This window comes from Mucilaginibacter sp. KACC 22063 (assembly GCF_028736115.1).
Taxonomy (GTDB): domain Bacteria; phylum Bacteroidota; class Bacteroidia; order Sphingobacteriales; family Sphingobacteriaceae; genus Mucilaginibacter.
This window is the reverse complement of the sequence record NZ_CP117877.1, coordinates 3,746,990-3,862,332: the sequence shown is the minus strand read 5'-3', so window position 1 is coordinate 3,862,332 and position 115,343 is coordinate 3,746,990. Positions and strand designations below refer to the sequence as shown.

The following is a 115,343-nucleotide window of genomic DNA, read 5'->3' as shown; positions in this document are numbered from 1 at the left end:
CATTATATGCAGCCTGGTGCAGTACAGTGGCGTGCGACTCATCTGGTAAATAATCAAAAAACAACCTGATGTTGGTATCCGCCTTAAGCATATTGTAAAGGCCTTGTGCATCGATATACATTTGCTCGTCTTCTTTTTTGTTAGGGGCACCTATATAAATATTAACCGGCTTATGCATTTTGTTTTGCAGTAGTGCATTGGGTTGATGCAGTAAGGCTTCGCCGCCCCACCACAAACTGGGGCTTACAATAATATAAGTGTTAAATAAGGAGGGATGGTTTAGTGCAATTTCGGTAATCAACAGTCCTGCCATTGATTCGCCGATAATGGTACGATTGGTGCTTGCTTTGTACTTTTTTGCAATATAGGGCTGTAGTTCTTTTTCAAGAAAGGCAATGTATTTTGTTGAGCCGCCATATTTGGGGAACAGGTCTTTTTTAAAGCCGGTCTTTTCCAGGAAATCGAGATTGTTGACCGGGAAAGTAAAATCGCGCCTTCTGTTAACATTTTTAATACCTACCACAATCGACTGCGGAACCCGGTTTACCCAAGCCTGGGTATCGAAGCGGATAATACCCGTAAGGTGGATAAAATCTTCATCTTCGCCGCCATCAGGAATGTAAATTACCGGATATTTTAGCGTATCGGTTGGGTTGTACCCTTCCGGTAAATAGATATTGATGGTTCTGGTTTCATTTAAAACTTTTGAATAAAACGCTTCCGACAAGCCGATAATTATCGGCCTGGTATCTGTTTGCGCTGATAATTGTTGGGTGCAAATAACAAACAGGGATAATAGTAAAGCAAAGTGTTTTTTTGAAAACGGCATTAATGTAAGGTATCGTTAAGTAGCTAAGGTAAGCTGCAATCACCGAACGGTCAAATTGCGTAGGCTGGGACAGATCTGGTAAATGCTATCTAAGGCTAACCGGTAAACCGGCAAACTTTTTCAGGATTTAGAGAATGAACACTTTGACTATTATCGTTACTTCTTTTTATCAATTCAATTCCTTATATTGTATCCCCTTCTTTTACAAGGGCTACTGATAATGAATAAACACGAAATAAAAATAAGCTTTGAGGAATATGATAACCCTGCGCAGCTTAATGAAGCAGACCGCGCGTTATGCCTTGAGGCAACTGAAGCATTAAAAAAATCACACTCTCCATATTCTAATTTCAGAGTAGGCGCGGCGCTTAAATTACAAAGCGGGCGTATCGTTTATGGCAGCAACCAGGAAAACGTGGCTTACCCTTCGGGTTTATGTGCCGAAAGGGTTGCGCTGTTCCATTGGGGGGCTAATTATCCTGAAGACCCAATTGAAAGTATCGCTATTACTGCTTATACGGATGATTTTACTTTGACAAGGCCTGTAACGCCTTGCGGCTCGTGCCTGCAGGTAATTGCAGAATATGAGAAAAAGCAGGATCAAAAATTAAAGATTATTTTATTTTGCCAGGACGGGCCGCTGTGGGTAGTGCAGGGAAGTGAAAGCTTTTTGCCATTTTTGTTTTTTGAAGAAAGACTTGCACAATCATAAAATCTGATATGAAGCTAAAACTAATCCTTATTGCGCTGCTGGTATGGGCAGCTAAGCCCGGCCATGCTCAAAGCGGTTTTCCGTTTGATAACGAGATCAGGGCATTTAAAACAGCCGACAGCCTGCATTTTCCTAAGCCAGGAGGCAACCTGTTTATCGGCAGTTCGTCAATCAGATTATGGGGCGACCTTGAGCAGCGTTTTCCGGATAAACGCGTTTTAAAGCGCGGTGTTGGCGGATCAACCCTTGAACAATGGGTGAAGTATTACACTAATTATATTTTGTTTCCGTACCAGCCAGAGCATATATTTATTTATGCCGGAGAAAATGACCTGAACGCTAATCGTACACCGCAGCAGGTTTACCAGGATTTTGTTACGCTGTATAACATGATTCAGCAGAAACTGCCCGGCAGTACAACGTATTGGTTATCCATTAAGAAAAGCCCTAGCCGTGCAGCGCATTATGCAGATGTAGATGCAACTAACAGCCTGATTAAAGATTTTATCAGCCATCATAGTAATGTGAAGTACATTGATGTTAACACTGTGCTATATGACAAAGCAACTTCATTACCTGATTCATCTTTGTTTAAACCAGACTACCTACATTTGAAAAAGGAAGGGTACGACCGCTGGCAAAAAGCAATCAAAAAATATTTATACTAACAAATCAGGCTGCACTTTGCAGCCTGATTTGTTTTTTTTAACTGCCTGCATTCTTTTTCTCAGGATTACCAAAGAGCAGATTAAAGCCAGGTGTAAATACTGCCTTCGAGCCGCCCTGTTTACTGAATCCTAAACTAAAGTCGACCCACATACCACCGAAAAAGGTAGTCTCTATACCCAGGCTGGCTTTATATATTCCGGACTGATGGGTTTCCATATTGGCATTGGCCTCAATAAAGCCCTTCAGGTCGTTTGAACCATAATAAGCCCTTGAGCCAATATTTAGCGTGCCGATGTTAAGGCTGCGGCTAAGGCTGTCTTTTAGCTGTGCAGATAAGCCGATCAGCAATTGCCCTTTAGCACCAAGCGGCGCACCAAAGGTTGTCCATAAACCAATTTTTGAAAAAGCCTTAATGTTGCGCAAAAGCGAATCCTTAGAATTAAATAAGCTGGCAAAGCCTAAATCCCATATGGGTTTGTTCCAGTTGGCTTTTTTAATACTGTCCCTGAATTTTGAGATCTTGGTTACATCAAAAGAACTGTTGATCTCAGCATCTATCAATTTCTTTATCATCGCATGCTTTGCATTGGCGGTATCGCGATAAGCATCTGCAACATTCTGGCTATAAGTAGGGAAGTCTACAGTATTTGTCGGGTCATTGGCCTTTAGTTGCCGGGTAACTGTTTTTACTGCATTTGCAAAAGCGTTAACCAAATTAGGACCGTATTCATCAAATTTTTTAATAAGTACATCATTCATCCGTAAATCCTGTTCGTCAAGTAGTTTGAATTTTACACCAACTGCTATCGCGTAACTTTTATCTGTATTTACTTTAGTACCAACAGATAATGCCGAAGTGTACCAAAACCTGTTTTGCCTGAATTTAGTAAGGCTCAAATGGGGATCAAATAATGCTGGCGATATTTCCACTGCCAGATTTTGCGGAATAGTAGCGCCGTTATTTAAAAAATAGTTACCTATTGAAAAAGCAATGTTACGGGTTGACGTAGGCCGCATAATACTGCTTGGGCTGGTGCCTAATATTTTAAATGCCGGCGACTCCGGCACACTATAATTCAATGTTCCCCAGCCCGCCTCAATTGTTTTGGCCACCGTACTGGTGTCAAGCGATTTTGATGCATTGTTGGTTTGTGCCTTAGCGCAAATTGAGTAAGCAGCAAGGCAAACTAATGCAAGTATTAATTTTTTCATATGCCTGCTTTAAAAATTTTGGCTGTAGTCATATCCACATTGCCGTTTGCTATGCTTGTGCCTTTAAACACCTGTGGTTCTGCGCATTTTTTATTGTTCTGACTAACAATGGCTAAGGCATTAAATGGGTTTCCTGCGCCGTTTAGATCAAGGCAACTCCAGTATATGACCAGGTAGTTGCCGATTAAAGAAGTTGGACTACCCAGATCAAAGCTTGTTTTGCCGTTCCATTGCCCATTGTCAGTAAATAAAGGATTGCCATTGCTGTCCTGAATTTCTACCTTAAAATAAAAGGTTTGAGAAGTGCCAAAGTGGAAATCTAACACCGCGTCTTCGGTATTAGAAATCAGGTTGATTTGAGAGATCATAATTGTAATGGTTAGGGTTAATAGTATAAAAATAACCAAAACTATTAAAACATCAAACTGATTTATAGGTGTTTATGTAAAAAATAGATAACAAAAAAGGCGCCCTTTCGGCGCCCGTTAATATTTAATATTTTAAAGTTAAATTATTTAAACACAGAGTATACGTCGGTGATTTTCCAGCCGCTACCGGTATTGCTTACGGTAATGTAGTTGCTGCGTAAAAAGTCTGCATATTGCATGTCTACTTTTACAACGGTTACATCAGCATTGTTGCTTACAACAGATGTTTTTACGGTACAGGTTTGCTCAATGCCTTTGTTGGCTTTTAAGAAACCCAGCATTTGATCTTTGTCATAGCTAAGGATGTCTTTGCCACGCAGCATGCTGAATTTTGCGCTTTTGTCAACTACAAGGTCCAGGTCTTCCACTTTGCCGAGACTAACAGCATCCACATAAGTATTAATGGCAAAATAAGGTGAAGCGGTTTTGTCTTCTTTAACTATGTTATTTGCTTTGACAACACTGCATGCTAATAATAAGCAAATGCCAAGTACAACTGATTTTAAGGTTTTCATAATATTTGATATTTAAGGTATTGTAATAATTTATATATCCATAAGACACGCCTTTGTATGCGATAGTTACAGTGATTTGAATGTATTTTTAATAGAACCACACTTTTATCAAAATTTCAACAATTGCTATTAAAATATTCAATTAATTACGTCGAATGTAAATAACAATATGAAGTTTGTAACTTCACTGCAAAGGTAATCAGGCTAATCTATTGCGATAGTTATCTTATTGATAATTAACTGTTAAGCATGTTAATTTAATAATTGGGTAATTGGCTGTCGGATGATTATTTTACCCTGCAAAGCATCGACAATGAACTACAAGCTGATATTTTGCTTTATTTAATTGAGTATAATTAGCATACGTATACTATGATAAAATTTAACGCCGTTTTACACCAGTTTGCCGAGCAGGGCGAGAAAACAGGTTGGACATATATCATCATTCCGCAGGATATGGCGTTGGAGCTTAAGCCGGGTAATAAAAAGTCATTCCGGGTAAAAGGCAAGCTTGACAATTTTGCAATAGCTGGCGTTGCATTAATGCCTTGGGGCGATGGAAGCTTTATTATGGCCATTAATGCAGATATGCGCAAAGGCATACGAAAAAGCAAAGGGGCAATGGTTGCGGTAGAGCTGGAAACGCATGACGATTATAAAGTGGAAATACCTGAAGACCTGCAGGAGTGCTTTGATGACGAACCTGAAGCATTTGAGTTTTTTAACTCGCTCACCCGCGGGCACCGCGATTATTTTATTAAATGGATAAACAGCGCTAAAACCGAACCTACAAGAGTAAACCGTATTGCCAATACAGTAAATGCTATGGTGAGCCGTATGGGCTACCCGGAAATGATCAGGGCTTTAAAGACAAAAAAGTAATGCTCCTCCTAAATCCTCCCCGGTAGGAAGGACTATTAGACGTCATGTAGATTTAAATGATATTTAATAAAGTCATACCTCGCACCTCAGAACTCACACCTCAGTAACTCAAAACTAAATAAGCCTGTCTTTTACTACTAATGTCCCTGCCACCATATCATGCAGGCATTGTTGTTTCTTGTTGAAGAAACTGAGCAGGTAGCCTACGCCTAACGTAATCACACAAAGTATTTTAGATATGTTGCGGCTAACTGCCTGAGCTCTGGTAATGCGTTCTCCGTAAAGGTCGGTTACTTTTATATTTAATAGCTGTTTGCCGTAAGTGCCCTGCTTGGGCCCGCTTTCCATCACGATATGATAGATTGTATATAGCAGCGGAATTACAACAAGAAGGCTGGTACTGAAAATAATGTTGAATATTTTGGCATCAGACAACAGCACAATAAAAAATGCCGGTACGGTACAAATGCCAGTGATGGTCAGCCAATCTATCACCGAAGCTAATAAGCGCTGGTCGAAGGCGCCAAAGTATTGAGGGATCACATAAGGCCTGCTAAACCCGAATAACTTACGCAGCGCTGCTATTTCCTGTGCTTCTTTATAATCTTCCATTTCTGGTGTCTTTACAAAGTCGCCTGGTTTTAAGTTACGCTTCTTCAGCTCTTCGATAATAAAGGGGCCTTCGGGCTTGCCATTAATTACCAGTAAAAACTCTTCCATTTATCGCATAAAAATAAAAAACCGCTTCCGGTTATAGAAGCGGTTAATGTGTTAGCAATTGTGTGAGGTTTTAATAACGTTTAACTTTAAAGTCTGACAGGCCGCCGCTGATTTTAATAGCGAATTTATTTTTAGCGTTGGCATAGCCTGGTGTTTCGTAATGGTTGTCTTCTGTTTTATTGAAGCCGTCAAAGCTGTTTGATGACAAGCCTGTGCTGGTTTCAATGCTGCAAGCTGCATCTTTAGGTATGCTGATCGTAATATCAGATACACCTGATGAAACATCTATGTTTGAACTGCCTGCAACCGGCTGGCCGAGCTTTACATCAAATGATGCTGCGCCACCATGCAAATTAAAATTACGGATTTTAAACTTGCTAAGGTCAAAGTTCAAATCTGTGGCACCAGCCGTAATATCCATATCCCATACTGGCAATACATTAAGCTTTAAAGTGGCCTTGTTTGATTTATTATTGCCATGCCAGCTAAAGTGCGCTTTATGGTCGCCTTTCATATCAAAAGTGATATTACTTACAGAATCCTGCGTGTGATTGGTAAGGCTGTAATGTCCATAAAACTCTTTAACGTCTGCTGCAAACAACTGGTTAGTTGTATCACTGAGGTTGTAAGTAGTTGCACCGCCGTTTAAATTAAGCTTTGCAATGCGGATATCGTTAGTGAAAGGCGTATGGTAATAACTGTTGCCATCTACTTTAACCAAGCCTGTACTGGTACTGTCGCTGTCGTCGTCATCATCACCAATATCAATACCGTCATTATCGCCGTCGTTATTATGGCTGTGGCCGTTAATAAATATGTGTGGGAAAAAGCGGTACCGGTGACCAAAGTCGCCAAAGAACAATATACCCAGGCAGCCAACCAGTACGATGATTTTGGTAGCTCTTGCCCACGGCGCATAATTGTTTGCAAGTAACAAGTTTACACCGCCAATTACCAAAAACAGCGGCCACAGGTATACAAAGTTAGTCCAGTGGAAATGGAGATAACCGAAATTGCTTGCTAATACAGCCAAGCCTATCAGCACGAGGATAATACCCGGCGTTAATCTATCTTTTTTCATTGCTGAGTTTCGTTAGGGTTGTTAACAGATGGATCTTCTTTTACTTCAGTTGCCTCGGCATCTTTAGTTTCCGGTTGTTGCCATTGCGGTTGGACAGGTTTATTTCTGTTGCCCGAAAAAATAAGCACAAGGCCTACAGCTACTAATATTACCGGCCACCATTGCTCAAAATCGATATCCGGTATCAGGTCCAGCTCATCTATCAAAAAGCCGGCACCAAGTAGAATCAATACTACCCCACCGATAATACCGGCGGTTGATGGTCCTTTGCGCGGAGTTATAACCGACTGATAGGGAGCTTGATAGGTGGTTTGCTGATAGCCTGGTGCGGGTGAACCAAATGGCTGGGTAGGCGGTACGGCATAATCAGCCGGAGGTATAAAGCTATAATCGCGCTTAGGCAATACGATCCATAAAATGATATAAATTAAAGTGCCGCTGCCTTTTAAGATAAGTGTTAATACAAATATCAGTCTTACTATAGAGACGTCTACATTGAAGTAGTCGGCTAAGCCCGCACAAACACCTGCAATTACTTTGCGGCGTTCGTCACGATAGAGTTTCTTTTCCATAATGATTGTTTTTAGAGTATAGTGATTGTTTTATAACTGGCCAAAAACAGGTTTTATGATAATCTCGTCTACATTGGCGCCTGTACTCATTTTATAAATGGTTACTATTGCCGCTGCAACGTCTTCTGGTAACACGAAACGGCTTTTGTCAACCTCAACGCCGTCCCATGATGCGGTTATGGTTGAACCGGGTATTACCGAAGTTACTTTTATACCATATTGCTGCATTTCGAGCCTCATTATATTACTAAGACTATACACTGCTGCCTTTGTTACACTATAAGTTCCGGCTGTTACAACGGGCGATAAAGCGGCTACTGAACAAATGTTGAAAATATGGCCTTCTTTTGCTGCCATCAGTTTTTTGCCGAAATAACGGTACAACTCATACCCCGGGCGAAGATTGGTATTCATCTGGGTGTCGAAAGTATCTTCTGTATCATCAAGTATCGATGATGGAATAAATGTGCCTACATTGTTTACAATCACGCTGATACTGCCTAATTCTTTCTCGGCTTGTTGCGCAAATTGCAGTAACTGCTGTTTGATACTGGCATCGGCTACGGTTGCCGAAACAGTGATATGAGGGTTAACTGCAAGCAGTTGTTCCCGGGTTTGCTGTAAATCTTTTATATTTCGCGAACAAATTGCAAGGTTTATTCCTTCTTTAGCAAATGCGAGCGCAATGGCATGGCCAATACCTTTGGTAGCACCAGTAATTAAAGCGTTTTTCATGCTTAAATGTAGTTCAATTGTTATAAGTTTAAGTACGCACTTTAAAAAATGTATTTTTGGCCGGTCATTAATTAAACAGAATGTTTACTGCTTTTGGAAAATATATACTATTAATACGCTTAAGTTTTAAGCGACCCGAAAAGTTCAGTGTTTACTGGGCAGAGGTAATGCGCGAGATGGTATCCATCGGTGTCGGTTCGTTAGGCATTATCAGTATCATTTCGGTATTTATCGGTGCGGTTGCTACTATACAAACAGCGTTTCAGTTGGTGAGCGACCTGATCCCTAAAAGTATTGTTGGCGGTATTACCCGCGATTCAACCATACTTGAATTTAGTCCAACCATTTCTGCGCTGGTACTGGCAGGCAGGGTAGGGTCAAGCATTGCATCGCAGATTGGTACCATGCGTGTAACCGAGCAGATAGATGCTTTAGAAATTATGGGGGTAAACGCCCCGGGGTATTTAATTGCTCCTAAAGTAATATCGGGCGTAACCATGATCCCGCTGTTAAACATCATCTCTATAGCCCTTGGCCTTATTGGTGGTTACATTGCCTGTGCCGCATCTGGCGACGTATCAACATCTGATTATATGACTGGTTTAACAGATGGCTTTAACCCGGTAAGTATGCAGGTGTCTATTGTGAAATCAATTTTTTTCGGATTTATTATCACTACTGTTTGCGCTTACCAGGGGTTTTATACTTCAGGCGGTGCGCTTGAAGTTGGTCAATCTGCTACACGCGGTGTAGTATATAGCTGTATCATGATCTTATTTGCTGACTTAGTAATTTCGAGGGTAATGTTATGATCGAGATACAGGATATTTACAAAACCTTCGGGGATAATGATGTACTGCGTGGTATATCAGCAACATTTGAAGCCGGTAAAAACAACCTTATCATAGGTGGTTCGGGTTCGGGTAAAACAACTTTGCTTAAATGTATCGTAGGCCTGCATGAACCAACAAAAGGAGAAGTGATTTTTGACGGCGAAAACTTTACTCACATGGATTTTGAACAACGTGTACCTACCCGCAAGCAAATTGGTATGCTGTTTCAAAACTCGGCATTGTTTGACTCCATGACGGTTGAGCAGAATATCATTTTTCCGCTTAACCTGTTCACTGATATGTCTAAAAGCGAAAAGCTTGACCGTGCCAACTTCTGCTTAGAACGGGTGAATCTGAAAGGCAAGAACGATCTTTTTCCGGCAGAACTATCGGGCGGTATGAAAAAGCGTGTGGGTATTGCCCGCGCCATATCAATGGAGCCTAAATACCTGTTCGTTGACGAACCGAACTCGGGCCTTGATCCGCAGACTTCCATACTGATTGACGAACTCATCAATGAAATTACTCAGGAGTATAAAATCACAACCGTTATTGTAACGCACGACATGAACTCGGTAATGGGTATAGGTGATCATATCATTTTCCTTTACCAAGGTAAAAAATGGTGGGAAGGCTCAAATAAAGACATTGCCCATACCGACAACAAAGAACTGAACGACTTTGTGTTCGCCAGTAAGTTTACACAAGCGGCGAGAGAAAAGCTGTAGATTGGTCAATAGTGATTGGGATACTTTAATTCATTTCTGACCCCTTATTAAAGTCAGTACAATTAGCAATAGCAGTGCATTCCCCTTAAAAGGGAAGTGTAGAGGCAGTATGTTAAGTAGTTACATTGTCAAGGGGTAAGCCATAATTCTTGACCCTTTTTTAAGTTTCTACTTAAAGTAATTGCTGTGCATTCCCCTTTTAAGGGGAAAAGTAGAGACAATGCTTTAGCCAAAACGTTGTCAAGGGGTAAGCCTAAACTAATCTATTATCAATACTCATTTGTATTAGTATCTTTGCGAATTAATACTCAGACACTCGTAACTCAAAACTCGCCACTAAAGATGATCCAACTCCTTACGCCCGAACACTGGAAAGACTATGAGCTGATTGATTGCGGCGATTTTGAAAAACTGGAACGTTTTGGCAATTTAATCCTGATCCGCCCTGAACCACAGGCTGTTTGGAGCAAAGCCTTGCCGCAAAGCGAGTGGAACAAGCAGCATCATATCCGTTTCAAAGGGCGTTCGGCTACATCAGGCGAATGGATTAAGAAAGACCCTAAAGCAGCTGATCGCTGGCATATTACTTATCAAAATAATGATGTAACCATCAGGTTCCGTTTGGGGCTTACTTCATTTAAGCATGTGGGCATTTTCCCCGAGCAGGCTGTAAACTGGGATTATATCTCTAAAAATGTAAAGCGGTTTAAAACGCCAAGCCCCAAAGTACTTAACTTATTTGCCTATACAGGCGGCGCATCTTTAATTGCGCGTGCGGCCGGTGCCGATACTACGCACGTAGATTCGATAAGGCAGGTAGTTACCTGGGCAAATGAAAATCAGGAACTGTCTGAACTGGAAAATATACGCTGGGTAGTTGAGGATGCCCTGAAATTTGTAAAGCGCGAAATAAAGCGCGGTAAAAAATATAACGGTATTATTTTGGATCCGCCTGCTTATGGCCACGGCCCTAACGGCGAAAAATGGAAGCTGGAAGACCACATCAATGAAATGATGCAGGATGTGGTTCAGTTGCTTGACCCTGAAGAACACTTCCTGATATTAAATACCTATTCGCTGGGCTTTTCGTCTGTCATCGTAGAAAACCTGATCAAAGGCGCTTTTCCGCAGGTGCAAAACCTGGAAACCGGCGAACTTTATCTGCAGGCAACATCGGGTATTAAGTTGCCGTTGGGTGTGTTTGGTAAATTTTATAAGACAAAATAAAACAGCTTTAACAAATACTTGTTCATAGGCTAATTCATTATAAATACCCCCTTGAAACTTACAGTAGGTTAAATTAAGAAGTTACTAAATTAACTTTGTGAATATTCAAATAACTATCAAATAATTTAGCATATTGCTGCAAAACATCAACTTACTATAAATGAACTTAAAGGCTTTCTTTCTGACCGGATCACTTGCCGTTGGAACCGTTTTATTGTTTACTAACTGCAACAACGGTAACAAATCAACCACTACAACCACTACAAAAACAAAAACCAGTACCGAAGTTGCTAAAGCAGACACCATTGATACGCTTTCGATTGTAAAAGAGCACTATCCGCCGTTGGATAAAGCCAAATACGATAGCTTGATGAAACGCCTGGCTAACGGTGATACCACCGGCCGCTGGCCTGTTAAAAATGCACCTTACCCAATGGACGGTGCTATATTACCATTCCACAGAATTGTAGCTTTCTACGGTAACCTGTATTCTAAAAAGATGGGTATCCTTGGCGAGCTGCCGCCAAACGAGATGCTGAACAAATTGCGCGGCGAAGTAAAGCATTGGGAGAAGGCTGATCCTTCTATCCCTGTAATGCCTGCTTTGCACTACATTGCTGTAGTAGCACAGGGCGACGGTGGTAAAGACGGTAAATACCGTTACCGCATGCCATTTAAACAGATCGACTCTGTATTAGTACTGGCTAAAAAAGTACATGGCATTGTATTTCTTGACGTGCAGGTTGCTTTAAGTAACATACGCGCAGAGTTGCCTTTGTTAGAAAAATACCTGAAAATGCCTAATGTGCATTTCGGTATGGACCCTGAGTTTTCTATGAAAGACGGAACCAAACCGGGCCGTAAAATTGGAACTTATGATGCGGAAGACGTGAATTATGTTTCGGGTTACCTGGCTAACCTGGTAAATACATACCACTTACCTCCGAAAATTTTAATTGTACACCGCTTTACTAAAAAGATGTTAACCAACTACAAAAACATCAAATTACGTAAAGAAGTACAAACTGTAATTGATATGGACGGCTGGGGCGAACCAGACCTTAAAACAGGTACTTATCGTTACTTTGTACAAGGCGAACCTGTACAGTTCACCGGCTTTAAATTGTTCTACAAAAACGATATCAAAAAAGCGCCTCACCACATGCTAACACCAGAAGAGGTCATCAAAAGATATACACCACACCCAATTTATATCCAGTACCAGTAACAGGTATGGTTAAAATAGGTATTATAGGCTGCGGCCGGATCTCGCATCGTTTTATGCAGGGTCTGGCCGCTGTTGTTAATGCACAATATGTTGGCGCATGGGCGCGCCGAGCCGAAAATGTTCAGGAGTTTACGGCAAAATATGGTGGTACGGCCTTTTCATCTGCTGAAGAGTTGCTGGCATCAGATATCGATGCTGTTTACATTGCAACCCTGCCCGATAGCCATGCCCATTACAGTACACTTGCGCTTAATGCAGGTAAGCATGTATTGTGCGAAAAGCCATCAATGGTTAACCTGCAACAGCTTGAGCCTGTATTAGCTTTAGCTAAGCAGAAGAACCTGCTTTTTATGGAAGGCATGAAACCGCCCTTCTTCCCGGCCTACCGTAAACTTCGCGAGCATTTGATCAATGATCCAATCGGCGATGTAGCTTACGTGCGTGCCGGTTCATCAGTTGCCGATTTACCACCGGATCATCCTAATTTTAGTTACGAGGGCATTGGCGGCGGCATTATGGCCATTTTACCTTATGAGGTTTTCCTGGCGGCTGAGTGGTTGGGCAATACGCTTGAAATGCAAACCCTTGGCCACATTGCCGACAACAAAGTTGATATGTTTGCCATTATTCAAAGCAGGCACGAAAAAGGTTATTCACAGTTGTATTGCGGTTTTGACCTGCACGGTAAAGGCGATGCTTTGATAGCTGGCACTCAGGGGCACATCACTATTCATAAAAACTGGTGGAATCCCCAAAAGGTCACTATCGAATATCTGGATGGCCGTATCGTTACTTTAGATGAACCTTTTGCAGCAGGCGGACTTAATTATGAAACCGAACATTTTTGCCAGTTAATACAAGACGGCAAGACTGAAAGTCCCATCATTACACACCACCTTTCGCGCGAGATGATGCGCATGCTCGATCTGTCACGGGCACAAATTGGATTACGGTTTCCCGGCGAGTAATTCTCAAAAATTGTAAGGTGATTATTCACTTCTGAAAATAATTATTTAAATTACGAACACATCTGCCAGACTGACCTTCTGAATAGTTCATTTTTTAATCAAAACCTTAACAATTTTGAAAAGGAAAGATTTTCTTTATCTCACCGGTATGGGCTTCGGAGGAGCCATGCTGAGCCGTATCCCTGTTATTGGTGCACCGATCTCACAAGAGGCAGCTTTGCAGGGCGGCATTGATGTTGCCCTTAAAAAACGTATGGCTGATGTTGCGCTTAATGCGGCACGGTCAAAAGGAGCAACGTACACTGATGTACGCATTGGCCGCTACTTGCGTGAGTTTGTGGTAACCCGTGAAAACAAAGTGCAAAACGTAGTCAATACCGAATCATACGGTATGGGTGTACGCGTACTTGCAGATGGATGCTGGGGTTTTGCCGCTACTGATCGTATGGACAATGATAGCATTGCACGTGCAGCAGCCGATGCAGTAGCTATTGCCAAAGAGAACGCACGCTTGCAAAGCGAACCCGTACAGTTGGCCCCGCAAAAGGGTTACGGTGAAGTGAGTTGGAAGGCGCCGATCGAGAAAAATGGTTTCGAAGTACCTATTAAGGATAAAGTTGACCTGTTGCTGAAGGTGAATGATACCGCAATGAAAGCGGGAGCGAACTATGTTACTTCCATTATTTTCCTGGTGAATGAGCAAAAGTACTTTGCCTCAACAGATGGCTCATACATTGATCAGGATATTCATCGTATATGGCCTACGTTTTATGCCACCAAAATAGACCAGAAATCGGGTAAATTTATTACCCGTAATGCCCTGAGCGCACCACGCGGAATGGGCTATGAGTATCTGATGCCGCGTGATAGCGACAAGATTAAAGGTATGCCTACCATGCTTTACCGCGACCGTTATGATATGATTGAGGATGCTGGGCTTGCAGGTTTGCAAACTGGGCAAAAGCTTGCTGCTAAATCTGTTGAGCCTGGTAAGTACGATCTGATCCTTGATCCTACTAACATGTGGCTTACCATCCACGAATCGGTTGGCCACCCTTCAGAGCTTGACCGTGTGCTTGGGTACGAGGCTAATTTTGCAGGTACCAGTTTCCTTACGCTTGACAAATGGAAATCGGGCAAATTCAACTTCGGTAGTAAAAACGTAAACATCGTTGCAGATAAAACACAGCCGGGTTCTTTAGGTGCTGTTGGTTATGATGATGAAGGGGTAAAATGCGGTAAGTGGGACATCATTAAAGATGGTACGCTTGTAAATTACCAGACGATACGCGATCAGGCACACATTCTCGGGTTAAATGCATCTCAGGGATGCTGCTATGCCGATAGCTGGAATGATGTACAATTCCAACGTATGCCTAATATATCCTTACAGCCTGGCAAAGCACCTTTAACTCCGTCTGATATGATCAAGAATGTAGAAAAAGGTATTTATATCATTGGCGATAGCTCTTTCTCTATAGATCAGCAGCGTTACAATTTTCAATTCAGCGGGCAGCTTTATTACGAGGTACGCAACGGTAAGATTGTAGGGATGCTTAATGATGTGGCTTACCAGTCGAACACACAGGAGTTCTGGAATTCATGTTCTGCCGTATGCGATGAGCGTGATTATCGCCTGGGCGGTTCGTTCTTTGACGGTAAGGGACAGCCTGAGCAGGTGAGCGCAGTCTCGCATGGTTCGTCTACCGCGCGTTTTAACGGAGTTAACATTATTAATACAGCAAGAAAAATCTAAACCAATATGGCTATACTAAGTCAGGAAGAAGCGCAGGCTTTAATGAAGAAGGCGCTTAGCTACTCAAAAGCCGATGAATGCGAAATAAACTTTAGTGGTTCAAACAGCGGTAATATTCGCTATGCGCGCAACTCGGTTTCAACAAGCGGAGCAGTTAGCACAACCAGTATGGTTATTTCTTCTGCTTTCGGTAAAAAATTAGGTGTTGTTACTTTAAATGAATACGACGATAAGTCGATAGAAACTGCAGTGCGCCGTTCTGAAGAACTGGCACAGCTGGCACCGGAAAACCCGGAATACATGCCGTTCTTAGGGCCGCAAACTTATGGGCCGACTAACCCAAAGCTTTACGATCAGAAAACTGCGGAGATGACACCTAAGCAGCGTGCAGATATGGTAGAGGCAAGCTTAAATGTGGCAAAAGAAAGTAAGCTTACTGCTGCTGGATTTTTGCAAAATACAGGCAGTTTCAGCGCCATGATGAACTCGCACGGTTTGTTTGCTTATAATAAGTATTCTGACATTAACTTCTCGATCACCATGCGTACACCAGACAGCCTTGGCTCTGGCTATGCGACAAAAGATTACGAGGACTTTAATGATATGGATACCCTTAAGCTTACAAAAATTGCTGCGCAAAAGGCAAGCGGTTCTGTAACTGCAAAAGCTATTGAGCCGGGTAAATATACCGTGATCCTGGAACCGGCAGCCGGTATCGTTTTGCTGGAAAACCTATATGGCAGCCTTGATGCACGTAGCGCAGATGAGGGCCGCAGCTTTTTAAGTAAAGCTGGTGGCGGTACAAGGTTAGGTGAAAAACTGGTTGACGAACGGGTAAATATTTATTCGGATCCGGCGGATCCGCGTTTACCTACAAGTACTTGGTCGGGTGATGGCCAGCCGCAGCAAAAGGTAAACTGGATTGAGAAGGGGGTAATTAAAAACCTGTATTACTCGCGTTACTGGGCGCAGAAGAAAGGTGTTAAACCAATGCCTGGGCCGGGTGGAGTGATTATGGAAGGCGGCGAAGGTTCAATAGAAGATCTGATCAAAAGCACTGAAAAAGGTATTTTAGTTACCCGCTTGTGGTACATCCGCGAGGTTGATCCGCAAACTTTACTCTATACAGGCCTTACCCGCGACGGTACTTTCTATATTGAAAACGGGCAGATCAAATTCCCGGTGAAAAACTTCCGTTTCAACGAAAGCCCGGTAATTATGCTGAACAACCTGGAAGCGCTTGGCAAACCGGAGCGTACCGTAAGCGGCGAATCATTCCAAAGCGCATTGATACCGCCAATGAAAATCCGCGACTTTACATTCAGTTCATTGTCTGACGCAGTGTAACAAAGAAGTAAGATACCAGATACAAGAAACAAGTAAGCCCACGATATTGTGGGCTTTTTTATTTAAAAAGATCAGATCCTCCTGCTGGTATTGATCACATTTACTTTGTCAAACTTAGTTGTTGCACATCCGTGCGATACGGCGCTTACCTGTTGCGGCTGGCCCTTACCGTCAAAGAATGAACCTCCTAAGCGATAATCGCTGGCATCGCAAATAGCCGAGCACGAGTTCCAGAACTCCTGTGTATTGGCCTGATAGGCAGCCCCGCTAACCATGCCTGTAATTTTACCGTTATTGATCTCATAGCAAAGCTGGCTACTGAACTGAAAATTGTAACGCTGCTGATCGATAGAGTAAGAGTTACGGCCAAACATATATAGGCCTTTCTCGGTGTTTTTAATCAGCTCTGCCGGACTAAGCTTTGCTTTACCCGGTTGCAGGCTTACGTTAGGCATGCGCTGAAACTGAATAGAACTCCAGTCGTCGGCGTAGCAGCAACCTTGTGAAGCCTCAAGCCCCAGGATATGCGCCTGGTCGCGTATGGTTTGGTAATTTACAAGTACACCATCTTTAATGATGTCCCACTTGCCGCATTTCACCCCTTCGTCATCATAGCCTACTGTGCCTAATGCATTGGGTTGAGTTTTGTCGCCTACAAAGTTTACAATCTTACTGCCAAAGTTAAACTTGCCCGACTTCCATTTATCCAATGTTAAAAAGCTGGTACCTGCAAAGTTCGCCTCGTAGCCAAGTACGCGGTCCAGTTCGGTAGGGTGGCCAACCGACTCGTGAATGGTCAGGAACAAGTTAGTCGGATCAAGTATCAGGTCGTATTTGCCGGGTTCAATCGGTTTGGCTTTCAGTTTTTCATCTAACTGAGAGGTGGCAATGCGGGCATCTTCCAGCATATTGTAATGCGTAGTAAAAATAGGGAATATGCCGTTAATTACTGTTGAACTGTCAGGAACCAGGTATTCGTAACCCATACCCATTGGTGCGCCTAATGAATTGCGCGTTTCAAACTTGCCACTTTTTGCATCGGTTTTGGTGATGGTGAAGCTTGGCCAAATGCGGTGAATGTCCTGATCAATGTATGAGCCATCTGTAGAAGCAAAATACTTCTGCTCGTTAATCATAAACAGCGAGTTGTTTATGAAATTTGCACCCAGTTTTAAGGCTTCATTATTGGCAGCCAAAAGCAGCTCAACTTTATCTTTAATAGGTACTTCAAATGCATTTTTCTGGATAGGTGTTTTCCAGTTTACTTCACCATAACCTTTTTGTGGAGCAAGCTGAACAGGAGTCGTTAGTAATTTAGCATTGTCTTTAGCAATGCGTACCGCAAGTTCGGCAGCTTTCGCAATACTGTCATTGTCCATTTTGTTAGTAGCTGCAAAGCCCCAGCAACCATCGGCTAACACACGCACCCCCATTCCGTACGATTCAGTATTGGCAATGTTCTGCACCTTGTCTTCCCGCGTGATAACCGACTGGTTAAGGTAACGTCCTATACGTACATCGGCGTAGCTGGCACCTCTTGATTTTGCCGTGTTTAGAGCAACATCGGCCATGCGTTTTTTCAACGATACATCAACATTTTCCAGCGCTTTCTCAGGATTTACAGGCGAACCAATCACCGGAATATTGGGCATCATAGCCGCACTAAGGCCCATGCCGCTAAGGTATAGGAAGTCTTTTCTTTTCAAGTTATTGCTATTTGATTGCACAATATAACGAATTGGTAAAGGCGTACCAATAGCAAGGCGTAAGGAAGTTGTGACAGAAATAGTCTCTCGTTTGAGAGGAAATACATTTAGGGCGGTTATGTTAAGTCGGTTCGGTATTTAAACGTAAAAAGAAAGTTCCCTCCTCGGGGAGGGTTAGGGAGGGGGTTAAAAGCAAAGGCACAAATCTTGTGCCTCTACAGTATTATTATTCAATGGAATTTAATCCTCACTTCATTACAATCTTCAGATTAGCAGTTTGTAAACCTGCACCCGTTGCAGTTAAGGTAGCTACGCCGGGTTTATATTTGGCTTGTATAATAGCTAATGCCAAACCATGAAACGCTTTACGCCAGCTGGCTTTGAACGGATCATGGCTTACCGGGTCGCCGTTATCAACACCAGCAATAAAGGCTTGCCCGTTTAACTTGAATGTTAGCTTGTCTTCGGCGTCAGGTACAAGGTTGCCATCTTTGTCTAATACTTTAACGGTTACAAACGATAGGTCTTTGCCATCTGCTTTAATGGTACTTCTGTCAGCCGTTAATTCTATTTTAGCTGGCTTACCGGCAGTATTTATAGTACGCGTTAAAACAGTTTTGCCGTTTAAGCGAGATACCGCTTTTAATGTGCCCGGTTCAAATTTTAAACGCCACATGACGTGCAGGTCGTCGCCTTGTTTCTTTTTAATACCAAGCGATTTACCATTCAGAAACAGCTCTACTTCATCGGCATTGTTATAGTATGCCCAAACATCAACCGTTTTGCCCGGCTGCCAGTTCCAATGCGGGAAGATGTGCAGTACCGGCTTATTAGTCCACTCGCTTTGGTACATATAGTACAGGTCTTTAGGGAAACCAGCCAGGTCTATAATGCCAAAATACGAACTGCGTGATGGCCAGGTGTAAGGTGTTGGTTCTCCTAAGTAATCAAAGCCTGTCCAGATGTACATACCCGACAGGTAATCATATTTTTTGATCAGTTTCCAGGTTTCCTCATGCGTTGATCCCCATGGCGCCGACACGTTATCATAAGCCGAAACTACATTGCCATTAGGGTTGGTAAAAGGCTTATTCCACTGTGCAGGCCAGCGGCGGATACTGTCTGAAGGCATATCATAATATCCTCGTGTTTCCAGCGCCGATGTTGTTTCTGTACCGATAAATTTTGCACCAAGGAAAATCTCATGGAACTTCACATAATCGCGGTGGTGATAATTGTAGCCTATAAGGTCAACCGCACCAGAACGTATGATCGAATTTTTAGCATAAGGCTGGTCGTTTGCATCCGTAATTGGGCGGTTATCGTACTGGCGTACAATGCCTGCCAGTTCGCGTGCAATGGCTGTACCTGTTGAGTCGCCCTGCTCGGGTATCTCATTGCCGATGCTCCACATCATTACACTTGGGTGGTTACGGTCGCGAAGTAGCTGGTCAACCAGGTCGCGTTTATGCCATTTATCAAAGTAAAGGTGATAATCGTATTCAACCTTTTGTTTGCGCCAGCAATCAAAAGCCTCGTCCATTACAATAAAGCCCATTTTGTCGCACAGGTCAAGCAGTTCCGGCGCAGGCGGATTGTGCGATGTGCGGATACCGTTGCAACCCATTGCTTTTAAAATCTGTAACTGGCGTTCAAGTGCGCGGGTGTTTACCGCTGCACCAAGGCTGCCAAGATCGTGGTGATCGCAAACACCTAAGATTTTTAAAGGCTTGCCATTAAGGCTAAAACCTTTATCTGCATCAAAATCAAAATACCTGATACCAAATGGTGTGGTATAGGTATCGACAAGTTGGTTATTTACATAGATGCGTGTGGTGGCTTTATATAGAGATGGATGATCTACAGACCATAGTTGCGGTGTTTTGATGGTAAAAGACTGATTAAGTGTCGACACTGAGTCCATCACTTTAAGATCATTGCTTACTGCGCTGGCTACCTGTTTGCCTTGTGGGTCTATTACCGAAGTTACTGCCTTAAATTTTGCATTAGGGTATATGGTACGTATGCGTGTACTCACTTTCACTTCTGCCTCCTGATTGTTTACACGGGGCGTGGTTACATAGGTGCCCCAAAGATCAACTGCTACCGGGTTAGTTTTTACCAGCCATACATGGCGGTAAATACCCGAGCCAGAATACCAGCGCGAGTTTGGCTGAACCGAATTGTCAACCTTTACGGCAATAGTGTTACTGCCGCCTATTTTAAGGTAAGGAGTAAGCCCGTACCTGAAAGATATATAACCATTAGGCCTGAAACCTAAATGATGCCCGTTGATCCAAACCTCGCTTTTCTGATAAACGCCATCAAAATCAATATAGATCAGTTTGCCTTTATCGCCTGCAGGTATGGTAAATGTCTTGCGGTACCAGCCAATGCCGCCCGGCAGTGCGCCGCCTTCGGCTTTTGCAGGGTTGTCTTTACTGAATGTGCCCTCAATGCTCCAATCGTGCGGCAGATCAAGCAAGCGCCAGTTTTTATCAGCGTAAGCGGCAGTTTTTGCTTCCGGAGCATCCCCTAAATGGAAACGCCAGCCTTTATCAAAATCAACTACCGTGCGCCCTGTTTGGGCATGCAGGTGAAATGTAATTGTTAAAAGCGCTAAAAATATAAGCGTTTTTAAAGGCCGACGATGTGATAACATTACAGATTGGTTTAATTGTTTTACTGACACAAAATAGCACGAATGCTATGTAATAGCAAACATATTATTGCCAATTACTTATTCAATTTTATCACAATTGCCCAGCCCTTGCTTTTTTTGCAAGCAATGCTGTTTCATGCAACAACTGTTGTGCATGTTCAACATTTTCATCTTTGCCAGCCCAGTAATCAAGCGCAGGTTGTTGTATCGCCCTCGAAAATGAATAAGTTAAGCCCCATGGCATGCGTTCTTTGTATTTAACTTCCATAGCATTTAAATGTGCAGCTGCTAATTCTGGCAATTGCCCACCTGATAAAAATGCAATGCCGCCTGTAGAAGCAGATACGTTATCTAAAAAGCAATTTACAGTAGCATCTGCCACGTCTTCAACGCTGGCTTGTACTTGTGCATCCTTGCCGGATACCACCATGTTAGGCTTTAATATTAAACCGGGCAGGTAAACGTTTTGCTCGTAAAGTTGGTTAAAAAGCGAATGTAATGATCGCTTAGTTGCATTATAACAGTCGTCAATACTATGGCTGCCATCCATCAATACTTCAGGTTCTACAATAGGTACAATGCCCGCCTGCTGGCACATAGCCGCGTATCGGGCCAAAAGATGTGTGTTAGCGTTGATACAGGCATCGGTTGGGATGCCTTTGCCTATGGTAATAACGGCACGCCATTTCGCAAAACGGTTGCCCAGTTCATAGTATTTACCCAGCCTTTCGGGCAGGCCATCAATTCCTTTTGTAATCTTTTCACCCGGAAAACCGGCCAGATCCATCGTGCTTTCGTCCACCTTAATGCCGGGGATTATTCCGTTCCGTTTTAATATCTCCATAAATGGAGTGCCGTCGGCAGTGGTTTGGTAAACTGTTTCATCGAATAAAATAGCGCCGCTAATGGCCTCACTTAACCCAGGAGTGGTCACAATCAGCTCGCGGTATTTGCGGCGATATTCTTCTGTCTGCGGGATGTTAAGTGCAGCAAAACGTTGGTTGCAGGTGCCGGTACTTTCGTCCATAGCAAGCAGCCCCCTGTCGGTATGGATCAGGGCCTGCACGGTTTCAATTAATTCTTGTGTTTTCATAATGAGGGTAAAATTTTTAAACACAATACATTTTCCTGTGTTTTAATATCGTACGTAAATGACCAACCGATGAACAAAGATCAATTTTACCCAGAGTTTAATGATGAAAACCTGGACAGAGATAAAAAAATGAAAGATGAGCTGGGTGAAGAGTCAGCAGCTCAGGATTTAAAATACGATCCGGAAACTGATAGTTACGAAATTGAGGTGGACGGTGATGACCCGGACTATGATCCGCCGGCATTATTTGATACAGCAGCGCCTGGTGGCAGCGACTTTGATTCGAGCTATGATGAGGCAAACCCTTATGATACCCGTGGCGAATATGATAAAAACCGTTCGATAGAAACGGATGCTGACCAGTTAGGTATGCACATTGACGATGGCAAGATCACGGAACTTGACCCTATCGACGAAGAACTTTCGCGCACGCCAGAAGATGACCGGGATGATCTGGACGAAGAAGGGTATCCTAAAAATGATGAAGATTTAAATAAATAAGTAATCAAGTTTTGTGTAATGACATAAGGCAGGCAGTGTAAAAAGCTGATCCTGCCTTTTGTTATCTTAACTCATGCAGTATTAATAGTTAGTTAAAGTTAAACTCTCAGATTTGTATCATAAGTTTAGATATGACACTACTGCACTTGTAAAGGTGATTTAAGCATATAAATTTGATAACATTATGGCACAGTTATTTTCACCTTTAAAAATAAAAGACATTGAATTGCGAAACCGCATAGCGGTATCGCCAATGTGCGAATATTCCAGCACCGACGGTTTTGCTACAGACTGGCACTTGGTGCATATAGGCAGCAGGGCAGTAGGCGGCGCAGCGCTGATTATCAGTGAAGCTATCGCGGTTTCACCCGAAGGGCGTATTACTTATGCCGATTTGGGCATCTACAAAGACGAGCACATAGATAAGCTTAAAGAGATTACTGATTTTGTGCACCAGCATGGCGCATATATGGGCTTACAACTGGCACACGCAGGCCGTAAGGCAAGCCATGAGCGCCCGTGGGACGAAAGAGGTAAACAGATATTACCCGACTACGCAAACGGCTGGGAAACAGTATCAGCAAGTGCCGTGCCTTTTATACCTGAAGAGGTTGCACCCATAGCACTGGATAAAGCTGGTATTGAAAAAGTAAAAGCAGATTTTAAAGCAGCTACAGAACGAGCATTAAAAGTTGGCATCGACGTAATTGAACTGCATGCTGCGCATGGGTATTTATTACACCAGTTTTATTCGCCATTAAGTAACCAGCGAACTGACGAGTATGGCGGTAGCTTTGAGAACAGGATCCGTCTGCTATTGGAAGTGGTAGATAGCGTAAAGCAGGTTTGGCCTGATGAAAAGCCTTTGTTTGTACGCATTTCTGCAACCGATTGGACCGAGGGCGGCTGGACAATTGAGGACTCAGTAAAGCTGGCAACTGTATTGAAAGAAAAAGGCGTAGACCTGATTGATACTTCTACCGGGGGTAACGTTTTAGCAAAAATTCCGTTAAAACCAGGTTACCAGATTGAGTTTGCAGAGCAGATAAAAAAGGAAAGCGGAATTATGACCGGAGCCGTTGGCCTGATCACAGAATCAAAACAGGCGAATGAGATCATTGAAACTGAACAGGCTGACTTGGTTTTCATTGCGCGGGAACTACTGCGTGACCCATATTTTCCGTTACGTGCGGCGCATGAGTTAGGGCAGGATATTACCTGGCCGGTACAGTATGAACGCGCTAAATGGCATTAATAATCAATATCAAACATACCTTAAATTAAAAAACATGAAACGTACAGCAAATGCTCATTGGGCTGGCACATTAAAAGAGGGTAAAGGTGAAATTTCAACACAAAGCACCACTCTTAACAATACTCAGTTTTCATTCAAAACCCGCTTTGAGTCTGGTGTGGGTACCAACCCTGAAGAGTTGATTGCAGCAGCACATGCAGGCTGTTTTACTATGGCAGTAGGTGCTGCGCTTTCTCAGCAAGGCATTACTCCGGGCGATTTAACTACCGAAGCTATCCTTGACCTGGATATGGTAGGCTTAAAAATTGATGGTATCCATCTGGAACTTAAAGCATCTGCTATCGACGGCGTTTCTGAAGAGCAGTTTAAACAAGTTGCAGAAGGCGCAAAAGCTAACTGTATTGTATCAAAAGCACTAAGCGTGCCTATTACATTAAATGTAACTTACGGCGCTTAATCAGCCGTAATAAACATTTATGGAAAAGAGTAGATAAACCAATCTGCTCTTTTTTTGTCTAATGATTATGAGTGCAACCCGCAGCGGCGTATCAAAAACGCTTATAATTACCCTTCTTTTATTAGGTTTTTTCGTCTTTTTGTTTTTCTATATCAAACACCAGTTTACCACTGTACGCACTGAGGTTAATGAGGATGTAATGGTGCAAAAGATTACCAGTATGGGTAAACTGGAGCTGGTAAAGTACTCCATGAAAGATGTGATAGAAAAGAAGCAGATACATACCTTTTTGCCCGATGAGCGTGTGCTGTTTTTAGCAGTAGGTGAAGTAACGGCATGTATTGACCTTACCAAGGTCAAAAAGGAAGATATTAACCAATCTGCAACCAAAGATACCGTTACAGTACTGATGCCTAAGGCGGAGATCTGTTATGTAAAGCTGGATCACCAGCGATCAAAAGTTTATGACATTACAGGTGCTTTATTTCCGGGGAATGCCAAAAATATGGTGGAGGATATCTATAAAATTGCAGAAAAACGCCTGCTTGATAATGCCAATGAGATGCATATCACTGCTAAAGCACAGGATAATGCGCAGTTGATCTTTAAGCCCTTGCTCGAAAATATATCGGGCAAAAAGGTGGTCATAAAGTTTAAGTGAGTTATTATATCAGCACATCAAAGTATGCCTTCATCCGAAAAGCTGTAAAAGCCTTCATCCGTTATAATCAGGTGATCAAGCACCCTGATGTCCAAAATTTTGCCTGCTTGCGATAGTTTGTTGGTTAAACTGATATCCTCATGGCTGGGCTTCAAATTGCCCGATGGGTGATTGTGCGCCAAAATGATACCCGATGCCTGGTGTAGAAGGGCTACGTTAAATATAATCTTAGGATCGGCCACCGTGCCGGATAAACCACCCTTGCTGATCAGTTCTTTAGTAATGACCTTGTTATTGCGGCTGAGTAATAGTATCCAGAATTCTTCGTGGTTCAGATCAACCATGTGGCGGCGTAGTATCTCCCAGGCGCTGCGGCTGCCGGTTATTTTATCTGCCACTTTAGTCTCTGTTTCACCACGGCGGCGGCCAAGTTCTAAAGCGGCAATAATAGAAATGGCTTTGGCTTCGCCGATACCTTTAAAGCGGGACAGCTCATTAACCGAAACCTTGCCTAATTTGTTAAGGTCGTTGTCGTAATGATGAAGGATACGTTTGCTTAATTCTACTGCAGATTCGTCGCGGTTGCCTGAGCCAATGAGTATGGCAATAAGTTCGGCATCGCTAAGTGCGCGGCGGCCTTGTGCGTTTAGCTTCTCACGCGGGCGGTCTTCCTCGGCCCATGCCTTTATACTGATCTTGCTTTCGTAGCTTTCCACGAGGTTAATATAGCAAATTGCGGAAACAAAAAAGGGACAATGCAGTGCATTATCCCTTTCAATATCTTTTGTTGCTTTAGCTTATGCTAAACCGTTAACAAATTTAGTAAGCTTTGATTTGTTGTTTGAAGCTTTGTTTTTGTGGATCACGTTTTTCTTAGCTAAACGATCAAGCATAGAAATAACTTTAGGTAAAAGCGTTTTTGCTTCATCTTTAGTTGCTGCTGCTCTTAATCTTTTAATAGCAGTTCTTGTAGATTTAGCCTGATATCTGTTGCGCAGACGCTTCGCAGCGTTAGCTCTGATCCTTTTAATCGATGATTTATGATTTGCCATTTTAGCTAAGTATTCTTAATTATTTTTCGGACTGCAAATATAAGATGAAAATTCTTATAATCAAACAGCTTTTGAAATATTTTTTAAACTTATGGATGAGCAACAGATTAAGCAGCTGATAGTTACATAAGTTTTAAACGCTTAAATTATAGCGCATGATTTGAAAACCTCTTTTTTCTATCTTTAAACAGTGAAATCTTTATTGCGCTTATTCATAGCCCTTATCCTAACTTTTGCCTGCACATCATGGGGCTTTTTTGCGCATTACCGCATACACCGGCTGGCGGTATATACGTTGCCTAAAGGCATGTCTGCTTTTTACAAAGCCAATATCGAATACATTACCGAACATGCAGTAACTGCCGATAAGCGCCGTTATAATGACACTACCGAAGGTGTGCGCCATTTTTTCGATGCTGACTATTATGGCAAAAATACTTTTAAGACAATGCCGCATAAATGGCAGGATGCATCTGTAAAATACTGCGACGACACTTTGCGAAAGTATGGTACCGTTCCCTGGACTATTCAGTATCAGTATTACAAATTGGTACGTGCATTTAAAGCGCATGATACAACGGCTATCCTGCATACTTCTGCTGACTTAGGGCATTACATATCTGATGCATGTGTGCCGTTGCATAACACCATGAACTATGATGGCCAGTTAACCAATCAGAAAGGGCTACATGCGCTATGGGAAAGCCGAATGCCAGAGCAGTTTGCAGATAAGTATCACTTATATGCAGGCAAAGCCAGATATATTGATAATCCTTTATCTGAAGCATTTATACTGTGCCGCAGTTCGTTTAAAGCTGTTGACTCGGTAGTGCTGTTTGAGCAGCAACTGAGTAAGGTTTTTTCGGCAGATAAGAAATACAGCCAGCAGCAACGTGGCGAGCGTAAAGTAACCGATTATTCGCCTGAATATTGTAAAGCCTATCACCAAATGCTAAAAGGTATGGTAGAGCGGCGCATGCGTACAGCTATACTGGCTGTAGGTAGTTACTGGTATTCGGCCTGGGTTGATGCCGGGCAACCTGATTTAAATAAATTGATTGCTTTGCCACTTACAGCCGACCAGAAGATAAAGCTGGCAAAAGAAGAAGCCGATTTTAAAGCAACAACTCAAGTTAGGCTTTCTAAAAAGAAGCACTAAAAAAGTCTTGTCTCTTGATTCTTGTCTCTTATTTCTGACTTTGGCCTCTCGTTTAAACTTTGCGCTTATTCGCTCTGTCTTTAATCACACCAATAATAATCGGCACTACAGAAACCAAGATAATGGCAATAGTTACAATTGAAAAGTGTTGTTTAAAGAATGGCAGGTTGCCAAACAGGTATCCTGCAAACAGGAAAAGAATGATCCAACTGGCACCGCCTATAATATTATAAATACTGTAGCGCAGAAAAGGCATACGGCCTACACCAGCTACAAAAGGTGCAACAGTGCGGATGATAGGAATAAAACGGCTCAGGATAACTGCAATGCCGCCATGTTTATCAAAAAAGGCTTGTGTACGTTCGTAATACTCAAGCTTTAGAATCTTATTTTCGGGCTTGAATACCTTTTCACCAAGATAATTGCCTAAAATGTAATTTACGGTATTGCCTGTAAATGCAGCTATGATAAGTATCCCCGCCAGCAGCCATATGCTTAAACCTGTATTACCTGCTGCAATTAATGCCCCTGCGGCAAATAAAAGTGAATCGCCGGGCAGGAATGGGGTTACCACAAAGCCTGTTTCAGCAAAAATGATTATAAAAAGGATAAGATAGGTCCAGCCCTGGTATTGTGCAATTACCGGACTAAGGTGCTTATCTATATGCAGAATAAAGTCGATCAGGCTTTTTATAACTTCCAAGGCTGTAATATTTAGTCAGCAAAAATATAAATATCGCTCAATATCAGGCTATCTGTTTGTAAGAACCTTGGCGGTGAATGCTGTAGTGTCTGTGCGGCCTGCTATGCCGTAGGTGAATAACGAATACAGTTTGCCGTCGGCGACGGTAACAGGATTTAATTCGTATAGCAGTGTTGTCAGGTCGTTTTTGCGATAAACCTTTATATCATAATTACCGGCAGGCATTTCAAGAAACTTTGTGTAGCGGTTGGTGTCAATACCATTATATAACTTTATGCCGTTAGCCCATATATCTAAAGCATCGGGGCTTGATGCCGCATTAACAAACCGCATTTTACCACTGCCAACTTTGGGTGTAAAATCGGTATCAATAGTCAAAATCGTTGAAAGTTTCTTATTTATTCCAAGTCCCGTCAAAAACAAAGTGTATTTAACATTTGATTTTGTACTGTCTGGGTTAGTGGCAATAATTTTTTGAACACCGGTACTATATCTTAATTGTAATGGTTGGCCTACAACTTTTAAAGCTTCGTAAACAGGTGTGCTGTTGTATAAGTAAGCAGACGTATTTTGCCTTTGTGTATTAATGAAAAGATTGATCTTGGTATCATCCGGGCTGGCATTTACAACCATAATCTGCGTACTGGCTCCTGCAGCGGTGACGTTGTCTTTCCCGCATGATGTCCAGAACGATACCACCATTAAAGCTATGATAAATATAGCAAAACCATTAATTACATACCCGCTGTTATTATCCTGTTTCATTTATCTGGTAAAATAGCCTAACTGAAATTTGTTTTTCCCGGTACCGTTGGGTAATCCCTTTACAAAAAATGTATACTTGCTTGTAGCAAGGGTAAGTATAACCGAGGCGCCTGTAATTTGCTGACCGTTTTGTAATACTGTAACTGTTGTTAGTCCAAAGGGAAATTTCTTGTAATTACTTACCGATTTATAAGTCTGATTGGCAAAACCGGTTACCGTACCAAACGCTAAACTCAGGTTACCTGCTCCATCGGCAGTATGTACAAAACGCACCAGTGCGCTATCTGCAGACGTTATAGTGGTTGTATCTTCTAACAAAAGTGACTTATCTGCCGATTCGCCTGTTAAAAACAAGGTGTTATAAACGCCTACATTCTGTTTAGCACTGGCTGCAATAGAATCTTTTAACGTGATGGTTTGGCTGAAAAGCACTTCGGCGTGGCCGGCTTTTTTAAACTGGTAATTTTGTGCGCCTACAATAAAGTTAGACAAATAGCCGGTATTGCCTGTAGGGTAAATACTGGAGCTGATATTTTGCCGCGTGCCATTCAGATAAAAGTTTAAAGTATCGCCTGTAGCGTTAACTACATTAAGTATGGCATTGGTATTTAGGTCAGCAGTTTCGTCATATCCCTTTTTGCAGGAACTTATTCCAGCAAAAAATAATACAGCTAATATTAAGGCAGCAAAAAGTTTCATTTAATTACCTGCATTATAACGCAGTAAAGGCTTTTTATTGTACAACAAAAAAGTCCGGCTTTGTGTAGTCCGGACTTTACAAATATCATAAATTATTTAATTATGCGTAGCTGTTAAGCATAACCGGCATCACCAGCATCAGCACATCTTCGTTTTCGTCGCCGCCAACAGGTAATAATAGGCCTGCACGGTTAGGGGTCGACATTTCTAAAGAAACCTCTTCGCAAGCCAGGTTCTTCAGCATTTCGATCAGGAAACGTGCATTGAAGCCAATTTCCAGGTCTTCACCTTCGTACTGGCAGCTTAAACGCTCGTGTGCTTCGTTAGCAAAATCGATATCTTCAGATGAGATATGTAATTCGCTGCCGCTGATTTTCAGCCTTACCTGGTGAGTGGTTTTGTTTGCATAAATAGCCACACGGTTAAGTGAGCCTAAAAATGCCAAACGGTCAATGGTAAGCCTGTTGGTGTTATTTTGTGGGATAACAGCCTCATAATCAGGATAACGTTCGTCAATTAAGCGGCAAACCAGGTTAATGTTGCCAAATTTAAAGAACGCGCTTGTGGTATTGTATTCGATAGAAACGTTAACGTCTTCAGAAGGTAATGAAGATTTAAGCAGGTTAAGCGCCTTTTTAGGCAGTATGAAAGTAGTTGTACTTGCAGCCTTAGCATCTTTACGGCGGTAACGCACCAGTTTGTGTGCATCTGTTGCAACAAAAGTGATGTTTTGTGCTGATAACTGAACGAATACCCCTGTCATAGCCGGGCGAAGTTCATCATTACTTACTGCAAAAATAGTTTTGTTAATGGCTTCAGCCAGTACAGACGCAGGCAGGTTTACTGATGATGCGTTTTCAACAACAGGGATTTTAGGGAAATCCTCGCCATTTTCGCCGCTTAATTTGTACTTACCATCACCTGCATTTATTTCAATAGCAAATGTTTTTTCATCAACAGAAAAAGCCACCGGCTGCTCTGGTAATGATTTTAAGGTGTCTAACAATATACGTGACGGAATAGCAATGCGGCCATTCTCTTTTGCCTCAACCGCCAGCGAGGTAGTCATGCTGGTTTGCAGGTCTGTAGCAGATATAGTAAGGGTTCCTTCTTTGATCTCAAATAAAAAGTTTTCCAGTATGGGCAGTACGGTGCTGTTGCTTAACGCACCACTTACCGACTGTAGTTGCTTTAATAGAGTTGATGTAGAAACAATAAATCTCATTTCCCGATGGTTTTAGTCAATTCAAAAGTAAAAAAATTAATGTGCATACTTGCGCTTTCTCACATAATGTTGAAAAATAGCAAATATTAACACAAGGGCCGGGGGCAGTATATTATTAACCAATTGCCAGTATAATTTTTCGTTACGTACACGTGCCCGGTTTAGTAATCTTATCTGCAATTCTTTGGTGCGCAAGGTGATTAAACGGGTGTCGCCGGTAAGATAATCCACCATGTTTAGCAATAGGTTTTTATTGCCATAAGTTTGATGATTATAATGGTCATAACCTAAAGGATAAGGCGAACCATCTGTTGCAACCTGGTTCTTTAGAATATCTCCATCACTGATCACGATCATCTTAGTCGGCTGGCTTTCGGGCATAATCATCACCTGATCTTTCATGCCCTCGGGTACAGACCTGTTTCTGAAATCGGATATAAACTTACCCTCTAATAAAACTGCTACATTTTTAGGTGGGCTTTGAAAAGCTTTTGGGTCGGGCTCCTGCTCAATGGCAGCTAACGAAAGCATGTGAGGTGCGGAAACCTTGTTGTTGTACGGGGATGAGGTAAGCAATACGGTTTCTTTAATTCCCTTAACATGTAAGGTGTCAATTGTACTTACAAACTGTGTTGTAATACCATCCAGATTTTTTACTATAGGATGTTTTGAAATCGGCATCAATAAAGGATAAAATAACCAGGGCACCATTTGTATTTGTGGCTGGCCGCCCATACTGCCTGTAGTCACCGGTATTTGTGTGCAGTTTAAATCGGCAATCAGGTCGTAATTGATGCGCACCCCATAGCGGAAAAGCTGATCATCCAAATTAAGCTGCTTAGGGAAGGCCAGTTGTTCGCCACCGTGTCCGCGCAGGCTGTCGAGCTCGGCGCTTACCTGGTCAATAGTCCACAGTACTTTGCCGCCATGCATAACATATTGGTCCAGCTTAAATTTTTGCAGTTCATTAAATGGCTTATCGGGTTTGGCAATGATCAGCATTTTAACTTTGATCAGGTCAGCCAATGAAATTTGAGAAAGATTAAGCCGGCCCACAACAAAGTTGCCTGACAAAGCTTTAATTGCGCCATCCAGCTGCTGGTTGGTTAACTCGTTATGCCCTTCTGTGATGCCAATTTGCTGCCGGCCACCTGCAAGTGCCTTTTTAATTCCTGACGAAAAGGCATACTCAAGGTTTTGAATAGAATTGTTCAATACTTCTTCGTCTGATAACCCGATGCGGCGTTGCAGTAGGTTAACCGGCACTTGCACATCGCCAACGTTGATTACTGCGGCAGGAATAACCAGCTTTTGGATCAGGCCATCATCTGTTTTAACTGAAAGCTGCGTGGGTTCAATACCACCATCAACCATATTTTTAAGGCTTTCGTCCTGTTGCTGTTGGTTTAATCCTTTTAATGGGTCAACAAACTGAAATTCCAGTTTGCCATGACTGTATGCCTGCATGTCGCTTAGCATATCGCCTGTGGCGCGTTGTAAACGTTTAAAACTGCCAGGTAGTTTGTCGCCTTGCAGGTAGACCGAAACTTTAACAGGCGTGTTCAGGCTATCCATCATCTCACGGCTTACATCAGATAAGGTAAAGCGCTTTTCTTTGGTAAAATCGATACGGGTAAACCCAACGCAAGAAGCAATAATGGCCACAACTACAATTGCGGCATAGATATAAGTATCGGGCTGAAACACCTTTCGCTGCATTTGTAATTTGAGTGTTACCAGTGCCAGCAGGATAAAGAATGCCGTTAAGGCTATAAAGTAGAACAAGTCGCGGGTATCCAATACGCCACGGCTTACCGAAGCATAGTGTGCACTGATGCCAACCTGCTCTATGCCAACATTCTGTAAAGAGAGTAACTGGCTTAATGAATCGAATCCGCTGTAAACAAAGAACGACAGAAATACAGCGATAGTGAATGCAATGATCTGGTTTTTGGTTAGGGCAGAAGCAAACAAACCTATAGCAACGAAGGATGAGCCTAATAAGAATAACCCGATGTATGAACCAATAACAGCCCCGGTATCTATATTGTCCTGCGGATTACCTAATACACTTACCGAATAGTAATAGACATACGTTGGCAACAGGGCAAACAGTACCAGTAGCACACAGGCAAAGTATTTACCAAGGATGATCTGCCCGAAAGTAAGCGGGCGGGTAGCTAACAGCTCAAACGTTCCTTCCCGCCGTTCCTCTGCCAGTGACCGCATGGTAATGGCGGGGATAAGAAACATAAACAGGTAAGGGACGGTGTTAAAAAGGCTTTCTAAACTTGCATAGCCGTATTCTAATATGCTTGTATCTGGGAATACCCACAGAAATAACCCAAGTACAATAAGGAACACGCCAATGGTAATATATGCCACCATTGAGCTTAGATAGAGTGTTATTTCTTTTTTTAGTATGGTGAGCATGAGTTAGAAACTGTAAACAAGTTTTTGATTGCTAAAATAACAAATATTGCAGATTATACTTTTCCGCTTAATCGGCGCTAAGCCTTGTTACTTTGTTTTAGCCACAAAGTAACCAAAATGCCAAGACAGCAAAAAGGCTTCTTTGTCACACTGGGCTTGCCTGCAAAGCCGTCCGATCCTGGAATCGCTGCAAAGCCTTCGCGTCAGATCTACCGGCTTTCGTACAGAAGCTGCTTTGCTGTCATTATTAAATAATTCAACTCCCTCTCTTTTGGAGAGGGTTGGGGGTGAGGCACTACAACCCAAACTTATAAGCTACCCTAAGGCCCGTTTGGCGTAGGTCATGCTCAGACCAGCTTTCGTAACGGAAGCTAAAGTCTACGCCGGTTTTGCCGTTGCCTAATGGCAGCAAGAAGCCCGGTCCTATAGAATAGGCAAACAGCGAGCGTTTCTCATGCGCGGTTTCAATAGCAGCACCCATTTCGCCTTCGGCATAAAAGTTAGGGCCAAGGTAATATTTCACACCGCCTTTCAACGGAACAAAGGTGTCGCTGCCATGTGTGTTAAAATTGGCCACAAATGCGCTTTTATAAGTCATGCTGGTAATGCCGCCTGTTGCCGTAATAGCAAACTTGCCGGATACCGGTACTTCAATTTTAAGGGAGCCGCCCAAGCCTACACTGTAAATGCTCTGACTGGGTAAGCCGAGTTCAAAACCGGCACTTATGGCCACCGGAGAACGGTCTTGTGCATGTGAGATCGAAACGACTAAGAAAGTAAATAAGAATAGTAAGGGGTACTTCATGATGAAAGTTTATGCAGATACGCATTTACAGTACGTTTATTGTACAGGTTGCGGCTGGTTGGTAAGTTTAATAAATATGTTTTCGAGCGATTGGCCGTCGTGATTGGCACGTAATTGGATAAGGCTGTTATTGGCTACAATGTTCCCGCGATTAATAATGATAACGCGGTCGCAAACGGCCTCAACTTCCTGCATAATATGGGTCGAGAGGATAATGGTTTTGCTTTTGCCCAGTTCTGTGATTAACTGGCGTATTCCAATAAGCTGATTTGGATCCAGTCCGGATGTTGGCTCATCCAGGATCAGTACCTGCGGATCATGCAGTATGGCTTGTGCCAAACCCACACGCTGGCGATAGCCTTTTGAAAGCTGCCCTACTTTTTTGTGCTGTTCGGGCGTTAAGCCTGTCAACTCAATTACTTCGGCAATACGTTCAGCAGGGGATGGGATCTGGTGTATGCCCGCTACAAATGTCAGCGATTCTTTTACATACATATCCAAATACAGCGGGTTGCTTTCGGGCAGGTAGCCAATATGTTTTCGTGCGTCGAACGACTGGGTGCTGACATCAAAACCGGCAACGGTAGCTTTGCCCGAAGTTTGCGGTATAAAACCAGTAAGTATCTTCATGGTAGTGGACTTACCTGCGCCGTTTGGCCCCAGGAAACCCGTTACTCCACGTTCTGCCGTAAAGCTTATACTGTTAACGGCTTTTTGCTCGCCATAAATTTTTGTTAATTCCTCAACCCGGATACTCATTAGCGGTAAAAGTAGTAATAAGTAGGGAAGTCCGAAAGTCATGCCGAACTTGTTTCGGCATCTCAAATGCAAGAACGTGATTCGTTTGAATATTGTGTGGATCCTGAAACAAGTTCTCCGAAGGAGTCCTTTGGACAGGATGACGCTGAATATAAAGAGATGCTTCGACGGGCTCAGCATGACAAAGTCTGCTAAAAGCACTTCAATATATTAAGAGGGTCATCCTGAGCCGGTCGAAGGATGCAGCTGCCTAGCCTTATACTGTGAGAGCCTGAACATAACACCGCTCATCGGATTTCATTACCATTGACTTTCTGACTTACATACTTCCCGACTTTCGGACTAAATCATATCTTTACACCGTTATGAGCAAAACAACCGACGAATTATTTAAGAATGTGATTGCCCATGCCAAAGAGTATGGCTTTGTGTTCCCGTCAAGCGAAATATATGATGGCCTTAGCGCCGTTTATGATTATGGCCAGTTTGGTGCCGAATTGAAAAATAATATCAAAACTTACTGGTGGAAATCAATGGTTCAAATGAATCAGAACATTGTAGGTATTGATTCTGCCATATTTATGCATCCTAAGATATGGGAAGCAAGCGGCCATGTAGGCGGCTTTAACGATCCCATGATCGATAATAAGGATTCGAAAAAACGTTACCGCGCCGATCAGTTGTTAGAAGACAAGATCGCTCGTTACGATACCGACGGTAAAACCGATAAAGCAGAGCTTTTACAAAAGGATCTTGACGAAGCTTTAAAGGCTGACGACCTGACCCGTTTACGCGACCTGATTATTGAGCACGAAATTGCCTGCCCGGTAAGCGGTACCCGCAACTGGACAGACGTTCGCCAGTTTAACCTGATGTTCAGTACACAGATGGGGGCCGTTGCTGATGATGCAGATGTGATTTACCTGCGCCCCGAAACTGCCCAGGGTATATTTGTCAACTTCCTGAACGTGCAAAAGTCTGGCCGTATGAAAATACCTTTCGGTATCGCACAAATCGGTAAAGCCTTCCGTAACGAAGTAATTGCCCGCCAGTTCATTATCCGTATGCGTGAGTTTGAGCAGATGGAAATGCAGTTCTTCGTTCGCCCTGGTACAGAAATGGAATGGTATAAGCACTGGAAAGAAGCCCGCTTAAAATGGCATCTTGCATTAGGTACCGATCAGGCTAAATACCGTTACCACGACCATACCAAGCTTGCGCATTATGCCAACGCTGCGGTGGATATCGAGTATCAGTTTCCATTCGGCTTTAAAGAGGTAGAAGGTATCCACAGCCGTACGGATTTCGATTTAAGCCAGCATCAAAAATTCTCAGGTAAAAAAATGCAATATTTTGATCCGGAGATTAATCAGAATTATGTGCCTTACGTGATCGAAACCTCTATAGGTTTAGACCGGATGTTTCTGCTTACACTGATCAATGCTTACGAAGAAGAAGACCTGAGCACTGCTGAAAAACAGGATAGCCGTACCGTATTGCGCTTGCACCCTTGCCTTGCACCGGTTAAGGCAGCTATATTCCCGCTTACTAAAAAAGACGGTTTGCCAGAGAAAGCGCGCGAGATCATGGAATCATTACAACTTGATTTCATCCTGCAATACGAAGAAAAAGATGCTATTGGTAAACGTTATCGCCGCCAGGATGCTATTGGTACACCTTTCTGTATCACGGTAGATCATCAAACGCTGGAAGATAATACCGTAACACTTCGTCACCGTGATACCATGGCACAAGAGCGTGTCCCTGCCGACCAGTTAGATAAAATTATCGGCGACCTGGTAAGCTGGAAGAATTTGCTGAAAGCTTAATCTTTTATACATAAAGATTTATCACTTAAAAAGTAGATACTACAAAAGTCCCACCTATCAAAGTGGGACTTTTCCTTTCTTATTAATTTAAAACATTCTGCATAAATTAATTATTCATAGGGTAGTAAAACTATCCCATGCCAGTCAGAGAGTACCCCTTTTATCTTAAGTCAACCGTAATCTTATTCGGTTTAATCTTATTTATATATGCCTTAAGCATGCTTGGCGATATATTAGTGCCTTTAGCATTTGCGTTACTCATAGCTACTTTACTTAATCCGCTTTGTAACTGGTTGCAGCAGCGCCGCATTCCAAAAGTTGCAGCTATTATTATTTCGCTATTGTTGGCATTTATTACTGTTGCAGCCATATTGTATTTTATGTCGTCGCAGATGATCTCATTCAGCGCATCGCTGCCGGCTATTAAACAAAAGTTCGGTGAATTGATCACAGACCTGGAGGGATGGGTTTACGCGCATTTTGGTATAGAAACACAAAAGCAGGTAGCATTTATAAAAAACGCACTTAACGGAAGTAATAAACTTGTTGGCCGTACACTGGGTACATTGTTGGGTACTTTGAGCATCGTATTCCTGATACCGGTTTACACCTTCATGATCTTGTTTTATAAAACCCTTATTGTTAATTTTCTTTACGAAGTGTTTTCAGAAGAAAACTCGGCACGGGTAGCGGAGATCCTTAAAGAAACCAAGTCGGCCATACAAAGCTACATTGTGGGTTTACTGATAGAAATGGTAATCGTAGCCATCCTGAATTCTATTGCTTTGATGTTGCTGGGCGTTAAGTATGGCATATTGCTTGGTGTAATCGGGGCTATATTAAATGTGTTGCCTTACATTGGGGGGCTAATTGCCATTGCCTTGCCGGTACTTATGGCTACTATCACCAAAGATGGCTATTCAACCCAATTGGGTATTGTTATCGCCTATATCATTATACAGTTCATTGATAACAATATTGTTTTCCCGAGGGTGGTATCTTTTAAGGTGCAGATCAATGCCTTGATATCAATCGTAATCGTATTGTTGGGAAACGCTTTGTGGGGTATTGCAGGTATGTTTTTATCTGTGCCTTTTGTAGCGGTTTTAAAAATTATTTTTGACCGTATAGATGATCTTAAACCGTGGGGCAAACTGCTTGGCGACCGTGTGCCTACGCGGCATTTAGGAGAGATATGGTACAGAAGAAGGAACAGGGTTAGCTTGTCTGAACAAATTGTGCAAGGAAAGTAATGCGCTCCCTTTACAGAAAGCGCATTGAATTGCTTACAATTTAATAGGTGTGGTTAAAACGATGTTATGATAGTCGTTTTTCTTCTTATAAAATAAGCTGAAAGTTTTGTCATTAAAGCTGGCCAGCTGAAAAGTATCAATGTCTTTTTCGCCTTTCAGGCTGCCGGTTAACGTAATAACACCATTTTGGTTGGTTACTTCTGTCAACGTAAATATAGCGCCTGCATCTTTCGTGTCAAATTCACTGTCATTGGTGCCTATCTCGTAGTTTAATATCACAGGGAATTCTTTAACATCTCTTAACAGCGCCTTAAAGTCTTCCATATTTAATGGTTTGCTGCTGTAGGCTACGCCTGTTAAGTAAGTTTCGGTAGTGAAGCTTCCGTAATCATTATACTTGTTGCCCTCGCTTCTCTGGTTAGTTAACAGTATAACATTGCCACCCATCATGGCTGCCTGGGTTTTAAGCTTCTTATAAGCCCTGTCGCGTACGCGGGTCTGGCTCGAATACACAGTAGTCCCTTTTGCTTTGGCATTTACCTCGCCAAGTTTTACAAGGCCTTGTATCTCACTTTCCAGTATGGTGGTTTCTACATTCGGAAAATCAGTTATGCTGTTTACAGGCTTGTATGATTTTGCTTCGTTAAATACCTGTACGCGCCCGCTTTTGAAAATAATTTTCTCTACACTGTTTTTGTAAACAGAATTGATCACCTCTTCGCCGGGATAGATATATTTTACGGCATCTGGTGTAATTTCTTTTACAACGCAGGCTATTTTCTGGTTGTTGGTGAATAGTGTGTCTGTTTGTGCGTAAGCTGTGGTAAAAAACAGGACAGCAAAAATTATTAATAAATAAGGTCTGATTGTTTTCATAATAAATAAGGCATCGATTTTCTTCCAAATTAAGAAGAAATATCAATGCCTTATTTATTATGAACGTAAAATTTCTGTAATTAATGGCTCACAGGATTATCTGCTTTATTTAGTGTGCCATTGGTATATAATAACGGGTTAACTTTTTTGGTATCGCCCTGGTAAACCCAAACAATGTTGCCAATATATTTACGGAAAGCATCGCTCACCTGGTTAGTGGTCAATTTCTTTACATCATCAGCAAGGGTTAATGACCTTTTCCAGTTATTATGAATAACCTCGTTTGAAAGCATTGAACTGGCTTGCGCACCGTTGGTTTCTTGTTTGTAATAGAAGCTGGTAAGGTAAGTGGCTTTCATGTTTTTTACCTCATCATTGGTAAAGCCCTGGTGTTTTACTTTATCAACCAGTTGGTCAAATACACTGATGTATTTGTCGGGTTGAGTAGTTGATACAGTAAATTTAGCATAAGATAGGCTGCCGTTGTTAAAAGTAGCACCTGGGGCATAAGAAAGGCCGTTGTTGGTACGTACTTCCAGGAAATGGCGGTCATAAAATATACGCATAGCTACCAGGAAAGCATCATAATCAGGTGTGCCCGGCTCTGGTCCGCTGGTAATACCAACAATGTAATTAGTAGCTAATTCTTTAGGCTCTGATGCGAAGGTGTTTTTGTACACTCTGAAAAATGATTTTTTAAGCTGGTAAGGCGAGCCTGCTTTAACACCGGTTAAAAGTGCTTTTACCTTGCTTTCGATCTCAGATTTGTCCAGATCGGCAACAATAACAATTGTGAGGCGGGATTTTAAAAACACCGATTTATAGTAGTTTTTTACATCTTCCAGCGTAAGTGTTTTCATGATCTCTGCAGTACCGTTAGGGTTTTTAGCGTAATCCCGGCCTGCAAAAGCTACCTTATTTGCGTAAGTATTGATAGAGGCATCTGGCTGTGATTCATTGGCCTGAAGCGCAGTAATAGCATCCTGCTTTACACGGGCAAATTCCTTAGGATCAAAAGCAGGGTCTTTTAAAGCTTCAACATACAGCGGCCAAACTGTATCAAAATCGGTTTTGATACAGTTCATGCTTAATACCGAATAATCTTTATAAGTACTGCTGTAAACCTGTGCGCTTACCTTATCAAGCATGTTTTTAAACGTGTTTTTATCATGCTTGGTGGTGCCGCATTCGGTAAGGCAGTTCATGGTCAATGATTCAATGCCCTGTTTATCGGCAGGGTAATTCTGTACACCACCTTTTATAGCTGTTTGTATATCTACAATGCCGTTGCCGCTTGGCTGTACAATCACTTTAACCCCTTCAACCATCATTTCGTACGCTGGTTTCTGGGCCATAGCTGGCTTCAGGTTATATAGGGTTGCTGCTACCAGCAGCATCAATATTTTCTTTTTCATATCAGTGATAAGTGTTATTTGGCTACGAAAAATGTTGCCGCGTTAGTTTGTTTGCTTAGTTCAGGTTTCAGTATCATACCGGCAACCATTGGCTTGCCAACCAGGTAAGTTTTTACATAACGATCGATATCGGCACGGGTAACTTTCTGGTAGTTACTGTCAAGGTCTGTAAAATAGTTAAGAGAAGTACTGCACCATTGTGCGCTTAACTGGCTTGGTAATGATGATGGTTTCTCTTTTGCGCGAATGCTGTTACGCAGTAATATCGCCTTTGCATCTTTAAGCTGCTCATCAGTATAATAATCAGCGTTACCAAACATACTGATCTGGTGCATCACCTCGTCATAGCACTCTTTCAATTTGTTAGGGTTAGGTAAAATATAAAGATCAGCTTCGCTGGTGTAATGCGTGGTGCCTTCGCCAAATGATACTGCTGTTGCCAAGCCTTTGTCAACTAAAGCCTGGGTCAGTTTTGATGAGTTTAAACCTAAAATGGTGCTGTAAACATCAGCAGCAATGGTTGATGCCGAATCTGTTTTGAAGGCAGCGCCCTGCCATGAGAACAGCATATAAGGAGCTTGCGCAATTGACGATTCTTTTATAAAGTATTCCGTTTTTGTAAGCGGCTTAAAATCAGGGATCGGGTATTTTTTATGGGGATCTTCTCCGGTGCTTTCCCAGCTGCCAAAAATATTTTCAGCCATGGCAAAAGCCTGATCGTGTTTAACATCACCACAAATGGTAAGCAAGCTATTATTAGGTACATAGTACTTGCCTTTGATGATCATCATTTTTTCTGGGGTAGCGGTGTTAATGATCTCGTGGATACCGATAGGATTTTTGCGGGTGATCAGGTCGCCCCAAAGGTGTTTCTGCATTTCATACCAGATCTGGAAACCGGGGCTGCTTTCTGCACGCTGAAACTCGCCGTCAACAACCGGTCGTTCTTTTTTCATATCCTCTTCGCGATAGATCGGGAAACGGATAGCAGCGTTCATGAATTTTAAACCTGCATTAAGGCTGTCTTTATCGAAAGTGAAAAAATAATTTACACGTTCAACGTCGGTGGTGCCGTTCCAGATAGCACCAAGCTCTTGCGTACGTTTTAAAAACGAAGCCTGGTCAGGATAGTCTTTGTTGGCTTTAAAAAACATGTGCTCAAACAAGTGAGAAAGGCCGCTGTACTCAGGGCCTTCGGTGTATGCGCCGTTTTTAACCGCAATTTCAATGGTAGTAAGCGGCACTTTTGAGTTCTCAATAACTACTACCTGCAGGCCATTAGGAAGTGTTTTCCAGAAATAGCCTTCTGGCAGGCGGGGTTGTGCTTTAACCATCAGCACAGACAGTACACCTGCGGCACAAAGGCCAAGGCGTTTCATAAAGGTTTTGGTCATTTTATATTTAATAAAGTTAATGTGTTAAAGATAAGACTTATGAAAAAAATAAATGTTACATCTTGAATTTAAAAGGTGCGAAAAGCTTACAAACAATTAAAAACCCTATTTCAGGCAAAATCTTATCTTTGCCAATTATCATCGTTTACAAGTGAAGATATCATATAACTGGCTTAAAGAATTTCTCCCGGAAACTATCGGGAACAGTAAAACTCCTGCCGAAATTTCGCAGATACTTACCAGCACCGGCCTCGAGGTAGAAAGCCTTGAAAAAGTGCAGGCTATACCCGGCGGATTGGAAGGCCTGGTAATTGGTTATGTTAAAGATTGTGCACAGCACCCTAACGCCGACCGTCTGCGTGTTACGCACGTTGATGTAGGCACAGGCGAAGACCTGCAGATTGTTTGCGGCGCACCCAATGTTGCTGCCGGGCAAAAAGTAGTTGTGGCTACCGTAGGCACAACCGTGCATCCATTACAGGGCGAGCCTTTTAAAATTAATAAATCAAAGATAAGAGGAGAAGTTTCTGAAGGGATGATCTGTGCCGAAGATGAGATTGGCCTTGGCGAATCGCATGCAGGTATTATGGTTTTGCCAGAGGATGTAACAGTAGGCACTTTAGCTAAGGATTACTTTAACCTTAACGACGATTACCTTTTTGAGATTGGCCTTACACCTAATCGTGCCGATGCCGCATCACATTTAGGCAGTGCCCGTGATATTGCCGCATACCTGCGTACGCACATCATTAAGCCTGATGTAAGCGCTTTTGCTGTTGATAATAATGAGTTGACCATACCTGTTGATGTAGAAAGTAAGGCTTGTATCCGCTACAGCAGCTTGACTATCTCTGGTGTTACCGTGCAGGATTCGCCGCAATGGTTGAAAGACCGTTTGGCGGTTATCGGTGTACGTTCTATTAATAATGTGGTTGATATTACCAACTATGTTCTGCATGAGTTGGGCCAGCCTTTGCATGCTTTTGATGCCGATGCGATCACCGGTAACATGGTAGTGGTTAAAACCTGCGCCGAAGGAACGCCTTTTGTAACGCTTGATGGAGTTGAACGCAAACTCAGCGCAGATGATCTGATGATCTGTAACAATACCGAGCCAATGTGTATTGCCGGTGTATTTGGCGGTGCAACATCAGGCGTTAGCGATAAAACGACCAAGGTGTTTTTAGAGAGCGCTTATTTTAACCCGGTTTCTGTACGTAAAACTTCTAAAAGGCATGGTTTAAAAACCGATGCTTCTTTCAGGTTTGAGCGTGGCACCGATCCGGATATTACCGTATTTGCGCTTAAACGTGCTGCCATGCTGATTAAAGAAGTAGCAGGCGGTACTATAACATCTGATATATCTGATATTTACCCGGCTAAGGCAGAGCCTTTTCAGGTATCGTTCAGCTATAAAAATGCGGTCAGGGTGATCGGCAAAGATATCCCGGCATCAGAAATGAAAGCGATTATCGAATCGCTGGATATTAAGGTAGAAGAGGAATCTGCCGAAGGCTTGCAATTATCTGTACCTGCTTACCGTGTAGATGTTACCCGCGAGGTTGACGTTATTGAAGAAGTGTTGCGTATCTATGGCTTAAATAATATCGAGATACCTACGCAGATACGTGCTTCATTAAATACATCGGTAAAGCCGGAGAAGGATACTGTACAGCGTATTATTTCAGAACTGCTTACGGCTAATGGCTTTAACGAAATGCTGGCCAATTCGCTTACGGCATCTGCCTACGCAACGGATATGGATAGCGCTGTTAAGATCCTAAATCCGCTGAGCAGCGATTTGGATATTATGCGCCAAACCCTGTTGTATTCAGGTTTGGAAGCTATCGCTTATAATCAGAACCGTAAAAATGCCGACCTTAAGTTTTATGAGTTCGGTAAAGTTTACGGAGTTAAGGAAGATAAATATACCGAAGTACGTCAGATCTCTGTTTTTATCAGCGGAAATGGCAATGCCGAGCAGTGGAACCAAAAGCCACAGGCAGTTTCATTTTACAGTTTAAAGGGTATTGTCGACGAACTGATAGACAGGCTTAACCTGAAAGATTATGTGATTGAGGATATTAGCGATGATGAACTGGCTTACGGACTTCAATACAATTTCCGCGGAAGTAAGCAATTGGTGAAATTTGGTGCAGTAAGTGCTGCTGCGCTTAAAAAGGCCGATGTGGATAGCGAAGTTTTTTACGCGGTGTTTAACTTCGACCTGATTTTACAGTTGGTGCAAAAGAATACCATTGTGTACCAAGAGGTATCAAAGTTCCCTGCCGTACGCCGCGATTTATCAATGCTGGTAGATAAAGCGGTTACTTTTAACCAGTTGAAACAGATTGCCCAAAAAACAGAACGCAAGCTATTGAAAGATGTAGGTGTGTTTGATGTTTACCAGGGTGATAAACTACCTGCCGGTAAAAAGTCTTATGCGTTAAGCTTTGTTATACAAGATGAAGACAAAACTTTAACCGATAAGGCGATTGATGGCATAATGCAAAAATTAATTTATAACTTAGGAAAAGAAGCAGGAGCGGAGATAAGAAAGTAGTGAGCGAATTAGTAAGGTTTTAAAAGTTAAAGTCAGCCTTATTCATTAACTCACTAATTCAATATTCAAATTAAATGGCCTCAGTAGCAGAACAATTAGCAAATGTAACAGCGAAAACAGAGCGCTTAATTGAGCTTTGCCAGGCTTTGCAGCATGAAAATGATCTGCTTAAAAACGAGCGTGAAGCTTTAAAAGCTTCATTAGCAGATAGTAAAAACATAAATACAGAGCTTGATGAAAGGCTTCGTGTACTGAAGATGGCCAGGTCGTTTTCAGACACTGATGAAAAAAACCTTGACATAAAGCAAAAAATTAACGAATTTGTGCGTGAAATTGACAAGTGTATTGCATTACTAAAAAGGTAAGGCAAATAAGTGAACAAGCTCAATGGGAGAAATCTCAATAAAAATAAATATTGCTGACCGCGTTTACCCATTAAAGGTAAACATGGAGGAAGAGGAAATTATACGCCGTGCTGCTAAGCTGATAAACGATCGTTTGAAAGAATATCAGGAAAACTATGCGGTAAGGGACAAACAGGATCTGCTGTCGATGGCGGTATTGCATTACGCAACCGAATCATTAAGGGTAGAACGTAAAGTTACGGTTGAAGATACGGAAGTTGCAGACGGTATTTACCGTTTAGACCAATTACTAACTGGCTTTTTCTCGAAGTAATAACGTTCTTTACATACAAGAGCAAATTTAACCGCGGTTAAATTTTAAGTTTCACTACCACAGGCAAAATGCCTGGTTATGGTATGTAAGCGGCAGGGGTATATGTCGTAAGCACACTAATAACCGGTGTTAAAGCTATGATACTGGCACTTAAAATTTACTTGCGGTTTTTTTATATATATACACAACCATTATGGACATACTTTATATCATCATCGGGCTGTTGGTAGGCATCATCATCGGGATTGTCATCGGCCGTTTTTTACTCCGGAAACTATTTAAAGAACAGGAAATATCAGCTCAGAATAAAGTTAAGAAGATCTTAAAAGATGCTGAGAACAACGCGGAGATATTAAAGAAAAATAAATTACTCGAAGCAAAAGAGAAGTTTTTACAGCTTAAAGCCGAGCACGAGCAGGAAGTAAATTCAAAAAATAATAGCCTTAATCAGCGCGAAAACTCAATCAAGCAAAAAGAGCAGTCGCTGAACCAAAAGCTGGAAAACGCTAATCGTAAAGACAGCGAGCTGGATAACCTGCGTAAAAATTTAGAACGCCAGACTGAAGCTGCGGTTAAAAAGCAGGAAGAAGTTGAGGCGCTTAAACAGCAGCATGTACAGCAGCTGGAAACCATTGCCGGTATTACAGCCGAAGAAGCTAAGAACCAGCTGGTAGATACCCTGCGCGAAGAGGCACGTACCAAAGCCATGATGCAGATCAAGGATATTGTTGACGAAGCTAAACTGACTGCTACCAAAGAAGCTAAAAAGGTTGTAATACAAACCATACAGCGTACAGCTACAGAGAGCGCTATCGAAAACACCGTTTCGATATTTAATATCGAGAATGATGAGATCAAAGGACGTATCATTGGCCGTGAGGGGCGTAACATCCGTGCTTTAGAAGCAGCTACCGGTATAGAAATTATTGTTGACGATACTCCTGAAGCTATCATTCTTTCAGGCTTTGACCCGGTTCGCCGCGAGATTGCACGTTTAGCGATGCACCGTCTGGTGACCGACGGCCGTATCCACCCTGCACGTATTGAAGAGGTGGTTGCTAAAACCAAAAAGCAGATAGAAGAAGAGATTGTTGAAATAGGCGAGCGTACCGTGATTGACTTAGGTATACACGGCCTGCATCCCGAACTGATCCGTATGGTTGGCCGTATGCGTTACCGTTCATCTTACGGGCAAAACCTTTTACAGCACTCGCGCGAGGTTGCTAACTTCTGCGCAACTATGGCTGCCGAATTGGGCCTTAACGTAAAACTGGCCAAACGTGCAGGCTTACTGCATGATATTGGTAAAGTGCCTGATGATAACCCTGAATTGCCACACGCAATTTTAGGTATGCAGCTGGCAGAGAAATATAAAGAACACCCGGAAGTATGTAACGCTATTGGCGCTCACCACGACGAGATAGAGATGACATCAATGATCTCACCGATTGTACAGGCTTGTGACGCTATCTCAGGCGCTCGTCCGGGTGCACGCCGCGAGGTGGTTGAAAGCTACATCAAACGCTTAAAAGAACTGGAAGAGTTAGCGTTATCTTACCCAGGCGTTGAAAAAACCTTCGCAATACAGGCTGGTCGCGAATTGCGTGTAGTTGTTGAAAGCGAAAAAGTGAGTGATGCGCAGTCAGAAATTCTGGCGGCTGATATCTCTAACCGTATTCAAACAGAAATGACCTATCCGGGTCAGATCAAGGTTACTGTAATCAGGGAAACCCGTTCGGTAGCTTTTGCTAAATAACAATCAGGTATATCCATCCTTTAGGGGATGGACTTTAAATTATTGTTAATTTGAAAACAAGCACAAAAAAGAATATTACTAAAAACGTTGATGGGGCTAAGCGCCCCATTGATGTTTATTTTGAGGAGTATACGATAAAGCTTCCGGCGGTTGGCGCACGTATTATAATTGCCTTGCTGCTCATTTTATTTTATTTCGGCTTAATGGGGGTATGCTGGGTCATCCCGTTTCCGTCATTTAAATGGCTCGGTAATTACATCGGTTATATTAACTGGGCTTCTTTCTTTATAGCCGGGATCATTTATTTTTGGTTGAAAAAATCGCCGGTACTGTCTTATTTTTTGCTAATCCTTACTTTTATTATTTCTTACCAGGTATCCAGAATGCAGATTTATCTTGCAGCCAATGCCTGGATCATCTATGTTTCCATTGCGGTTGTATCAGGGCTTATCCTGCTTAGCATTTTTCAAAAAAAGCATTTGGCACTGTTTAAATCGCTATTTATGCTTCCTTTATGGTTAATTTCATTTCCTGCTAAGGCTATTGGCGTAAAAATTTGAACCTATTGTTAAGAGATGGTTCATCTATCGGAGTAAAGATAATCTTGTGTTAACATTGACTTAATACAATTGCTGAACCTTTGTGCTCAAATTGATCACAAATGAAGAAGCTCTACTTAATCATCTTTTCTCTACTGTTTGTTTGTTTCGTTCGACCGGCAAACGCGCAGCTTACTACAGCTACGCTTTCAGGTAAAGTAATTGATTCAAAAGGTGCAAATATGCCAGGTGTTACCATCTCGGTTGTAAACACCAGTACTGGTACCCGCTATGGTACACAAACCAACGCCGATGGCCGCTATACGCTGCCAAACGTTAACCCGGGTGGCCCTTACACCATTACAGCAACCTTTATCGGTTACCGTAAGGAAGAACGTAACGGTATTACCTTAAACTTAGGAAGCGTACAATTTAACTTCCAGCTGGCTGATGAAACTACTGCGCTGAAAGAAGTTACCGTACGTGGTACAGCAGGCGGTACCCGCACAGGTGCTGGTACCCGTATCAATCAAAACCAAATCCGTACGTTACCTTCTATCAACCGTAACTTCCAGGATTTAACCCGTACTACTCCGCAAAGCAGCAACAACTCATTCCAGGGAACTAACTTCCGTTACAACAACGTAACGCTTGACGGTGCCATTAATAATGATGCGATTGGTTTCAGCCCTTCATTAGGTGGCCAAACTAATACTTCTGGACAGGTGGGAAGCAGCACACGTACCAATCCGGTATCAATGGATGCGATACAGGACATACAGGTATATGTAGCTCCTTACGATATTAAGATCGGTAACGTATTAGGTGGTTCTATCAACGCGGTTACCCGCAGCGGTACAAATGATGTTTCAGGTTCATTCTACTCTTTTGGCCGTAATGCTACATTTGTAGGTGCTAACAAAGCAGGTGGCGATTTTACTAAAGAGCCTTCTGATTTTCATGACTACCAGATCGGTGGCCGTTTAGGTTTCCCAATCATCAAGAATAAATTATTCTTCTTCACCAACGAAGAGATCAACCGCAGAAAGGATCCGGTGATCTTAGGTGCAGGTACTGCTAACTCACCGGTAACTTTAGCGCAGGCACAAGCCATTGCACAAAAGTATAATCAATACACTGGCTTAGATGCAGGTACTTATGATAACACCAGCATCTATTCAAACTCGGATAAATTCTTTAACCGTTTAGACTGGAACATTGACGATCATAACCAGTTAACTATCCGTAACAACTATATTCGTTCTGATGCGACTAACCTTGAGCGCGATAACCTTACTTTCCGCTTTAAAGGGATTGACTATGTATCGCATAATAACTCAAATTCAACAGTTGCCGAGTTAAAATCAAGATTTTCAAATACCTTAAATAACAGCTTATTACTGGGTTATTCAAACGTTCACGATTACCGTGACCCGCTTTCAAACCCAGGTGTTCCACAGATAGAGATCACCAATGGTCCTTCTACTATCTTCCTGGGTACCGACCGTGAGGCTGCTATCTTTGATATGCACCAGAAAACAGCTGAGTTTACTGATAACCTTACCTGGGTTAAAGGCAAACACACCTTTACATTTGGTACACACAACGAGTTTTATGATATCACTTACAACTTCGTAAACTCATGGAACGGCCGTGTTGCTTACAGCAGCATTGCAAACTTCCTTAACAATAACCCAAGCCGTGTTAGGGCAAACTATAATTATACAGACAATAACCGCGATTACATTCTTTCTAATCCATCAGCACAGTTCAAGGTTAACTTGTTAAGCTTATACGGTCAGGATGAAATGCAGTTAACTGATAACTTCAAGTTGACAGCAGGTGTACGTTTCGATTATGCAGATTTGCCTAACAAACAACCGTTAAGTACTAAAACTACTAACGCAACTGTTGACCCTAACTACGGTACTACTTATACTTACACCAAGCCAAAGGATGTACAGAATAAATACCTGAACAATGTTGACATTAACCCACGTGTATCATTTAACTATGATATCAATGGCGATCAAAGCGTTATTCTGCGTGGTGGTTCTGGTTTATTCACCGGTCGTGTACCATTTGCATGGTTCGGTTATGCTTTCTACAACAACGGTGTAACTTACGGTGCATTTGACCAAAGATCATCAAACAAACCATATGTAGCAGGTACTAACCCTGTACAGGCTCCTACAAACGGTGGTTTAAACTTTGTTAACCAACAAGGTGCAAATACTTCTGCAAGTGGCCCAACTCAGGTTGACTTGATCGACAACAACTTCAAAATGCCTCGCGTTTGGAGAAGCAGTTTAGCTGTTGATTACGCTACCGATAATCAGTGGAAATTTACTTTAGAGGGTATCTACACTAAAGTAATGCGCGACTTAAAGTTCCAGCAGATCAATACGGTTGATAACGTTACTTATTACCCTTATGACGTTAACAAACAGCAGCCGATTTACATCGCTGTGCCAAACGCTGCTAACACTGGTACTACACAAGCGATCAACTCTTCTTATACCAACGCATACTTATTATCAAACACTAACCAAGGCTATCGTTACAGCTTAACAGCTCAGATTGCCAAATTATTTGTGCTTGATGCAAAAAGTAACTTAAACTTTAGTGTAGCTTATACTTACGGTCACTCTAAAGACGTAACTAACGGTATCCGTAACTCAATGGAGTCTAACTGGCAGTTGAACCAGGCTTTAAGCCCTAACAACCCACAGGCAGCTAACTCTAACTTTGATATCCGTCACCGTATCGTTTCAACGCTTAACTACATGGTTAACTGGGATGCAGCTAAAAAATACACTGCAAACTTTACCCTGTTCTTCAGCGCACAGTCTGGTAACCCATATACTTATGGTTTCGTTCCAAACCCAATCAACGGTACCGGACAGCAAGTTAGCTTAGCCTACATTCCAAAAGTTGGCGAAACAGTTAACTTCTTTAATAACATTGCAGGTGGTGCAACTGCTGCACAGCAAGCTGCTGCTTTCGATGCCTTTATTGATGGCGACAAATACCTGAAATCTCGTCGCGGTCAATTCACTGAACGTAACGGTGCTTTCACTCCATGGAATAACAACCTTGACTTCCGTTATGCTCAGGATTTCAAAATCGGTGAGGGTAAACACAAACACGTAATTACCTTTACTTACGATATTGTTAACCTAACCAACCTGTTGAACAAAGATTGGGGTCACTATTATTTCTCTCCTAACACTTACAACTCAACATCGTTCATCGGTTTAACGCCAGTTGGCAATACTACTACTTCACCTAATAACACTGCAAGCGCTGGTAACTATGTAAAGAACGGAAACGTAGCATTTTATCCTAAATATACATTCGCTGCGCCTTCAACCAAGTACTCTACAGATTACTTCGCTTCACGCTGGCAAATGCAGTTCGGTGTAAGATATACCTTCTAATTTTATACAGAATAGTTCGGATTGAATAGTTTAAGCCTTCCCATCCGGGAAGGCTTTTTTAGTACATAAAAAAACGCCCCTTAACTTTTGTTAAAGGGCGCTTGTATTTAATCTAACTGATAATCAAAATTCGCTTACCATCTGCGGTAATAACCACGGTAGCGGTTCACTACTACCACACGGCGTGGACCATAATAATAAGGACGGTTAACAACCACTACGCGGCGTGGACCATAATAGTAAGGTCTGGGCGGCGGACAGTATGCTGGCTCTGAATAATAAACCGGTGCTGGTGGCGGCGGGGCCACATATACTGCGCGTGGGTGATAGTAATATGGTGTACCGAAGCTTAAACCAACGTGAACACCTACTTGTGCTTTTGCAGAATTTGCATTAAGGCTAAATATTGCAGCCATTAAAATGGCTATAAAAGTCAAACGTTTCATAGTATTAGTATTTATAGTTCTGCGGTACCCTTGCGGTAGCCTTTATACATTATCAGACAAGGATAATGCCGCAGGGTTTAATATCTTAACTGAAACGAATGGGGGAGTGTGGTAAGTAGCTGTATTTGATAAAGAAAAAGTGATAAAAATGCACATGTCATCCCGAACCAAATGTGAGGGATCTTCTAAATTCTAATAATTAAAAGATCCTTCACTGCGTTCAGGATGACATATTAAAAGGGGAATATATTTTTACAAATTCTTACCCAGCTTTTCCAATATATCCTGTGGTACTTTTTCCAGGTCAAGCACCAGGAAGCCATCAAGGCAGTCGGCAAACTTAGGGTCAATGTTAAAGCAAATGATCTTGGCATTCAGCGCAATGTACTGGCGAAGCAATACCGGTACCTTCATGTTGCGCATTTCCAGTTCAGAGATCAGGTTGTCAAGATTTTTGAAAGAATCTTCACCGGCCATCAAAAGATCAGCATCCACCTTCGAGAAATCAACCTTAAACTTCTTACGTGGCTTAACATATTGCGCCATTTCATGGTCGAAATGGTTACGGGTGATGTAATCCACAATAAGCGACTTAGAAAATTTAGAGAAACTGTTGCTGATGCTGGCAGGGCCAATCAGGTAACGGTAACGCGGATTGTCAATCAAAAACTTTAATATACCCTTCCATAGCAAAAACAAAGGCAATGGCTTTTGCTGGTATTCTTTTCGTATCCATGAGCGGCCTAATTCAAGGCTGCGTTTTAGTACAGATGAAAATTCAGATTTAATTTTAAACAGCTTGGCGGTGTAAAAACCTTTTTTGCCCATGCTGTAATAAATCTCATCACCCAAACCAATGCGGTATGCACCAACGATTAACTTAGCTTCCGTGTCCCATATAAACAGGTGATGATAGTAGATATCATACTCGTCAAGGTCTGTGCTTTTGTTGGTGCCTTCGCCAACTTCGCGAAAAGTGATCTCGCGTAAACGGCCAATCTCACGTATGGTATTAGGGATAACTGATGTAGGCGCTACAAAAACCTCGTAGTTTTTCTCCTGCCAAACACGGTAATCTTCGCGCAGTGGTTCAATCTCCTTTATCAGGATTTCCGGGTCTACAGCTGGTTCAATTTCTTCCTCAAGCTTTCGTATCTTAAACAGGTTACGCGGGTTAAAGATCTTTTTGTCCTCTTCAAGCCCGGTACCTAACGCATAAGTTTTTGCCCTTAAAAAGTTGAGCAGCTTAGCGGGATTATTGTATTCCGGCACATCGGTTACCTTGATCGGCTTGCCGATACGTAATTTAATGGTGTGCCCTTGCTTATTAAACAGTTCTGATGGAAGCTTAGCCGTACGCAGTGTTGGGTGAATTAAGCTAAGCAGGTTAAACAAAACGCCGTTATTGCCATGGAAATAAATCGGCACAACAGGCACCTTAGCCCTTGCGATGATTTTGCCCACAACCGGGCTCCATTGTTTGTCTGTTACCTGCTGCTGTTCTATTTTAAAAGTTGATACCTCGCCGGCAGGAAAAATGCCGATTGGCGTACCCGAGTTCAAAAGTTCGAGCGTTGATTTGATGCCGCTGATGCTTGAAGAATGTTCGACATTCTCAAACGGGTTTACGGCAACAAAGTAATCGCTTAGGTTAGGGATCTTTTTCAGCAGGAAGTTGGCCATCACCTTGGCATCCGGCCTGGCCATGCATAATATTTTAAGCAGTACCATGCCTTCGATACCCCCGTAGGGGTGGTTGGCTATAGCTATAAAGCCGCCATCGGATGGCAGGTTTTTAAGTTCCTTTTCGTCAAACTCAATGGTTACGCCACAACCCTCTAATATCGCATCAACAAACTCGGGGCCTTGCTTGGGCTGCGCCTGAGCAAACAGCTCATTCACCCGGTTTATCTTCATAACTTCCATCAGCAGGGTGGCCAGTCCGGGCATCTTCAACTTATCTAACTTCAGGGCTTTAGCAAATTCCTCTGTGGTTATTACCTTCATATATTTTTTTGCGGACTTTAAAGTTCAAATTTATTAATTTCAGCAGCTATTAGCCTTACGCAATGAAATCAACACTAAAAAACTATTTATCCGTTACTAAGAAAGAGTGGAACGGATTAGTGGTAATGATAGTATTGATACTATTAACTTTAGCTGCGCCTTATGTGTACAGGCTGTTTCACAAAGATAAGATAATAAATTTTAACCAATTTGAGGCAGATGCTGCAAAACTGAAGGTTGCTGGGTTTGAACAAGAGGAGAAAAAAACGGTATCAGCACACCTTTTTGCGTTTAACCCGAATCATCTGCCCGATACTACCTGGGCAAAATTGGGTTTAACCGAGCATCAGATCGGTACTATAAAGCATTATGAAGCCAATGGTGGAAGTTTTCGCACCAAGGCGGACGTGCAAAAGATGTATTCGCTTTCTGCAGAGGATTACAAACGGCTTGCGCCCTATATTTCACTGCCAGATGCCGAAAGTATTAAGCCTGCTGCCATTATTGAGATCAACAAAGCTGATTCTGCTCAACTGGTAAGCCTTAAAGGGATAGGCCCGGCTTATGCCATGCGTATCATTCGTTACCGTGACAAACTTGGCGGCTTTCATGCCAAACAACAGCTGAAAGAAGTTTTCGGTATTGATGAAGAGCATTACTTGTTAATGGATAAGCAGGTGAAGGTAAATGCTGCGCTTGTTAAAAAGCTGAACATAAACAAAGCTACGTTTGAAGATATGCGGCGTTTCCCGTACCTCGGCTACAAACAAATTAATGCCATAATACAGTACCGTAATGAGCATGGTGATTACGAAACATTAGACGATTTGAAAGAAGTAGCCATATTAGATGATGCCACGTTAAAGAAAATTAAGCCTTACTTAGTTGTTCATTAAGTTTCGTGTGTTCTGTGGCATGTTGCCGGTCTAAAATATCTGTTCTCTATTGTTTCTAATGCTTTGAGCTTGCCCTAAAAAAGCTATCTTTGCCCATGCAAGAAAAAATCCTCATTCTTGATTTCGGCTCTCAGTTTACGCAACTTATCGCACGCCGTGTCAGAGAACTAAATATCTATTGCGAAATACATCCATTCAATAATTTTCCTGAAGTAGACAGCACAGTTAAAGGTATTATCCTTTCGGGTAGCCCTTATTCTGTTCGCCAGGCAGATGCTCCGCAGTTTGAGTTTGCCCGCCACCACCGCACTTTGCCTATTTTGGGCGTGTGTTATGGTGCGCAGTATATCGCCCATACCAACAGGGGCGAGGTGCAGGCTTCAAATACCCGCGAGTATGGCCGTGCTAACCTGCAATTTATTGATCATAACAACCCGTTGTTTAAAGATGTGCCTGCTTATTCGCAGGTTTGGATGTCGCATGCGGATACCATCACCAGCATTGCTGATGATTTTGAGGTAATTGCCAGTACAGATAGCGTAAAGGTGGCTGCCTACCATATTAAGGATACCCAAACTTTCGGTATACAGTTTCACCCGGAAGTTACGCACAGTATAGACGGTAAACAGTTATTGCAAAACTTCCTGGTTGATATTTGCGGTTGTGCGCAGAATTGGACACCAGATTCATTTATAGAAACTACCATTGCCGGGCTAAAAGAAAAGTTGGGCGATGATAAAGTAGTACTTGGCCTTTCAGGAGGGGTAGATTCGTCAGTAGCAGCAGTGCTATTACACCATGCCATCGGCAAAAATCTGCATTGTATTTTTGTAGATAACGGCCTTTTACGTAAAGACGAATTTGAGTCGGTGCTTGATTCTTACAAGCACATGGGCTTAAATATTAAAGGTATTGATGCCAAACAACGTTTCTATGATGCTTTGGCTGGTTTAACCGATCCGGAGAAAAAACGTAAAGCCATTGGCCGCGTTTTTATCGAGGTATTTGATGATGCCGCCCACGAGGTGCAGGATGTAAAATGGCTTGGCCAGGGAACCATTTACCCAGACGTAATTGAATCTGTGTCTGTTAAAGGCCCTTCAGCAACCATTAAATCTCACCATAACGTAGGCGGTTTGCCCGACTTTATGAAACTTAAAGTGGTTGAGCCTTTAAATACTTTGTTTAAGGACGAAGTACGTAAAGTAGGTAAAGCTTTGGGGATCGACGATAATATTTTAGGCCGCCACCCTTTCCCTGGTCCTGGTCTGGCAATCAGGATATTAGGTGAGGTTACTCCCGAAAAAGTTAATATATTACAACAAGCCGATGCTATTTATATCAACAATTTAAAGGCAGCCGGTGTTTATGACAAGGTATGGCAGGCAGGTACTATCTATTTGCCGGTACAATCTGTTGGTGTAATGGGTGATGAGCGTACTTATGAAAATGTAGTATGCCTTCGTGCAGTTGAATCATTAGATGGCATGACGGCTGATTGGTGCCATTTGCCTTATGATTTGCTTGCCAAAATTTCCAACGAGATCATTAACAACGTAAAAGGAATTAACAGGGTAGTGTATGACATCAGTTCAAAGCCGCCGGCAACCATTGAGTGGGAATAAAGGTTTAAAAGCCTTATTGCTGGTAGCTGCTTTGGCTGTTGGCTGTTCGCCGAAAACACGGGTGATGAACCCGCCTACAGAACAGCGACCGGCAAAAACCATTACTAAGCCTGTTGAAAAGCCAAGACAGGAGCCGGTTACCAGAGAGGCAACGGCTTCTGTAATTTCCATGCTATTACCGCTTAAACTCGAAGAGTTATCAGGTGGATATTCAGCCGCAGATTTGAAGCAGGCCAACATGGGGATCGACTATTACCAGGGTTTTAAGCTTGCGCTGGATTCGTTAACTGCCGAAGGATATAATTTTCGCTTGCAGCTGTTTGATTCAAAAGATCAGGCTGCCGAAGCGCGTAATTTGTCACTAAACCCCAAGGTACGTAACAGCGACCTGATCGTAGGGCCTATATTTCCGGATGGTATAAAAGCGTTCAGCGAAACGGCTATAGGCAAAAAGAAGATGTTGTTGTCGCCACTATCACCTGCTGCGCCTAACCAGTTCCATAACCCCATGCTGATTACGGCTACCCCGCCGCTTGATTATCATGCTAAGCGCGCTGCGCGTTATGTAGCAGAAAGGTTAAAGCCGAAGAAGGTGTTTATATTGAAGTCGGGTTTTTCTGAGGACAATAAATACATTACGCCATTTAAGCATGAGCTTGACAGCCTGAGCCGTTTAAAAATAAAGGTAGTACCTTTTACGGTTGTGCGTGGTAATCTGCAACCATTGTTGGCGCAGCTTTCAAAAACTGAAGAAAATGTTTTTATCATCCCTGCGGTTAAACAAGCATTTTTAGGTGTAACGCTGCGCTCGCTTGATGCTGTTGCCAAAACTTATCCTGTTACAGTAATCGGGCATCCCAACTGGGAAAATATGAGTTTTTTAAAAGCTGATTTGCTACAGCGTTTAAAAACGGTAATCACATCCACAGAGCACGTCAACTACAAGCTTGGCAGTACGGTTACTTTTGTGAGGGCTTACCGTAAGGCTTATCATATCGATCCATCTCTTTATGCCATTAAAGGTTTTGATGAGGGCTATTTTTTCGGGCACCTAATAGCCGAAAGTAATGGTGCGCAAATAAAACCCGAATTAATTAATTATGATGGTATCCATAACGACTTCCATTTCGTAAAACAGCCTGGCATTGGTTGGATAAACGCCCATGTCAGTGTTTTAAAGTACAGCAACTTTGAGTTAAAAGTTATAGAATGAAAGCCCTTAACCAGCTTAAAACATTTCAGCGTATTTTATCCCAATATCCGGCAGATACACCGCTTGGTAAGTTTCTTCCGGGTTTTTTCAGGATGAATAAGCAAATGGGCTCTACCGATAGGAAAGTGGCCAGCAGGTTAATCTATAACTATTTTCGTTTGGGTAAGGCGTTGCCCTCTTTGCCGGATGACGAGCGTTTGCTGGTTGCCGAGTTTTTGTGCAACAACCAGGTCAACTCTTTTATTCAGCATTTTAAGCCCGAGTGGGCAGCCTGTATCGGGTTCAGCCTTGACGAAAAGATTGCCATCATTAAATCGGCACATCCAGACTTCAAATTATCAGATGTATATCCCTGGGCCGACCGCCTTTCTGCCGGTATCGACCGTGATGCTTTCCTGAAATCATTTTTCATTCAGCCTGATCTTTTTATCCGTGTTCGTAAGGGGTTTGAGCAACAGGTAAAAAACGAACTCAAGAAGGCAGAGATTACTTTCAAAGACGAAGGCAATAATTGCTTCTCATTACCTAACGGCACCCGGTTGGAAAATATATTTCCAAAACAGCACTGGTTTGAAGTACAAGATATGTCGTCACAGCAGACGGGCCAGTTCTTTAAGCCGCAAAAGTGGGAGCAATGGTGGGATGCCTGTGCTGCATCGGGTGGTAAGTCGTTACTGTTAAATGAACAGGAACCTGATCTTAAATTAGTGGTATCAGATATCAGGGAAAGTATATTGGCCAACCTCGATGAACGCTTTGACCAGGTGGGCTTGCGCAGGTATCAGAAGAAACTGTTAGACCTTACTGAAAATCCCGACCCATATATGCATGATTATGCCTTTGACGGCATTATACTTGATGCGCCTTGCAGTGGTTCAGGCACCTGGGGACGTACGCCGGAAATGATCAGTCAATTTAACCCGGTGCGTATCGATTTTTTTCAAAGGCTGCAGCAAAGCATTATCCCTAACGTTGTTAAATACCTTAAGGCAGATAAGCCGCTCATTTATATCACCTGTTCTGCTTTTAAAGCAGAGAACGAAGACGCCGTAGATTTTATGGTTAGCGAACTTGGGCTAAAAGTAGAAAGCCAGCAGGTATTAAAAGGCTATGAGCATAAAGCCGATACCATGTTTGTTGCAAGGCTGGTAAAGTGATAGCTAAATATTAATCTTCTTCTTTAGTCGTTTTAGCCAATACAGTATCTACTGCTTTCAGCGCATCATCATAATTATTAATGATTTGGGTAATGTAACCGCCGGTAAGCAAATAATTCTTGGCTATTGGATCAGACATCACTTGTGTAATATTTGTGTTTTTGCCCATACGCATATGCGATTCTGCATAGGCAATAATCCCATGCTCTTTTTTGTCATTGAAAAAACGGGTACTCGATATCAATATCGGGATCTTTGTTTCATACAGGCTGATAATCTGGTTAAGCAACTCTTTATTTTCGATGATGCTAAGTTTGCCTGTAGACTTTAATGCCTGGTAATGTGCCGAATTAGAAACAAAGTCGGAGCTGCTGATCAAATAATTATAATTGACATTTATAGAGTCAGCATTCAGTTTTGTGGTGTCGCTCATGCGTTTGAAATAATCGAAAGCATGGCTCATGTTCACAAAAAACTTCCGGTCGCTTTGTAGCTGTTCCCGGTCTTGCTTCAGGTCAATGGTTAGTCCGCTGTAAAAGTCTTTTTCTAATTTTTGGTCATTACTTTCCTCACGCTGGCGTTCTAAAAACAGGGAGAAGGATATAGCAAAAACGATGATGAGTATTTCAATAGCTATTTCGCCAGCCTTATGCAGCCAGCTTTTATTTTTGGTCATTGTGATAGATAAAATATTTCGTGAGTGTTTTATAACTTCTAAAAAAGCCATGGCTTAGGAGTGTATTTGTCTGCGATAAGCACTTATTATAAGTGCCCAATCATTAAAGAGATTATAATATAAATTATAAGTGTGTATTACTTCTGAATAGTTTAATGGCAATAGCCAGCAGGATAACGCCAAATGCTTTACGCAAGATGTTGAGCCCAGTTTGGCCAAGCAGTTTTTCAAGCCATTTTACGTTCTTAAGCACCATGTATACAAACAAAGTATTGAGGGTAATACCTACAATAATATTCTGTGTAGCGTACTGTGATTTAAGCGAAAGAAGGGTGGTCATGGTGCCTGCACCTGCAATAAGCGGAAATGCTAACGGTACAATAGATGCACTGGCAGGCATGTCCTCATTACTGAAAAGGTGAATGCCTAAGATCATTTCCATCGCAATAATAAATATCACCAATGAACCTGCAATAGCGAATGAAGGTATATCCAGCCCGATTACATTTAGTAACTGCTCTCCAAGAAACAAAAAGGTAATCATCAGCACAAGCACGGCTATACTCGCCTTTTCAGACTGGATATGGCCAACGCGCTGGCGCAGCTGAATAATAACCGGAATTGCCCCCAAAATATCAATGATGGCAAACAGGATCATGGTTACCGAAAGTATTTGCTTAGGATCAAAGTACATGTTAGCAGGTGTGTTGTTTCTCTTTTGATTTCAACCTGAAAGTAAGCAAAAAGCCTATTAAAATGTAGAAAGCCGATAAAAAAAATACAGCATGTACAGATATGGCCGTAATTAAGCCTGCGCCTACCGGGCCAAGCGTTTGACCGATAGAAGCATATGATTGGTTAACACCCAGCACTTCTCCCTGTCGCTTCGGGTCATTGTGGTCGGCTATAATGGCGTTGAGCATGGGGTTACGTAAGCCGTTGAATAAGCCATAAACAAAAAGGCAGGCGGCAAAGAAAATAAACCCATTGGCAAAGCCCGTGGCAAACATGGCAACCAGGCAAAGCATGGTGGATAATAATAATATGACCGACTTTGACGAAAATACCTTGGTGAAAAACGGAACGCATAACTGCATGATGATGCCTGTAATGCCAAACCCTGCATAAAACAAACCAATTTGCGTTGGATTGATCTTAAGCTGATCTACACTGAAGGTTTGAAAGCCGATGATCATGGTGAACTGCCCCATAGCCAGTAAAAAGCTGGTGATTACAGCGGTGCCAATTACCGGTTTCTTCACCACTGTAGCCAGCGAGGTAAAGGTGAACGTATTTTTGCCACCCTGTTTGCGTTTATCTTCCGTATAAGTTTCTTTTAGGAAGAAGACAGTAGCCAGTGTACCCATTAGTGCAATACCTGCTGCAAAGTAAAAGGGAAAAGTAAGCCCAAACTTGCTTAGCAAGCCACCAATAGCCGGGCCCAACACAAAGCCAAAACCAAATGCAGAACTCAAATATCCGAACTTTTTAGCACGGTCGTCTGCAGTAGCGGTATCAGATATCATGGCCTGCGCTACAGAGATGTTGCCGCCAGTAAGCCCATCCAATATCCGGGCAGCGAAAAGCATATAAATGTTTTGAGCGGTTGCAAACAGCAGAAAGGATAGACAGGTACCCGCCAGGCTGATGGCCAATACAGGCTTCCGTCCCCATTTGTCTGAAATAGCGCCCAAGAGTGGAGTGGCAAAAAACTGCGCTATAGAGAAGGAAGCCGTCAAAAAACCGATGGTCTGTTCGGTGACGCCAAATTTTTTGCCATAAGAATAAAGCAGGGGCACTATGATACCAAATCCTAATGAGTTGATAACGCATACGCAGATGAGTACCCACAAATTCTTATCGCCCTTCATTGAATCTTATTCTTGATAAAGTTGAGATTTTAACCTTTTGGCTAAATAAGCGGTAGCTAATTCGGGGTTGATATCTGCTACTAAAACACCTGCCTCGCCATAAGGCTGGTAAGCGATGCATTTTCCATCGGGGTTTATTAATGAAGTTGTCGATTCGGGATAGTCGGTTGCGTAGTTTACACTTGCAAAATAGATGGTATTTTCAATAGACCGCATCATCATTGCTTTTTCATAGTAAGGATTATCGGGGTGGCCCCATTGTGTAGGTTTAATACCTTCTTTATTGCTGCCTGCAAAATGTGGATGAAATACGATCTGTGCACCCCGGCGAGCCAGTTGCCTTACCGTTTCAGGATACCGGAAGCCTTCGTGGCAAATGACTATTCCAAATTTTATGCCCCGCACTTCAAACAAATGGAGCTCCGTTCCGGGTAACCAGCGGTTATCTTCAGATGGGTCAAGCTGATTTTTAGTTTGGTAGCCCAGTACCTCGCCCTGTTCAGAAATTACAAAAGCAACGTTAAATATGCCTTGCGACAGTTCCCAATCCATCGGTAAAATAATAGCGATGTTGTGCTCCCGGGCTATCTTGCAGGCCTGATCTAAGGCTTGTTCTAACTTTTGCTGCGAATGGCTTTCTACATCAAATTCTTCGGCAGGGTAGCCGGGTATATAAGATTCGGGGAAGCAAATAATTGCTGCGCCTTTATTAGCAGCTTCTGTTGCTAATTTATCAACCCAGAATAAGCCATCGTTTATTGACTTTGGAAAAGGAGGCGTTGCTAAAGCTATTCTCATTACAGGTGTTAAACAATTGATTATTATAAAGCAATATCAACAAAAAAAGGTTCTGCGATAACAGAACCTTTTTAATATTAAACATAAATGTTACTATTCGATATAAGAAGGATTTGGCGGATCGTTCGGAATTTCGGTAGTGCCTTTGCGTACATGCGAATGTTTAATGCTATAACCAAAGTACACGATAAAGCCGATGATCAGCCATACAATTAAACGGGCCCAGTTTTCCCAGCCTTCGCTTACAATCATGCCTAAGCATACTAAAGCACCAAGCGGGCAAACGATTTTATACAACGGTGTTTTAAACGGGCGTTTAATGTTTGGATCTGTTTTGCGCAGAATAAAAATACCAAGGCATACCAGTACGAATGCGAACAAAGTTCCTATACTTACCATATCACCTACAATACTATCAGGTACAAACCCTGCAAATATTGATACAAACACAAAGAATAACCATTGTGATTTGTAAGGGGTACGGTATTTAGGGTGTAGTTTAGAGAATACGCTTGGTACCAAACCGTCTGTGCTCATGGTGTAGAATACACGGGTTTGGCCCATTAACATCACCAGGATAACTGATGAGAAACCTGCTAAAATAGCTACTGTTACCAGTTTTGCAAGCCACTCGTAACCCGGCATGTGATGGCGTATGGCATAAGAAACAGAAGCTTCGCTGCCCTGGCTTAAAAACTCTTTATAAGATGCAACACCGGTTAAAACGTGTGAAAATAAGATGTATAAAGCAGTACAAATTACCAGTGAAACAAGGATACCCATTGGCATATCTTTCTGCGGGTTCTTTGCTTCCTGAGCTGCTGTAGAAACCGCATCGAAACCAATAAAGGCAAAGAAAACGATACTTGCGCCACGCAACACACCAAACCATCCGTGATTCCACGTATCGGCATAATTATGAACAATTCCGGTGTTCAAAGTTACCGAGCCTGCATCAGCCGGAATAGTATAAGGAGTATGGTTAGCAGGGTTAATAAACTGCCAGCCGAAACCGATAATTAACAATACAATAGCTACCTTAACTAACACGATGATGTTATTTACAACGGCAGATTCTGCTGTACCGCGGATCAATAAAAGTGTTAGTAAGAAGATAATAAGGATAGCGGGAATGTTTACAAGCCCGTGCACACCTGCGTCAGATACCTGGAAAGGCGAGTGGCTCCACTCATAGGGTATGGTGAACCCAAAAAATGTATGACAGAGGTCGTTAAGATATTGCGACCAGCCTATGGCTACCGTTGCGGCGCCAAGTGCGTACTCTAAAACTAAGTCCCAGCCAATGATCCACGCAATAAACTCACCCATTGTAGCGTATGAATAAGTATAGGCGCTACCGGCAATCGGGATCATACTGGCAAATTCGGCGTAGCAAAGGCCGGCTAATGCGCAACCTATGGCTGCTATAATAAATGATATGGTTACAGCCGGGCCTGCATTACCACCCGCAGCTGCAGCAGTACGTACGAACAAACCCGCACCGATAATTGCACCTATACCCAGGGCAATAAGGGCAACAGGACCTAACGTTCGCTTTAAGCTTTTATCCGATTCAGCAGATGCTGCAAGCAACTGGTTGATGGATTTTTTAATAAATAAACTCATGCTTTAGTTTAGTTCTTTTAGTTTAATCATGTTTATGCCCAAACGTAGTCAATTTTCTTCAAAATCTAAATAGCTGCATTTGTAACAATGCGGCGGTATGTAGTCAGCAGAAAATTAAATATACATGAAACAATTTGCGACAAATTATCCTTATATTTGGTAAAAAAGTCGCTCATGCAAGTATTGTCAAAAATAAAAGCCATTCATAAGCCAGATCTGGTTGATCTGCTTGGTGGGATAAAACTGGTTGATGCAGATATCCGTTCGGAGTTTGACCTGATCAATCTGAGCAATACGGGTATCAAAAAGGCTTCGCTTGATGCGCTGATCGGCCATTTGGGGATGTCAAAAAAGTCATTTACCGAAAACATACTCAACGTTTCTGTGAAAACAATGGAACGTAAAAAGAACGACGAAGTATTGGATAAACGTACATCATCATACATCATCGAAATAGCTAAGGTTACTGAACATGCTTTTGAAGTTTTTGAAAGTGAAGAAAAAGTACAAAGCTGGCTTAATACCCCTAACCGTGCGCTTAACCAAATGAAACCGATCGACCTATTTGACATGCCGACCGGTTTAATGATGGTTGACCGGATACTTGGGCGCATAGAAGAAGGCGTATATTCCTGATGATTGTTTACCGCATAGTAAAGTCAGAAAAGCGGGCAAGGGATATTTCGGGCATGGGCGCCTTTATGAATGGCGGCCGCTGGAACAGCCCTGGTACTTACATGCTTTATGCCAGTGAGAATAGTTCTTTAGCTTTTTTAGAGACACTGGTGCATTTTGAGGCAGATAACGTTCCGCCAAACCTGTACATCATCCGTATGGAAATAGATGCGGATGAAAAATTGATCTACACACTTCCGCCTAAAAGCTACCCTAAAAACTGGCTGCACATTGATTACATAGAAAATAAACTGATTGGCGATAAATTAATGAGCGAGGGGAAGTACTTAGCCGTAAGGGTGCGTTCGGCCATTAATGTTTACGAATATAATTATCTCTTAAATCCGATCTTCCCGCGCTATCATGATCTTGTTAAAATTATTTCTGTAGAACGGCTGGATATAGACCAGCGTTTGATAGAATATAAATAAGTAAGCCCTGCAATTACAGGGCTTACTTATTGCTTTTTATCCTTTGTTTTCAGCTTTTATTGGTTGTGTGATCATTGATCTTATCTTCAGCTCTTTCTGAATGCGCTTGTTGGTATCAGCCGCTTTGTTCAGGTGCGGTGCAATCACCAGCGAAACAATCGACATCAGTTTAATCAGGATGTTCATCGAAGGGCCTGATGTATCTTTAAACGGATCACCTACGGTATCGCCGGTTACAGATGCCTTGTGTGGTTCTGATTTTTTATAATACATCTGTCCATTGATCTCAACGCCTTTTTCGAAAGACTTTTTGGCATTATCCCATGCGCCACCGGCATTGCTCTGGAACATGCCCATCAATACGCCAGATACAGTTACACCAGCTAATAAGCCGCCTAGAACTTCAGGGCCGAAAGCAAAGCCGATCACAATTGGTGTGATCAGGGCAATGGCTCCAGGTGCAATCATTTCGCGGATAGAAGCTTGGGTTGAAATGGCTACGCATTTTTCATATTCGGGTTTGGCTTTATATTCCATGATGCCGGGTATATCGCGGAACTGGCGGCGCACTTCTTCAACCATTGCCATGGCTGCGCGGCCAACAGCTGAAATGGCCAGTGCCGAAAAGATGAAAGGGATCATTCCGCCTACAAATAATCCCGCTAAAACATCAGCTTTGTAAATGTCAATATGATCGATACCTGCAACACCCACAAACGCAGCAAAAAGTGCAAGCGAGGTTAACGCTGCCGATGCTATGGCAAAGCCTTTTCCAGTAGCGGCGGTGGTATTACCCACAGCATCCAGGTTGTCTGTACGGTGGCGTACTTCTTCGGGCAACTGGTTCATTTCGGCAATACCGCCGGCGTTATCAGCAATAGGGCCAAAGGCGTCAATAGCTAATTGCATAGCAGTGGTGGCCATCATACCCGCAGCAGCAATAGCTACGCCATACAAGCCTGCAAAATGGTATGAGCCAAATATACCTGCTGCCAATACGATGATAGGCAACACGGTTGATTCCATACCTACAGCCAAGCCACCAATAATATTGGTAGCATGCCCGGTTGACGATTGACGTATGATAGATAATACCGGGCGTTTACCCATTGCAGTATAATATTCAGTAATAATGGACATGAGCGTACCCACGATCAATCCTACCACTATCGACAGAAATACACCTGTTTTATTGAAAACCAGTGAACCTGCTTTGATATTGCCGTTCACGTCAAGGTCGCGGATCAGGTATAAGTTACCTTCCGGCAGCATCCATCTCACTACAAAAAATGTAGCTATAGCAGTTAAAATGATCGACATCCAGTTGCCCAGGTTTAACGCGCTTTGTACGCTGTCAGTCTCATTTTTAATGCGCACAAATGATGCGCTTATAATGGAGAATAGCAGTCCTAACCCAGCAATTACCATAGGTAGCAAAACGGGTGCTATACCACCAAATGCATCTTTAGATTGGATCTCGCGGCCTAAAACCATCGTAGCCAAAATGGTAGCCACGTATGAGCCGAAAAGGTCGGCACCCATACCAGCAACGTCGCCTACGTTATCGCCCACGTTATCGGCAATAGTAGCAGGGTTACGCACATCATCCTCGGGTATACCGGCTTCAACCTTGCCCACAAGGTCGGCACCAACGTCGGCTGCTTTAGTATAAATACCGCCGCCTACACGTGCAAATAGCGCAATAGATTCGGCACCTAAAGAAAAGCCTGCCAGCACTTCCAGTGCTTTCTGCATTTCTTCGCCGTTTACATTGCCGTTATGTTGTTTAACATAAAAAGTATAAAATACAATAAATAACGAGCCAAGGCCTAATACCGCTAAACCTGCAACACCTAATCCCATCACGGTGCCGCCGGTAAATGATACTTTTAAAGCTTTAGCTAAACTGGTACGCGCTGCCTGCGTAGTACGCACATTTGCTTTAGTGGCAATACGCATACCCAGGTAACCTGCAAATGCAGATAAAAAAGCGCCGATAAGAAAGGAAACTGCTATTACCGGACTTGAAGTAGCTACCGTACTGCCCGAATAAGCTAATAAGATAACGGCAATAACTGCGAAATAGCTTAGTACTTTCCATTCGGCACGAAGAAAGGCCATAGCACCATCAGCAATATAGCCCGATAGTTCTTTCATTCCTTCATCGCCTGCATCCTGTTTGGTTACCCAGGCAGACTTGCCGATCATGACGGCAATGCCAATAAGGCCAAATACAGGGATCAGATAAATTAAGTAATTGTTTAAAAAATCCATATAAATCAGTTAATTATAATTGGTAAAAACGAATGTTACCAAAATTATTGGTACTTGCAAGTGTTTGACTATGAATTTGAAAGTTCATATCAGGGTTACAATTATTTTAAATAGCTTAGGGCACAAAACATAAATTATTGTGAAAAATACTTCCGAAAAAAAGGAAATGAAGCATGAGCTTGGCCTGCTCGATGGTACGATGCTGGTGGCAGGGTCAATGATTGGCTCCGGAATTTTTATTGTAAGCGCGGATATTATAAGGCATGTTGGCTCGTCCGGCTGGCTGATAGCGGTGTGGTTGCTAACTGGTTTTATGACATTGACTGCCGCTGTTAGTTATGGCGAACTAAGTGGTATGTTCCCAAAAGCCGGTGGACAGTATGTTTATCTGAAAGAAGCCTACAATAAACTAATTGCCTTTCTTTATGGCTGGAGTTTCTTTGCCGTAATACAAACCGGAACCATAGCAGCAGTAGGGGTGGCGTTCTCGAAGTTTACAGCATATCTGATCCCGGCAGTTAGCGAAGACAACATATTATACCAACTGCAATGGGGGGATGCTGCCCATCCGCATAAGTTCACCATAAGTGCTGCACAGGTAGTTTCAATTGTACTTATCATCTTCCTGACCTGGGTAAACACCCGTGGCGTAAAAAGCGGTAAAATCATCCAGACTACTTTTACGCTTACCAAACTTTTAAGCTTATTTGGGTTAATCGTTTTCGGATTTATGGCCTTTAAAGGTGATGTATGGCATGCTAACTGGAGCAACGCCTGGAATATGCATGCTTTAAACCCCAATGGATCTATAACTGCGCTGACTGCCACCGCAGCTATGGGGGCAATTGCGGCATCAATGGTTGGTTCGATATTTAGCAGCGATGCCTGGAACAACGTAACTTTCATAGCAGGGGAAATGAAAAACCCGCAGCGTAACATAGGTTTGAGCCTTTTTTTAGGTACGCTTATCGTTACTATTATTTATGTATCGGCCAACTTTGTTTACACCGCCGTTTTACCATTGCATGAAATTGCCACTGCCGAAAAAGACAGGGTAGCGGTAGCGGCATCGCATGTTATTTTTGGAAACGTGGGTACCATCATTATTGCGCTGATGATTATGGTATCCACTTTTGGTTGTAACAATGGTTTAATATTGGCTGGGGCACGCGTTTACTATACGATGGCTAAAGACGGGCTTTTTTTTAAAAAGACTGGTACGTTGAATAAAAACGCAGTTCCTGAATTTGCTTTATGGATACAATGCGCAGTGGCATCAATATTATGTTTAAGCGGCCGTTATGGCGACCTGCTGGATATGATCTCGTTTGTAGTGGTGATCTTTTATGTTTTGACGATTATCGGCATATATATACTACGTGCAAAACGTCCCGAAATCGAACGTCCTTACAAAGCTTTTGGATATCCAGTTTTACCGGCTATATATGTACTGATGGGAGTAGCTTTCTGTATCCTGCTTATTATTTACAAACCAGAATATACTTGGCCCGGATTAATCATTGTATTGATAGGAATCCCGATTTATTATATTGCAAAGCGCAATATAAAGCCAGATGATGAGAAAGTTTATGAAAGTGCGGTATAAAGTAAACCTTACGAACACACCCCAATTTAAAGTTACTGCAAAGTTGAGATGTACCTACAATCCCCTCTCGAGAGGGGAAACTACAGTTGTTTCAAATAGCATCAAACGTAAATTGGGGTGTGTTATTGGTGTTTTTGCTTTATTGTTTTCTTTAGGTAGCCAAGCACAATCGCTCAACCAAAGCCTGCAAAACGCATTCAACCGTTTGCAGCAAGACACTCAAAATACGTATGCTTCTGTTTCTTTAACGGTTTTAGATGCTAAAACAGGTGAAGTAATATTTACTGCTAACCCTAATATGGGGCTGGCTACAGCATCAACCTTAAAAACCATAACCACGGTAACTGTCATGAATGTGCTTGGTCCCGATTACCGGTTTAAAACCACCCTGAATGGAAGTTTAAACGGTACGCTAACTGTAGATGGTACCTGGAACGGTGATATTATTATTAATGGCGGCGATGACCCGACATTGGCGAGTACGCGTTGGGATGAAACTAAAGAAAGCGTGGTATTGCAGCAGTTTGTTGATGGCCTGCGCAAAGCAGGTATTAAGAAGATTAATGGCGCTATCATTGGAAACGGTACCGACCATGCGCAGCAAGGCTGGATATGGCAGGATTTAGGCAACTACTATGGCGCATTCGCTAATAACCTGTGCTGGCGCGAAAATCAGTATGACGTCTTACTCCGTCCTACCCAGGTAGATAGGCCTGTAGCTATTGAAGGTACAGTGCCTGCAATGCCATATCTGCAATTCAGTAACCAACTGAAAACAGGTACAGCCGGAAGCGGCGACAATGCTTACGCACGTTTACCTGTTGGTAGCAACAAAGTTTTTCTGCAAGGCACTTACGCCACCGATCAAACTAAACGCCGTATATCTGCGGCCTTGCCCGACCCTGCATATGAGGCCGCACGAAGGTTAAAAGATACCTTGGAGAGGTTAGGTATTTCCGTGTCAGGCAATGCGACATCTGCAACTATGCTGGCTTCGCAAAATGGTGTGCCAAGCATTGCTTCAGGAAAAGTATTTGCTACACATTTATCACCGCCTTTACGTAAAGTGATATACTGGCTTAATAAGAAAAGCATTAACCTGTATGCCGAGCAAATGCTGCTGGCCATGGGCGATTCTTTGAAAACAGATGACCCGCCTTCTGTTACCCGCAATTTCTGGAAGCAAAGGGGAGTGGATGTTAATTCTTTAAATATTGTTGATGGCAGCGGGCTTTCTCCCGGCGACCGTGTGACCACCATGACCCTGGCGCGCATACTACAGTCGGCTAAGAAGGAAGCTTGGTTTCCTGACTTTTACGAAAGTTTGCCAATCTATAACGACATGCACATGAAAAGCGGAACTATTAACTGTGTGCTGGCTTATGCAGGCTACCAAACAAAAAATGGCCGGGAGTTATGCTTTTCCATCATCGTTAATAACTATAACGGATCAACATCAGCCATCAGGCAAAAGATGTTTAGGGTACTTGATGAATTGAAGTAGGGAATTGGTGCGTGTTTCTGTGTTATCAGTTGCGGGTAAACAGTTACGGGTTTACTGAGTTTCCAGTTGCGAGTAATCTTGTTCCTTGTCTCTTTTTCAATCACCTCTGACCTCAGAAACTCAGCCACTCTCACCTCAGACACTCTTAGACTACTTCTGCCACCACAAACGTACTTCCGCCAACAAATACCAGATCGTTGCTTTGTGCAGCTGCTTGGGCAGCTTGTAGAGCTTTTTTAACTGATGGATAGGTAGCTCCGTTTAGTCCGGCTTGTGTGGCTTGCTGGTAAAGTGATTCAGCATCCAATCCGCGGGGAATATCCGGTTTGCTGAAATAATAGGTCGCATCTTTCGGAAGCATAGCCAAAATTTTGGACAGGTCTTTATCATTTACCACACCTATCACAAAATGCAAGTGATCATACTTTACACTGGCGATATTTTTCAATACTTCCTGTACACCTTCGGGATTATGCCCGGTGTCGCATATCGTAAGTGGATCGGTACTTAAAGTTTGCCAGCGGCCTGCTAAACCTGTCAGCTTTTGCACTTGTTTGAGCGCAGTTTTAATATGGTCTTCGCTGATTATAAACCCTTGACTATTCAATTCTTCAACTGCTGCCAAAACGTTCTTAACATTTTTAAGCTGATAAGTCCCGGTAAGATCCAGTTCGTAGTCTGAGGTCTGATTACCGGTATCTGTTGCCTGTATGCTTAAAAGATTATTTTGCTTAGTTAAAGGTGTGATTTCCCACAACTGTGAAGCAAATATGATGGGGGCTTGCTGTTCTTCTGCTTTTTTTGTAAAAACATTAGCAACTTCGTCTTGGTATTCGCCAATAATAACAGGCGTATTCTCTTTAATAATGCCTGCCTTTTCAGAAGCAATTAAGGGTAAGGTATCGCCTAATAAGTTCATGTGGTCCCAACCAATATTGGTAATGATTGATAGTAGCGGCCTAATTACATTTGTAGAGTCAAGCCGACCGCCTAAGCCTACTTCTATAATGGCTATATCAACCTTGTGCTTAGCGAAGTGGTCGAATGCTAAAGCCACAGTCATTTCAAAGAATGACGGTTCAATCTGTTCAAAATCTGCACTATGATCGGCTACAAAATCAATGACTTCCTGTTCGCTGATCATTTCTCCATTGATACGGATACGCTCACGAAAGTCGCGCAGGTGAGGGGAAGTATAAAGTCCGGTTTTATAGCCTGCGGTTTGTAATACCGCTGCCAGCATGTGCGAGGTAGAACCCTTGCCATTAGTGCCGCCTATGTGTACACTCTTAAATTGATGCTGAGGATGGTCCAGTACTTTGCACAGTGCAAGTGTGTTAGTTAAATCCTTTTTGAAAGCAGAAGTCCCAACCCTTGTAAACATCGGAAGTTGGTTGTATAGGTAGTCGAGGGTTTGCTGGTAATTCATGTCGCCAATAAGTAGCGGAGCAAATTTAAGGATCAATTCGCCTTTTTTAATCCGTCGCTAAAATAAAAACACGTCATTGCGAGGAACGAAGCAATCCCCTACATATATAGTTTTAAAACGAAATATGGAATCTCGATTAAATATCTAGGGAAATACAGTGTACGAGATATTCGATAATGTTACTTTTTTTGGCCGTCAAAAAAAGTAACCAAAAACTCGTCGCTGGCACCGCAGGCTTATATCGGTTATGCTTTCTCAAAACCTGTAATTACTAGCCTGCGCTGATGCGACCATGAAACTGTTATTAAAGTATGTGTTGTTATGAAAGCGTTAATCTTGATGAATCAAATACAGAGATTGATTCGTCATTATTCTTTGCTACAGCAACTGCTACTATAATTACTGCACTTTAAACACAAACACTACTGTACCTACCTGCAAATCCGGAACGTTATCCAATGCGTTTAGTTTGGCGTTCTTAACGGCGTTTTCGCATTTATCAATCAGGTCCTGGTCGGTAATAGTTGTGCCTCTGGCGCCGCCACGCGCATAAACAACGTTACCATTTTTATCTACACGGATATCTACCACTACCTTGCCTGTGCGGCGGTTAGCATCGGTTACAGCAGGCTTACTTATAAAGTTACGCTGCGGCATGCCGTTTAAGTTACCGCCATTGCCAGATCCTGTACCATTGTAATTGTTGGTAAGCGTTGTACCAGTAGTTTTACCCTGATTACCGGGCGTGTTGCCAGTGCCATCACCTTCGCCTGTGCCGGTGGTGGCTTTGCCCTTGTAAAGTGCATTTTGATTGACAACAGGTTTGGCCGGTGCTTTGGTAGTTTGCTGTTGCGCTTTTACTGTTTCACTCGGCTTTTTATCGTTCGTTACCTCCGGCGCGTCTTCGGTATTTTGTGTAACTACCTGCTTGCTACTGTTATCAACCGGCGTAGGCTGATCTGTAGGTGGGGCAGGGGTAACCTTATCCGGTTTGGTTTTGTTGGCATGTTCTGCAACCGATGGTTCTTCGGTGCTCATGTAATCATCGCCCATACCTTCGTCAACCGTACCATAGTTAACCAGTATACCACCTGTGCCATCCTGCTCTTTAGGCGGCATGTGAAAAACAATAAAATAACTGATTGCAATAACAACGGCCAATATAATGCCTGTTGCTATAAATGCTTTCGGATAGTTATTTTCCTGACTGCGGTAATCCATTTTATCCCTTTGGCTCGGTAGCCAGTACCAGTTTAATATTCAACTTTTGTGCCGTATCCATTACCTGTACCACGTTCTGTATAGCCACGGTGCGGTCTACATATAACACAATGGTTAAATCTGTAGCTAATGTTTTATAGCTTGCAAGAGTTGATGACAGGTCGGCCTCCTGAACTTCTTTCTTATCCACGTAGTAACGCAAATCCTTGGTCACAGAAACCGTAATTGTTTTCTTGGAAACCGATTGTCCCGATGATGATTTCGGCAACATCAATTTTATTACGTTCGGGTTGGTTACTGTTGATGCAATAAGGAAGAACAACAGCAGGAAGAACATAATATCGTTCATGGCAGAGGTATGCACCTCTGCAGTAGCACGGCTATTTCTCTTTCTTAAATTCATCGTCCAGGCTCTTCTAAAAGATCAATAAATTCAATGGCATCCGTTTCCAGTTTCAGGATCACTTTATCAACCATCATATTCAGGATGTGATAGCAAACATAAGCCACAATACCTACAAACAAACCTGCTGCGGAAGTAACCATCTTTACGTATAAACCACCGGAAATTACACCCATGCTGATATTATCTGTTTTAGATATATCGTAAAAGATCTTAATTACACCGGCAATGGTACCAAGGAAACCAAACATCGGTGCAATACCTGCTACGATACCGATGATACCGATATTCTTCTCAAGTTTGGCAACTTCAATTTTGCCAACGTTTTCAATAGCACCTTCAATTTCTTTGATAGGGCGGCCTATACGTAGCAAGCCTTTTTGCAGCATGCGGCCAAGCGGCGAATTGCTGTTTTTGCAAATGGCAATAGCCGACTCCAGCCTGCCGTTCAGGATGCTGTCGCGAACCTGGCTCATTAAGCTTGATTCATTCTTAGCAGCTTTGCGAATAGTAAAATAACGTTCGAAAAATATAACAAGGCCAAGCACAGCCAAAATTCCTATCGGGATCATCACCCAGCCACCTTTTACAAGCAGGTCGCCAAAGCGAAGTTCTTCCTGTGGTGCCAGTGGGGTTTGAACGGCGGCGTGGTTTAATGTGTCTGCAATTTTTTGGGCGGTATCAGTAATCTGCAGTAAAAGCGTCATTTGTTCTTATTTATAGGGTTGTACAGTTAATATACTTGGTTTTAATTTGCGGTTCTTTAAAAGTTCGAGCCTTGCCGCGCGGGCATCTTTCTGGGTATAACGGTAACCCAGTATAATTTTGTATTGATAATAGGTTTTTCTTGGTATCGAATCCAGTAGCCTGGCCTGTGGAAACCCCCAGGAATGAAAATGCGCTACATTGCGTTTTGCGGTTTCAAGATTGGCAAAAGTACCGCCTACAACAATCCACGTATTTTTAGGTACACTGTTAATGACCATATTACCCGGTGTGTTTGCAGGTGTAACCTCCGGCTTGCCGGCTTGTGTTTGTGCAGGCTGGCTTGCGTTAATCTGCGCCGGCTGCTGATTGCCAGCTGGTGTATTGCCTACAGTATCGGTTTCCTGTTTCAGCGAATCTGGTACTGTATTGGCCGGACCAGCGCTGGTAGTGGCGAGGTCAGACTGTGATACGGTATCCACATGCTGGCGGAAGGTATCTACCTTTGGTTTTTCTTTCACATTTAAAGCTTCATTAGCCTGGCGCTTACCATCATAATATTTATAGAAGGCTAATAAGGCTACCACCGCCACAATAACAGAAATGCCAATGATAAGCCAGTAACGGGAATTGCTTAAAAAGTTCTCTTCTTCCGGATCTTCCTGTTCAGGTTGCATTACCAAATCCTCCTCTTCGCCACCCGTATTTTCGGTAAATGAAGTTTCAGCAGGCTCTGTGGCAAGGTTGGTAACCTGTACAGGCCCCTGTTCGCTTATCGGGTTACGTGCCTGCGGTGGAAGCGGTGTTTCAACTGTTTCTTTTCCAGCTTCTGATACTGGTGGTATAATGTAATTTTGTAAGGGCTGCTCAATACGTGGTTTAACAGGCTTGCCGTAGTCTTCGAGTTTCTGAATGCTTACAGGAGCATAACCAAAAAGCACCGGACTAAAGTTAAGGTCGGTATGGTTTGACTTAAAAGCAAGGTGCCCCTGGTAATCAGCATAAAAATAACCCAGATCGCCGAAGTCTACCTCGGCAGTTTCGGTCTGAGATTTTATGTTATTGATGAATTTCTCTAAAAAGAAGCTTGACGATGTTAACGAGATGTTTTTCTTTTCAGAGATATATTCGATCAGGTGATTATCCTGCTCGTCAATTTCAAACGGTTCAAAAGTTACTTCGTAGTAGGGGGGATACAGTGTGCCGGTTTCGCTATCATAGTAGCTGCTTTTACGTTCGTGCGAAAAATGCCCAAGGCCCGGTACGTTTAATTCGCCGTGCTGTTTTAAAAGGTCGCTTGCATAGTTCGCTAAATCCATCCTGCTGTGCTGAAACAATGGGCTTCCGGATTAAAATCCGTAGCCCACGCCTCCAAATATATTAAATCCGTAGTTACGATAGAATAGCCATTCTCTATAATTACTGTTTAGCAGGTTGTTAGCTTGCACAAATACCGATAATTTTTTGTTGATCTTGTATTCACCGCCTGCGCTAACGTCAGCAAATGATTTGATAGTGTATGGTGTAATTGATTTTTGCTGATCCAATGGTAGCAACGCATTGGTATAAGTAATGTCTTTTGTTTCTCCGCGCAGTAACAATGATCCGGTTAAGTTAAACTTGTCGGTAATGTGGATAATGGTACCTGCGGTAAGATTAAACTTAGGCATATTCCAGGCAAACCATTGGCTGCTGGTTTTGTAATCTTTGAAATCTACTTTACCGAAAAGCTCAAAATCGTCAGAGGCTTTATAGTTTAATTCGCCTTTAAATCCGCTTACACGTGTAGTTCCATCGTCATAAACCACCGCAAAACGGTTATTACCCTGTGCATCAATGTTGCTTACATATAAAGGCATGTCTTTAACCTCATTGCGGTAAATCTGTGCTTTGAAGCCTAAGCCCGGTGCAAGAGTACCTTTAATACCGGCTGTAATATCAATACGGTCTACACTGTTGCGGATGTTGATATCCTGGCCGATGAAAGGGTTTGTTTCTGCATAGTCGCGCAAGGAGGCACGGTTGATATCGCCTTTAGCTTCTGCAAATACTCTTACGTAATCAGGGATTACCTGAACCTCAGCACGTGCTGAAGGGAACACATAAAAACGTGATGAAAAGCCGAACTCGGTAGCGATGTTTACACCTGCGTCAATTTTGTAATTATCGCCCTGAAATTTTAAGTAAGGGTTAGCCCTGAAGATGTTGTTGGTAATGTTATAGGCATTGTCTTTTTGAGAAGACATATCCAATGTACCGCTTACGCCTGCGTAGAACTGTTTAATGGTTTGGTTGATGAAACCGGTTAACACAATGTCGTTTTCGCGGGCTTTAAGTGCATTGCTGAATAAATAGCCTTTGGCCTTCAATGCATAGTTAAATACACGTTCGGTGTCTTTGTAATTCTTTGCCAGTTCGCCTTCGGCAGAAATGGTATTGAAATGCTGATGGAACGGATCTGTAGTTACTGGCGTTGTATTTTGAGCATAGCCGTAAAAATAATTGCTTTGGCGGTTGTACCAGATACGGCCGCTTAAGCTGTTATCATCCATTATTGATTTGCCGAACACTCCAATTTCCTGGCGGCTTTGGTTTTGTTTGTTAACATCGCTGCCAGATTGTGCAAAGTGTTTAAGCCATGCGCCAATCTGCATCGCTTCGTCTTTTCCGTTGTTGATGTAAGCCTCGCCAAAGGTGGTTTTTAAGTTACCTGCACCAACTTTTACATAGTTGTTATTAAGCACAGAGTCACGTTCGCGTGGTAGCGGCATGGCGTCAAGCTGTTTAATGGCCGAATTTTGCTCCAGGCGTTTATCAAGCGTGCTATAGGTAAGCGGCGCCTTGTAAGGTGATACATCCTCAAGGTTTGGGTTACGGCGAATCTTTACCGCATCTGCCAGTACCGGTTTGTAATTGGTAGTTACCACAATCTCTTCAGAAAGGCTGCTGCCCTGCTGGCCGTTAGGATTAGCAGGGTTATTGCCACCGCCTTTTTTTGTGGTATCCTTTGCCGCGGTTTTGGCCGCAACATCGCCTAACTTTTTAGCGGTGGTGGCTGCTGGTTTTGCAGTTGTTTTTTTTGTTTTGGGCTTTTGATTTGTTTGGGCATCAGCAGGCGTAAAGCAGGCAACTGATCCTAAAACAAGTAAGCTAAATAGATATGCTGATTTCATTAGTAGTTTCGGTGTTTTAGTTTTTACCTGGTTTTTTGTTCTGGGTTGCCGGTTGTGTGTCTGTGCTGTCAGTAGCGGCAGGTTTTGCATCAGATGGCGACAGTTTTTGCAGTCTTTCTTTAGCTGCCGGCAACACATCGTCATCGCCTTTGTAATTTTCTATCACACTTTGCAGCGTAGCCTTAGCCTGGAAGTTGTCTTTCATTGCTACATAATTATCGGCCAGCAAAATGAATGATTTAGCTACCCAGTAATCATAGTTCGGCATTTTGTTCACCAGGTCGAAACAGGTTTTCTGCGAAGCTTTGTAATTGCCTTTGTTATACTCAACCAACGCAATGTTGTATTTAGCTTCGGCAGCTGCAATGGTCTTGGTGTTGGCTACGGTATAGTTAAGCTCTTTTAAAGCAGCAGTGGTATCTGCATTTTCAAGATAAGCTTTACCTGCATACAAGCCCGTGCGGAATTTATCTTCGTCGGATGTTTTGTCGTTCTCGCGAACCAGTTTTACATATTTCAACACATCATCTGCCATTTCCATTTGCGAATAACAAAGCAACAGGTTGTTGATGGCAAAGGTGTAATCGGCTTTATATTCTGAGTTTGTTTCCAGACGTTTCAAGAACACAACGGCCTCGTTATACTTTTTCTGTTTCAGATAGTAATTAGCCATGCTGATCAGAGACTTCTCGGTGTAGGCGCTGGTCCAGTCGTTCAGGATAGAATTGTAATCAACCACGGCTTCGTCGCCACGGTTAAGGTTAACCAATGCCTGCGCACGGATGAAACGCATCTGTTTCTCATAAATCGGTTTCTGGTTAAACTTATCAAAGTAAGCATTCACCGCAGATACCGTACCCTGCCAGTCGCCTTTTAAGTAAAGGTTGTTAGCCGCGGTAGACATGATGCCTTCCTGCTCTGCAGCAGAATAATTACCGATAGGTGTTGTAGTGGCATAATTAATAAAGGTTTGTGCGTCGCCTTTATCGGTATAGATCTTTTCAGTTTGTTTAAGGGCCTGTTTTGCCTCCTCGGTTTGCGGATACTGCGCAATAACCTGTTTAAATGAGTTAACAGCATCATCGTCGCGATCGGCATTATAGTCGATCAAACCAATGGTCGTAAGCGCACGCGGGATGTAACTGCTATGCGGATACTTCTGAATCATGGCCTGTAAGCGTGTTTTCGCTTCGTCGCCCTGATTTTTCAGGAAGTAAGTATAAGCGATCTCAAAAGAAGCATCGTCCGCATAATCAGAGTTAGGGAACTTGCTGATTACATCATTCAGGGTAGCGATCTTTGCATCAAGGTTACCTTGTAACCCTTGTATCACACCACGCTGAAACAAGGCATAATCTTCGCCCTGGCTATGTTGTGCAATAATACGGTCGTAATAGTTAAGTGCCTGTCCGTAGCTTTTTATCGCCAGGTAGCTATCGCCCAGGCGGGCAATGGCATCATTAATGGTATTACGGTCTTTTTCGTCGCCTTGTAAAAATCTTTCAAAGTAATTAGCCGCTTTTTTATATTCCTCGTCGCCGAAGGCAGCATATGCTAATGCATAGTTAGCGTAGTTGTAAACGCTGGTTTGGCGGGCAGCAGGCATCGCTAAAAATGCCTCAAACTTTTCTACCGATTCGCCATACTTACGTACCTCGAACATGGCCTCGCCTTCCCAATAGGTAGTTAACGCGGTAATATTATCATCCATCGGGTATTTTAACGAACGGATGAAGATACCGATGGCGTTTTCAAAAGCACGCTCATTTATATATTCAAGTCCGCGGTAGTAAGTTACTTTTTGATAAGCAACCTTTGCCGGCTCAGATGATGATGCAATAGGCTCTAAAATTTCAACGGCTTCGCGGTAATTATGCGAGTTTAAAAGCTCTTCACCTAATAAGATTTTTGCTTCTTCGGTGCGGCGGCTTCTCGGATAGTTTTTCAGATAAGTGCGGGTAGCTTCAAGCGCCTGCGTGTTGAAATCCAACTCGTAAGATAACTTAGCATACTGGTAAAGGGCATCTTCCTGTAATTGCTTATCGAAGTTCAGTTTTGAAGCTACGAAGTAAGCATTGCGCGCACCTTGTTTGTTATTGAGTTTCAGGAATACATCGCCCAGAATGTAATTACCGTTCTGGCTGTAAACGTCGCCACCATCAACAAGCTTTTCTAATTGAATGGCTGCGTTAGCATAATCCTTTATCTTATAATAAGCATACCCCATTTGATAACTGTCCTGGGTATTCTGTGTTTTGCCCTGGTCGCGATCTTTGAAACGGGTATAGTATTTTACAGCGTTAGGGTAATCTGCTTTAGCAAAATAAGAGGCAGCTATAATACGCAACATCTCGGTTTCGTGCTGTTGATGCGTTGTATTTAAGATCGGGATAGCATAGTTTAAAACATCATCATAACGTTTATCCAGGAAATAAACGGCAGAGATATAATAAGGATAGCTGTCTTCGTACTTTTTAGAGTTTTTAAGTTTCTCGAAGTTTACCAACGCTACATGGTAATCTTTATTCAGATAGGCAATGTATGCAAAGTAATAGGTTGCATCCTCTGTGTAAACAGAACGAGTATTGCGAACTTCACCAAATAATGGTTGCGCTTTAGCATAGTCGTTGGTGGCAAAATAGGCATAAGCCTTGCGGAATTTATATTCTGTATTCTCTTTGCCGTTCAAGTCGCCTGCCTTTACTTTATCAAACCAGCGGATGGCATCTTCGTAAAGTGCGCGTTTAAAATAAGAACGGCCAATCTGGAAATAAGCGAGTTTGGTTAGCGGGTTTTCGGGATGCTCTTTAATAAAGCGCAAAAACATGCTCTCTGCATCGTCATTGCCTAACTCAAGAGCGCAAAGCGCTTCGTAATAGTATGAGTTTTCTTTGATCAGCGATAGCTGCGACTCAAACTGTGCCTCATTGCTGGTTTTGAATCCTGCCTTTTCCACCTGCCTGAATTGTTCAGCAGCGGCTACATACTCGCCTTTATTAAGCAGGTCTTGTGCGGCGTGGTAGGTGCGATAAATTTGAAAAGAAGGATTTTGCTGTGCATGTACGCTTAGAGAAAAACATAGCGGTGCCAGTAAAGCAAAGTATCTGGGTTTAATCATAATGGATCAATAAACAATGCTATATGCAGTTGTGGTTTTGTTATTCACGGTAATGTTACACAAAGGTGGTAAAATACTTTATAACGAAGGTAAAAAAATGATGGTATAGCCAATGAGAAAAAATCTACACAATGTCATAATAACAAACATCAAAATATATGCGTATAAACTTCGTTTTTGTTTCGGAGAATGGAAATGAAGGGTTTGTTTAAATTTAATTATCAGGTAGTTATATTTCTGATTTGTGCTTTGTTACTGCCGCTTTCGGGCTTTAAAATAACTCAAAAAAAATCTGCTGAAGAATTGGTGCTGCGCGATGTGCCTATGAAAAACAAGCCATCCGGATTTTATGTGGCTGCCGTTTTTGATAACCGCGATAACAAAAGCAGCTTTGGAAAGGTAATCCCACTACAAGCTGTGCAAAGTTTGAAGGGAATAACTATACAAACCCAAGACTTGCAAATGGCGAATGGAATAGGCGCTATAATGCAATACTTAAAACGGAATATTCCATATGATAAAGATCGCAGGCCGGTAAATATTAGTTTTAAAAAACTGCTGGTTACAGAGTCCCTTTTGCCTGATGGACGAATTGATGGTAAGGTTGATTTATCTTTATCCTTTGACTTGAAAACCGGCGAAGATTTGGCTGTGCCATTAACCAAATATAGTACTACAGCACACTACACCCGTTTGGCAAATCAAACCGGAGTAAATGAGTTATTAATAAGGCAAAGCTTAGAAAGCGCGGTTAATTATTTAGATAAGTGGATCGTTGTGCAATCGGATAATCATCCGGCATTAGCTAAAAAGGTAAAGCTGGTTTTTACAGATTACAGCGAATCACCGGAAAATGATACCGTTTATTATTCTGCTAAAAGACAACTGACATGGGACGATTTCAGGGACAAGCCACATACCGGGAAATATGCTGCCGAGGTTTTACCCGGCTTGGGTTACAATGAGCAAACGTATATTAATAAAGGCGTGATCTATGTCAATATCGGCTTGAAAGTTTATTTGCCCAAAAGTGCTTGCTGGGTTGCGGCATCATCAATGAATAACTACACGCTTAATCACGAGCAACGGCATTTTGATATTGTTAAGATAATAAGCGAACAGTTTAAGCAGAAATTGCTTTCAGAAAGTTTACCTGTGTTTAATTATGATGGGTGGATCAGTGCCGAATATTTCGAAACATTACACCAAATGGATGTATTCCAAAAGAAATACGATAGTGAAACGTCTCATGGAATAAATGTATCCGAGCAGGAGAGGTGGAATATTTTTATTGATAAGCAATTAAGCGCTTATCAAAACCTATCAGGCGGCAGCTAATTGAAGCTGTTTCTGAATTTTATTCAGCAGTACGTTAATATCAAATGGCTTGCTAATGAAATCGTCCGGTGCGCAATCCTGGCGTAATACATCGCCAACATTATGGCTTGCCGAGATCATAATGATAGGAATATGATGTGTACCGTCTTCTGCTTTAATGTTCCGGCATAGATCGCGGCCGTCTGCAGTGCCCAGCATAATGTCCATAAGGATCAGGTCTGGCTTTTGCTCACTTATTTTCTCATATACCTTTCTTCCGTCTGAAAGGGTGTCTACCTGATAACCCGAGTCTTCAAGTATGAACTGTATTATTTCAAGGATGTCTTTATCGTCATCAACTGCTAAAATCCGTCTCATCGCATTTTATTTATTGTAGTGGCTATCATCTTAATATATAAGGATATTCGTCAGTTCGTTAGTAGTTAATAACATTTGTGTGTTATTTAGTATTGGTAAACAATTATTATACCAGTTGTGTATAAATATGCTGACGTAATTTTTAAAATTTGCTTTGCAATGAGCAGGTTTATACCATTTTCATTTTTTTAATATAGGATACTATTATGCGAAAAACGTTTCTATCAATGTTTCTGGCAGGGTTAATGGCTTTTACAGTACAGGCCCAAAGCCATAAAGCTGCAAAGAAAACCACTGGAAAATTTATAACAGTAAGTGGTAAACAAATTATCGGTACAGATAATAAACCGTTTATCATCAGGGGTACTAATCTGGGTAACTGGCTACTGCCCGAGGGATATATGTTTAAATTTAAGGACGTAAGTTCTCCAAAACTAATCAATGAGGCATTTACTGAAATGATTGGTCCGGATGAGGCGCGTGTATTCTGGCAAAAATACCTGGACGGTTACATTACCCAAGCTGATATACATTACATTAAAAGTATAGGCGCAAATTCAATACGTGTGCCATTTAATTATCGCCTGTTTGTGAATGAGAGTTATTTAGGTACTGCAGATGCCAGCCGCGGATTCAAAATCTTAGACCGCCTGATTGGCTGGTGCAAAGCCGAGCATCTGTATGTTATTCTGGATATGCATGCTGCACCTGGCGGCCAAACCGGTGATAATATTGATGATGGCGATGGTTACCCATTTTTGTACACAAGCGCATCTGCACGTAAGCTTATCTGCGATATTTGGCGTACAATAGCAGCACACTATGCTAATGAGCCCATTGTTTTAGGATACGATCTGCTTAATGAGCCTATTGCTCATTACTTTGACATCGCAAACCTGAACCCATATTTAGAGCCGTTATATAAAGAGATTGTTGGAGCAGTACGTTCGGTAGATAAAAACCATATTGTGATTTTGGGTGGAGCACAGTGGGATAGTAACTTTAAGGTTTTCGGTAAGCCTTTCGATAGCAAAAGTGTTTATACCTTCCATAAATATTGGACAGCTACCACGCAGGATGTGATCCAGGAGTATGTTGACTTCCGTAACAAATACAATGTGCCAATTTACTGTGGAGAAACCGGGGAGAATAAAGACGAATGGGTAAACGATTTCCGTAAGTTGCTGGAGAAGAATAACATTGGCTGGCATTACTGGCCTTACAAAAAAATGGACAGTGAAAGCTGCCTGGTAACTTTTGACAAACCAGCAGGCTATGATGCTATTATTAAATACACGGAAGAAAAGCGCGCAAGTTTTGAGCAGATACGCAAAGCTGCACCTGCAGACCGGGCTGCTGTTAAAAAAGCCTTATATCAGATGCTGGAAAATAGCCAGCTAAAAACAAGCCATGTTAATAAGGGATATACATCAGCTTTAGGCTTTAAAGCGCAATAATTATAAATACGATATAACCAAAAAAGCGGCCTGATACCAAGGCCGCTTTTTTAAATATAAGGGGTACCTTTTAATTAACTAGGTTATTCACTTTGTCTATTAGCTCGGTAAGGTCAAATGGTTTATCAATTACGGCATTGCAACCATAGTCGAAAAGATCTTCGGGCTTATTTACGTAAGCAGAAAATATAATTACAGGCAGGTTTTCAAAACCTGGCAATTGCTTAATCTGCTGGCAAATTTCACCACCATTAATATTGCCCAACCGATAATCTATAATAATAAGATCCGGATTAAAGCCGGTAACCTTTTCAATAATGCCGTGGTTTTCTGAGGTTGCTAAAACTTCAAAATTTTCGTAGGATAATGTTTCGTGAACGATGTCAAGGATATCCTTGTTGTCATCAACGATAAGAATTTTTTTAGCCATATCAGCGTTCTGCGATTTGCCGGATCAGATTATATAAAAATGGAATTGAAAAATATAGGTTTAAAAACCTTAATACGGAAGTATAAGCTAATAATCAAATCAGTTAATCAATAAAAAAACAAATATAAGTTAAATTATTTAATTACTCGTTGAGCCTGTGTCATAAGCAAGTGTTGATTTACTAAATGTCTGAGGATAAATTAGCTTACGATTGCCGCCCTTGAAAAATGATATAATAATTAATATCAATAATGTAGCGGTAAGTATTATAATATTAAGGTATATAAAAAATGAAGCCACGTTTATTAAAACGTGGCTTCTCGCTCTGCACTCACTTCACATCCCCTCATTGATGTGAATTAAATTACAAACCTCGTGCCGAATTTCTCAATGGTTAAAAATATTTCCATAAAAATGAAAATGTTACTGGGATTCTACTTTTAAGGGTGATTTGAAGTGAAGTAATGATCGAACATCGTTGTTATAGGAGGGGCACAACCAGCGAAACCTATTTATATGAATTTAATTCGTTGGCTTTTCCCGACACATAGTGTGCGTGTATAGATACACTATGTGATAAATTACGAGTAAGCAGCTTAGAATGCTTCGCCTAAGCCAACGATGAAACCAGAGTTGCCTCTGCTTAAAGCATAATCTATAGCAATATTGGTATTGGAGCCTTTGTTGAATTTTAACCGTAAGCCTGCGCCACCAGCAGGGTGGATGTATTTGAACTGGCGGCTGTTGGCCTCGCTTACAGAGGTGGCATTAGCAAATAGTACGAAACCTACCAGTCCATTGCGGGTAATATCCCTGCGGTACTCTGCTTCCAGGTAAGCAAGTGCTTCGCCGCGGTAACGGTTTTGCTGTATGCCACGGCCAGAACGGTTATAAAAATCCCAGCCTATGCTTGGCAGGTCAAGATAGGGGACACCCTTGTCAAGTGTAGTCCAGTAATATGACCATAAGGCCAGCATGTTCTGCTGATTATCATGTGTAAATGGTATATACTTACGCATATCAACATATAGTGATTGCCAGCGTGTATTGCCGCCTAATACGGGTGAATTATACCTGTAAACAATGTTTGAGTAGCAGCCCGGCAATGGGTTTAACGAGTTATTACGGGTGTCATAAAGCAGGTTTAAGCTTACCCCTGACGATAAAGTGTTTTGCGACCCGGTACCAAATGGATAGCCCGAAAACTGATGCAGGTTAGCCGCCGCATCACTATGTCCTTCAGCCTCAATTTGGATATGGTAATCCATGTTGTAGCCTAAGCCGGCATAGAAATAAGGCGTGATGCGTTTTAATAAGCTTTGGTATACCCGGATGTATTTATACTCCACCATCATTTTATGATCTTGTGCAGGATTCCCACCAAGTCCCCAGGTATATTGTGGGTACACCAAAAAACGGGTATCGCCTTGAATAAACCATTTGTTATCGCTTAGCCACACATTTGACCTGAGTGGTATGCCGAAGCGGCCGGTGAAGTTAAAGTATGGTGTAAAAGTTACTGTGGAGATATTAGTGTTCTCCCGCTCGCCCATATAAAAACCGGCAGTTGTGGTTGTAATCAACGCTCGGCCACCACCGGGCACTGCTGAGGAGGTAGGGAGAAATGAAAAATAAACACTTTTTTCTGGTTGAGCTTTTAAAGGATTAGGCGTAACGTTAAACGTATTCTTGAATAAGCCTACCAGATCCTGCTTGCCAACTGTATCTTGCGGATGATACATGCCGAATGAGTTACCGCTTTGCGCACGCAATAGGAAAGGTGTAAGCAGGAAAAGCAAAGCGTAAATAACTTTATTCATTCAAATATCCGGGCGTTAGTTACTTGATTTATCAAATAGTCAGCCAAATGTCAAAAACTGCTATTTCCCGAATATAAATAAATAGAAATTAAAAAGTTAAATTTTATATAAAAAGAAATGCTGAAGCAGTAAAATAGTTTTCATGTCATTAAACAAGCCTTCTTTTAATTTCTGGCGCGCTTCGGCAAAACTTATTTTAACTAATTCAACCTGCTCGTTCTCGTTTTCCAGTCCGCCGCCTTCACCTGTTTTCATGTCTTCGGTGTATGCTGCAATAAACAAGTGTAGTTTTTCTGGTATACCGCCAACAGAACTAAACGCTTCCCCAACCTTTTCAATAGCTGTAACAGAATAGCCCGTTTCTTCTTCCACCTCACGAATGGCTGTAGACTCCGCAGTTTCACCTTCATCTATTAATCCGGCGCAGGCTTCAATTACATAACCGTCTGCCACACCATTTAAATAACCCGGTAAACGGAACTGGCTTGTTAGAATGAATGTTTCGTTATCAATATCATAAAGCAATACAGCAACAGCATCGGGCCTGAAATAAACTTCTGTTTTTTTGCTTATTGTTGTGCCGTTATGCGTTAGATCGTACTCGTAATTTTTAAGCGTAAACTTTTTGTCAGAAAGTAAATCTGTTTTTGTGATATTAACTTTAGTTGTCATAGGTATAAAATAAAATAGCCCTTGGCAATGTACCAAAGGCTATTATTAATAGTATAATTATTAACGGTGGTAAGTAGTACTGTGTACTGTACGTGCACGGTATCCGTTGCGGTAACCGCGATGGTATGCGCTGCGATAAGCACGTCTTCTTTTCTCTTTATTCATGCGGTGCTCGTTACCAATGATATAACCACCACCAGCACCTATAGCACCACCAATTAAAGCACCTTTAACACCATGTCCAATAAGTCCGCCTGCTAAAGCACCACCGGCACCGCCAATGATGGCACCTTTAGCTTGTCCGCTCATTTTGCGGTGTTCCTGAGCGTGAGTGTTGAGGCTGAACGAGACTATGCTAAGAATTAAACTGAAACAAAAAAATAGCTTTTTCATAAGTATAATAAATGTTACACTTTTGATATGCAATTATTAAGCCAGTGTTATAACATCTATAGTCCAAATGCCTTAAACCTTCGGGTCAGGCTGCTCATAACCACCTACTTTACCGAAGTGGCGCTCATGGCGGATACCGTCATCCGTACCAAATGGGTGGCCACCAAAGCCATTACGCATCATGGCAATTGCCTTTGGCGAAATATGGTCTGCATCTCTTGAAGCAATCAACTGCATAACAGATTGTGAGATCACCGGAATAGAGACTTCCATGTTCATGGCATCGGTTACCAGCCAGTTTACCTCGCCCGTATCCTCAACATAAGATGGTACATTGAAGCCTTGTTTTTGATCGTATAGTTGTTTCATCAACTCAATAAGCCATGATCGTATCACCGAGCCGTGGTTCCAGGTATGTAATATATCGCTGATGTTTAACTGCTCGCGATAGTGAGCTAAAAGGTCCATGCCTTCGCCGATGGCTTGCAGCATGCCAAATTCGATACCGTTGTGTACCAGTTTTACAAAGTGGCCCGAGCCGGAAGCGCCGGTATAGCTATAACCATCCGGAACGGCAAGGGCACGTAACAGATCTTCTAACTGGTCTACCGCTTCTTTATCGCCGCCAACCATAAAGCATGCGCCATTACGTGCGCCGCTAACGCCGCCGCTGGTACCACAATCAACCAGGTGTATGCCATGCTCGGCTTTTAGTTTTTTTGCCCGACGGATGCTATCGCCCCAGTACGAGTTACCGCCGTCGATAATAATATCGCCTTCTTCTAAAAAGGGAACTAATTCGGCAATTACCGAATCTATGGCCGGGCCTGCCGGTATGTAAATAAATATTTTGCGTGGGCGGTCCAGCTGTGACATCAGGTCTTGCAGGCTGTGTACCAGCACCAGGTTTTCCTGCTCAATGTCGGCAGGTAAAAACTTATCGTAGCCAATTATTTTATAACCTTTTTCGGCGGCTTGCAAAGCCAGATTGCTGCCCATTTTACCTAAGCCAACAACCCCATAAATTTTGTTTTCCATCTGTTAGTATTATGTGAAGACAAGGTAGGGATTATTGTTTAAGGATATAAGCAGGATGCGTAAGGTTTAACTTATTATTTACCTAATAGTGATATTATGTAAGGGAGGAATTACCACAAGAAAACACATACTATAAATTAAAAAAAGAGCCATACTGCTGACACCTTTGATAAATATCTTCAGTATGACACCTTATATCAGAGCGCAATACGATTAATAGCCGTCACCGTCGAGCAGGTTGCCTAAACCACCCAAAATGCTGCCTTCTTCACGGCGTGGGCCGGTAGCATAGCTAAGGATGCGGCTGGCTAATCGGCTTACAGGTAATGTTTGTATCCAAACTTTACCCGGTCCGCGCAGCGTTGCAAAGAAGAAACCTTCGCCGCCGAAGATCTTATTACGGATACCGCCGATAAACTGGATGTCAAAGTCAATTCCCTGTGTATAAGCAACTAAACAGCCTGTGTCTATTTTAATAAATTCTCCGGCTTGCAGTTCGCGCTCGAAAACGTGGCCGCCGGCGTGCATAAACGCCATTCCGTCGCCTTCCAAACGTTCCATAATAAAACCTTCACCGCCAAATAAGCCAGTGCCCAGTTTACGCTGAAACTGTATGTTGATGGCAACGCCTTTGGCAGCCGCTAAAAAAGCATCCTTTTGGCAAATGACTGCACCGCCTAAAAGTGAAAGGTCAAGCGGGATGATCTTACCGGGATAGGGAGAAGCAAAGCTTACACGTTTTTTCCCATAGCCAACATTGGTAAAGGCCGTCATGAAAAGGCTTTCCCCAACCAGCAGGCGCTTACCCGCGCTGAACAATTTACCCATGATACCGCCGCCGCTTGTTTGCTGGCTGCCGTCGCCAAATATGGTTTGCATCTGTATACCGTCATCCATCACCATAAATGCACCAGATTCGGCAATTGCGCTTTCGTTAGGGTCAAGCTCAATTTCAACATACTGCATTTCTTCGCCGAAAATGCGATAATCTATCTCATCATTTCTGATCATACAAAGTCGAATTTTATATTTAAACTATTGATTTTGCCAGATGTTACAGCCCGTGTTCAAAATCTAACGGATCAGGCTTACCCATCCCGCCTGTTTAATATCGTTATCATCCAAGCCCAGGGCATTAATCACATAATAGTACGTACCTACAGGTAAATCATTGCCCTTTTGATGGCCGTCCCAAAGGTTTGATGCATCGCGCGATTCAAATACCAATCCGCCATACCTGTTAAATATCTGGATATGGTAGGTTTTTAAATTGGTGATGGATACGCCGAACTTATCATTAATGCCATCGGCATTTGGGGTAAATGTATTTGGAATAAAAATCACGTTGCCGAACTTAATAATATAATCCCCTTCGGTTACTGAAACTGCACATGTAGTAGGATTTATAGCCGTTAGCTTAACATGGAATGTGCCATTGGTAGTATAAGTATGCTGCGGATTTATGTCTGTTGATGTTGAGCCATCCCCAAAATCCCAAAGGTAGCTGCTGGCACTGGTAGACTGATTAATAAAACTGATTACTGCCGGAATAATCAACGTAATGGGAGTACTTGGGGCAGAGGTAAAAGCTGCTACAGGATTAACACCTACGGTTGGAGTATAAGTAGATGCAATACTTTGGCATTGCGTGTTAGATGTGCTTAAATAGTATGTACCTGCTACGTAAGTGTTGGTTATAGGTATATCAATGGCTGGTGTAGAGGCGGTAAAATTATCAGGTCCTGTCCATTGATAGGTAAGCCCTGTTACAACGGTTGTACTCAGGTGTATTACATCACCCGGGCAATAAACTGGTTTATCAGCTATAATATTTGGTTGGTCGGGGACTATTAAATTGGGTACATCAATAGTTGTAGTTGTAGTGTGGCTTTGGCCAAGCGTATTGTAAATGGTAAGCTTAATGGTTTTTGTGCCGCTGCTGTTAAAACTAACTATAAAGCTGCCGTCGGCACCGGCATCTACAATGGTAGAGCCAGGGCCAAAGTCCCATTTAAAAATATTGTTCTGAGTAGAATAGCTGTTAAAAGTATAGCTTTTGCTTGTGCAGGATGTAAGGTTAGCGCTGATCAATGCATCGGGCAGGTCAAAGGTCGCTGTTCCGGGCTGCCCGTTACGGTCAGCAAAGGTAAGTGTAAAGCCCTGGCTGCTCGAAAAGTTGCTGACAATAAGGCCATATATATGCCCCGGAATTTGTGGCACATATCTTACCACGCCATCATCTGCCGTGGAACAACCTGATACTTCACTAACATCAGTTGCATTAAAATCAAGGCCTGTTTTATAGTAAGCCGGATTGCATCCAATGCCATGCCCGGCTGCACAGCGTATCGCATTAAGGGCTGTTACGCCGCTGCAATCGCCGGTAGTCCCAAGGTCATATAAAACAAAGTCAATATCGTTGTCTTGCTGGTCGGGTGTAATGGTAAATACCAGTTTGCCATCATTTGCCGCCTTCCATTTATACCAGGTAGTGTTGCTTTCATCGCCGTTTAAGCAGGTGCCTGCAGTTTCTCTTGGTACTTTGCCTACACCCATAAAGGCCCCTACTGAATGTCGTTTGTGTTTTCGAGATAAAGCGCTGTGGCGCAATCCTCGCCATCAGCAGGATCTGTATAATAGTTATTAACGCATAACTTAAAACTTCCCAGGTTTTGGCCGCTTACCGCCAGGTAGTAAGTTTTTCCTGTGGTTAACTGTTCTGCGTGTAAAGTAGTGATGTTGGCGTTGTTGCTGCTTAAAGCGCCAATAAATTGGGTATTGCAGTCGGTGTAAAGTTTTATAGTAGGGGTTTGCAAAGTGCCGCCTATGCTTGCACCGCTTACAATAACAGTAAGGCTGGTGCGTGCTGCTGTAAATTTAAACCAGGTAATACCAGCCTGTACGATGTTGCTGTTGTTGTATTGCCCAATAGCAGAACAATAAGTATCAGTTAAATCAGGCAAATCAAAAGCTGTGGCACATTTATAACCGTCCTGCGCCTTTACAATCGGGGAAACAAAAATTGTGATAATGATAAGCAGTAACAGTTTTTTCACTGGCACCTTAAATTAGTTTGCACTAATATAAGGGTTTGATTAGTTGTTTGCTTTTTTGTTTAACCTGTTAATTTCAATGGCGGCGCTGATAAGTGCTAAATGTGTGAATGCCTGCGGAAAATTGCCCACCTGCTGCCCGCTGTTACTCAATTGCTCGGAATATAACCTTAGCGGACTGGCATAACCCAGCAGCTTGGCAAATACCTCATTGGCTTCCTGGATATGCCCGCTTTTTGCCAGGCATTCGGCATACCAGAAAGAACACATGGTAAAGGTGCCTTCTTCGCTGCCAAGCCCGTCAACATTAATATCCGTATTGCGGTAGCGGTAAATCAATACATCAAGCTTAAGTTCGCGCTCAACTGCTGCAAGCGTTTTTAACCATCGTGGTTCTTTAGGGCTTATAAATCTTACCAAAGGCATTAATAGTACCGAAGCATCGATCTCGTCCGAATCTCGGTATTGCACATAAGCCTGTTTCTTTTCGTTCCAGAAGTTGTCGTGTATATGGTTATAGATTTCGTCGCGTACCTCAAGCCATCTCTGATGCGGAAAAGGGAATGACCTGTTGTCGCCAATTTTTATAGCCCTGTCTAAAGCTACCCAGCACATTAACCTCGAGTGCAGAAAGTCTCTTTTACCGCCTCTTACTTCCCAAAGTCCGTAATCGGGTTTGTTCCAGTTTTCGCACACATATTCAACCTGTTTAACCAGCATTTCCCAAAAGGCATGGGTAATCTCGCCACCATACTTATTATAGAGGTATATGGTGTCAATCAGTTCGCCATAAATATCCATCTGGTGCTGATTAACGGCGTCATTGCCAATCAGTACGGGCTTCGAGTTTTTATAACCTGATAAAGGGATTTCCTTTTCTTCGGGCGATTTCTGGCCATCGATGTTATACATCACATACATCTCCTGCGGTATGCAATGTTCCGATAGCCAATGCATAAAAGCCGATGCCTCTTCCATAAAACCAAGCTTCAGGAAGGCATACATGGTGAAGGATGTATCACGAATCCAGGTGTAGCGGTAATCCCAGTTACGTTTGCCGCCAATTTTTTCAGGTATGCCGAATGTTGGTGCGGCAATCATTGATCCGTATTTAACCGATGTCAGCAGTTTAAGCGTAATGCATGATCGGCGCACGGTTTCAATCCAGCGACCGGTAAAGCGGCACTGGTTTATCCAGTCTTTCCAGTAATTAAACGTGTTGTTATAGCAATCAATGCATACCCCGTGAAAGTTATCAGAGAAACTGCTGTTTTCAATGTTGCCCTGGAGTACAAAACATACCATCTCACCCTGTTTTAATAAGAAGCGATGGTCTATATCATTATCCGAAACAGTAAGCGGTATTTCAGTAAACAGGTGTAATTTTTGGCCATCTTCCGATTCAAAATCTATCCTGTGGTCGCTATGTGCCGAAGCTTTATGCTGCGATTGTGCATAATTAAAACGTGGTTGGCATTGCAGGTTGAAGTTGATATCTCCCCTGATGCTTTTTAGTTTTCTGACAAGTGTAAGGCGGTGATCTTTGGCATCAATAGACATAAAGTCGGTCAGTTCAGCAATACCATCTTCCGAGAAGAAACGCGTTACCAGTATGGCAGAATCTGTAAGGTATAGCTGTTTAAAGTTCATTTCAGACAACTCGGGCTTTATACAAAAAAAGCCACCTTTCTCACTGTCGAGCAATGCACCGAAAACACTTGGCGAATCAAACTGCGGTAAGCACATGTAATCAATTGATCCCTGGTTTGATACCAGCGCAACTGTATTTAGATTTCCTATTATGCCATAATTTTCGATCAGCTCGTACCTGTTTTCCATTCCGCCAGTGCTTTAATTTATGCGTTGTAACTGCTATAACCTGTAAGGAGACAAGCTTGCAATACTTTTGTTTGTTGGTACACCAAAACACAAAGGAGTACAAAGTGGTTGTATTAAGTACCAAAAGCAGTATGTTCTGTGAGAGGAAAAAGATAATATGGTTATTAATGAAGATAAAGAAGCGCACGAGTTTTACACTAAGGCATTAACCATACTTAATGAAAGCGGTGTTGAATTTATGCTTGGCGGTGCGTTTGCATTTTTTACCTATACCGGTATTTACCGGGATACTAAAGACATTGATGTTTACTGCCGGTATTCAGATTGCCCTAAGATATTAAAGCATTTTTCTGAAAAGGGGTATAAAACAGAATTTACCGATGTAAGATGGCTTGCTAAGGTTTTTAACGGCGATTATTTTATCGACATTATATTCGATACAGTCAATAATATATGTAAAGTTGATGACGACTGGTTTAAACGTGCCACGCCAGTGAAGTTTTTCGACTGTAATGTGAAAGCTATACCTGCCGAAGAATTGTACTGGGGTAAGATATATGTACAAAATCGCGAACGCTACGACGGTGCTGACCTTAACCACCTGATGTTGAAAAGAGGCAAGCAGTTTGATTGGAAGCACCTGTTCTCGAGGCTTGACACGCACTGGCATTTATTACTGGCACAACTGCTGCAATTTCAGTTCGTTTACCCGTCAGATTATCATGAAATAGTCCCGAAATGGTTATTTGACGAATTGATGCAACGTGCAGCGCAGCAATATGAGCTGCCTGATCCGGTGGTACGCGTATGCCGCGGGCCAATGATTGATCAGACACAATACGCTATTGATATTAAAGAATGGGATTATAAGTCATACACCATTGTAAGTGTTTAACTAATGGAAGAAAAAAAAATAACACGCATTGCAGCTGTAGGTGATATACATGTTAAAGAAACAGATAAGGGTAAATGGGCCGATTATTTCAGGGAGGTATCGTCAAAAGCTGATGTGCTTATTATATGCGGCGATCTTACCGATACTGGCGATGAAGACGAGGCACATATCTTAGCGGCTGAACTGCAAGCCTGTACCATACCTGTAATTTGTGTATTAGGTAATCATGATTATGAAAAAGGCAGACAAAAAATGATACGCCAGGCCTTACAAGGCCATAATGTATATGTATTAGATGGTGAAGCTATTACTGTTGGTAATGTAGGTTTTGCAGGTATTAAAGGTTTTGGTGGTGGTTTTGACAACCACATGCTTACCATGTTTGGTGAGGATGCCATGAAAGCATTTGTACAGGAAACCGTTAACGAGGCGTTGAAACTGGAGCGTGCTTTAGCCAAATTGGAAGCCGACCCGGATGTAATACACAAGATCGCCGTATTGCACTACGCCCCTGTAAGTGCCACAGTAATTGGAGAACCCGAAGCTATATTCCCGTTCTTAGGGTCTTCGCGGCTGGCCGAGCCGATGCTGCGTAAAGGAGTTTCGGTATGTTTCCACGGGCATGCACATGCAGGTACTTTAGAAGGAAGTATCAACGGCAGCGGTATTAAAGTTTACAATGTTGCCAAGCCTATACTGGTTAAAGCTGGCTATCAATGCCCGTATTATTTGTATGAGGTTTAAATGTTTACTTATCTTCACTGCATGAGAAATATGCTGATTGTTGCTTTTGCCATTCTTATGTTCAGTGCATGCACAGGTGCTTTAAGCCAGGAGCAGCTTGTGGGTAAGTGGAATTACGTAAAGGTAGGTGTACCCAATAGCAGTCCGCCTGATACTGTTACCCGTGCAGAATTAGAAGAGAATAAGCCTTACATTGTATTTAAGCAGGATAATACCTTTAGTATTACCTGGGGAGGCAAAACACTTTCTCATGGTACTTATCAGCTATCCGGGAAAAACATTAATGTAAAAGAAGCACTGCCTGATGGTAAAACCCGCGACTTCCCATTTTACGTGTCCGAAATCTCTGGCAAAAAAATTACGTTTGAAACTACCGGAGCGGATGGCTCGCGTGTAACGGCTGTGAAAGAGTAACACTATTCTGAGGTCTTTATGGGATAAGAAATTGCTTTATTCGGAGTGCATCTTTTTTTAAGATGCTGCGTGATAATATTTGCAAATCCTGCAAATTTTTGATTTTTCACCAAAATTTTAAATTCAAATATTACATTGCGGTTGTCTAATTGATTAATCTCCAATCTTAATGGCATTATTGACCATCCTGCTTTGTCTTATTTTGCTTGTACTGCTGGTAAGCTGGGCAAAAGTAAATCCCTTTCTTGCTTTTCTACTGGTATCTGTTGTAGCGGGGCTTTTATTAGGCATCCCGGCAGAAAAAGTAACCGCATCTGTGCAGAAGGGCATGGGTGACACGATGGGGTCGCTTATTATTATTATTTGCCTGGGCGCTATGCTGGGCAAGTTGATCGCAACAAGCGGGGCGGCACAGAAAATTGCAGGCGTATTGGTCAACGCAAGTGGAAAAAAGAACATGCAATGGGCGCTGGTACTGGCTGGCTTTGTGGTAGGTATCCCTTTGTTTTACGGTATAGGCTTTGTACTGGTAGTACCGCTCATCTTTTCAATTGCTTATAAATATAAAATCAATGCGGTTTATATAGGCCTGCCTATGCTGGCAGCGCTTTCTGTAACACATGGCTTTTTACCGCCGCATCCTTCGCCAACGGCATTGGTGAACCAGTTTCATGCTAATATGGGCGTTACTCTTGTTTACGGGCTGATCATTGCTATACCTACTATTATCATTGCCGGTCCGTTATATGCCCGCACTTTAAAAAATATCCATTCGGAGCCGTTGGCTACATTTCGCCCGGCAGATATTGCAGACGAGGACTTGCCAAACGCTTTCAATAGTTTTTTCAGCGCACTGTTGCCGGTTGTGCTGTTAATGCTCACAACATTATATCCGCACCTTAATATACAAAGTCCAACACTTAATAAATGGATGGCATTTATTGGCGACCCGGCAATAGTAATGCTGATCTCGCTTATCTATGCAACATTCAGCCTTGGCTTAAGCAGAGGTAAAAAAATGGGCGCATTGAGTAGTATATATGTTGAGGCGCTGAAAGATATCGCAATCATATTACTCATTATTGCCGGTTCTGGTGCATTTAAACAGGTACTTGTTGATAGCGGTGTAAGTACACAGATAGCAGCACAGTTGCAGACCCTTAATATGCATCCGCTGGTAATGGGTTGGGTTATCGCTGCTATTATCAGGATCAGCCTGGGCTCAAGTACTGTTGCCGGGCTTACAGCGGCGGCTATAGTAGCTCCAATAATAGGTACTCAGCATGTTGACCCCAATTTGATGGTGCTTTCTATAGGGGCTGGCAGCCTGGTACTGTCGCATGTCAACGACTCTGGTTTTTGGATGTATAAAGAATATTTTAATCTGAGTATTAAAGATACATTTCGGTCATGGTCGGCAATGGAAACCCTGGTAGCCATACTGGGTTTAGGTGGAGTAATGCTGCTGAATTTGTTTATACATAGGTAATTCAAATACTTCGCAATATATGCGTACATAGTAAAAGCTATGTAACAATCAAAGCAGCTTTAACGTAAAAAAAGCAATTGAACGAACTCAGTAAACTAACTGTATTATTTACAGTTATTGATGTTTTTTTATTTATTGGTCTCTTTTTTATTGATTAATGCTTTTAAATTCTCAATTTTTTATAATAAGCACCATTTATCTTCTTCTTTTAATAAAATAAACTTATCAATTTGATAGAGTGTAGTATTTCCTGTGGGTTTATTTATAAAATGCGGAAGGATTGTGAAGATTTTATGAAGTTTAATTGCCGAATAATTAATATTTATATTGACGAATAAAAAAATATCATAATTTAGGGCTTTATTAACTAACTGACATTACATGAAAAAAATTCTACTCAGCCTTTTATGGGTTTTGGGTTTGTGGGGCTCTTATGCCTATGCACAAACCCGGACAGTTACCGGAACGGTAACCGCAAAGGAAGACGGGCTTCCAATTCCCGGCGTTAGTGTTCAGGTTGTAGGTACTACTACTGGTACCCAAACCGATGCCAACGGACGATTCAGGTTAAACGTGCCAAATTCTGGTGCATTAAAATTTACCTTTATTGGTTACAACTCACAGGAAAGATCAATCAATGGTCCTTCAACTGTATTTAACGTTGTGCTTGAAACTTCAAGCAAGCAACTGGGCGAGGTTGTTGTAACAGGTGCGTTAGGTTTAAACCGTACCCGTAACCAGCAATCTTATGCTGCGCAACAAATTTCTGGCGATGCTATCTCCAGCACTCGTTCTCCAAATGTTGCCTCAGAATTATCTGGTAAAGTATCAGGTTTGGAAATTCGCCAGTCAAACAGCTTAGGAGGTTCTACAAACGTTGTTATCCGTGGTGCCAAGTCAATCTATGGCAACAACCAGGCTTTGTTCGTTGTTGACGGTGTTCCCTTCAGCAATGGTGGCTTAAACAGCGCATCTATCAGCACCAGCACCCAAAGAACGGGTGGCGGTGGTTATGATTACGGTAGCCCTGCTAATGACATCAACCCTGATGATATCGAATCAATTACCGTATTAAAAGGTGCTGCTGCAACCGCGCTATATGGTTCACAAGGTTCTAACGGTGTGATCTTGATCACCACCAAAAAAGCTAAAAAAGGCTTAGGTATTACCGTTAACGCAGGTGTTGGTACAGGCGCTATTGATAAATCAACCTTTGCTAAATATCAGAATGAATATGGTGGTGGTTACGGCCCTTACTACGAAGATCCTACAGGCCAGTTCTTCTATCGCGACGTTAACGGTGACGGTAAACCAGACCTGGTTGACCCGCTTACAGAAGATGCATCTTATGGTGCAAGGTTTAATCCTAATTTGTTAGTATATCAATGGGATGCTTTTTCACCATACTCTCCAAACTACAAAAAAGCTACACCATGGATTGCAGCAGCAAATGGACCTGCAACCTTCTTTACTCACCCGGTTATTAATAACGAAAGTATCGTTATTTCAAACGGTGGTGATAATGGCGACTTTAAGTTAGGTTATACCAGGAATAATGAGACCGGTATTATGCCTAACAGTAATATCCTTAAAAACAACCTTGATTTTTCCAGCAATTACAACATTACTTCTAAGTTGTCTGCCGGAGCAAACATCAGCTACATTAATACAGTAGGTTTGGGTCGTTACGGAACAGGTTACCAGTCTGATAATATCCTGAACTCTTTCCGTCAGTGGTTCCAGGTGAACAATGATGTTCAGGAAATGAAAGACCAGTATTTCGCTTCGGGTGGTAAAAACATTTCATGGAACCCAACCAGCGATACTAACCCAAAACCTATTTATTGGGATAACCCTTACTTCATCAGGTATCAAAACTATGAAAATGATACCCGCAACCGTTATTTCGGCAACGTACATGCTAATTACAAAATTAATAGCTGGATTAATGTATTGGGCCGTGTAACAGTGGATAACTGGAACCAGTTACAGGAAGAAAGAAGAGCAGTTGGTTCAACAGGGGTATCTGGCTATACCAGAAGAAACCTTTCTTTCAATGAAACTAACTATGATTTCATAGCCAACATGGATAAAAACCTTACTTCTGACCTTAATTTAAAGGCAGTGGTGGGAGCAAACATCCGTAAGCAACGTTATCAGCAAATTAATGCTGCAACAAACGGTGGATTAGTTGTTCCTGGTTTATATGCGTTATCTAACTCGGTAAACACCCCTCTTGCACCGGGTGAAACAGATCAGAGCCGTCAGGTTACCGGTGTTTATGCAGACGCTACCCTGACCTGGAAACAATTGATCACTTTAGATGGAACCATACGCCGTGACGCTTCATCAACCTTACCTAAAGGTAATAACAGGTATTATTATCCTTCAGTAGCGGGTGGCTTCATCTTTTCTCAGTTATTAAAACAATGGACCTGGTTATCATATGGTAAATTAAGGGCTAACTATGCAGAAGTAGGTAATGATGCAGCTCCTTATAACTTACTTGATACCTACAGTTTAAATACTCCTTTTGGTTCAATTCCTCAGGCTAATGTTAGCACTCAGAAAAATATTCCTGATCTTAAGCCAGAGCGCACACGCAGTACTGAGGCTGGTTTAGAGTTAGCCTTCTTCAACAACCGTTTAAGTTTAGATGGTACATATTATGTTACCAAAACAGTTGATCAGTTAATTCCTGTTCCGGTATCAACTGCTACAGGTTATGCAAGTACTTACATTAATGCTGGTACTGTTCAAAATAAAGGTATCGAGTTAACTGTAACCGGTACACCGATTAAGAGCAAAGATTTCCAATGGAATGTTAATGTCAACTTTACACGCAACCGCAATAAGTTGATCGAATCTTACAAAGATGCAAGCGGCCAGTTTGCTGATAACTTAGTGCTTGGAACATTCCAGGGTAACGTAAGTTTAAATGCTACACTTAACCAACCATTGGGTACAATCAGAGGTACAAACTTTGTTTATAAAAATGGCCAGCCTGTGGTTGGTGCTGATGGTTACTATGAACAAGATCCAAACCCAAATTCAGTTATTGGTAACTACAATCCTAACTGGATTGGCGGCATCGGTAACACCTTCAGGTATAAAAACTTAAGCTTAAGCTTCCTGATTGATGTTAGAAAAGGTGGACAGGTATTCTCTCTTGATACTTATTATGGTATGGATACTGGTTTATATCCTGAAACTGCTGGCTTAAATGATAAAGGTAACCCATCACGTTTGCCAATTGCACAAGGCGGTGGTATCATCTTACCTGGTGTTAAAGAGGATGGTACCCCTAACAATGTTCGTATTGAGAACAATGCAAGTGGTGCTTATGGTTATGAAACCCGTCCTAACGCAGCATTTATTTACGATGCAAGCTATGTGAAGTTAAGAGAAGCATCTATCTCTTACTCATTCCCTCAAAAATGGATCAGCGGTATGGGACCGGTTAAAGGTATCGACCTTTCATTAAACGGACATAACCTTTGGATCATTCACAAAAACTTGCCATATGCCGATCCTGAAGAAACTTTAGCATCAGGCAACTTGCAAGGTTACCAAAGTGGTTCTATGCCAACCGTGCGTTCATTTTTACTTAACTTAAAAGTTAGATTCTAGAAGAGAAAGTCATGAAAAAAATTATATATGCAATTTTACCTGCCGTTATGCTTGCATCGGCTTGTAAAAAGGATTTAACAAGTATTAACGTAAACCCTAAAAGCCCTACCACGGTTCCGGCAGCAGCCGAATTTACACAGGCAGAGCATACGTTTGTTAATACGGTTACATCGTCAAACGTTAACTTAAATACATTCAGGCTAATTGTGCAGCATTGGAATGAGACCACCTATACCGATGAGTCTAATTACAACCTGTCTACATCAAGGTCAATCACTGATGGTATGTGGAATGCATGGTACCGTGATGTGCTTGAAAACTTAGAGCAGGCAAAAACATTAGGTACGGCACAAAGTACAAATCCTGCTGCAACAAAAGTAGACAATGCTGAGGCCGATATACTTGAAGTATATGCTTATTATTATCTGGTTACTACTTATGGTAATATACCGTACACCAAAGCTTTAAATCCGAGTAACCTTTTTCCATCATATGATGATGCTGCAACGGTTTATAACTCATTACTTACCCGTTTAGATGCTGATATTGCAGCTTTAGCGGGTGGTACTGGTAGTTTAGGTGCTGCTGATGTTATTTATGGCGGCAGCGCAGCCAAATGGACCAAATTTGCTAATACCCTTAAACTTAAGATGGGTATTACCATTGCCGATGCAGATAACGCAAAAGCAAAATCTGTTATTGAGTCTGCGGTTGCTGCAGGGGTGTTTACCTCAAACAGCGACAATGCATTTTTCGGTTATTTGAGTGCTCCACCAAATACCAACCCTGTTTGGGTTGACCTTGTACAAAGTGGCCGTTTGGATTTTATCGGAGCAAGTACTTTGGTTAATCAGTTAAAAAGCAATTCAGATCCTCGTTTGCCGTTGTTCTTTACAACTGATAACAAAGGTGGTTATTCTGGGCAAACTCCTGGTTCAAGTGCCAGCTATGCCAACTTCTCTGCACCAAGCACAACTTTAACAGCACCTAATTTCCGTGGTGTGTTAATGGATTATGCAGAAACTGAGTTTGCTTTAGCTGAAGCTGCTGCCAGAGGTTATAATGTTGGTGGTACCGCAGAAAGCCACTACAATGCAGGTATTACTGCCAATATTTTAGATTGGGGTGGTTCGGCAACTGCTGCAGCTACTTACCTGGCGCAACCATCAGTAGCATATACTACAGCTGTAAGCCCAACTGCTACTTACAAACAAAAAATTGGTTTACAAAAATGGATCGCTTATTACAATAGGGGTTACGATGCATGGATTGCTCAGCGTTTGCTTGATTATCCTTATATGGTTCCTCCAACAAAAGCATTATCTGGTTACCCGGTACGTTTTACCTATCCGGTAAATGAAGGTAACGTAAACGGTGCTAACGTTAAAGCAGCCGGACAAGCCATCGGTGGTGACTTAGTTACCACAAGACTTTGGTTTGATAAAGCAGATCAGGTAAAACCATAACCTGAAACAATGTATCATAAAAACGGCGGCTTGATTCAAGCCGCCGTTTTGTTTATCAACTATTTTTTAGCTTGTGCGTTGCCGGTTCAACAATAAATCCATCGCATCATTCAATGACCCCGCAGGTGTCACTTCCCCGGAATTGACGAAGAATATTTCATCTGCATTTTCAATCGTGTTTAAGCGATGTGCAATAATCACGCGGGTAGTGGTAGCTGGCAAACGGTCTAATATATCGCCTAACAGCTTTTCGGTAATGGTATCAATATTGGCCGTCGCTTCATCCAGAATTAAAAGTTGTGGATTACGTAATACCGCGCGCATAAAGGCAATTAATTGCTTTTGCCCTAAACTGATACTGTCGCCACCAGAGGATACAAGCGTATCAAGCCCGTTATCAAACATCGCCAGCAGATTACCAAGATTAGCTTCTGTGATAACTTTTTCTAACTGCTCATTGGTATAATCCAAATACTCTTCATTTCCATAAAGGATGTTGTCTTTAATAGTACCCGTGAACAGAAAGGGCTCCTGTAAAATAAAGCCAATCTTTTTACTGCGTTCTTGTGCTGTATAACTACGGATGTCTTTGCCGTCAAGTAATACAGTCCCGCTTGTTGGGTCATACAGTCGCGCTATAAGGGATGCTGTAGTAGTTTTGCCACCACCTGTTGGGCCAACCAGGGCATAAGTTTTGCCGGGCTGCATTTTCATGTTAACATTGTGCAATACTTCTTTTTTCTCATCATAGCAAAACGTTACGTTACGGAATTCGAGTAACGCGTCAGAGGTTTCTACTGTAGCTTCGGGTAGGTATGTTAAATCGCTTTCTAAAGATAAGATCTGGGATATGCGGTCCCAGCCTGCCATAGCAAGTTGAAAGTTGGTCCACAAAGCGGCAAGCTGGCGCAGTGGATTATAAAAGTTGGTGGCATACGATAAATAACTTACCAATAAACCGATGGTAAACTGGCCAACACTGATGAGGTAAATACCAAACGTAAGTACAATGAGCTGTGCAATGCTGGCAAATAAGCCGTAAATAGGTACAAACATATTGTTTGCCAGGCCCGCACTTATAGCTGTTTTATAGTTTTCATCATTGGCGATTGCAAATCTTTTACGGAAGTAATCGCGGCGGTTAAAGGCAATAATTACTTTAAAATTGTTCAGGCTTTCCTGTATCTCGGCGCTTAAACCGCCAACGCTTTTTAAATTTTGAGCGTTGGTGCGTTTAATCCATGGTGAAAGTATCAATGTAAGAAACAGTATGGCAATGGCTGGTATCAGTGTGGCTGCGCCAAGTTCGAGTTTGATAACCAGCAAAAATATACCCGCCCCAATCATGATAGAAATATTGCCAATGAATTGCATCAGCGACTGAGAGAAAAACTGGTTAAGCTTATCCGTATCATTGTTCAGCCTTGAAATTAGGTCGCCTGCCTTGTTTTGGTTAAAGAAGCTTACAGGTAATTGCTGCAACTTATTAAACAAAGCATTGCGCAGTGTAAATAACATGCGCTGGCCAACTCCACCCATCAGTTTAGTTTGCGAAAAACTGGTGCCGAGTGCTACCAAATACATACAGAGCAGTATGATGGCGTTATGTATTACACCATTAAAGTTTTTATGCTGCACATAATTGTCAATAGTATGGCCTATCACTAAAGGGCCTAACAAATTGAGGGTAGAGTTAATCAGTATAGCAAATGTGGCCAGTATCAGCGTAGGCTTTTCATGCGCTATCATTTGCAGCAGTTTTTTTAAACCAGCCCAGGTAGAAGGTTTTTGCTGCTCTTTATTAATTTGATTAAGATTGTAATTTGTCATTTTGCGAGCAGTTTAATTGTTGACACCGGTTTCGTAGTTGCTGGTACTTTGTTGCGAGTTGTAGATCTGCACATAGTCAGTGCTTGTTTTCATTAGCTCTTCGTGTAAGCCGCGCGCAACAATCTCACCTTCCATCAATAAAATGATCTGATCGTAATGCTCTACTGATGCAATTTTTTGTGTAACTGAAATAAGTGTAAGGTCAGGGTAATTCTTCTGAATATTGCTTAATATTTTCCGTTCGGTATTACTGTCTACACGTGCAGTAAAATCATCGAGCAAAAGTATTTTAGGATTAATAGCTAATGCGCGTGCCAGCATAATGCGCTGCTTCTGCCCACCCGAAAGGCTCGAGCCGCGTTCAGAAACTATCGTGTTTAGTTTTTCGGGTAAAGTATCAATGAAATCTTTTAATTCAGCAGTTTCTATCGCTTTCTGTAATGATTCATCTGTAACAGTGTCATTAAAAGCTATATTTTCACGGATACTCATGTTAAATATAATGCTATCCTGAAATACAAAACCTACCTGGCTGTGAAAACGCTCGCTATCATAAGCCTCAATTGGTTTACCGTCAAATAAAACTTCACCTTTTGCCGGACTGATCAGGCCGGTTAGCAGATAAAGCAGTTGCGTTTTACCCGAAGCCGTTGGCCCTATAACGGCTATTTTTGACCCGGCGGCTACCTTTAAAGACACATCACTAAGGGCGGGTTTAAGCCCGTAAAAAACGTTTATGTTCTTCAGCTCAATCTCGCCCGTCAGCGTATTTTTAAGTGTGCCTTTTTCAATCAGGTCGGGTGCGGTTAACACTGCGTTGATGCGCTGGAAGGAGGCTGTTGCCTGGGCAATTAGATTGCTCATGAAACCAATTACAAATATCGGGAAGATGATAAGCGACAGGTAGCTATTAAATGCTGCAAAGTTGCCTAAGCTCATGCTGCCTCTGATAACAAAGTGCCCACCCATAACTAATATGGTTAATGCAGCCATATTGGCGGTGAAAGTTACGATGGGTATCAATCCTGCAAAAAAGCCTAGGATCTTTAATCCGTAGTTTTTGGCCTCGGTATTAGCAGTGATAAACTTATTATATTCTAATTGCTGAGAATTTACAACCCTTACCAAGGCAGAACCTAAAATGCTTTCGTTAATTACCTTGTTCAGCTGATCTATCACCCCGCGGCTTTTCATAAATAATGCACGTACATTTTTAAGCACATAATAAAAGGTGCCTCCAATTACAGGTATAATAATCATAACCGCCATTCCAAGGCGCCAGTTGATACTTAGCAACAATACACTGCCACCGATGATAATAAACAACGATGAAACAATAGATACCAAAGCCTGCGCAACGAATAGCTTAATAGAATCTACATCAGAAGTTAGGTTGGTAAGCAGCTTTGCCGGGTTGGTTTTTTCGATAAATAAGTAGCTTTGTTTTGATATTTTATCGGCTAATCGCCTGCGTAGGTCAACTGCCACTTTTTCTGAGGCATAGGTTTGAATAACGGTTTGTAAATAGCCGAAAATGAAAATGAGTATTACTGCGGTTAAAAACTTCTTCAGGATATCCGTTAACACAAACTGATGTTTGTTGTAATCATCAATTCCGCCGGCAATAACTTTTGGTAACCAAAGGTTAATGCCATTGCTAAGCAGTGCAAATAGCAATAACAGGGTAACCATGCCTATATATGGTTTAAGCAAACTAAATATTCCTGGCTGCTTGCTGCCTTTTATTTGAGGGGATTGTGTTGCTGTAGTCATTAGATAGGTTGACGATTAGTAGTAGAGAATATTTTAATTAAAAACATTCAATTATACCAACTAATTCGCAAGCACAACTATAACGCACTTATTATATTTAAGAAACTCAGTTAGCCAGTAAAAATCCAAGTTTTATTTTTTGAAACAGCTTTGAAATTACAACGGCAATTGCGCAAACTAACAATACTGAAAATATTGGGATAAGAATGCTGGCGCCCGGAAAACTAACAGGTAACAGATGCTGATTATATAATTTACTTAGTGTAATAATGATTAAGGGATTAAGGCAAAATATGGCTAATGTGTTTTGAGCAATAACGTGACAGATATTAGATATGCTCTTAGGTAGAAAATTGTAATTAACATTTGGGTTAATAAATGCAACTGATAAAAAAATGCTGCAAATGAAAACAGAGGGGCGTAAATACGGATCTGTAGTTTTGATAAAAGATGCTTCAATCAATATCAGGAGCAATGATAAAAGAGACACGAATATTGATGGATTTAACTTAAATCTTTTTCCTCTTGCATAGGCTACTACTATAAAAATATAAGGTAGCCAGTAAACAAATAGCCGGTTTGATATTTGATTGAATATTTTTAGTTCAAACCAGTTTGAATAAGCCAAAAAGGCATAAAAAGCTATGGATACTATAAAGATAACTTCTAAAGAAACTATTGCTGAAACCTTACGTGCAATAGAAGCGATAACCGGGAATAGCAATAATAACTGGAAAAGAATGATGAAATAATACTGTCCGGACCATCCATAACCAGTCCAGTATTTTACAACTATTTTTACAATAGAAAGGCCCTTTGCATCGGCAGTTAAAAAGAAATACACCAGCGACCAAAATATAAAAGGGACGAAAAGTTTATAAAATCTTTTCATGGTCTGCATTTCTCCCCTTTTTATGAATGAAATTTCCTGGAAGTATGCCCATAAAAAAATAAAAACAGGGACACAAAATCTAAATAAGTCCTGTGAGTGTTGAAGGTCAATCTTGCGGTCAAAAGCTGTTAAAGTAAAAGGTATAGTGTGGCTTCCATGTATGAAAACAACAGCCATTATGGCAATCGTTCTAAGTATGTCTACACCTATAAGTCTTCTGGATGCCGTGCTTGTATGATTTTCGGGAACTGAAACGGTTGATAAAGTAGTCATAAGGTTGATTGGCTTTTGTGTTTCATTGCCGTCCCTAAGATAAATTAAAGCACGGATATTTTACGTAGTATGTCATCTATATCCGGCATGTAAATAACTAATATTAGATAAGTAATTTTGCAGATCGTTATCTTTAAACTTTAATTAATAACAATACATGGCAACAGAAGTTAAGTGTCCGAGTTGCGGGCATCCGTTTCCAATTGAGGAAGTGATGACCGAAGAGTATAAGAAGCAGCTTCGATTGCAAATGCAGCAATATACCAAACAAAAGGAAGACGAGTACCGCAAAAAAGATGAGGAGTTTAATCAGCGCCAGCAGCAGCAGCAGTTGAGCTTTGAACAACGACTTATTGAAGAAAAAAAGAAAGTGCAGCTTACCATGGAGGAAAGCTTGCGCAAAACTATTTCGGCCGACTTTGAAACACAGATGCAATTATTGCAAAACAGTGTAAAAGAGAACGAGGAGAAGCTAAAATTAAGTCGCCAGAAAGAACTGGAGTTTTTGCAGAAAGAACAAAGCCTTAAACAAAGGGAAGAAGAATTGCAGCTTGAGCTTCAGCGTAAGCTTACAGAGCAGCGAAACGAACTGGCTGAGCAAATACGCAAGCAGGAAAGCGAAAAATATAACCTGAAAGATACCGAGCATCAGATGCGTGTGAAAGAGCTGGAAATGCAGCTGGAACAGCAAAAGAAACTTGCCGACGAAATGAAGCGCAAGGCAGAACAGGGATCTATGCAATTACAGGGCGAGGTACAGGAGGTGATTTTAGAAGAACTGCTGCGCACTAATTTTCCGTTTGATATGATAGGTGAGGTAGGTAAGGGGGTACGTGGCGCCGATTGTATACAAACCGTACGAAATCAATTTGGGCAGGAGTGCGGGCGTATCATTTATGAAAGTAAACGTACCAATGCATTCTCGAACGAGTGGATAGAAAAGCTTAAAAAGGACATGCGTAATACAGGTGCAGATATAGCAGTAATTGTAACCCAGTGTTATCCGAAGGATATGGACTGCTTTGGTGAGCGTGACGGTGTCTGGATCTGTTCATTTGAAGAAGTAAAACCGGTAGCTTATATATTAAGAGATACGGTACTTAAATTGTCGGCGGTATTGCGTTCGCAGGAAAACAAAGGAGACAAAATGCACCTGTTGTATGATTTCCTGACCAGTAATGAATTTTCGGAGCAATGGAAAGCCATTCGCGAAGGTTTTATGAGCATGCGCATGTCGATACTTAAAGAACGCGAAGCCATGGAAAAGCTTTGGAAGGCACGCGAAAAGCAACTGGAAAAAGTTTTGTTAAGCGCAGCCCATATAAAAGGTTCTATAGAAGGAATTGCAGGCAGCGACAATATACAGCTTAGCCTTACCGACGATGAAGATATGATGCTGATAGATTAGTTTTGATTATGAAAGCGGAGTTAATTGCGCAGTATCAGAAAGCATTGTTGATGCTTATTGATTGTATTAGGCAATGCCCGCAAGAATTATGGAATGATACTACTTATGAAAATGCTTTTTGGCGAATCACTTATCATACTCAGAATGCCCAACACTTGGGTTGGGCAGCAGGGATTCGGGATTCTACAAGGGGTTATGGAGCCTTGCCGTATAGATGGTTAGTAGCTATTCCAGAAGGTGTGAGATAATAATGGGCAAATTATGAGAGCTTATTTTTCAATTTTAGTTATTGGGGCACTGTTTTCATCTTGCTTTCCAAAAGGGAAAAATGTAAACGAGTTTAACTTTTATCTACCAGAATCAAAACTACACTTTACTACATCGAAGGTAGCCAGTGGGAGATTTTACGTGATAATTTCAAAATTAGGCAATGTAAATCATATGTCTGATAATGTCGATTACATAGAGTGTAAAGTCGAGGATCAAATATTGGTGATTGCCTTGGATCCAAACGACAAGAATCGCATATATTTTAAATATCCTTATATAAAGAAGATAAATAAAAAGCATTTGGATCTAATTGAAATGTCTCCTGATGCTTTTAAAAAAAAGTTTTATCATATAGGTTCTGGTACCAGCCCGGATACCTTAAAGAGCCAATACAGACAACTTTTAATTGCGCCAATGTCTTATCACATTATTTTTCAGAGAGATTCTATAGTTGACCACCAAGAAGTTTTGAAAAACGGGGATATGTAAGGTTATAATTTCTTAGAGAAGATAAATTACATAGAAGATGAACCGCTGATTATAATAACGGTGTATACTAAAGATGAACTGGCGGCTTATGCAAAACAGCTAATAGCACAGTGTTCATCACGCATTAATGAAGATTATAATTTACAAAATTGGATTTGATTGGCTGCCGATGAGCCTAGCCGGGTTATACATATATAACCTGCGCCACTTGCAGCACCATATCGGCCAACTTACAGAGCGTTTAAAAACAAGTAATGCTATTGTTATCACATGGCAATAAACAAACAAAGCCTCCGAATTGGAGGCTTTGTTTGTTTTAACTCAATGCAATAGTTTAAAGTTAGGGACTTTAATATTGTGTAAGCATTACGCCTTTTTTGAGTCAGCTGTTAGTTTAGTTAGTTTAATGCGTTTTGTTGACACAATTATATGCTTTTTTATCAAATTTTCAAACAGTTATAAAAATTATATTCTGCATTTAACACTGCAGTTTACTGTTTACGTTGCTTCTCTGCTTCTTTTATCGAATCTTGTTTTGCTTTATCGCGTTTCTTGAAAAAACCTTTCAATAAAAAGTTGTGCTGTGCAGCCTCAAGGTCGTCATTTAGTTTCACAGAACTTTGTTGCAGATAGTTAATCGTGCTCTGTACTTTAACGGCTGCTTTCTGGTCGTTTAACAATACACCTAAAGCGTTATCGGTGCTGTTTAATTTATTACTGGCACGGTTCAGGTTTTCTGCAAACTCGCTGGCAGTGACCGTAGTTTTCTGTAATTGCGCAACTGCCTGCTGTATATGGTTAAAAGTGGCTGTATCTGTTGCCAGCTTGTTAGCAAAACCATCCTTTGAGTTAAGCTTTGCCCCATATACATTCAACTGCTCGGCCATGCGTGCTGCATTACGCGTGGTAGCATCAAGGTTTTGTATAACCGCCCTGAACCGGGCTGATAGTACAGTATCTGTCATTAACTGGCCAACCATTCCTTTACCTTCAATAATTTTATGGCTAAGTGTTTTAAAGTCAGTTGTTATGGCAAGCAGGTTTTGATTGTTTTTCTGCAGCGTTTTCATAATATCATCCGTACTCATCACCTGTTCAACCTGTAGCTGGTCGCCGTCTTTGATAACAGGAGCCTGCGGCGTACCACCTGAAATAACAATTAGCTTATTACCAATAAAGCCTTCAGAACTGATACGGGCACCGGCATTGCTATGTATAAATTGCTGCGCCGATTTATCAATGTTCATGGTAACGTATACCTGCGAGATACCTACAAATTTGATATTGCTGATCATACCTACGCGCACGCCCGAAAACCACACGTTGTTTCCCTTCATCAAACCGTTCACATCATTAAATACAGCACTGATATGTACGCCATTACTAAAACTTTTACGCTGATTGCCATAAGTAAGTACGCCTACAATAAATATAACAAGGCCAAGGGCTATGAAAATGCCTACTATTATGGTTTTTTTATTTTCTTCTCTGTCCATATTACGCTATAAAATTATAGTTGTAAAACGCTTTAACGCGTTCGTCATCTGTATTAAACACTTCTTCAAAACTTCCTTCGCGCTCAAATTTTCCGTCAAGCAGCATTACAATACGATCTCCGGTAGCTTTAGCGCAGGTAAGGTCATGGGTAATAATAATGGCCGAGGTATGAAACCGTTGCTGTACCTCGTTGATCAGGTCATTGATCTCTATCGAAGTAATAGGGTCAAGGCCGGCGGTTGGTTCGTCATATAACATAATGTCGGGCTGTAAAATCAATGTACGTGCTATCCCTATACGCTTACGCTGTCCACCCGAAAGTTCTGAAGGCATCTGGTTAATGGTTTGCAGCAGCCCTACCGCATCCAGTATCATTTCAATACGGTTATTAATTTCTGCGCGGCTAAGGTTTTTACTGTTTCTTACCAGCGGAAACTCCAGATTTTTGCGCACTGTCATACTATCATACAGCGCACTGTTCTGAAATGAGAACCCCACCTTTAACCGCAATTCGCGCAGTTGCCTGTCGTCAAGGGTATCCAGGTTTAAACCCATTACACTTATTTCGCCGCTATCGGCAGTAAGCAGCCCTGAAATAATTTTTATCAGTACAGACTTACCTGTGCCGGATCGGCCTAAAACTACCAGGTTTTCTCCCTGGTACAGGTCAAGGTCAACACCGCGTAATACATCGTTGTCACCAAAAGATTTCTTAAGGCCACGAATGGTGATCACCGGGTTGTTATAGTCGATATTTGTATTTGGTTTTGCCATAACTATCTGAACCAGCCGGTTATCTGTACAATTAAAATTTCTTCTATAAATACCAGGAACATGCCTGTCACCACGGCCGAGTTGGCTGCTTTACCAACACCCTCTGTTCCGCGCGATGAGTTATAGCCTTTATAACAACCTACCATGCCTACTGTAAAGCCGAATACGATAGATTTAATCAGCGACGACTCAAAGTCTATATACGTTAAAGGCTCAAAAGCCTGCTCTATAAAAGTGCTGTAGCTGGTACCCTCGTTGGTGTGTACATTTAAATATCCGCCCATCATAGCCACAAATGCAGTGTAGGTAGCCAGCAGCGGCACCGATATGGTGGTAGCCAGCACACGTATGCAAACCAGGTATTTAAAAGGGTGTGTACCTGATACTTCCATAGCATCAATTTGTTCGGTAACGCGCATTGAGCCTATTTCGGCACCGATACTCGAGCCCACACGCCCGGCTATGATTAGCGCCGTAACCAGCGGTGCCAGGGCGCGCATAATGGCTATGGACACCAATGAGGGCAGCCATGATTGTGCCCCGAACTCGCTTAATGACGGGCGCGACTGCTTGGTAAATATCATACCCACAATAAAGCCGGTTAAAGTGATCAGCGCAAGTGAACGTACGCCAACTTCATAACACTGGCGCATCAGTTCCTTAAATTCGTAAGGGGGAGTAAACGCTTCTTTAAAAAAGCGAAGAATAAACATGCATACTTTATACAGATCGGTAAAAGTAGTTTTTAGGCTGTTTATAAACCCGTTCGGCCGCTTTTTTACCGGTTCTGCTGTAGTTCCTGGTGTATCCATCTAATGTTTTTCGGTCGGTATTCAATTTAATCATCTTACTTACAAACACTAACTCATGTTGTTTGGCAGATACGGCCAAAATAAACAGATTTTATTTTTTCAGGACAAAATCAGTATTAAATTATACGCTTAATATAGCTATTACTTAATAATCTCACATTAAAATTGAACTTAAGCCCCTATAGCATAGTGTGGCATATCATCACTGCGCCAAATGGTGCAAAAATCTGCAGGTGTGTGATGCTTACTATATGTCGCTAAACAAATAATATCGTTTAGCATTTGTAATTTAAACTTAGCACTTTTACTGATCTAATTTTCGCTTTGATATGAAACATGCAGCCGCGCGTTTAATGGTGTCATTTATGTTCTGTACAGGTATTGGCTATGCACAAATACCTTTAAGCGATACCAAAGCGACTAAAGAGACACGGGCCTTGTACAGTAATTTGCAAAAAGTACAGGGAAAGGGTGTGATATTTGGCCACCATGACGATACTGCTTACGGTATTGGATGGGCGTTAAAAGATAGTTCGGATGTAAAGGCCGTTGCAGGTATTTATCCGGCTTTATATGGATGGGATGTGGCCAAAATGGAGCATGACAGCACCAACGATATCAACGGCGTTCCTTTTGAAACTCAGCGTAAATTGATACAGGAAGCTTACCAGCGCGGCGGTATCAATACCATTTGCTGGCACATGGATAACCCCGTAAACGGGCAAAATGCCTGGGACACCACACAAAACTCTGTGAAAAACATTCTGCCGGGCGGCCCCAATAATGAAGAATATAAGGATTATTTGAAGCATGTAGCCAGGTATCTTAAAACACTGAAAGGTAAAGATGGCGAAGCCATTCCGGTTTTGTTCAGGCCGTTTCATGAGCTCACGGGCGGCTGGTTCTGGTGGGGTGCTAAAACGACAACGCCGCAGGACTTTATCGCTTTATGGCAATATACCATTGATTTTCTGCGCAAAAAGCAAAAGCTTCATCATTTAGTGATTGTTTACTCAACCGCTGACTTTAATTCTGAACAGGAATTTTTAGAACGCTATCCGGGTGATGGTTATGTGGATGTGATGGGGTTTGATCTGTATTGCACTAAAAATGTAGATCAATACACCGACCGCCTCCATAAACAACTCGGTATTTTACAAACAGTGGCTGATGCACATCATAAACTAATGAGCATCCCTGAAACGGGTTATCAAGGCATACCCGATACCAACTGGTGGACCAATGTATTATTGCCGCAATTAGTAAAGTTTAGTAAGCTATCTTATATAATGACCTGGCGCAATGCCACTAAAGAGCATTTTTTTGCACCTTATCCCGGTCAGGTGAGTGCTGCTGACTTTGTCAGGTTCTCCAAAAGCCCTAACATCATATTCCAGAACCGTATAACGCCTTTAAACATCTACGGAAAAGCAATGAATGAATAAAAAGATTAAAAGGTATTAAGCTTTTTAATATGGTGTATTCAAACTTTTTTGATAGAAACGGTTTTAAATAAGAAAATCTTAAAGTATGAATGCTTACCAGCAAAAATGGATTGATGTATTAACACAGGCCAATGTGCCGGGATGGAAAATCAATGCACGTAACGAAACGATAGAGATCAAAGTGCCGAATGATAAAGATTTGAAAGCGCTGGCAGACAATCTGGAAATTGTGCTGGCCGAAATGTCGCTGGATATCAATCTGCCCAAAGAGCGCCTGAAGTTTGTACTTAAAAATGATAGAGGAGAGGTTGATTATATACTTAATCCGGATAATGCAGACCTGAATACCGCTAAACATTAAATGAACTTTAAGGTACAGACATTTTTGCTTAAAATTGTGGAATTTGAACATTCATGATTGACCAGCAAATAAAAGCAGCCATAAGAGATATTCCCGATTTTCCGAAACCGGGAATTATTTTTAAAGATATTACCCCGATATTAAAAGATCCCAAACTGTGTGATGCCGTTGTTGATGCCTTTGTACAGCAACTCAAAAACAAGCGGGTTGATGTAGTTGCAGGGATAGAAAGCCGCGGCTTTTTGTTTGGTCTTTCACTTGCCTGCAAATTAGGTGTACCATTTGTGCCTGTGCGTAAGGCTGGTAAATTGCCCTACAGCGTTAATACAAAAAAGTATGAGCTTGAATACGGTACTGCAACCATAGAATTGCATACCGACGCTTTTGAACCAGGACAGCATGTGCTGATCCATGATGATCTTTTAGCAACCGGTGGCACAGTTACCGCTGCAAGAGAATTGATTGAGGAAATGGGTGGAAAGGTGGCCGGCTTTTCTTTTGTAGTTGGCTTAAGCTTTTTAAATGGCAGAGACAAAATAGCGCCGTTATCAGACAATATTATTGTACTTGCAGAATATTAGTTGATAATCATTAAGTTGTATTTTGATAATCAAAACTTTTACCTACCTTTGTCATCCCACGAAAGGAGGTATATCAGGGTATTATGATTATAGTAAATGTAAAAGACGGCGAATCATTAGATAAAGCATTAAAACGCTTTAAAAAGAAATTCGAAAAAACAGGTGTATTACGCGAGCTTCGCAGTCGTCAGGCTTTCGAAAAGAAATCCGTAACCCGCCGCCACGTGGTGAAACATGCCATTTATAAGCAAGGTTTAAATCAAGACAACGCGTAACTTTTTGTTACAAATTTCTTGTACTACATATTAAAACTATTTGTACATTCATATTTACGGTGTGCAAATAGTTTTTATGTTTTTAGAGCGGTTCATACAATATATCCAGCACGAAAAGCGCTACTCGGCGCATACGGTAATCGCTTACCGGCACGACCTGGAACAATTTTATGCTTTTCTTGATCCTGCTATTCAGCTGCAGGATATTTCGCATCATGACATCCGCAACTGGATGGTATCCTTAATGGAAGATAAAAACTCCTCCCGTACCATTAACCGCAAAATTGCAACCCTTCGTAAGTATTTTAAATTTCTGTTAGGGGAGAAGCTTATTGAAACTAATCCGGCCTCAAGGGTACAAACACCTAAAATTTCGAAACATCTGCCGGTAGTAGTGGAAGAAGATAAATTATCTGGATTGCTTGACAGCGAAGATGCGTTCACAACCGATTTTGAAGGTGTGCGTGATAAACTGGTTATCGAAATGCTGTTCGGTACAGGTATGCGTTTAGCCGAACTGTTAGGTGTTTCAGAAACCGATTATGACCTGTATAATGGTACAATTAAGGTGTTGGGTAAGCGTAACAAAGAGCGTTTGGTACCTGTAAATGCTCAATTAAAAACCTTAATAGCTGAGTATCTGGAGTTAAAAAAAAGTAAAATTTTTGATAACAAATCTTTAAGACTTATCGTTACTAATAAAGGAGCGGATGCATATCCGAAACTAATTTATTTAATAGTGCATAAATATTTGTCAGCCATATCAACCCAGCAAAAAAGAAGCCCTCATATACTGAGGCATACTTTTGCTACAACACTGTTGAATAACGGTGCCGACTTAAATGCGATTAAAGAGCTTTTGGGCCATGCTAACCTGAGCGCAACCCAAATTTATACCCACAATTCTGTGGAACGGTTAAAATCTATTTACAAACTAGCCCATCCAAAGGCTTAAACAGGAGGAAACATGAAAATTACAGTTCAATCAATTCATTTCACAGCCGACAAAAAATTATTAGATTTTATTCAGAAAAAGGCCGATAAGCTGGATCAGTTCTATGATAAAATCATAAGCGGCGAGGTTTATTTGAAACTGGAAAACGTAGAAGACGAATCGAACAAGGTTGTGGAGATTAAATGTATTATACCTGGCAGTCAGTTGTTTGTAAAGGAGAAGTGCAAAAGTTTTGAAGAAGCAACAGACCTGGCGGTTGAAGGGTTGCGCCGCCAAATAGAAAAACATAAGCAGAAAAAGGCTGCAGCCGCAGAAACTGCTGCAAAAGTAGTGCTTACTGTAACAGAATTAGAAGACGAATTTTAACGTAAAAAACTGCTTTATAGCACATTAAATCGACGGGTAAAAAACCCGTCGATTTTTTTTTGGAAAAAATTTTGAACGGGTTATTTTTTGTGTACATTTGCATTCCCTTTTGGAGAGGTGGTCAACATATGACACCAACACAAAAGCTGTTCTTTAAAAGAAAATATAAAAGCCTCCTTAGCTCAGCTGGTAGAGCAACTGACTTGTAATCAGTAGGTCATTGGTTCGATCCCGATAGGAGGCTCAGTTAATTACGAATTGCTGAATTGATAATTTATTGATTCAAATATTTAGGATTAGCACGGGGAGATTCCAGAGCGGCCAAATGGATCAGACTGTAAATCTGCTGTCTTACGACTTCGGAGGTTCGAATCCTCCTCTCCCCACAGGCTGGATAATGAGAAAAATGAGTGAATTAGCGAATGATTGATAAGATAAATTCTTCATTCACTAATTCACTCTTTGTCTAACCGCGGAAGTAGCTCAGTTGGTAGAGCGATAGCCTTCCAAGCTATAGGTCGCGAGTTCGAACCTCGTCTTCCGCTCAAAAGTTTTTGAGTTACTAAGTTAACAAGTTATTGAGTTGGTAAGTATATCAGGGCGATAACTTAATGATAAAATAACTCAACAACTAATAAAGCCGATGTAGCTCAGGGGTAGAGCACTTCCTTGGTAAGGAAGAGGCCATGGGTTCAAATCCCATCATTGGCTCGGCGTTAATAGCGACAATTAAATAGAAAATTAACCTACAAACATTTTATAAATCATGGCAAAAGAAAAGTTTGACCGCAGTAAACCGCACTTAAACATCGGTACAATCGGTCACGTTGACCACGGTAAAACAACCCTTACCGCAGCTATCACCAAAGTTTTAGCTGATAAAGGTTTATCTGAGGCTCGTTCTTTCGATTCAATCGACTCAGCTCCTGAAGAAAAAGAGCGTGGTATCACCATCAACACAGCTCACGTTGAGTATTCTACAGCTAACCGTCACTATGCACACGTTGACTGTCCAGGTCACGCGGATTACGTGAAAAACATGGTTACTGGTGCTGCTCAGATGGACGGTGCTATCTTAGTAGTTGCTTCTACTGATGGTCCTATGCCTCAAACTCGCGAACACATCCTGTTAGCTCGTCAGGTAGGTGTACCTGCACTTGTTGTTTTCATGAACAAAGTTGACATGGTTGACGATCCGGAATTATTAGAACTAGTAGAAATGGAAATCCGTGAATTATTATCATTCTATGATTTCCCTGGAGACGATATCCCAGTTATTCAAGGTTCAGCTCTTGGTGGCTTGAATGCAGAACCAAAATGGGTAGATAAAATT

Annotated in this window: 104 protein-coding genes and 4 tRNA genes (2 of these 108 running past the window's edge); 54 read left to right on the top strand and 54 right to left on the bottom strand. The window is 41.9% G+C overall.

The window, feature by feature from the left end:
* On the bottom strand, nt 1–829 hold the 5' portion of the coding sequence (locus PQ461_RS16705; RefSeq protein WP_274206675.1) for an alpha/beta hydrolase. It extends 35 nt beyond the left edge of the window; only the first 829 of its 864 coding nucleotides appear in the window; it begins with the start codon at nt 827–829; its stop codon lies beyond the left edge, outside the window.
* 220 nt (nt 830–1,049) lie between these two features.
* Here PQ461_RS16705 and PQ461_RS16700 point away from each other — a divergent pair, with 220 nt between their 5' ends.
* The gene (locus tag PQ461_RS16700) at nt 1,050–1,541 is read left to right on the top strand and encodes a cytidine deaminase (protein WP_274206674.1); all 492 of its coding nucleotides are present in this window, start codon (nt 1,050–1,052) and stop codon (nt 1,539–1,541) included.
* Between the two features lie 8 nt (nt 1,542–1,549).
* Nucleotides 1,550–2,209, top strand: a complete 660-nt coding sequence (locus PQ461_RS16695) for a GDSL-type esterase/lipase family protein (protein WP_274206673.1) — start codon at nt 1,550–1,552, stop codon at nt 2,207–2,209.
* A gap of 37 nt (nt 2,210–2,246) precedes the next feature.
* On the opposite strand, the gene PQ461_RS16690 is transcribed toward PQ461_RS16695, so the two are convergent.
* The 3 genes from PQ461_RS16690 to PQ461_RS16680 all read right to left on the bottom strand — a co-directional run bounded on the left by PQ461_RS16690 (nt 2,247) and on the right by PQ461_RS16680 (nt 4,365).
* The gene (locus PQ461_RS16690; RefSeq protein ID WP_274206672.1) at nt 2,247–3,422 is read right to left on the bottom strand and encodes a hypothetical protein; all 1,176 of its coding nucleotides are present in this window, start codon (nt 3,420–3,422) and stop codon (nt 2,247–2,249) included.
* Nucleotides 3,419–3,790: a hypothetical protein gene (locus PQ461_RS16685; RefSeq protein ID WP_274206671.1), complete on the bottom strand. Its 372-nt coding sequence runs from the start codon at nt 3,788–3,790 to the stop codon at nt 3,419–3,421. The genes PQ461_RS16690 and PQ461_RS16685 overlap by 4 nt, the downstream gene beginning before the upstream one ends.
* 143 nt (nt 3,791–3,933) lie before the next feature.
* Nucleotides 3,934–4,365, bottom strand: coding sequence for a nuclear transport factor 2 family protein (locus PQ461_RS16680; RefSeq protein ID WP_274206670.1), 432 nt, complete (start codon nt 4,363–4,365; stop codon nt 3,934–3,936).
* 372 nt (nt 4,366–4,737) lie between these two features.
* Here PQ461_RS16680 and PQ461_RS16675 point away from each other — a divergent pair, with 372 nt between their 5' ends.
* On the top strand, nt 4,738–5,247 hold the full coding sequence (locus tag PQ461_RS16675; RefSeq protein ID WP_274206669.1) for a YdeI/OmpD-associated family protein: 510 nt from the start codon (nt 4,738–4,740) through the stop codon (nt 5,245–5,247).
* A gap of 114 nt (nt 5,248–5,361) precedes the next feature.
* Here PQ461_RS16675 and PQ461_RS16670 read toward each other — a convergent pair whose 3' ends face one another.
* The 4 genes from PQ461_RS16670 to PQ461_RS16655 form a co-directional block, all read right to left on the bottom strand.
* Nucleotides 5,362–5,967 carry an RDD family protein gene (locus tag PQ461_RS16670; protein ID WP_274206668.1) on the bottom strand — a complete coding sequence of 202 codons (606 nt, stop codon included), beginning with the start codon at nt 5,965–5,967 and terminating at the stop codon, nt 5,362–5,364.
* A gap of 70 nt (nt 5,968–6,037) precedes the next feature.
* A complete protein-coding gene (locus PQ461_RS16665) occupies nt 6,038–7,048 on the bottom strand; it encodes a toast rack family protein (protein ID WP_274206667.1) in 1,011 nt (336 codons plus the stop codon).
* Nucleotides 7,045–7,620, bottom strand: a complete 576-nt coding sequence (locus PQ461_RS16660) for a PspC domain-containing protein (protein WP_274206666.1) — start codon at nt 7,618–7,620, stop codon at nt 7,045–7,047. The genes PQ461_RS16665 and PQ461_RS16660 overlap by 4 nt, the downstream gene beginning before the upstream one ends.
* Nucleotides 7,621–7,650: 30 nt before the next feature.
* On the bottom strand, nt 7,651–8,355 hold the full coding sequence (locus tag PQ461_RS16655) for an SDR family oxidoreductase (protein ID WP_274206665.1): 705 nt from the start codon (nt 8,353–8,355) through the stop codon (nt 7,651–7,653).
* 80 nt (nt 8,356–8,435) lie between these two features.
* Between PQ461_RS16655 and PQ461_RS16650 the strand changes: the two genes are divergently transcribed.
* From PQ461_RS16650 to PQ461_RS16620, 7 genes are all read left to right on the top strand, one after another.
* The gene (locus tag PQ461_RS16650; protein ID WP_274206664.1) at nt 8,436–9,167 is read left to right on the top strand and encodes an MlaE family ABC transporter permease; all 732 of its coding nucleotides are present in this window, start codon (nt 8,436–8,438) and stop codon (nt 9,165–9,167) included.
* Nucleotides 9,164–9,916, top strand: a complete 753-nt coding sequence (locus tag PQ461_RS16645) for an ABC transporter ATP-binding protein (protein ID WP_274206663.1) — start codon at nt 9,164–9,166, stop codon at nt 9,914–9,916. The genes PQ461_RS16650 and PQ461_RS16645 overlap by 4 nt, the downstream gene beginning before the upstream one ends.
* A 342-nt stretch (nt 9,917–10,258) precedes the next feature.
* Nucleotides 10,259–11,143 carry a class I SAM-dependent methyltransferase gene (locus PQ461_RS16640; RefSeq protein WP_274206662.1) on the top strand — a complete coding sequence of 295 codons (885 nt, stop codon included), beginning with the start codon at nt 10,259–10,261 and terminating at the stop codon, nt 11,141–11,143.
* 160 nt (nt 11,144–11,303) lie between these two features.
* Entirely contained in the window at nt 11,304–12,371 is a 1,068-nt protein-coding gene (locus tag PQ461_RS16635) for a hypothetical protein (protein WP_274206660.1), read from the top strand.
* Between the two features lie 5 nt (nt 12,372–12,376).
* Nucleotides 12,377–13,339, top strand: a complete 963-nt coding sequence (locus PQ461_RS16630) for a Gfo/Idh/MocA family protein (protein WP_274206659.1) — start codon at nt 12,377–12,379, stop codon at nt 13,337–13,339.
* Nucleotides 13,340–13,454: 115 nt separating this feature from the next.
* On the top strand, nt 13,455–15,095 hold the full coding sequence (locus tag PQ461_RS16625; RefSeq protein ID WP_274206658.1) for a TldD/PmbA family protein: 1,641 nt from the start codon (nt 13,455–13,457) through the stop codon (nt 15,093–15,095).
* Nucleotides 15,096–15,101: 6 nt separating this feature from the next.
* The gene (locus PQ461_RS16620) at nt 15,102–16,442 is read left to right on the top strand and encodes a TldD/PmbA family protein (protein ID WP_274206656.1); all 1,341 of its coding nucleotides are present in this window, start codon (nt 15,102–15,104) and stop codon (nt 16,440–16,442) included.
* Nucleotides 16,443–16,513: 71 nt separating this feature from the next.
* On the opposite strand, the gene PQ461_RS16615 is transcribed toward PQ461_RS16620, so the two are convergent.
* The 3 genes from PQ461_RS16615 to PQ461_RS16605 form a co-directional block, all read right to left on the bottom strand.
* The gene (locus PQ461_RS16615) at nt 16,514–18,148 is read right to left on the bottom strand and encodes a TldD/PmbA family protein (protein ID WP_274206655.1); all 1,635 of its coding nucleotides are present in this window, start codon (nt 18,146–18,148) and stop codon (nt 16,514–16,516) included.
* A gap of 247 nt (nt 18,149–18,395) precedes the next feature.
* Nucleotides 18,396–20,810 carry a beta-galactosidase GalB gene (gene galB, locus PQ461_RS16610; protein WP_274206654.1) on the bottom strand — a complete coding sequence of 805 codons (2,415 nt, stop codon included), beginning with the start codon at nt 20,808–20,810 and terminating at the stop codon, nt 18,396–18,398.
* Between the two features lie 91 nt (nt 20,811–20,901).
* The gene (locus tag PQ461_RS16605) at nt 20,902–21,903 is read right to left on the bottom strand and encodes a class I fructose-bisphosphate aldolase (RefSeq protein ID WP_274206653.1); all 1,002 of its coding nucleotides are present in this window, start codon (nt 21,901–21,903) and stop codon (nt 20,902–20,904) included.
* 69 nt (nt 21,904–21,972) lie between these two features.
* Here PQ461_RS16605 and PQ461_RS16600 point away from each other — a divergent pair, with 69 nt between their 5' ends.
* From PQ461_RS16600 to PQ461_RS16585, 4 genes are all read left to right on the top strand, one after another.
* Nucleotides 21,973–22,404, top strand: a complete 432-nt coding sequence (locus PQ461_RS16600; protein ID WP_274206652.1) for a hypothetical protein — start codon at nt 21,973–21,975, stop codon at nt 22,402–22,404.
* A 184-nt stretch (nt 22,405–22,588) separates the two neighbouring features.
* Nucleotides 22,589–23,659 (top strand): NADPH dehydrogenase NamA, encoded by a 1,071-nt coding sequence (gene namA, locus PQ461_RS16595; protein ID WP_274206651.1) that lies wholly within the window; start codon nt 22,589–22,591, stop codon nt 23,657–23,659.
* Nucleotides 23,660–23,693: 34 nt separating this feature from the next.
* Nucleotides 23,694–24,116: an OsmC family protein gene (locus PQ461_RS16590; protein WP_274206650.1), complete on the top strand. Its 423-nt coding sequence runs from the start codon at nt 23,694–23,696 to the stop codon at nt 24,114–24,116.
* Between the two features lie 67 nt (nt 24,117–24,183).
* A complete protein-coding gene (locus PQ461_RS16585) occupies nt 24,184–24,777 on the top strand; it encodes a DUF4230 domain-containing protein (protein WP_274206649.1) in 594 nt (197 codons plus the stop codon).
* A 17-nt stretch (nt 24,778–24,794) separates the two neighbouring features.
* Here the strand turns inward: PQ461_RS16585 and radC are convergent, their stop codons facing one another.
* Together radC and rpsT are read right to left on the bottom strand one after the other, a co-directional pair.
* Nucleotides 24,795–25,493 carry a RadC family protein gene (gene radC / locus PQ461_RS16580; protein ID WP_274206647.1) on the bottom strand — a complete coding sequence of 233 codons (699 nt, stop codon included), beginning with the start codon at nt 25,491–25,493 and terminating at the stop codon, nt 24,795–24,797.
* A gap of 81 nt (nt 25,494–25,574) precedes the next feature.
* On the bottom strand, nt 25,575–25,829 hold the full coding sequence (rpsT, locus tag PQ461_RS16575) for a 30S ribosomal protein S20 (protein WP_274206646.1): 255 nt from the start codon (nt 25,827–25,829) through the stop codon (nt 25,575–25,577).
* Nucleotides 25,830–26,019: 190 nt separating this feature from the next.
* Between rpsT and PQ461_RS16570 the strand changes: the two genes are divergently transcribed.
* Complete coding sequence (locus PQ461_RS16570; RefSeq protein ID WP_274206644.1) at nt 26,020–26,988, top strand: zinc dependent phospholipase C family protein; 969 nt, start codon at nt 26,020–26,022, stop codon at nt 26,986–26,988.
* Nucleotides 26,989–27,040: 52 nt separating this feature from the next.
* On the opposite strand, the gene PQ461_RS16565 is transcribed toward PQ461_RS16570, so the two are convergent.
* The 7 genes from PQ461_RS16565 to PQ461_RS16530 form a co-directional block, all read right to left on the bottom strand.
* Complete coding sequence (locus tag PQ461_RS16565; RefSeq protein ID WP_274206643.1) at nt 27,041–27,691, bottom strand: DedA family protein; 651 nt, start codon at nt 27,689–27,691, stop codon at nt 27,041–27,043.
* Nucleotides 27,692–27,739: 48 nt separating this feature from the next.
* Nucleotides 27,740–28,456 carry a DUF4397 domain-containing protein gene (locus PQ461_RS16560; protein ID WP_274206642.1) on the bottom strand — a complete coding sequence of 239 codons (717 nt, stop codon included), beginning with the start codon at nt 28,454–28,456 and terminating at the stop codon, nt 27,740–27,742.
* Complete coding sequence (locus PQ461_RS16555; protein ID WP_274206641.1) at nt 28,457–29,155, bottom strand: DUF4397 domain-containing protein; 699 nt, start codon at nt 29,153–29,155, stop codon at nt 28,457–28,459.
* A gap of 100 nt (nt 29,156–29,255) precedes the next feature.
* A complete protein-coding gene (gene dnaN, locus PQ461_RS16550) occupies nt 29,256–30,380 on the bottom strand; it encodes a DNA polymerase III subunit beta (protein ID WP_274206640.1) in 1,125 nt (374 codons plus the stop codon).
* A gap of 36 nt (nt 30,381–30,416) precedes the next feature.
* The gene (gldG, locus tag PQ461_RS16545; RefSeq protein WP_337993475.1) at nt 30,417–32,813 is read right to left on the bottom strand and encodes a gliding motility-associated ABC transporter substrate-binding protein GldG; all 2,397 of its coding nucleotides are present in this window, start codon (nt 32,811–32,813) and stop codon (nt 30,417–30,419) included.
* Between the two features lie 295 nt (nt 32,814–33,108).
* Nucleotides 33,109–33,618, bottom strand: coding sequence for a hypothetical protein (locus PQ461_RS16535; RefSeq protein WP_274206639.1), 510 nt, complete (start codon nt 33,616–33,618; stop codon nt 33,109–33,111).
* Between the two features lie 36 nt (nt 33,619–33,654).
* Nucleotides 33,655–34,377 (bottom strand): ATP-binding cassette domain-containing protein, encoded by a 723-nt coding sequence (locus tag PQ461_RS16530; RefSeq protein ID WP_274206638.1) that lies wholly within the window; start codon nt 34,375–34,377, stop codon nt 33,655–33,657.
* Between the two features lie 365 nt (nt 34,378–34,742).
* Here PQ461_RS16530 and PQ461_RS16525 point away from each other — a divergent pair, with 365 nt between their 5' ends.
* A complete protein-coding gene (locus tag PQ461_RS16525; protein ID WP_274206637.1) occupies nt 34,743–36,206 on the top strand; it encodes a glycine--tRNA ligase in 1,464 nt (487 codons plus the stop codon).
* A 137-nt stretch (nt 36,207–36,343) separates the two neighbouring features.
* Nucleotides 36,344–37,459: an AI-2E family transporter gene (locus PQ461_RS16520; RefSeq protein ID WP_274206636.1), complete on the top strand. Its 1,116-nt coding sequence runs from the start codon at nt 36,344–36,346 to the stop codon at nt 37,457–37,459.
* Nucleotides 37,460–37,492: 33 nt separating this feature from the next.
* Here PQ461_RS16520 and PQ461_RS16515 read toward each other — a convergent pair whose 3' ends face one another.
* From PQ461_RS16515 to PQ461_RS16505, 3 genes are all read right to left on the bottom strand, one after another.
* On the bottom strand, nt 37,493–38,335 hold the full coding sequence (locus PQ461_RS16515) for a hypothetical protein (RefSeq protein ID WP_274206635.1): 843 nt from the start codon (nt 38,333–38,335) through the stop codon (nt 37,493–37,495).
* An 80-nt stretch (nt 38,336–38,415) separates the two neighbouring features.
* Nucleotides 38,416–39,750: a M16 family metallopeptidase gene (locus PQ461_RS16510; RefSeq protein ID WP_274206634.1), complete on the bottom strand. Its 1,335-nt coding sequence runs from the start codon at nt 39,748–39,750 to the stop codon at nt 38,416–38,418.
* A gap of 14 nt (nt 39,751–39,764) precedes the next feature.
* On the bottom strand, nt 39,765–41,144 hold the full coding sequence (locus PQ461_RS16505; protein WP_274206633.1) for a M16 family metallopeptidase: 1,380 nt from the start codon (nt 41,142–41,144) through the stop codon (nt 39,765–39,767).
* A 151-nt stretch (nt 41,145–41,295) separates the two neighbouring features.
* On the opposite strand from PQ461_RS16505, the gene pheT reads away from it, so the two are divergent.
* From pheT to PQ461_RS16475, 6 genes are all read left to right on the top strand, one after another.
* On the top strand, nt 41,296–43,707 hold the full coding sequence (gene pheT, locus PQ461_RS16500; RefSeq protein ID WP_274206631.1) for a phenylalanine--tRNA ligase subunit beta: 2,412 nt from the start codon (nt 41,296–41,298) through the stop codon (nt 43,705–43,707).
* 74 nt (nt 43,708–43,781) lie between these two features.
* Nucleotides 43,782–44,072 (top strand): coiled-coil domain-containing protein, encoded by a 291-nt coding sequence (locus PQ461_RS16495; RefSeq protein ID WP_274206630.1) that lies wholly within the window; start codon nt 43,782–43,784, stop codon nt 44,070–44,072.
* Between the two features lie 22 nt (nt 44,073–44,094).
* On the top strand, nt 44,095–44,385 hold the full coding sequence (locus PQ461_RS16490) for a cell division protein ZapA (protein WP_274206628.1): 291 nt from the start codon (nt 44,095–44,097) through the stop codon (nt 44,383–44,385).
* Between the two features lie 193 nt (nt 44,386–44,578).
* Nucleotides 44,579–46,141 (top strand): ribonuclease Y, encoded by a 1,563-nt coding sequence (rny, locus tag PQ461_RS16485; protein WP_274206627.1) that lies wholly within the window; start codon nt 44,579–44,581, stop codon nt 46,139–46,141.
* 50 nt (nt 46,142–46,191) lie between these two features.
* On the top strand, nt 46,192–46,701 hold the full coding sequence (locus PQ461_RS16480; protein WP_274206626.1) for a hypothetical protein: 510 nt from the start codon (nt 46,192–46,194) through the stop codon (nt 46,699–46,701).
* Nucleotides 46,702–46,802: 101 nt separating this feature from the next.
* Complete coding sequence (locus PQ461_RS16475; RefSeq protein WP_274206625.1) at nt 46,803–50,120, top strand: TonB-dependent receptor; 3,318 nt, start codon at nt 46,803–46,805, stop codon at nt 50,118–50,120.
* A gap of 134 nt (nt 50,121–50,254) precedes the next feature.
* On the opposite strand, the gene PQ461_RS16470 is transcribed toward PQ461_RS16475, so the two are convergent.
* On the bottom strand, nt 50,255–50,566 hold the full coding sequence (locus PQ461_RS16470; protein ID WP_274206624.1) for a hypothetical protein: 312 nt from the start codon (nt 50,564–50,566) through the stop codon (nt 50,255–50,257).
* Between the two features lie 252 nt (nt 50,567–50,818).
* Complete coding sequence (locus PQ461_RS16465) at nt 50,819–52,573, bottom strand: bifunctional lysophospholipid acyltransferase family protein/GNAT family N-acetyltransferase (protein ID WP_274206623.1); 1,755 nt, start codon at nt 52,571–52,573, stop codon at nt 50,819–50,821.
* A gap of 62 nt (nt 52,574–52,635) precedes the next feature.
* Here PQ461_RS16465 and PQ461_RS16460 point away from each other — a divergent pair, with 62 nt between their 5' ends.
* The 4 genes from PQ461_RS16460 to PQ461_RS16445 all read left to right on the top strand — a co-directional run bounded on the left by PQ461_RS16460 (nt 52,636) and on the right by PQ461_RS16445 (nt 57,464).
* Nucleotides 52,636–53,469 carry a ComEA family DNA-binding protein gene (locus tag PQ461_RS16460; protein WP_274206622.1) on the top strand — a complete coding sequence of 278 codons (834 nt, stop codon included), beginning with the start codon at nt 52,636–52,638 and terminating at the stop codon, nt 53,467–53,469.
* A 95-nt stretch (nt 53,470–53,564) separates the two neighbouring features.
* Entirely contained in the window at nt 53,565–55,094 is a 1,530-nt protein-coding gene (gene guaA, locus PQ461_RS16455) for a glutamine-hydrolyzing GMP synthase (RefSeq protein WP_274206621.1), read from the top strand.
* The gene (locus tag PQ461_RS16450) at nt 55,051–56,307 is read left to right on the top strand and encodes an ABC transporter substrate-binding protein (protein ID WP_274206620.1); all 1,257 of its coding nucleotides are present in this window, start codon (nt 55,051–55,053) and stop codon (nt 56,305–56,307) included. The genes guaA and PQ461_RS16450 overlap by 44 nt, the downstream gene beginning before the upstream one ends.
* Nucleotides 56,304–57,464 (top strand): RsmB/NOP family class I SAM-dependent RNA methyltransferase, encoded by a 1,161-nt coding sequence (locus PQ461_RS16445; protein WP_274206619.1) that lies wholly within the window; start codon nt 56,304–56,306, stop codon nt 57,462–57,464. Before PQ461_RS16450 ends, PQ461_RS16445 begins: the two co-directional genes overlap by 4 nt.
* Nucleotides 57,465–57,474: 10 nt before the next feature.
* On the opposite strand, the gene PQ461_RS16440 is transcribed toward PQ461_RS16445, so the two are convergent.
* From PQ461_RS16440 to PQ461_RS16420, 5 genes are all read right to left on the bottom strand, one after another.
* Nucleotides 57,475–58,140, bottom strand: a complete 666-nt coding sequence (locus PQ461_RS16440) for a hypothetical protein (RefSeq protein ID WP_274206618.1) — start codon at nt 58,138–58,140, stop codon at nt 57,475–57,477.
* Between the two features lie 124 nt (nt 58,141–58,264).
* Nucleotides 58,265–58,834 (bottom strand): MarC family protein, encoded by a 570-nt coding sequence (locus tag PQ461_RS16435; protein WP_274206617.1) that lies wholly within the window; start codon nt 58,832–58,834, stop codon nt 58,265–58,267.
* A gap of 1 nt (nt 58,835) precedes the next feature.
* A complete protein-coding gene (locus PQ461_RS16430) occupies nt 58,836–60,011 on the bottom strand; it encodes an MFS transporter (protein ID WP_274206615.1) in 1,176 nt (391 codons plus the stop codon).
* Between the two features lie 6 nt (nt 60,012–60,017).
* Nucleotides 60,018–60,809, bottom strand: a complete 792-nt coding sequence (locus PQ461_RS16425; protein WP_274206614.1) for a carbon-nitrogen hydrolase family protein — start codon at nt 60,807–60,809, stop codon at nt 60,018–60,020.
* Between the two features lie 93 nt (nt 60,810–60,902).
* Nucleotides 60,903–62,435: an amino acid permease gene (locus tag PQ461_RS16420; protein WP_274206613.1), complete on the bottom strand. Its 1,533-nt coding sequence runs from the start codon at nt 62,433–62,435 to the stop codon at nt 60,903–60,905.
* 174 nt (nt 62,436–62,609) lie between these two features.
* Between PQ461_RS16420 and PQ461_RS16415 the strand changes: the two genes are divergently transcribed.
* Together PQ461_RS16415 and PQ461_RS16410 are read left to right on the top strand one after the other, a co-directional pair.
* Entirely contained in the window at nt 62,610–63,071 is a 462-nt protein-coding gene (locus tag PQ461_RS16415) for an Xre family toxin-antitoxin system antitoxin (protein ID WP_274206612.1), read from the top strand.
* Nucleotides 63,071–63,541 carry an RES family NAD+ phosphorylase gene (locus tag PQ461_RS16410; RefSeq protein WP_274206611.1) on the top strand — a complete coding sequence of 157 codons (471 nt, stop codon included), beginning with the start codon at nt 63,071–63,073 and terminating at the stop codon, nt 63,539–63,541. The genes PQ461_RS16415 and PQ461_RS16410 overlap by 1 nt, the downstream gene beginning before the upstream one ends.
* 36 nt (nt 63,542–63,577) lie before the next feature.
* Here the strand turns inward: PQ461_RS16410 and PQ461_RS16405 are convergent, their stop codons facing one another.
* Complete coding sequence (locus PQ461_RS16405) at nt 63,578–65,815, bottom strand: sodium-translocating pyrophosphatase (protein ID WP_274206609.1); 2,238 nt, start codon at nt 65,813–65,815, stop codon at nt 63,578–63,580.
* Nucleotides 65,816–65,981: 166 nt separating this feature from the next.
* On the opposite strand from PQ461_RS16405, the gene PQ461_RS16400 reads away from it, so the two are divergent.
* On the top strand, nt 65,982–67,421 hold the full coding sequence (locus PQ461_RS16400) for an APC family permease (protein ID WP_443192794.1): 1,440 nt from the start codon (nt 65,982–65,984) through the stop codon (nt 67,419–67,421).
* Entirely contained in the window at nt 67,390–68,925 is a 1,536-nt protein-coding gene (gene dacB / locus PQ461_RS16395; RefSeq protein ID WP_274206608.1) for a D-alanyl-D-alanine carboxypeptidase/D-alanyl-D-alanine endopeptidase, read from the top strand. The genes PQ461_RS16400 and dacB overlap by 32 nt, the downstream gene beginning before the upstream one ends.
* 145 nt (nt 68,926–69,070) lie before the next feature.
* On the opposite strand, the gene PQ461_RS16390 is transcribed toward dacB, so the two are convergent.
* The 7 genes from PQ461_RS16390 to PQ461_RS16360 all read right to left on the bottom strand — a co-directional run bounded on the left by PQ461_RS16390 (nt 69,071) and on the right by PQ461_RS16360 (nt 78,974).
* Nucleotides 69,071–70,354 carry a bifunctional folylpolyglutamate synthase/dihydrofolate synthase gene (locus tag PQ461_RS16390; RefSeq protein WP_274304025.1) on the bottom strand — a complete coding sequence of 428 codons (1,284 nt, stop codon included), beginning with the start codon at nt 70,352–70,354 and terminating at the stop codon, nt 69,071–69,073.
* Nucleotides 70,355–70,753: 399 nt separating this feature from the next.
* Entirely contained in the window at nt 70,754–71,575 is an 822-nt protein-coding gene (locus PQ461_RS16385) for an energy transducer TonB (protein ID WP_274206607.1), read from the bottom strand.
* A 1-nt stretch (nt 71,576) separates the two neighbouring features.
* Nucleotides 71,577–71,978, bottom strand: a complete 402-nt coding sequence (locus PQ461_RS16380) for an ExbD/TolR family protein (protein WP_274206606.1) — start codon at nt 71,976–71,978, stop codon at nt 71,577–71,579.
* Nucleotides 71,975–72,685 carry a MotA/TolQ/ExbB proton channel family protein gene (locus PQ461_RS16375; RefSeq protein WP_274206605.1) on the bottom strand — a complete coding sequence of 237 codons (711 nt, stop codon included), beginning with the start codon at nt 72,683–72,685 and terminating at the stop codon, nt 71,975–71,977. The genes PQ461_RS16380 and PQ461_RS16375 overlap by 4 nt, the downstream gene beginning before the upstream one ends.
* Nucleotides 72,686–72,691: 6 nt before the next feature.
* Nucleotides 72,692–74,002, bottom strand: a complete 1,311-nt coding sequence (locus PQ461_RS16370) for an HU domain-containing protein (RefSeq protein ID WP_274206604.1) — start codon at nt 74,000–74,002, stop codon at nt 72,692–72,694.
* Nucleotides 74,003–74,032: 30 nt separating this feature from the next.
* Nucleotides 74,033–75,856 (bottom strand): TonB-dependent receptor, encoded by a 1,824-nt coding sequence (locus PQ461_RS16365; RefSeq protein WP_274206603.1) that lies wholly within the window; start codon nt 75,854–75,856, stop codon nt 74,033–74,035.
* Between the two features lie 16 nt (nt 75,857–75,872).
* The gene (locus tag PQ461_RS16360) at nt 75,873–78,974 is read right to left on the bottom strand and encodes a tetratricopeptide repeat protein (protein WP_274206602.1); all 3,102 of its coding nucleotides are present in this window, start codon (nt 78,972–78,974) and stop codon (nt 75,873–75,875) included.
* A gap of 195 nt (nt 78,975–79,169) precedes the next feature.
* Here PQ461_RS16360 and PQ461_RS16355 point away from each other — a divergent pair, with 195 nt between their 5' ends.
* Nucleotides 79,170–80,312 carry a hypothetical protein gene (locus PQ461_RS16355; protein ID WP_274206601.1) on the top strand — a complete coding sequence of 381 codons (1,143 nt, stop codon included), beginning with the start codon at nt 79,170–79,172 and terminating at the stop codon, nt 80,310–80,312.
* Here PQ461_RS16355 and PQ461_RS16350 read toward each other — a convergent pair.
* A complete protein-coding gene (locus PQ461_RS16350; RefSeq protein WP_274206600.1) occupies nt 80,298–80,669 on the bottom strand; it encodes a response regulator in 372 nt (123 codons plus the stop codon). The two genes, PQ461_RS16355 and PQ461_RS16350, sit on opposite strands and share 15 nt — an antisense overlap.
* A 206-nt stretch (nt 80,670–80,875) precedes the next feature.
* Here PQ461_RS16350 and PQ461_RS16345 point away from each other — a divergent pair, with 206 nt between their 5' ends.
* Nucleotides 80,876–82,126, top strand: coding sequence for a glycoside hydrolase family 5 protein (locus PQ461_RS16345; protein WP_274206599.1), 1,251 nt, complete (start codon nt 80,876–80,878; stop codon nt 82,124–82,126).
* A gap of 70 nt (nt 82,127–82,196) precedes the next feature.
* On the opposite strand, the gene PQ461_RS16340 is transcribed toward PQ461_RS16345, so the two are convergent.
* From PQ461_RS16340 to PQ461_RS16300, 9 genes are all read right to left on the bottom strand, one after another.
* Nucleotides 82,197–82,556 carry a response regulator gene (locus PQ461_RS16340; protein WP_274206598.1) on the bottom strand — a complete coding sequence of 120 codons (360 nt, stop codon included), beginning with the start codon at nt 82,554–82,556 and terminating at the stop codon, nt 82,197–82,199.
* Nucleotides 82,557–83,152: 596 nt separating this feature from the next.
* Nucleotides 83,153–84,376, bottom strand: a complete 1,224-nt coding sequence (locus PQ461_RS16335) for a BamA/TamA family outer membrane protein (RefSeq protein ID WP_274206597.1) — start codon at nt 84,374–84,376, stop codon at nt 83,153–83,155.
* A gap of 96 nt (nt 84,377–84,472) precedes the next feature.
* Complete coding sequence (locus tag PQ461_RS16330) at nt 84,473–85,048, bottom strand: NUDIX domain-containing protein (protein ID WP_274206596.1); 576 nt, start codon at nt 85,046–85,048, stop codon at nt 84,473–84,475.
* 60 nt (nt 85,049–85,108) lie between these two features.
* Entirely contained in the window at nt 85,109–85,441 is a 333-nt protein-coding gene (locus PQ461_RS16325) for a YMGG-like glycine zipper-containing protein (RefSeq protein ID WP_274206595.1), read from the bottom strand.
* A gap of 72 nt (nt 85,442–85,513) precedes the next feature.
* Nucleotides 85,514–86,479, bottom strand: coding sequence for a phosphogluconate dehydrogenase (NAD(+)-dependent, decarboxylating) (gnd, locus tag PQ461_RS16320; protein WP_274206594.1), 966 nt, complete (start codon nt 86,477–86,479; stop codon nt 85,514–85,516).
* Between the two features lie 213 nt (nt 86,480–86,692).
* Entirely contained in the window at nt 86,693–87,490 is a 798-nt protein-coding gene (locus PQ461_RS16315; RefSeq protein ID WP_443192775.1) for a TIGR00266 family protein, read from the bottom strand.
* 63 nt (nt 87,491–87,553) lie between these two features.
* Nucleotides 87,554–89,035, bottom strand: a complete 1,482-nt coding sequence (locus PQ461_RS16310; RefSeq protein WP_274206593.1) for a T9SS type B sorting domain-containing protein — start codon at nt 89,033–89,035, stop codon at nt 87,554–87,556.
* Between the two features lie 8 nt (nt 89,036–89,043).
* Entirely contained in the window at nt 89,044–89,535 is a 492-nt protein-coding gene (locus tag PQ461_RS16305; RefSeq protein WP_274206592.1) for a hypothetical protein, read from the bottom strand.
* Between the two features lie 39 nt (nt 89,536–89,574).
* Complete coding sequence (locus PQ461_RS16300) at nt 89,575–91,371, bottom strand: glycoside hydrolase family 15 protein (RefSeq protein ID WP_274206591.1); 1,797 nt, start codon at nt 91,369–91,371, stop codon at nt 89,575–89,577.
* Between the two features lie 157 nt (nt 91,372–91,528).
* On the opposite strand from PQ461_RS16300, the gene PQ461_RS16295 reads away from it, so the two are divergent.
* The 6 genes from PQ461_RS16295 (at nt 91,529) to PQ461_RS16270 (ending at nt 100,009) form a co-directional block, all read left to right on the top strand.
* Entirely contained in the window at nt 91,529–92,266 is a 738-nt protein-coding gene (locus tag PQ461_RS16295; protein ID WP_274206590.1) for a nucleotidyltransferase, read from the top strand.
* Between the two features lie 3 nt (nt 92,267–92,269).
* Nucleotides 92,270–93,010: a metallophosphoesterase family protein gene (locus PQ461_RS16290; protein WP_274206589.1), complete on the top strand. Its 741-nt coding sequence runs from the start codon at nt 92,270–92,272 to the stop codon at nt 93,008–93,010.
* A gap of 21 nt (nt 93,011–93,031) precedes the next feature.
* A complete protein-coding gene (locus PQ461_RS16285; RefSeq protein ID WP_274206588.1) occupies nt 93,032–93,424 on the top strand; it encodes a lipocalin-like domain-containing protein in 393 nt (130 codons plus the stop codon).
* A gap of 169 nt (nt 93,425–93,593) precedes the next feature.
* Nucleotides 93,594–94,913 (top strand): gluconate:H+ symporter, encoded by a 1,320-nt coding sequence (locus PQ461_RS16280; RefSeq protein WP_274206587.1) that lies wholly within the window; start codon nt 93,594–93,596, stop codon nt 94,911–94,913.
* A 381-nt stretch (nt 94,914–95,294) separates the two neighbouring features.
* A complete protein-coding gene (locus tag PQ461_RS16275) occupies nt 95,295–98,543 on the top strand; it encodes a SusC/RagA family TonB-linked outer membrane protein (protein ID WP_274206586.1) in 3,249 nt (1,082 codons plus the stop codon).
* Nucleotides 98,544–98,554: 11 nt separating this feature from the next.
* On the top strand, nt 98,555–100,009 hold the full coding sequence (locus PQ461_RS16270; protein ID WP_274206585.1) for a SusD/RagB family nutrient-binding outer membrane lipoprotein: 1,455 nt from the start codon (nt 98,555–98,557) through the stop codon (nt 100,007–100,009).
* Between the two features lie 66 nt (nt 100,010–100,075).
* Here PQ461_RS16270 and PQ461_RS16265 read toward each other — a convergent pair whose 3' ends face one another.
* The 3 genes from PQ461_RS16265 to PQ461_RS16255 all read right to left on the bottom strand — a co-directional run bounded on the left by PQ461_RS16265 (nt 100,076) and on the right by PQ461_RS16255 (nt 104,681).
* Nucleotides 100,076–101,839 (bottom strand): ABC transporter ATP-binding protein, encoded by a 1,764-nt coding sequence (locus PQ461_RS16265; protein WP_274206584.1) that lies wholly within the window; start codon nt 101,837–101,839, stop codon nt 100,076–100,078.
* Nucleotides 101,840–101,851: 12 nt separating this feature from the next.
* A complete protein-coding gene (locus tag PQ461_RS16260; protein ID WP_274206583.1) occupies nt 101,852–103,612 on the bottom strand; it encodes an ABC transporter ATP-binding protein in 1,761 nt (586 codons plus the stop codon).
* A gap of 106 nt (nt 103,613–103,718) precedes the next feature.
* Nucleotides 103,719–104,681, bottom strand: a complete 963-nt coding sequence (locus PQ461_RS16255) for an acyltransferase family protein (protein WP_274304021.1) — start codon at nt 104,679–104,681, stop codon at nt 103,719–103,721.
* Nucleotides 104,682–104,934: 253 nt separating this feature from the next.
* On the opposite strand from PQ461_RS16255, the gene PQ461_RS16250 reads away from it, so the two are divergent.
* The 4 genes from PQ461_RS16250 (at nt 104,935) to PQ461_RS16235 (ending at nt 107,224) form a co-directional block, all read left to right on the top strand.
* Nucleotides 104,935–106,185, top strand: coding sequence for a DUF2130 domain-containing protein (locus tag PQ461_RS16250; protein WP_274206582.1), 1,251 nt, complete (start codon nt 104,935–104,937; stop codon nt 106,183–106,185).
* A gap of 8 nt (nt 106,186–106,193) precedes the next feature.
* Nucleotides 106,194–106,433: a hypothetical protein gene (locus tag PQ461_RS16245; protein ID WP_274206581.1), complete on the top strand. Its 240-nt coding sequence runs from the start codon at nt 106,194–106,196 to the stop codon at nt 106,431–106,433.
* A gap of 13 nt (nt 106,434–106,446) precedes the next feature.
* A complete protein-coding gene (locus PQ461_RS16240; protein ID WP_274206580.1) occupies nt 106,447–106,944 on the top strand; it encodes a hypothetical protein in 498 nt (165 codons plus the stop codon).
* Between the two features lie 127 nt (nt 106,945–107,071).
* A complete protein-coding gene (locus tag PQ461_RS16235) occupies nt 107,072–107,224 on the top strand; it encodes a hypothetical protein (RefSeq protein WP_274206579.1) in 153 nt (50 codons plus the stop codon).
* 211 nt (nt 107,225–107,435) lie between these two features.
* On the opposite strand, the gene PQ461_RS16230 is transcribed toward PQ461_RS16235, so the two are convergent.
* From PQ461_RS16230 to PQ461_RS16220, 3 genes are read right to left on the bottom strand one after another with little or no spacing between them, the layout of a single operon-like run.
* Nucleotides 107,436–108,440 (bottom strand): MlaD family protein, encoded by a 1,005-nt coding sequence (locus PQ461_RS16230; RefSeq protein ID WP_274206578.1) that lies wholly within the window; start codon nt 108,438–108,440, stop codon nt 107,436–107,438.
* 1 nt (nt 108,441) lies between these two features.
* Nucleotides 108,442–109,215, bottom strand: coding sequence for an ABC transporter ATP-binding protein (locus PQ461_RS16225; RefSeq protein ID WP_274206577.1), 774 nt, complete (start codon nt 109,213–109,215; stop codon nt 108,442–108,444).
* 2 nt (nt 109,216–109,217) lie between these two features.
* Nucleotides 109,218–110,027 carry an MlaE family ABC transporter permease gene (locus PQ461_RS16220; protein WP_443192774.1) on the bottom strand — a complete coding sequence of 270 codons (810 nt, stop codon included), beginning with the start codon at nt 110,025–110,027 and terminating at the stop codon, nt 109,218–109,220.
* A gap of 329 nt (nt 110,028–110,356) precedes the next feature.
* Here PQ461_RS16220 and PQ461_RS16215 point away from each other — a divergent pair, with 329 nt between their 5' ends.
* The 11 genes from PQ461_RS16215 to tuf all read left to right on the top strand — a co-directional run.
* A complete protein-coding gene (locus tag PQ461_RS16215; protein WP_274206576.1) occupies nt 110,357–111,472 on the top strand; it encodes a glycoside hydrolase family 26 protein in 1,116 nt (371 codons plus the stop codon).
* 85 nt (nt 111,473–111,557) lie between these two features.
* On the top strand, nt 111,558–111,833 hold the full coding sequence (locus PQ461_RS16210) for a hypothetical protein (RefSeq protein WP_274206575.1): 276 nt from the start codon (nt 111,558–111,560) through the stop codon (nt 111,831–111,833).
* Between the two features lie 53 nt (nt 111,834–111,886).
* A complete protein-coding gene (locus PQ461_RS16205; RefSeq protein WP_274206574.1) occupies nt 111,887–112,414 on the top strand; it encodes an adenine phosphoribosyltransferase in 528 nt (175 codons plus the stop codon).
* An 83-nt stretch (nt 112,415–112,497) separates the two neighbouring features.
* On the top strand, nt 112,498–112,689 hold the full coding sequence (rpsU, locus tag PQ461_RS16200; RefSeq protein ID WP_274206573.1) for a 30S ribosomal protein S21: 192 nt from the start codon (nt 112,498–112,500) through the stop codon (nt 112,687–112,689).
* Nucleotides 112,690–112,750: 61 nt separating this feature from the next.
* Nucleotides 112,751–113,644, top strand: coding sequence for a tyrosine-type recombinase/integrase (locus tag PQ461_RS16195; protein WP_337993474.1), 894 nt, complete (start codon nt 112,751–112,753; stop codon nt 113,642–113,644).
* 12 nt (nt 113,645–113,656) lie between these two features.
* Nucleotides 113,657–114,010, top strand: a complete 354-nt coding sequence (gene hpf, locus PQ461_RS16190) for a ribosome hibernation-promoting factor, HPF/YfiA family (protein WP_274206572.1) — start codon at nt 113,657–113,659, stop codon at nt 114,008–114,010.
* A 171-nt stretch (nt 114,011–114,181) separates the two neighbouring features.
* A tRNA-Thr gene (locus PQ461_RS16185) sits at nt 114,182–114,254 on the top strand.
* A gap of 59 nt (nt 114,255–114,313) precedes the next feature.
* A tRNA-Tyr gene (locus tag PQ461_RS16180) sits at nt 114,314–114,396 on the top strand.
* Nucleotides 114,397–114,482: 86 nt separating this feature from the next.
* Nucleotides 114,483–114,555: transfer RNA gene (locus tag PQ461_RS16175), tRNA-Gly, on the top strand.
* Nucleotides 114,556–114,649: 94 nt separating this feature from the next.
* Nucleotides 114,650–114,721: transfer RNA gene (locus tag PQ461_RS16170), tRNA-Thr, on the top strand.
* Nucleotides 114,722–114,776: 55 nt separating this feature from the next.
* On the top strand, nt 114,777–115,343 hold the beginning of the coding sequence (gene tuf / locus PQ461_RS16165) for an elongation factor Tu (RefSeq protein WP_274206571.1). 621 nt of this gene lie beyond the right edge of the window; only the first 567 of its 1,188 coding nucleotides appear in the window; the start codon lies at nt 114,777–114,779; the stop codon falls past the right edge of the window.

Excerpts from the sequence above, each read along its gene's own strand:
- rpsT (WP_274206646.1), bottom strand. The coding sequence starts at position 25,829 with ATGGCAAATCATAAATCATCGATTAAAAGGATCAGAGCTAACGCTGCG.
- galB (WP_274206654.1), bottom strand. The coding sequence starts at position 20,810 with ATGTTATCACATCGTCGGCCTTTAAAAACGCTTATATTTTTAGCGCTT.
- PQ461_RS16275 (WP_274206586.1), top strand. The coding sequence starts at position 95,295 with ATGAAAAAAATTCTACTCAGCCTTTTATGGGTTTTGGGTTTGTGGGGC.
- PQ461_RS16515 (WP_274206635.1), bottom strand. The coding sequence starts at position 38,335 with ATGAAAACAATCAGACCTTATTTATTAATAATTTTTGCTGTCCTGTTT.
- PQ461_RS16340 (WP_274206598.1), bottom strand. The coding sequence starts at position 82,556 with ATGGCTAAAAAAATTCTTATCGTTGATGACAACAAGGATATCCTTGAC.
- PQ461_RS16245 (WP_274206581.1), top strand. The coding sequence starts at position 106,194 with ATGAAAGCGGAGTTAATTGCGCAGTATCAGAAAGCATTGTTGATGCTT.
- PQ461_RS16690 (WP_274206672.1), bottom strand. The coding sequence starts at position 3,422 with ATGAAAAAATTAATACTTGCATTAGTTTGCCTTGCTGCTTACTCAATT.
- PQ461_RS16655 (WP_274206665.1), bottom strand. The coding sequence starts at position 8,355 with ATGAAAAACGCTTTAATTACTGGTGCTACCAAAGGTATTGGCCATGCC.
- PQ461_RS16660 (WP_274206666.1), bottom strand. The coding sequence starts at position 7,620 with ATGGAAAAGAAACTCTATCGTGACGAACGCCGCAAAGTAATTGCAGGT.
- PQ461_RS16495 (WP_274206630.1), top strand. The coding sequence starts at position 43,782 with ATGGCCTCAGTAGCAGAACAATTAGCAAATGTAACAGCGAAAACAGAG.
- PQ461_RS16490 (WP_274206628.1), top strand. The coding sequence starts at position 44,095 with ATGGGAGAAATCTCAATAAAAATAAATATTGCTGACCGCGTTTACCCA.
- PQ461_RS16700 (WP_274206674.1), top strand. The coding sequence starts at position 1,050 with ATGAATAAACACGAAATAAAAATAAGCTTTGAGGAATATGATAACCCT.
- PQ461_RS16345 (WP_274206599.1), top strand. The coding sequence starts at position 80,876 with ATGCGAAAAACGTTTCTATCAATGTTTCTGGCAGGGTTAATGGCTTTT.
- PQ461_RS16640 (WP_274206662.1), top strand. The coding sequence starts at position 10,259 with ATGATCCAACTCCTTACGCCCGAACACTGGAAAGACTATGAGCTGATT.
- gldG (WP_337993475.1), bottom strand. The coding sequence starts at position 32,813 with ATGCTCACCATACTAAAAAAAGAAATAACACTCTATCTAAGCTCAATG.
- PQ461_RS16555 (WP_274206641.1), bottom strand. The coding sequence starts at position 29,155 with ATGAAACTTTTTGCTGCCTTAATATTAGCTGTATTATTTTTTGCTGGA.
- PQ461_RS16360 (WP_274206602.1), bottom strand. The coding sequence starts at position 78,974 with ATGATTAAACCCAGATACTTTGCTTTACTGGCACCGCTATGTTTTTCT.
- PQ461_RS16425 (WP_274206614.1), bottom strand. The coding sequence starts at position 60,809 with ATGAGAATAGCTTTAGCAACGCCTCCTTTTCCAAAGTCAATAAACGAT.
- PQ461_RS16270 (WP_274206585.1), top strand. The coding sequence starts at position 98,555 with ATGAAAAAAATTATATATGCAATTTTACCTGCCGTTATGCTTGCATCG.
- PQ461_RS16445 (WP_274206619.1), top strand. The coding sequence starts at position 56,304 with ATGAAAGCCCTTAACCAGCTTAAAACATTTCAGCGTATTTTATCCCAA.
- PQ461_RS16620 (WP_274206656.1), top strand. The coding sequence starts at position 15,102 with ATGGCTATACTAAGTCAGGAAGAAGCGCAGGCTTTAATGAAGAAGGCG.
- namA (WP_274206651.1), top strand. The coding sequence starts at position 22,589 with ATGGCACAGTTATTTTCACCTTTAAAAATAAAAGACATTGAATTGCGA.
- PQ461_RS16225 (WP_274206577.1), bottom strand. The coding sequence starts at position 109,215 with ATGGCAAAACCAAATACAAATATCGACTATAACAACCCGGTGATCACC.
- PQ461_RS16310 (WP_274206593.1), bottom strand. The coding sequence starts at position 89,035 with ATGGGTGTAGGCAAAGTACCAAGAGAAACTGCAGGCACCTGCTTAAAC.
- PQ461_RS16470 (WP_274206624.1), bottom strand. The coding sequence starts at position 50,566 with ATGAAACGTTTGACTTTTATAGCCATTTTAATGGCTGCAATATTTAGC.
- PQ461_RS16675 (WP_274206669.1), top strand. The coding sequence starts at position 4,738 with ATGATAAAATTTAACGCCGTTTTACACCAGTTTGCCGAGCAGGGCGAG.
- PQ461_RS16380 (WP_274206606.1), bottom strand. The coding sequence starts at position 71,978 with ATGAATTTAAGAAAGAGAAATAGCCGTGCTACTGCAGAGGTGCATACC.
- hpf (WP_274206572.1), top strand. The coding sequence starts at position 113,657 with ATGAAAATTACAGTTCAATCAATTCATTTCACAGCCGACAAAAAATTA.
- PQ461_RS16390 (WP_274304025.1), bottom strand. The coding sequence starts at position 70,354 with ATGAATTACCAGCAAACCCTCGACTACCTATACAACCAACTTCCGATG.
- PQ461_RS16385 (WP_274206607.1), bottom strand. The coding sequence starts at position 71,575 with ATGGATTACCGCAGTCAGGAAAATAACTATCCGAAAGCATTTATAGCA.
- PQ461_RS16680 (WP_274206670.1), bottom strand. The coding sequence starts at position 4,365 with ATGAAAACCTTAAAATCAGTTGTACTTGGCATTTGCTTATTATTAGCA.
- PQ461_RS16220 (WP_443192774.1), bottom strand. The coding sequence starts at position 110,027 with ATGGATACACCAGGAACTACAGCAGAACCGGTAAAAAAGCGGCCGAAC.
- PQ461_RS16670 (WP_274206668.1), bottom strand. The coding sequence starts at position 5,967 with ATGGAAGAGTTTTTACTGGTAATTAATGGCAAGCCCGAAGGCCCCTTT.
- PQ461_RS16650 (WP_274206664.1), top strand. The coding sequence starts at position 8,436 with ATGTTTACTGCTTTTGGAAAATATATACTATTAATACGCTTAAGTTTT.
- PQ461_RS16300 (WP_274206591.1), bottom strand. The coding sequence starts at position 91,371 with ATGGAAAACAGGTACGAGCTGATCGAAAATTATGGCATAATAGGAAAT.
- PQ461_RS16590 (WP_274206650.1), top strand. The coding sequence starts at position 23,694 with ATGAAACGTACAGCAAATGCTCATTGGGCTGGCACATTAAAAGAGGGT.
- PQ461_RS16645 (WP_274206663.1), top strand. The coding sequence starts at position 9,164 with ATGATCGAGATACAGGATATTTACAAAACCTTCGGGGATAATGATGTA.
- PQ461_RS16205 (WP_274206574.1), top strand. The coding sequence starts at position 111,887 with ATGATTGACCAGCAAATAAAAGCAGCCATAAGAGATATTCCCGATTTT.
- dnaN (WP_274206640.1), bottom strand. The coding sequence starts at position 30,380 with ATGAGATTTATTGTTTCTACATCAACTCTATTAAAGCAACTACAGTCG.
- PQ461_RS16290 (WP_274206589.1), top strand. The coding sequence starts at position 92,270 with ATGGAAGAAAAAAAAATAACACGCATTGCAGCTGTAGGTGATATACAT.
- PQ461_RS16210 (WP_274206575.1), top strand. The coding sequence starts at position 111,558 with ATGAATGCTTACCAGCAAAAATGGATTGATGTATTAACACAGGCCAAT.
- PQ461_RS16600 (WP_274206652.1), top strand. The coding sequence starts at position 21,973 with ATGAACAAAGATCAATTTTACCCAGAGTTTAATGATGAAAACCTGGAC.
- PQ461_RS16435 (WP_274206617.1), bottom strand. The coding sequence starts at position 58,834 with ATGTACTTTGATCCTAAGCAAATACTTTCGGTAACCATGATCCTGTTT.
- PQ461_RS16235 (WP_274206579.1), top strand. The coding sequence starts at position 107,072 with ATGAAGATTATAATTTACAAAATTGGATTTGATTGGCTGCCGATGAGC.
- PQ461_RS16315 (WP_443192775.1), bottom strand. The coding sequence starts at position 87,490 with ATGATCAGAAATGATGAGATAGATTATCGCATTTTCGGCGAAGAAATG.
- PQ461_RS16265 (WP_274206584.1), bottom strand. The coding sequence starts at position 101,839 with ATGACAAATTACAATCTTAATCAAATTAATAAAGAGCAGCAAAAACCT.
- PQ461_RS16325 (WP_274206595.1), bottom strand. The coding sequence starts at position 85,441 with ATGAAAAAGCTATTTTTTTGTTTCAGTTTAATTCTTAGCATAGTCTCG.
- PQ461_RS16365 (WP_274206603.1), bottom strand. The coding sequence starts at position 75,856 with ATGAAATCAGCATATCTATTTAGCTTACTTGTTTTAGGATCAGTTGCC.
- PQ461_RS16510 (WP_274206634.1), bottom strand. The coding sequence starts at position 39,750 with ATGAAAAAGAAAATATTGATGCTGCTGGTAGCAGCAACCCTATATAAC.
- PQ461_RS16260 (WP_274206583.1), bottom strand. The coding sequence starts at position 103,612 with ATGACTACAGCAACACAATCCCCTCAAATAAAAGGCAGCAAGCAGCCA.
- PQ461_RS16280 (WP_274206587.1), top strand. The coding sequence starts at position 93,594 with ATGGCATTATTGACCATCCTGCTTTGTCTTATTTTGCTTGTACTGCTG.
- PQ461_RS16255 (WP_274304021.1), bottom strand. The coding sequence starts at position 104,681 with ATGGCTGTTGTTTTCATACATGGAAGCCACACTATACCTTTTACTTTA.
- rny (WP_274206627.1), top strand. The coding sequence starts at position 44,579 with ATGGACATACTTTATATCATCATCGGGCTGTTGGTAGGCATCATCATC.
- PQ461_RS16635 (WP_274206660.1), top strand. The coding sequence starts at position 11,304 with ATGAACTTAAAGGCTTTCTTTCTGACCGGATCACTTGCCGTTGGAACC.
- PQ461_RS16505 (WP_274206633.1), bottom strand. The coding sequence starts at position 41,144 with ATGACCAAAACCTTTATGAAACGCCTTGGCCTTTGTGCCGCAGGTGTA.
- PQ461_RS16295 (WP_274206590.1), top strand. The coding sequence starts at position 91,529 with ATGGTTATTAATGAAGATAAAGAAGCGCACGAGTTTTACACTAAGGCA.
- PQ461_RS16525 (WP_274206637.1), top strand. The coding sequence starts at position 34,743 with ATGAGCAAAACAACCGACGAATTATTTAAGAATGTGATTGCCCATGCC.
- PQ461_RS16230 (WP_274206578.1), bottom strand. The coding sequence starts at position 108,440 with ATGGACAGAGAAGAAAATAAAAAAACCATAATAGTAGGCATTTTCATA.
- gnd (WP_274206594.1), bottom strand. The coding sequence starts at position 86,479 with ATGGAAAACAAAATTTATGGGGTTGTTGGCTTAGGTAAAATGGGCAGC.
- PQ461_RS16215 (WP_274206576.1), top strand. The coding sequence starts at position 110,357 with ATGAAACATGCAGCCGCGCGTTTAATGGTGTCATTTATGTTCTGTACA.
- PQ461_RS16430 (WP_274206615.1), bottom strand. The coding sequence starts at position 60,011 with ATGAAGGGCGATAAGAATTTGTGGGTACTCATCTGCGTATGCGTTATC.
- PQ461_RS16420 (WP_274206613.1), bottom strand. The coding sequence starts at position 62,435 with ATGAGTTTATTTATTAAAAAATCCATCAACCAGTTGCTTGCAGCATCT.
- guaA (WP_274206621.1), top strand. The coding sequence starts at position 53,565 with ATGCAAGAAAAAATCCTCATTCTTGATTTCGGCTCTCAGTTTACGCAA.
- PQ461_RS16375 (WP_274206605.1), bottom strand. The coding sequence starts at position 72,685 with ATGACGCTTTTACTGCAGATTACTGATACCGCCCAAAAAATTGCAGAC.
- PQ461_RS16465 (WP_274206623.1), bottom strand. The coding sequence starts at position 52,573 with ATGAAGGTAATAACCACAGAGGAATTTGCTAAAGCCCTGAAGTTAGAT.
- PQ461_RS16585 (WP_274206649.1), top strand. The coding sequence starts at position 24,184 with ATGAGTGCAACCCGCAGCGGCGTATCAAAAACGCTTATAATTACCCTT.
- PQ461_RS16350 (WP_274206600.1), bottom strand. The coding sequence starts at position 80,669 with ATGAGACGGATTTTAGCAGTTGATGACGATAAAGACATCCTTGAAATA.
- PQ461_RS16415 (WP_274206612.1), top strand. The coding sequence starts at position 62,610 with ATGCAAGTATTGTCAAAAATAAAAGCCATTCATAAGCCAGATCTGGTT.
- dacB (WP_274206608.1), top strand. The coding sequence starts at position 67,390 with ATGATGAGAAAGTTTATGAAAGTGCGGTATAAAGTAAACCTTACGAAC.
- PQ461_RS16520 (WP_274206636.1), top strand. The coding sequence starts at position 36,344 with ATGCCAGTCAGAGAGTACCCCTTTTATCTTAAGTCAACCGTAATCTTA.
- PQ461_RS16250 (WP_274206582.1), top strand. The coding sequence starts at position 104,935 with ATGGCAACAGAAGTTAAGTGTCCGAGTTGCGGGCATCCGTTTCCAATT.
- PQ461_RS16695 (WP_274206673.1), top strand. The coding sequence starts at position 1,550 with ATGAAGCTAAAACTAATCCTTATTGCGCTGCTGGTATGGGCAGCTAAG.
- PQ461_RS16450 (WP_274206620.1), top strand. The coding sequence starts at position 55,051 with ATGACATCAGTTCAAAGCCGCCGGCAACCATTGAGTGGGAATAAAGGT.
- PQ461_RS16285 (WP_274206588.1), top strand. The coding sequence starts at position 93,032 with ATGAGAAATATGCTGATTGTTGCTTTTGCCATTCTTATGTTCAGTGCA.
- PQ461_RS16370 (WP_274206604.1), bottom strand. The coding sequence starts at position 74,002 with ATGGATTTAGCGAACTATGCAAGCGACCTTTTAAAACAGCACGGCGAA.
- PQ461_RS16335 (WP_274206597.1), bottom strand. The coding sequence starts at position 84,376 with ATGAATAAAGTTATTTACGCTTTGCTTTTCCTGCTTACACCTTTCCTA.
- PQ461_RS16605 (WP_274206653.1), bottom strand. The coding sequence starts at position 21,903 with ATGAAAACACAAGAATTAATTGAAACCGTGCAGGCCCTGATCCATACC.
- PQ461_RS16355 (WP_274206601.1), top strand. The coding sequence starts at position 79,170 with ATGAAGGGTTTGTTTAAATTTAATTATCAGGTAGTTATATTTCTGATT.
- PQ461_RS16530 (WP_274206638.1), bottom strand. The coding sequence starts at position 34,377 with ATGAGTATCCGGGTTGAGGAATTAACAAAAATTTATGGCGAGCAAAAA.
- PQ461_RS16560 (WP_274206642.1), bottom strand. The coding sequence starts at position 28,456 with ATGAAACAGGATAATAACAGCGGGTATGTAATTAATGGTTTTGCTATA.
- PQ461_RS16410 (WP_274206611.1), top strand. The coding sequence starts at position 63,071 with ATGATTGTTTACCGCATAGTAAAGTCAGAAAAGCGGGCAAGGGATATT.
- PQ461_RS16400 (WP_443192794.1), top strand. The coding sequence starts at position 65,982 with ATGAAGCATGAGCTTGGCCTGCTCGATGGTACGATGCTGGTGGCAGGG.
- PQ461_RS16440 (WP_274206618.1), bottom strand. The coding sequence starts at position 58,140 with ATGACCAAAAATAAAAGCTGGCTGCATAAGGCTGGCGAAATAGCTATT.
- PQ461_RS16475 (WP_274206625.1), top strand. The coding sequence starts at position 46,803 with ATGAAGAAGCTCTACTTAATCATCTTTTCTCTACTGTTTGTTTGTTTC.
- PQ461_RS16330 (WP_274206596.1), bottom strand. The coding sequence starts at position 85,048 with ATGACAACTAAAGTTAATATCACAAAAACAGATTTACTTTCTGACAAA.
- PQ461_RS16535 (WP_274206639.1), bottom strand. The coding sequence starts at position 33,618 with ATGAAGTACCCCTTACTATTCTTATTTACTTTCTTAGTCGTTTCGATC.
- PQ461_RS16405 (WP_274206609.1), bottom strand. The coding sequence starts at position 65,815 with ATGGATTTTTTAAACAATTACTTAATTTATCTGATCCCTGTATTTGGC.
- rpsU (WP_274206573.1), top strand. The coding sequence starts at position 112,498 with ATGATTATAGTAAATGTAAAAGACGGCGAATCATTAGATAAAGCATTA.
- PQ461_RS16685 (WP_274206671.1), bottom strand. The coding sequence starts at position 3,790 with ATGATCTCTCAAATCAACCTGATTTCTAATACCGAAGACGCGGTGTTA.
- PQ461_RS16665 (WP_274206667.1), bottom strand. The coding sequence starts at position 7,048 with ATGAAAAAAGATAGATTAACGCCGGGTATTATCCTCGTGCTGATAGGC.
- PQ461_RS16630 (WP_274206659.1), top strand. The coding sequence starts at position 12,377 with ATGGTTAAAATAGGTATTATAGGCTGCGGCCGGATCTCGCATCGTTTT.
- PQ461_RS16460 (WP_274206622.1), top strand. The coding sequence starts at position 52,636 with ATGAAATCAACACTAAAAAACTATTTATCCGTTACTAAGAAAGAGTGG.
- PQ461_RS16240 (WP_274206580.1), top strand. The coding sequence starts at position 106,447 with ATGAGAGCTTATTTTTCAATTTTAGTTATTGGGGCACTGTTTTCATCT.